Origin of the sequence: Streptomyces sp. NBC_01515, from assembly GCF_045040345.1 — a bacterium.
GTDB lineage: Bacteria > Actinomycetota > Actinomycetes > Streptomycetales > Streptomycetaceae > Streptomyces.
Window position 1 is genome coordinate 8959605 of record NZ_CP109416.1, and the last position, 113630, is coordinate 9073234.

The 113630-nt window shown below is 70.3% G+C and carries 98 protein-coding genes and 3 pseudogenes (2 of these 101 cut by a window edge); 47 read left to right on the top strand and 54 right to left on the bottom strand.

Annotation, left to right across the window (positions count from 1 at the left end):
• The 5 genes from OG407_RS40060 to OG407_RS40080 form a co-directional block, all read right to left on the bottom strand.
• Nucleotides 1-850, bottom strand: the 5' portion of a protein-coding gene (locus tag OG407_RS40060; protein ID WP_405864978.1) for an aromatic ring-hydroxylating dioxygenase subunit alpha. It extends 404 nt beyond the left edge of the window; the window shows 850 of its 1254 coding nt (coding positions 1-850); the start codon lies at nt 848-850; its stop codon lies beyond the left edge, outside the window.
• 49 nt (nt 851-899) lie between these two features.
• Complete coding sequence (locus OG407_RS40065) at nt 900-2981, bottom strand: FAD-dependent oxidoreductase (protein WP_405864980.1); 2082 nt, start codon at nt 2979-2981, stop codon at nt 900-902.
• A 133-nt stretch (nt 2982-3114) separates the two neighbouring features.
• The gene (locus OG407_RS40070; RefSeq protein WP_405864982.1) at nt 3115-3900 is read right to left on the bottom strand and encodes an IclR family transcriptional regulator; all 786 of its coding nucleotides are present in this window, start codon (nt 3898-3900) and stop codon (nt 3115-3117) included.
• A 90-nt stretch (nt 3901-3990) separates the two neighbouring features.
• Entirely contained in the window at nt 3991-4245 is a 255-nt protein-coding gene (locus tag OG407_RS40075; protein WP_405864984.1) for a hypothetical protein, read from the bottom strand.
• A gap of 5 nt (nt 4246-4250) precedes the next feature.
• Entirely contained in the window at nt 4251-5792 is a 1542-nt protein-coding gene (locus tag OG407_RS40080) for a protein kinase domain-containing protein (protein ID WP_405864986.1), read from the bottom strand.
• A 178-nt stretch (nt 5793-5970) separates the two neighbouring features.
• Here OG407_RS40080 and OG407_RS40085 point away from each other — a divergent pair, with 178 nt between their 5' ends.
• Entirely contained in the window at nt 5971-7116 is a 1146-nt protein-coding gene (locus tag OG407_RS40085; protein WP_405864988.1) for an FHA domain-containing protein, read from the top strand.
• Nucleotides 7117-7187: 71 nt separating this feature from the next.
• Here the strand turns inward: OG407_RS40085 and OG407_RS40090 are convergent, their stop codons facing one another.
• On the bottom strand, nt 7188-9047 hold the full coding sequence (locus OG407_RS40090) for a M1 family aminopeptidase (RefSeq protein WP_405864990.1): 1860 nt from the start codon (nt 9045-9047) through the stop codon (nt 7188-7190).
• A gap of 292 nt (nt 9048-9339) precedes the next feature.
• Here OG407_RS40090 and OG407_RS40095 point away from each other — a divergent pair, with 292 nt between their 5' ends.
• The 3 genes from OG407_RS40095 to ppk2 are packed head-to-tail and all read left to right on the top strand — an operon-like array spanning nt 9340 to nt 11696.
• Nucleotides 9340-10494, top strand: coding sequence for an anion permease (locus OG407_RS40095; protein WP_405864992.1), 1155 nt, complete (start codon nt 9340-9342; stop codon nt 10492-10494).
• A gap of 17 nt (nt 10495-10511) precedes the next feature.
• Nucleotides 10512-10745, top strand: a complete 234-nt coding sequence (locus OG407_RS40100) for a hypothetical protein (RefSeq protein WP_403602748.1) — start codon at nt 10512-10514, stop codon at nt 10743-10745.
• A gap of 60 nt (nt 10746-10805) precedes the next feature.
• Nucleotides 10806-11696: a polyphosphate kinase 2 gene (gene ppk2 / locus OG407_RS40105; protein ID WP_405864995.1), complete on the top strand. Its 891-nt coding sequence runs from the start codon at nt 10806-10808 to the stop codon at nt 11694-11696.
• A gap of 30 nt (nt 11697-11726) precedes the next feature.
• On the opposite strand, the gene OG407_RS40110 is transcribed toward ppk2, so the two are convergent.
• Both OG407_RS40110 and OG407_RS40115 read right to left on the bottom strand, forming a co-directional pair.
• Nucleotides 11727-12113, bottom strand: coding sequence for a luciferase family protein (locus OG407_RS40110; protein WP_366493755.1), 387 nt, complete (start codon nt 12111-12113; stop codon nt 11727-11729).
• Nucleotides 12114-12225: 112 nt separating this feature from the next.
• Nucleotides 12226-13527, bottom strand: a complete 1302-nt coding sequence (locus OG407_RS40115; protein WP_405864998.1) for an aminotransferase class I/II-fold pyridoxal phosphate-dependent enzyme — start codon at nt 13525-13527, stop codon at nt 12226-12228.
• Between the two features lie 177 nt (nt 13528-13704).
• Here OG407_RS40115 and OG407_RS40120 point away from each other — a divergent pair, with 177 nt between their 5' ends.
• Together OG407_RS40120 and OG407_RS40125 are read left to right on the top strand one after the other, a co-directional pair.
• On the top strand, nt 13705-15171 hold the full coding sequence (locus OG407_RS40120; RefSeq protein WP_405865000.1) for an AlkA N-terminal domain-containing protein: 1467 nt from the start codon (nt 13705-13707) through the stop codon (nt 15169-15171).
• Nucleotides 15172-15199: 28 nt separating this feature from the next.
• Nucleotides 15200-15685 (top strand): methylated-DNA--[protein]-cysteine S-methyltransferase, encoded by a 486-nt coding sequence (locus tag OG407_RS40125; RefSeq protein WP_405865002.1) that lies wholly within the window; start codon nt 15200-15202, stop codon nt 15683-15685.
• A 31-nt stretch (nt 15686-15716) separates the two neighbouring features.
• On the opposite strand, the pseudogene OG407_RS40130 reads toward OG407_RS40125, so the two are convergent.
• Nucleotides 15717-15930, bottom strand: a pseudogene (locus tag OG407_RS40130) (response regulator transcription factor); the annotation flags it as partial.
• On the opposite strand from OG407_RS40130, the pseudogene OG407_RS40135 reads away from it, so the two are divergent.
• Nucleotides 15890-16102, top strand: a pseudogene (locus tag OG407_RS40135) (class I SAM-dependent methyltransferase); the annotation flags it as partial. The pseudogenes OG407_RS40130 and OG407_RS40135 overlap by 41 nt on opposite strands.
• A 37-nt stretch (nt 16103-16139) precedes the next feature.
• Here OG407_RS40135 and OG407_RS40140 read toward each other — a convergent pair.
• Entirely contained in the window at nt 16140-16865 is a 726-nt protein-coding gene (locus tag OG407_RS40140; RefSeq protein ID WP_405865004.1) for an SIR2 family NAD-dependent protein deacylase, read from the bottom strand.
• A 78-nt stretch (nt 16866-16943) separates the two neighbouring features.
• On the opposite strand from OG407_RS40140, the gene OG407_RS40145 reads away from it, so the two are divergent.
• Nucleotides 16944-17144, top strand: a complete 201-nt coding sequence (locus OG407_RS40145; RefSeq protein WP_366493747.1) for a DUF2191 domain-containing protein — start codon at nt 16944-16946, stop codon at nt 17142-17144.
• Nucleotides 17145-17507: 363 nt separating this feature from the next.
• Here OG407_RS40145 and OG407_RS40150 read toward each other — a convergent pair whose 3' ends face one another.
• Genes OG407_RS40150 through OG407_RS40160 form a run of 3 tightly spaced genes read right to left on the bottom strand, consistent with a single transcriptional unit; the run spans nt 17508 to nt 18830 of the window.
• The gene (locus tag OG407_RS40150; RefSeq protein ID WP_405865006.1) at nt 17508-18005 is read right to left on the bottom strand and encodes an NUDIX domain-containing protein; all 498 of its coding nucleotides are present in this window, start codon (nt 18003-18005) and stop codon (nt 17508-17510) included.
• Nucleotides 18002-18298, bottom strand: coding sequence for a hypothetical protein (locus OG407_RS40155; RefSeq protein ID WP_405865008.1), 297 nt, complete (start codon nt 18296-18298; stop codon nt 18002-18004). Before OG407_RS40155 ends, OG407_RS40150 begins: the two co-directional genes overlap by 4 nt.
• Nucleotides 18276-18830 (bottom strand): TetR/AcrR family transcriptional regulator, encoded by a 555-nt coding sequence (locus OG407_RS40160; RefSeq protein ID WP_405865010.1) that lies wholly within the window; start codon nt 18828-18830, stop codon nt 18276-18278. Before OG407_RS40160 ends, OG407_RS40155 begins: the two co-directional genes overlap by 23 nt.
• Nucleotides 18831-18964: 134 nt before the next feature.
• Between OG407_RS40160 and OG407_RS40165 the strand changes: the two genes are divergently transcribed.
• A complete protein-coding gene (locus tag OG407_RS40165) occupies nt 18965-19984 on the top strand; it encodes an NAD-dependent epimerase/dehydratase family protein (protein WP_405865012.1) in 1020 nt (339 codons plus the stop codon).
• On the opposite strand, the gene OG407_RS40170 is transcribed toward OG407_RS40165, so the two are convergent.
• Complete coding sequence (locus OG407_RS40170) at nt 19981-21057, bottom strand: ADP-ribosylglycohydrolase family protein (RefSeq protein WP_405865014.1); 1077 nt, start codon at nt 21055-21057, stop codon at nt 19981-19983. The genes OG407_RS40165 and OG407_RS40170 overlap by 4 nt on opposite strands.
• 198 nt (nt 21058-21255) lie before the next feature.
• Between OG407_RS40170 and OG407_RS40175 the strand changes: the two genes are divergently transcribed.
• On the top strand, nt 21256-22374 hold the full coding sequence (locus tag OG407_RS40175; protein ID WP_405868853.1) for a glycerate kinase: 1119 nt from the start codon (nt 21256-21258) through the stop codon (nt 22372-22374).
• A 72-nt stretch (nt 22375-22446) separates the two neighbouring features.
• Here the strand turns inward: OG407_RS40175 and pssA are convergent, their stop codons facing one another.
• From pssA to OG407_RS40220, 9 genes are all read right to left on the bottom strand, one after another.
• Nucleotides 22447-23268 carry a CDP-diacylglycerol--serine O-phosphatidyltransferase gene (gene pssA / locus OG407_RS40180; protein WP_019062931.1) on the bottom strand — a complete coding sequence of 274 codons (822 nt, stop codon included), beginning with the start codon at nt 23266-23268 and terminating at the stop codon, nt 22447-22449.
• A 22-nt stretch (nt 23269-23290) separates the two neighbouring features.
• Nucleotides 23291-23947 carry a phosphatidylserine decarboxylase gene (locus OG407_RS40185; protein ID WP_200688558.1) on the bottom strand — a complete coding sequence of 219 codons (657 nt, stop codon included), beginning with the start codon at nt 23945-23947 and terminating at the stop codon, nt 23291-23293.
• Nucleotides 23948-24117: 170 nt separating this feature from the next.
• Nucleotides 24118-25323 carry an acyl-CoA dehydrogenase family protein gene (locus OG407_RS40190; RefSeq protein ID WP_405865016.1) on the bottom strand — a complete coding sequence of 402 codons (1206 nt, stop codon included), beginning with the start codon at nt 25321-25323 and terminating at the stop codon, nt 24118-24120.
• A 2-nt stretch (nt 25324-25325) separates the two neighbouring features.
• Complete coding sequence (locus tag OG407_RS40195) at nt 25326-25838, bottom strand: MaoC family dehydratase (RefSeq protein ID WP_033279386.1); 513 nt, start codon at nt 25836-25838, stop codon at nt 25326-25328.
• A gap of 5 nt (nt 25839-25843) precedes the next feature.
• Nucleotides 25844-26815, bottom strand: coding sequence for a CoA ester lyase (locus tag OG407_RS40200; RefSeq protein ID WP_033279385.1), 972 nt, complete (start codon nt 26813-26815; stop codon nt 25844-25846).
• Nucleotides 26812-28860, bottom strand: coding sequence for a protein meaA (locus OG407_RS40205; RefSeq protein ID WP_405865018.1), 2049 nt, complete (start codon nt 28858-28860; stop codon nt 26812-26814). Before OG407_RS40205 ends, OG407_RS40200 begins: the two co-directional genes overlap by 4 nt.
• Nucleotides 28861-28869: 9 nt before the next feature.
• On the bottom strand, nt 28870-30213 hold the full coding sequence (gene ccrA, locus OG407_RS40210; RefSeq protein WP_405865020.1) for a crotonyl-CoA carboxylase/reductase: 1344 nt from the start codon (nt 30211-30213) through the stop codon (nt 28870-28872).
• Between the two features lie 428 nt (nt 30214-30641).
• Nucleotides 30642-31469 (bottom strand): TetR family transcriptional regulator, encoded by an 828-nt coding sequence (locus OG407_RS40215; RefSeq protein ID WP_033279584.1) that lies wholly within the window; start codon nt 31467-31469, stop codon nt 30642-30644.
• Nucleotides 31470-31587: 118 nt separating this feature from the next.
• A complete protein-coding gene (locus tag OG407_RS40220) occupies nt 31588-33393 on the bottom strand; it encodes a 3-hydroxyacyl-CoA dehydrogenase family protein (RefSeq protein WP_405865022.1) in 1806 nt (601 codons plus the stop codon).
• Nucleotides 33394-33700: 307 nt separating this feature from the next.
• Between OG407_RS40220 and OG407_RS40225 the strand changes: the two genes are divergently transcribed.
• Entirely contained in the window at nt 33701-34276 is a 576-nt protein-coding gene (locus OG407_RS40225; protein ID WP_405865024.1) for an adenylosuccinate lyase, read from the top strand.
• Nucleotides 34277-34297: 21 nt separating this feature from the next.
• Here the strand turns inward: OG407_RS40225 and OG407_RS40230 are convergent, their stop codons facing one another.
• From OG407_RS40230 to OG407_RS40245, 4 genes are all read right to left on the bottom strand, one after another.
• A complete protein-coding gene (locus tag OG407_RS40230) occupies nt 34298-34831 on the bottom strand; it encodes a GNAT family N-acetyltransferase (protein ID WP_405865026.1) in 534 nt (177 codons plus the stop codon).
• 62 nt (nt 34832-34893) lie between these two features.
• Nucleotides 34894-35310, bottom strand: coding sequence for a RidA family protein (locus OG407_RS40235; RefSeq protein ID WP_405865028.1), 417 nt, complete (start codon nt 35308-35310; stop codon nt 34894-34896).
• Between the two features lie 66 nt (nt 35311-35376).
• Nucleotides 35377-36957 (bottom strand): alpha/beta hydrolase, encoded by a 1581-nt coding sequence (locus tag OG407_RS40240; protein ID WP_405865030.1) that lies wholly within the window; start codon nt 36955-36957, stop codon nt 35377-35379.
• A 187-nt stretch (nt 36958-37144) separates the two neighbouring features.
• Nucleotides 37145-38191, bottom strand: coding sequence for an Rv2578c family radical SAM protein (locus tag OG407_RS40245; RefSeq protein WP_405865032.1), 1047 nt, complete (start codon nt 38189-38191; stop codon nt 37145-37147).
• Between the two features lie 180 nt (nt 38192-38371).
• Here OG407_RS40245 and OG407_RS40250 point away from each other — a divergent pair, with 180 nt between their 5' ends.
• The 4 genes from OG407_RS40250 to OG407_RS40265 all read left to right on the top strand — a co-directional run bounded on the left by OG407_RS40250 (nt 38372) and on the right by OG407_RS40265 (nt 44913).
• On the top strand, nt 38372-38815 hold the full coding sequence (locus OG407_RS40250; protein ID WP_399389462.1) for an SRPBCC family protein: 444 nt from the start codon (nt 38372-38374) through the stop codon (nt 38813-38815).
• Nucleotides 38816-38981: 166 nt separating this feature from the next.
• The gene (locus tag OG407_RS40255; RefSeq protein WP_405865034.1) at nt 38982-41375 is read left to right on the top strand and encodes an MFS transporter; all 2394 of its coding nucleotides are present in this window, start codon (nt 38982-38984) and stop codon (nt 41373-41375) included.
• Nucleotides 41376-41523: 148 nt separating this feature from the next.
• Nucleotides 41524-44025: a SpoIIE family protein phosphatase gene (locus OG407_RS40260; RefSeq protein ID WP_405865036.1), complete on the top strand. Its 2502-nt coding sequence runs from the start codon at nt 41524-41526 to the stop codon at nt 44023-44025.
• Between the two features lie 162 nt (nt 44026-44187).
• Complete coding sequence (locus OG407_RS40265) at nt 44188-44913, top strand: class I SAM-dependent methyltransferase (RefSeq protein WP_405865038.1); 726 nt, start codon at nt 44188-44190, stop codon at nt 44911-44913.
• A 46-nt stretch (nt 44914-44959) separates the two neighbouring features.
• Here OG407_RS40265 and OG407_RS40270 read toward each other — a convergent pair whose 3' ends face one another.
• From OG407_RS40270 to OG407_RS40295, 6 genes are all read right to left on the bottom strand, one after another.
• Nucleotides 44960-45877: an SDR family NAD(P)-dependent oxidoreductase gene (locus OG407_RS40270; protein WP_405865040.1), complete on the bottom strand. Its 918-nt coding sequence runs from the start codon at nt 45875-45877 to the stop codon at nt 44960-44962.
• Between the two features lie 38 nt (nt 45878-45915).
• Nucleotides 45916-47157 (bottom strand): cytochrome P450, encoded by a 1242-nt coding sequence (locus tag OG407_RS40275; protein WP_405865042.1) that lies wholly within the window; start codon nt 47155-47157, stop codon nt 45916-45918.
• A gap of 63 nt (nt 47158-47220) precedes the next feature.
• Nucleotides 47221-47415, bottom strand: coding sequence for a ferredoxin (locus OG407_RS40280; RefSeq protein ID WP_033279370.1), 195 nt, complete (start codon nt 47413-47415; stop codon nt 47221-47223).
• Nucleotides 47416-47443: 28 nt separating this feature from the next.
• On the bottom strand, nt 47444-48649 hold the full coding sequence (locus tag OG407_RS40285) for an NAD(P)/FAD-dependent oxidoreductase (protein WP_405865044.1): 1206 nt from the start codon (nt 48647-48649) through the stop codon (nt 47444-47446).
• A 43-nt stretch (nt 48650-48692) separates the two neighbouring features.
• Nucleotides 48693-49433, bottom strand: coding sequence for an SDR family NAD(P)-dependent oxidoreductase (locus OG407_RS40290; protein ID WP_405865046.1), 741 nt, complete (start codon nt 49431-49433; stop codon nt 48693-48695).
• A gap of 56 nt (nt 49434-49489) precedes the next feature.
• Nucleotides 49490-49885, bottom strand: coding sequence for a carboxymuconolactone decarboxylase family protein (locus OG407_RS40295; RefSeq protein ID WP_405865048.1), 396 nt, complete (start codon nt 49883-49885; stop codon nt 49490-49492).
• Nucleotides 49886-50111: 226 nt separating this feature from the next.
• On the opposite strand from OG407_RS40295, the gene OG407_RS40300 reads away from it, so the two are divergent.
• Nucleotides 50112-51740, top strand: a complete 1629-nt coding sequence (locus OG407_RS40300; RefSeq protein WP_405865050.1) for a flavin-containing monooxygenase — start codon at nt 50112-50114, stop codon at nt 51738-51740.
• A 63-nt stretch (nt 51741-51803) separates the two neighbouring features.
• On the opposite strand, the gene OG407_RS40305 is transcribed toward OG407_RS40300, so the two are convergent.
• Both OG407_RS40305 and OG407_RS40310 read right to left on the bottom strand, forming a co-directional pair.
• Entirely contained in the window at nt 51804-52202 is a 399-nt protein-coding gene (locus tag OG407_RS40305; RefSeq protein ID WP_405865052.1) for a nuclear transport factor 2 family protein, read from the bottom strand.
• A 46-nt stretch (nt 52203-52248) separates the two neighbouring features.
• On the bottom strand, nt 52249-52647 hold the full coding sequence (locus tag OG407_RS40310; protein ID WP_405865054.1) for a nuclear transport factor 2 family protein: 399 nt from the start codon (nt 52645-52647) through the stop codon (nt 52249-52251).
• 156 nt (nt 52648-52803) lie between these two features.
• On the opposite strand from OG407_RS40310, the gene OG407_RS40315 reads away from it, so the two are divergent.
• Nucleotides 52804-53853 (top strand): cyclase family protein, encoded by a 1050-nt coding sequence (locus OG407_RS40315; RefSeq protein WP_403597875.1) that lies wholly within the window; start codon nt 52804-52806, stop codon nt 53851-53853.
• A gap of 70 nt (nt 53854-53923) precedes the next feature.
• Here the strand turns inward: OG407_RS40315 and OG407_RS40320 are convergent, their stop codons facing one another.
• Nucleotides 53924-55921, bottom strand: coding sequence for a pyruvate dehydrogenase complex E1 component subunit beta (locus tag OG407_RS40320; RefSeq protein ID WP_405865056.1), 1998 nt, complete (start codon nt 55919-55921; stop codon nt 53924-53926).
• 141 nt (nt 55922-56062) lie between these two features.
• On the opposite strand from OG407_RS40320, the gene OG407_RS40325 reads away from it, so the two are divergent.
• Entirely contained in the window at nt 56063-56770 is a 708-nt protein-coding gene (locus OG407_RS40325; RefSeq protein ID WP_405865058.1) for a TetR/AcrR family transcriptional regulator, read from the top strand.
• A gap of 43 nt (nt 56771-56813) precedes the next feature.
• Here the strand turns inward: OG407_RS40325 and OG407_RS40330 are convergent, their stop codons facing one another.
• From OG407_RS40330 to OG407_RS40340, 3 genes are all read right to left on the bottom strand, one after another.
• Entirely contained in the window at nt 56814-57968 is a 1155-nt protein-coding gene (locus OG407_RS40330) for an acyl-CoA dehydrogenase family protein (protein WP_405865060.1), read from the bottom strand.
• A 1-nt stretch (nt 57969) separates the two neighbouring features.
• Nucleotides 57970-59028 (bottom strand): 2,3-butanediol dehydrogenase, encoded by a 1059-nt coding sequence (locus OG407_RS40335; protein ID WP_405865062.1) that lies wholly within the window; start codon nt 59026-59028, stop codon nt 57970-57972.
• A 71-nt stretch (nt 59029-59099) separates the two neighbouring features.
• Nucleotides 59100-59864 carry an enoyl-CoA hydratase/isomerase family protein gene (locus OG407_RS40340; RefSeq protein ID WP_405865064.1) on the bottom strand — a complete coding sequence of 255 codons (765 nt, stop codon included), beginning with the start codon at nt 59862-59864 and terminating at the stop codon, nt 59100-59102.
• A 212-nt stretch (nt 59865-60076) separates the two neighbouring features.
• Here OG407_RS40340 and OG407_RS40345 point away from each other — a divergent pair, with 212 nt between their 5' ends.
• Together OG407_RS40345 and OG407_RS40350 are read left to right on the top strand one after the other, a co-directional pair.
• A complete protein-coding gene (locus OG407_RS40345; protein WP_405865066.1) occupies nt 60077-61612 on the top strand; it encodes an acyl-CoA synthetase in 1536 nt (511 codons plus the stop codon).
• A gap of 3 nt (nt 61613-61615) precedes the next feature.
• Complete coding sequence (locus tag OG407_RS40350; protein ID WP_405865068.1) at nt 61616-62395, top strand: SDR family NAD(P)-dependent oxidoreductase; 780 nt, start codon at nt 61616-61618, stop codon at nt 62393-62395.
• 21 nt (nt 62396-62416) lie between these two features.
• Here OG407_RS40350 and OG407_RS40355 read toward each other — a convergent pair whose 3' ends face one another.
• Nucleotides 62417-63226 (bottom strand): thioesterase family protein, encoded by an 810-nt coding sequence (locus tag OG407_RS40355; RefSeq protein ID WP_405865070.1) that lies wholly within the window; start codon nt 63224-63226, stop codon nt 62417-62419.
• A gap of 268 nt (nt 63227-63494) precedes the next feature.
• On the opposite strand from OG407_RS40355, the gene OG407_RS40360 reads away from it, so the two are divergent.
• A complete protein-coding gene (locus OG407_RS40360; RefSeq protein WP_405865072.1) occupies nt 63495-64847 on the top strand; it encodes a beta-1,3-glucanase family protein in 1353 nt (450 codons plus the stop codon).
• A 76-nt stretch (nt 64848-64923) separates the two neighbouring features.
• Here OG407_RS40360 and OG407_RS40365 read toward each other — a convergent pair whose 3' ends face one another.
• Complete coding sequence (locus tag OG407_RS40365; protein WP_405868855.1) at nt 64924-69207, bottom strand: discoidin domain-containing protein; 4284 nt, start codon at nt 69205-69207, stop codon at nt 64924-64926.
• A gap of 368 nt (nt 69208-69575) precedes the next feature.
• Here OG407_RS40365 and OG407_RS40370 point away from each other — a divergent pair, with 368 nt between their 5' ends.
• From OG407_RS40370 to OG407_RS40400, 7 genes are all read left to right on the top strand, one after another.
• Entirely contained in the window at nt 69576-70409 is an 834-nt protein-coding gene (locus OG407_RS40370; protein WP_405865074.1) for a M55 family metallopeptidase, read from the top strand.
• Complete coding sequence (locus OG407_RS40375) at nt 70402-71712, top strand: M20/M25/M40 family metallo-hydrolase (protein WP_405865076.1); 1311 nt, start codon at nt 70402-70404, stop codon at nt 71710-71712. The genes OG407_RS40370 and OG407_RS40375 overlap by 8 nt, the downstream gene beginning before the upstream one ends.
• Nucleotides 71713-71727: 15 nt before the next feature.
• Entirely contained in the window at nt 71728-73680 is a 1953-nt protein-coding gene (locus OG407_RS40380) for a S9 family peptidase (RefSeq protein ID WP_405868857.1), read from the top strand.
• The gene (locus OG407_RS40385) at nt 73677-74609 is read left to right on the top strand and encodes an LD-carboxypeptidase (RefSeq protein WP_405865078.1); all 933 of its coding nucleotides are present in this window, start codon (nt 73677-73679) and stop codon (nt 74607-74609) included. The genes OG407_RS40380 and OG407_RS40385 overlap by 4 nt, the downstream gene beginning before the upstream one ends.
• A gap of 160 nt (nt 74610-74769) precedes the next feature.
• Complete coding sequence (locus tag OG407_RS40390; RefSeq protein ID WP_405865080.1) at nt 74770-76563, top strand: CocE/NonD family hydrolase; 1794 nt, start codon at nt 74770-74772, stop codon at nt 76561-76563.
• A gap of 43 nt (nt 76564-76606) precedes the next feature.
• A complete protein-coding gene (locus OG407_RS40395; protein ID WP_405865082.1) occupies nt 76607-76849 on the top strand; it encodes a LapA family protein in 243 nt (80 codons plus the stop codon).
• Between the two features lie 19 nt (nt 76850-76868).
• The gene (locus OG407_RS40400) at nt 76869-77420 is read left to right on the top strand and encodes a GNAT family N-acetyltransferase (RefSeq protein ID WP_403597833.1); all 552 of its coding nucleotides are present in this window, start codon (nt 76869-76871) and stop codon (nt 77418-77420) included.
• Here OG407_RS40400 and OG407_RS40405 read toward each other — a convergent pair.
• The gene (locus tag OG407_RS40405) at nt 77392-77739 is read right to left on the bottom strand and encodes a DUF6204 family protein (protein WP_405865084.1); all 348 of its coding nucleotides are present in this window, start codon (nt 77737-77739) and stop codon (nt 77392-77394) included. The genes OG407_RS40400 and OG407_RS40405 overlap by 29 nt on opposite strands.
• Before the next feature lie 154 nt (nt 77740-77893).
• Between OG407_RS40405 and OG407_RS40410 the strand changes: the two genes are divergently transcribed.
• The gene (locus tag OG407_RS40410; protein WP_405865086.1) at nt 77894-79855 is read left to right on the top strand and encodes a DUF5107 domain-containing protein; all 1962 of its coding nucleotides are present in this window, start codon (nt 77894-77896) and stop codon (nt 79853-79855) included.
• Nucleotides 79856-79889: 34 nt separating this feature from the next.
• On the opposite strand, the gene OG407_RS40415 is transcribed toward OG407_RS40410, so the two are convergent.
• The 4 genes from OG407_RS40415 to OG407_RS40430 all read right to left on the bottom strand — a co-directional run bounded on the left by OG407_RS40415 (nt 79890) and on the right by OG407_RS40430 (nt 83042).
• Nucleotides 79890-80237 carry a VOC family protein gene (locus OG407_RS40415; protein ID WP_405865088.1) on the bottom strand — a complete coding sequence of 116 codons (348 nt, stop codon included), beginning with the start codon at nt 80235-80237 and terminating at the stop codon, nt 79890-79892.
• A 173-nt stretch (nt 80238-80410) separates the two neighbouring features.
• Nucleotides 80411-80581, bottom strand: coding sequence for a hypothetical protein (locus OG407_RS40420; RefSeq protein ID WP_033279348.1), 171 nt, complete (start codon nt 80579-80581; stop codon nt 80411-80413).
• A gap of 43 nt (nt 80582-80624) precedes the next feature.
• Nucleotides 80625-81446, bottom strand: coding sequence for a class I SAM-dependent methyltransferase (locus OG407_RS40425; RefSeq protein ID WP_405865090.1), 822 nt, complete (start codon nt 81444-81446; stop codon nt 80625-80627).
• Between the two features lie 78 nt (nt 81447-81524).
• On the bottom strand, nt 81525-83042 hold the full coding sequence (locus OG407_RS40430) for a bifunctional phosphatase PAP2/diacylglycerol kinase family protein (protein ID WP_405865092.1): 1518 nt from the start codon (nt 83040-83042) through the stop codon (nt 81525-81527).
• Between the two features lie 131 nt (nt 83043-83173).
• On the opposite strand from OG407_RS40430, the gene OG407_RS40435 reads away from it, so the two are divergent.
• The 7 genes and pseudogenes from OG407_RS40435 to OG407_RS40465 all read left to right on the top strand — a co-directional run bounded on the left by OG407_RS40435 (nt 83174) and on the right by OG407_RS40465 (nt 89303).
• Entirely contained in the window at nt 83174-83845 is a 672-nt protein-coding gene (locus OG407_RS40435; protein ID WP_405865094.1) for a histidine phosphatase family protein, read from the top strand.
• Nucleotides 83846-83933: 88 nt separating this feature from the next.
• The gene (locus OG407_RS40440) at nt 83934-85553 is read left to right on the top strand and encodes an ABC-F family ATP-binding cassette domain-containing protein (protein WP_405865096.1); all 1620 of its coding nucleotides are present in this window, start codon (nt 83934-83936) and stop codon (nt 85551-85553) included.
• 110 nt (nt 85554-85663) lie between these two features.
• On the top strand, nt 85664-85885 hold the full coding sequence (locus OG407_RS40445; RefSeq protein ID WP_405865098.1) for a DUF6158 family protein: 222 nt from the start codon (nt 85664-85666) through the stop codon (nt 85883-85885).
• 85 nt (nt 85886-85970) lie between these two features.
• Nucleotides 85971-86087 (top strand): annotated as a pseudogene (locus OG407_RS40450) (sigma factor); the annotation flags it as partial.
• A 275-nt stretch (nt 86088-86362) separates the two neighbouring features.
• The gene (locus OG407_RS40455) at nt 86363-86950 is read left to right on the top strand and encodes a hypothetical protein (RefSeq protein WP_405865100.1); all 588 of its coding nucleotides are present in this window, start codon (nt 86363-86365) and stop codon (nt 86948-86950) included.
• Between the two features lie 53 nt (nt 86951-87003).
• A complete protein-coding gene (locus OG407_RS40460; RefSeq protein ID WP_405865102.1) occupies nt 87004-88251 on the top strand; it encodes an aminotransferase class I/II-fold pyridoxal phosphate-dependent enzyme in 1248 nt (415 codons plus the stop codon).
• Nucleotides 88248-89303 carry an MBL fold metallo-hydrolase gene (locus tag OG407_RS40465; protein ID WP_405865104.1) on the top strand — a complete coding sequence of 352 codons (1056 nt, stop codon included), beginning with the start codon at nt 88248-88250 and terminating at the stop codon, nt 89301-89303. The genes OG407_RS40460 and OG407_RS40465 overlap by 4 nt, the downstream gene beginning before the upstream one ends.
• 94 nt (nt 89304-89397) lie before the next feature.
• Here OG407_RS40465 and OG407_RS40470 read toward each other — a convergent pair whose 3' ends face one another.
• Together OG407_RS40470 and OG407_RS40475 are read right to left on the bottom strand one after the other, a co-directional pair.
• Nucleotides 89398-90027, bottom strand: coding sequence for a DedA family protein (locus OG407_RS40470; protein WP_405865106.1), 630 nt, complete (start codon nt 90025-90027; stop codon nt 89398-89400).
• Nucleotides 90024-90797, bottom strand: coding sequence for an MBL fold metallo-hydrolase (locus tag OG407_RS40475; protein WP_405865108.1), 774 nt, complete (start codon nt 90795-90797; stop codon nt 90024-90026). The genes OG407_RS40470 and OG407_RS40475 overlap by 4 nt, the downstream gene beginning before the upstream one ends.
• A gap of 85 nt (nt 90798-90882) precedes the next feature.
• Here OG407_RS40475 and OG407_RS40480 point away from each other — a divergent pair, with 85 nt between their 5' ends.
• The 6 genes from OG407_RS40480 (at nt 90883) to dnaK (ending at nt 98894) form a co-directional block, all read left to right on the top strand.
• On the top strand, nt 90883-91314 hold the full coding sequence (locus OG407_RS40480) for a hypothetical protein (protein WP_405865110.1): 432 nt from the start codon (nt 90883-90885) through the stop codon (nt 91312-91314).
• Nucleotides 91315-91396: 82 nt separating this feature from the next.
• On the top strand, nt 91397-93472 hold the full coding sequence (locus OG407_RS40485; RefSeq protein ID WP_405865112.1) for a phage holin family protein: 2076 nt from the start codon (nt 91397-91399) through the stop codon (nt 93470-93472).
• 79 nt (nt 93473-93551) lie between these two features.
• Entirely contained in the window at nt 93552-94613 is a 1062-nt protein-coding gene (locus OG407_RS40490) for an ATP-binding protein (RefSeq protein WP_384170012.1), read from the top strand.
• Nucleotides 94610-96415, top strand: a complete 1806-nt coding sequence (locus OG407_RS40495) for a DUF2201 family putative metallopeptidase (RefSeq protein ID WP_405865114.1) — start codon at nt 94610-94612, stop codon at nt 96413-96415. Before OG407_RS40490 ends, OG407_RS40495 begins: the two co-directional genes overlap by 4 nt.
• Before the next feature lie 53 nt (nt 96416-96468).
• Complete coding sequence (locus tag OG407_RS40500; protein ID WP_262056665.1) at nt 96469-96894, top strand: OsmC family peroxiredoxin; 426 nt, start codon at nt 96469-96471, stop codon at nt 96892-96894.
• Nucleotides 96895-97010: 116 nt separating this feature from the next.
• Nucleotides 97011-98894 (top strand): molecular chaperone DnaK, encoded by a 1884-nt coding sequence (gene dnaK / locus OG407_RS40505; RefSeq protein WP_405865117.1) that lies wholly within the window; start codon nt 97011-97013, stop codon nt 98892-98894.
• Here the strand turns inward: dnaK and narJ are convergent.
• From narJ to OG407_RS40525, 4 genes are all read right to left on the bottom strand, one after another.
• Nucleotides 98891-99370 carry a nitrate reductase molybdenum cofactor assembly chaperone gene (gene narJ, locus OG407_RS40510; protein WP_405865119.1) on the bottom strand — a complete coding sequence of 160 codons (480 nt, stop codon included), beginning with the start codon at nt 99368-99370 and terminating at the stop codon, nt 98891-98893. The two genes, dnaK and narJ, sit on opposite strands and share 4 nt — an antisense overlap.
• A gap of 152 nt (nt 99371-99522) precedes the next feature.
• Entirely contained in the window at nt 99523-100338 is an 816-nt protein-coding gene (locus OG407_RS40515; RefSeq protein WP_405865121.1) for an SAM-dependent methyltransferase, read from the bottom strand.
• 69 nt (nt 100339-100407) lie between these two features.
• Nucleotides 100408-101271 (bottom strand): helix-turn-helix domain-containing protein, encoded by an 864-nt coding sequence (locus OG407_RS40520; protein ID WP_405865123.1) that lies wholly within the window; start codon nt 101269-101271, stop codon nt 100408-100410.
• A gap of 86 nt (nt 101272-101357) precedes the next feature.
• On the bottom strand, nt 101358-102191 hold the full coding sequence (locus OG407_RS40525; RefSeq protein ID WP_405865125.1) for a helix-turn-helix domain-containing protein: 834 nt from the start codon (nt 102189-102191) through the stop codon (nt 101358-101360).
• A 93-nt stretch (nt 102192-102284) separates the two neighbouring features.
• Here OG407_RS40525 and OG407_RS40530 point away from each other — a divergent pair, with 93 nt between their 5' ends.
• From OG407_RS40530 to OG407_RS40540, 3 genes are all read left to right on the top strand, one after another.
• Nucleotides 102285-103313: an ADP-ribosylglycohydrolase family protein gene (locus OG407_RS40530; RefSeq protein ID WP_405868859.1), complete on the top strand. Its 1029-nt coding sequence runs from the start codon at nt 102285-102287 to the stop codon at nt 103311-103313.
• 147 nt (nt 103314-103460) lie between these two features.
• Nucleotides 103461-103766 carry a 4a-hydroxytetrahydrobiopterin dehydratase gene (locus OG407_RS40535; protein ID WP_405865127.1) on the top strand — a complete coding sequence of 102 codons (306 nt, stop codon included), beginning with the start codon at nt 103461-103463 and terminating at the stop codon, nt 103764-103766.
• Between the two features lie 64 nt (nt 103767-103830).
• Nucleotides 103831-104580 (top strand): class I SAM-dependent methyltransferase, encoded by a 750-nt coding sequence (locus OG407_RS40540; RefSeq protein ID WP_405865129.1) that lies wholly within the window; start codon nt 103831-103833, stop codon nt 104578-104580.
• Between the two features lie 195 nt (nt 104581-104775).
• Here OG407_RS40540 and OG407_RS40545 read toward each other — a convergent pair whose 3' ends face one another.
• Nucleotides 104776-107439: a cellulose binding domain-containing protein gene (locus OG407_RS40545; protein ID WP_405865131.1), complete on the bottom strand. Its 2664-nt coding sequence runs from the start codon at nt 107437-107439 to the stop codon at nt 104776-104778.
• A 248-nt stretch (nt 107440-107687) separates the two neighbouring features.
• The gene (locus tag OG407_RS40550; RefSeq protein ID WP_405865133.1) at nt 107688-110606 is read right to left on the bottom strand and encodes a glycoside hydrolase family 48 protein; all 2919 of its coding nucleotides are present in this window, start codon (nt 110604-110606) and stop codon (nt 107688-107690) included.
• A 277-nt stretch (nt 110607-110883) separates the two neighbouring features.
• On the opposite strand from OG407_RS40550, the gene OG407_RS40555 reads away from it, so the two are divergent.
• Both OG407_RS40555 and OG407_RS40560 read left to right on the top strand, forming a co-directional pair.
• A complete protein-coding gene (locus OG407_RS40555) occupies nt 110884-112365 on the top strand; it encodes a cellulase family glycosylhydrolase (protein WP_405865135.1) in 1482 nt (493 codons plus the stop codon).
• A 60-nt stretch (nt 112366-112425) separates the two neighbouring features.
• Nucleotides 112426-113630, top strand: the 5' portion of a protein-coding gene (locus OG407_RS40560; RefSeq protein WP_405865137.1) for a glycoside hydrolase family 6 protein. 511 nt of this gene lie beyond the right edge of the window; 1205 of the gene's 1716 nt are visible here — the first part of the coding sequence; it begins with the start codon at nt 112426-112428; its stop codon lies off the right edge, out of view.

A 113630-nucleotide genomic window follows, 5' to 3' on the forward strand; every position in this document is an offset into this window, starting at 1 on the left:
TGTAGGACTCCCCGGCCAGGTCGAGGGGTTCGCGCTGGATGCGGAAACCGGTGGGGCGGGTGTCCAGTTCCTCGATCTCGGCGTAGGGCAGGCCCAGCGAGTCGTAGGTTGTCCGGGCCTCGGCGTCGGCCCGCTGGAAGCGCTCGTAGGCGGGGCGCAGCGCGGGCGGGATGTCCTGCTCCCGGTAGCCGTAGATGGGGAAGTAGCAGGCCTGGAGTTCGGGGTGGCCCACGCAGTGGTAGCACTCCCGGTTGTTCTCCATGGTCAGCTTCCAGTTGCCGTTCTCGACCAGGTCGATCTGCGTGGCGACCTTCGCCTTGGCCAGGTTGTGCGGTGCGAGGTACGGCTCGATGCGGGCGGCGACCTCGTCGAAGTCGGCGGGCGGTTCGTCGGCCAGGCAGATGAAGACCAGCCCGGCCACCGTGCGCGCGTGCACGGTGCGCAGCCCGAAGCAGGACGGGTCGAAGCCGGGCGCCTGGGACTCGGCGTGCAGCAGTCTGCCGTCCACGCCGTACGTCCAACGGTGGTACCCGCAGACGATGTTGCCCACCGAGCCGCGCTCCTCGTTGAGGACGCGCGCACCGCGGTGGCGGCAGACGTTGTGGAAGGCCCGGACGTCCTCGTCGTCGTCGCGCACGACGATGACCGAGTACGACCCGATGTCGACCGTCACGTAGTCGCCGGGCTGGGGAAGCTCCGCCTCGGCGGCCACGAACAGCCAACTCCGGGCGAAGACGGCCTCGATGTCGAGGGCGAAGAACTCCTCGCCGACGTAGAACGGGGCTTCGAGGCTCTGACCGGCGGTACGTCGGGCCACGAGGTCGCCGACGTCGGGGGTCGCGTGTTTCATCTCATCTCTCCGGTACGGCTGGGGAGTTGACGTGCGGACGGGGTGGCGCTCAGACCGGCAGACACAGCCGCAGTCCGTCGTAGACGGCGGCGTGGACGGTGCGGGCGGCCACGGCGTCGCCGATGCGGAACAGCTGGTAGCGGCCCGCCTCGTTGCGGACCACCGACTGCTCCTCGTACGCCAGCAGCGCGCGGTGGTCGACCTCGCCGAGATTGGTCGAGCCGGGGAGGAGTTCGACGTACAACTCGTCGTTCGGGAGGGTCCCGTGCTCCACGACCACGTGGTCCACGGTCCGCTCGGTCTCCGTCTCGGTGTACTCGCTGTACAGGGTCGCGGTGAGCCGCCCGTCCCCGGACCGGCGCACGGAGCGCAGCCGCCGGGCGAGTGTGGTGGTGACGTCGTGTTTCGCGAACGCCCGTAGATAGGCGGGGGAGTTCATGCTGCCTACGTCGGGGGCGAGGGTGCGCTCCGGGGTGACGTACTCGATCCGGACGCCGGGCGACGCGGTGAGGACCTCCACGGCATCCATCGCCGGGTAGCCGCCGTGGTCGTCGTAGACCAGGATCTCGCCGCGCGGGCGGCGCAGCGAGCCCGTCATCACGTCCCAGGTGTCGGAGACCAGGTCCTGGCCCGCGCTGAGGAAACTGCGGTCGGGGAGGCCGCCGGTGGCGACGATCACGAGGTCGGGACGTTCGGCGAGGACGCCGGCGGCCTCGGCGTATGTGCCCAGGCGCAGGTCGACGCCGAGGTGTTCGCACTCGGCGAGGCGCCAGTCCACGATCTGGATCAGGTCGGCCCGGCGCGGGTTCGACGCGGCGAGTCTGAGCTGCCCGCCGGGCCGGTCGCCCGCCTCGAACAGGACGACGTCATGGCCGCGTTCGCCGAGCACGCGCGCCGCCTCCAGTCCGGCCGGGCCCCCGCCGACCACAACTGCCCTTCTACGGCGGCCGATTGTGGCGGAGATGAGGTGCGGTACCTGGAGTTCACGGCCGACGGCGGGGTTGTGGATGCACTTGGTGTCGCCGGAGTCGTAGATCGCGTCGAGGCAGTAACTCGCCCCGACGCAGGGCCGGATGCGGTCCTCCTGGCCGGCCGTCACCTTGGCGACCAGGTGCGGATCGGCGATCTGTGCGCGGGTCATGCCGACCAGGTCGAGCAGTCCCTCGCGCAGGGCGTGCCGCGCGGTGGCGACGTCGGCGATGCGGGCCGCGTGCATCACGGGGACGGAGAGGCGTCGTTTTATCTCGCCGGTGAAGTCCAGGTACGGCCCGAGGGGGGTGCCGATGGACGGGATGGCCTTCGCCAGGGAGGCGTCGCTCTCGATGGAGCCGTGGATGACGCTGAGGAAGTCGATGCCGTCGGCGGCGTACCGCTCGGCGGCGGTGAGCGCTTCCTCGAAGGCGAGACCGGGGAGGCCGCCGGGGTGCGCCTCGTCGAGCGACATCCGGATGCCGACGACGAAGTCCGGGCCGACGGCCTCGCGGACGGCCCGGATCACCCGGCGCGGAAACGCCATACGGTTCTCCAGGCCGCCGCCCCACTCGTCGTCGCGGTGGTTGGTCGCGGGGGACAGGAAACTGTCCAACAGGTGGCCGTACGCCTCCAGTTCGATGCCGTCGAGGCCGCCCTCCCTGCAACGGACCGCCGCCGCCGCGTAGTCGGCGACGATCCGGTCCAGGTCCCAGGACTCGGCGGCCTTCGGGAAGGCTCGGTGCGCGGGTTCGCGCAGCGCCGAGGCGGACACCACCGGGAGCCAGTCGCCGGTGAAGTTGCTGGTACGGCGGCCCAGATGGGTGACCTGGCACATCACCGCGGCCCCGGCCTCGTGCACGTCGTCGGCGAGCCGGCGCAGCCACGGCACGATGTCGTCGCGGTACAGGAGCAGATTGCCGAACGCCGGCGGGCTGTCGGGCGAGACCACCGCCGAGCCGCCGATCATCGTGAGGCCGACCCCGCCCCGCGCCTTCTCCACGTGGTAGGCCCGGTAGCGGTCCTTGGGCAGGCCGTCCTCGCCGAACGCCGGTTCGTGGGAGGTGCTGACCACCCGGTTGCGCAGGGTGAGGTGCTTGAGCCGGAAGGGCTGGAGCAGGGGGTCCAGGACGCGTGCGGGCACAGCGGCGGGTGAGGGCACAGCAGCTCCTCAGGAGAGCTCCGAGCGGACCGTTTCGCTATGCGAAACAGCTCCGCGATACGAAACAAATGGTGGAGCTGGGAATCCCCACCCGTCAAGAGCCCGCCGTGTTAACTCGCCGTGCGCGGGGCGCTCATCCGCGTTTCACGTACCCCCGGCGCCAGGAGATCTTCGCGGCGGCGGCCAGCACCTGTTCCGCGAGACCGGGAACGGTGTCCTCGTTGATGCGGTAGGTCGGTCCGGAGAGGGTCACGGCCGCGATGACGCTGCCGTCCAGGGCGCGGACCGGGGCGGCGATCACGGCCAGCCCGATCTCGTGCTCCTCGCTGGTGGTGGCGTAGCCGCGCTCGCGGATCGTCTTCAGCGCCGCCGCGAGGGGCGCCGGGTCGACGATCGTGTGCGGTGTGTACTTCTCCACCCCGCGCGCCAGGATCTCCGCGACCTGGCCGGGGGACATGTGCGCCATGAAGAGCTTGCCCGCGCCGGTGGCGTGCATCGGGGTGCGCCTGCCGACCCAGTCGATGCTCGTGATCGCCGCCGCGCCGATCGCCTGGTCGATGCTGATCACGTCGTGCCCGTCGTGGATCGCCACGTTCACGGTGTCACCGACGGCCGCGGCCAGCTCCTGGCAGACGGCGCGGCTCAGCAGGGAGAGGTCGTTCACCTTGCTCGCCCCGGCGGCGAGTTCGACCATCGTGTACCCGATGCGGTACCGCCCGCGCTCGGTGTCCTGCTCGACCAGACCCCGTGACTCCAGCGTCGCCAGCAGCCGGAACACGGTCGACTTGTGGACCCCCAGCTCCTCGGCGATCTCCGTCACGCCACTGGGTCCCCGCGTGGCCAGCACCTGGAGGATCGACACCGCCCGGTCGACGGACTGCACCGAGTGATCGCGCGGGCGGCTTCCGTTGCTGGTCATGGCGGAAGGGTAATCGAGCGGAAGGTGCCGCCCGCGAGCCCGATGAGCCGCTGCCCGAAGCGACGGTGAGGCCGTCTCCCGGCCCGACGGTCAGGCTGTCTTCCAGAGGGTCAGCTCGGTGACGTAGTCGCGGGCCTCGATGCCGGACGCGTCCTTCTGGACGACGACATCCTTGATCTTGAGCATCGCCAGGTTCTTCTCGTCGGTGACGGTGCACAGCAGCGTGCCCTTGGTCAGCTCCTTGCCCTGGTCGGCATCGGCGAGTTGGGAGGGCAGCGCGTTCGCCGCCGCGCCCTCGGCGCACTGCTCGGGGGTGGGACCCGCGCTCTTTCCCGTGGTCGTCACGAGGTTCAGCGTGTGGGCGGTGCCCCACTCCGCGTACTGCAGCTCGGCTCCGGTCGTCGAGCTGGAGGCGTGGTGTCGATCCGCGGCGAGTCCAGGTCGACGTTGGTGTACGAGCTGCGGCCCGTCGTGAACTGGGCGCGCAGGGTGAGCGGCTTGTCCTTGAAGACCGCGGTGTAGCCGCCGGCCGTCGAACTCGTCGAGGGGGACGCGGTGGTGCCGGTGGGCGCCGACGAGGCTGACTGCCCGGTGCCGCCCTTCGCGCCGGTGTCCTTGTCGTCGTCACGGGTGAGGACCCAGACCGCCGCCGCTACGACCACCACGGCCAGCGCGGCGGCGCCGACCGCCAGCGGGGTCCGGCTGCGGGCCGGTGCCGTGGCGGAGGGCGGTGCCCCGGGCGGGAACGAGGGGGCAGGGCCGGAGGCAGGCTGCGGCGGGCGCGTCGAGGCGTGCTGCGTCGGCTGGTCGGACCCCGGTGTGTGGGTGGGCGTATATCCGCCGGGCGACGGGGAGTTGGGCGGCACGGCACCGCGGGACCCGCTGCCGGGCGGCACGGTCGTCGCACCCGCCGCTCCTGCGGAGTCGCCCGAACCCGCGGCCGGGTCGGCCTCGGCAGGGGCACCCGCGAGTTCCCCTCCACGCTCCAATGCCGCCTGCTCGCGCGCGAGTTGCTCCTGTCGAGCGATGTCCGCCGCGACGGGCACCGGCAGCCAGCCGGTGAAGTCCCGCAACGGCCGCTCGGCCAACTCCTCGCACAGGGAGGCCAGTTCGGAGGGCGAGGGGCGGGCGGCCGGGTCGGCGGCCAGCGTGCGTTCCAGGACCGCGCGCAGCGGCTCGGGGTACGACGTCAGGTCCGGCGGGCGGAACTCGGTGTTGGCGATCTTCGTGGCCAGCGTGATCGCCCCGGCGTCCCCGTACGGATGGCGGCCGGTCGCGGCCACGGCGGCGATCAGGCCGAGGGAGAAGATGTCGGCGGCCGGGGTCTGCTCCTGGCCGTTCGCGTGCTCCGGCGACATGAACTGCGGGGTGCCGATCAGCCCGCCGCTGCGCGTGAGTTGGGTGGCGTCGGCGGCCCGCGCGATGCCGAAGTCGATGATCCAGGGGCCGTCGGAACCGATGAGGATGTTGCTCGGCTTCAGGTCCCGGTGGATCACACCGGCCTTGTGCACCGCGTGCAGGGCTTCCGCCGCGCAGCCCGTCAGCTGGAGCACCGTGGGCAGCGGGAGCGGCCCGTGCAGGGCGAGGACCCGGTCCAGGGCGAGGCCGGGGACGTAGACGGTGGCGAGCCAGGGCTGTGGGCCGGTGGTGTCGTGGTCGACGACCGGGACGATGTGGTATCCCTGCACCCGGCGGGCGGAGGTCGCCTCCTGCTCGAAGCGGCGGCGGAACTCCTCGTCCTGGGCGTACTCCCGGCGGATCACCTTCAGGGCGACCGGCTGGTTGCCGCGCGTGCGCGAGAGGTAGACGGACCCCATGCCGCCCTCGCCGATCCGGGCGAGCAGCCGGTAACCTGCCACGTCCCGCGGGTCGTCGGGGCCCAGAGGTCCCAAGTGGCCACCGTTTTCAGCACTGTTCAAGATGTACAGTCCCCCCTCGCCAGGCGAGTGATCGTACCGGCGCAAGCCGGTCATCGGGAAGTATCCGAGGAGGTCGGGGAAAAGGGGAAAAGCGGCGAAGGTCCGGGAGAATCACGGCAGTTGACAGGTCCTGTCGGACTGGGAGGCGTGTGTGGAACAGCATCTGGTCCCCTCGGCGGAGGGCGCCGACTACCTGGTGGAACTCTCCAACGTCGTACGCCAGACCTCCATCGGCCCCCGGGGACCGCGCTCGCTGCACCGACTGGCGCTCGTTCTGCGGGCGTTGACGGATCTCACCGGGGATCCGGACGTCTCCGTCTACCTGGTCGCCGACACCAGTCTGCTGGGCGGGCACCGGGAGTTCGGCGATCCGGCCGAGGTGCGCAGGCTGCGCCGTTGGGTCGCGGACGGGCTGGTCGAGGAGGTCGACGACGCCGACGAACGCATTCTGGACCTGGCCCGGATGACCGGTACCCGGGTCGTCACCGGCGACCAGTACGTCGACCATCGCGTCGAACACCCGTGGATCCAGGGGAACACCTGGCAGTTCCTCAGACCGGAACCCCGCCCCGACGGCTCGGTCGCCGTCGTCCCCATGGACATGGGCGTGCGCACGGAGGCCGAGATCTCCTACCGCATGGAACTCGCGGCCCTCAAGAAGCAGGGCCTGCTCGGCCCGGCCCGCACCCCGCTGACCGAGGTCATCATGCGCAACTGGCGCTGCCCGGAACCCCGTTGCACGCTCTACGACGTCCACCGGGGCGACCGTGTCCTGCTGCCCCGGATGCGGCGCGGGGTCCCCACCTGCGAGTTGCACGGCAGCCCGCTGACCGACGAGGGGCGAAGGCCCGCCGCAGCGCAGCTCAAGATGGTCATCGACCGTACCTGCGTGGCCCGTTACACCCTCGACGAGGGTTCCGAGGTACATGTCGGACGGCTGCCGGGACCGGCGAGCATCGCCCTGCACAGTCTGCTCTCGCCGGAGATCGCCGCGCAGGTCAGCCGTCGGCATGTGGCGGTCTCCGCGCGGGGCGGGACGGTCCTGGTCCGTGACGTCAGCACGTACGGGACACGGATGCGCAGGGCCGGCCACAGGGGCGTGCCCGGACCGTGGGAGAAGCTGCCGCCGGAGAGCGACCGGTCGTTCCGCCCCGGTGACGAGGTCGAACTCGCCCCCGGTGTCGTCCTCACCCGCAGCGGCCGACGCTTCCCCGCCGAGCTCGCCGACGCCTGGCGCACGGAGGCCGGCGGGATCGCCGTACCGCCGACCGCGGCGGCACCCACGCGACGGGTCTGATCACAAGGGGAGTTGGCGGTGCGATCCCCGACCGCACCGCCAACTCCCCATCCGTCAGCCGACGATGTCCGTCAGCCGACGATGCGGTGCGTCGTCCAGAAGGACGTCAGGTCCGTGGTCGTCGCGGCCTGGGCGGCCGCCTTGAACTCGGCCGTGGTCGAGACGCCGTACCAGTGCGAAGTCGCGTAGTCCTTCAGGAGTTTGGCCATCACGGTGTCGCCGAGGGTGCGGCGCAGGTCGTGCAGGGCGCACTTGCCGTAGCCGTAGACGACGGTGGAGTAGCGGGACGAGTGGGCGTCCCAGTAGGCCATCGAGTTGGTGATGTTCTCCGCCGAGGAGGCCCAGGAGACGCTGTTCCAGCAGTTGGTGCCGGTCAGGCCCTGGGCGAGGTCGGTGGCGTAGTCGGTGAACGCCTCGTCCAGCCAGGGGCTGTTGTACTCGTCGTCGCCGACGATGCCGTAGAACCACTGGTGGCCGATCTCATGGGTGAGGGCCGTGGTGCTGACGAGGTCGAGCACGAAGCCGGGGTACTCCATGCCGCCGAACCAGAAGTTGTTGTCGATGACGGCGTCCAACTCGCCGTACGGGTAGGCGCCGAAGCGTCCCGCGTGGGCGTCAACTGCGGACTTGGCGGTGGTCAGCATCGACTGGGCGTTGGACGAGCTGATGCCCGAGACCGAGTAGATGTTGATCGGGGTGCCCGCCGTCGACGTACCCGAGATCTTGCTGAACGGGCCCGCCGCCCACGCGAAGTCGCGGACCTTGGACGCGGTGGCCGTGGTCACCGTACGGCCGCTGGTGCCGGGGGTGTCGACCGAGGTGCCCGTGGCCGGGACCAGGAGAGTGGTCGGATGGTCCAGGGTGACCTTGAAGTCGGCGGCCAGGGAGTAGAAGGACTCGCCGTTGTTCGTGTACGGGTCCAGGTGCCAGCCCGAGCCGTCCTTGACCGCGAGGACCGGCAGCGCGTTGCCGATCATGCTGAACGCGCCGTCGTAGCCGAACCGGTCCGCGCCGCTCGGGACGGTGATCCCCAAGTCGAAGCCGATCGTGGTCGATTGACCCTGCGCGAGCGGGGTCGGGAGCGCGATCTGGAGGGCCGTGCAGGCGACCGAGAGGGCGCCCGCGGTGCCGCCGGTGACGTTGGTGACGGTGATCGGCGGCGCGGAGCAGGTGCCGTGGTAGTTGTCCCACAGCCGCAGGTACACCTCGGTGAGCGGGGTGGCCGAGGCGTTGGTGAAGGTCGTGCTCTCGTGACCGGTCCAGACCGTGCCGGCGGTGTTGCTGCTCAGACTCACGGTGTACGCCGGTGCGGCCGGCGTGCGCGTCGAGTCGGCGGGCGGGGCGGTGCCGCCCGAGGTGTTCAGCGCGATGTCGTCCAGGACGAAGCTCGTCTGCAGGCTGGAGTCCTCGGTGCCGCTGAAGGCGAGGCTCACGGTCTGGCCGGCGAACGACGACACGTCGAACGACTTCTGGACGTAGCCGGTGGCCTTGTTCAGGTTCGAGTACGTCGCGAGCGTCGTGCTGCCGATCTTCGCCGTGAGCTTGTCGTACGCGGTGGACGAGGTCGTCTCGGCGGTGTCGATGTGCAGCCAGAAGGTGAGCGTGGCGCTGCTGCACCCGGACGGGATCGTGACGCTCTGGCTCAGGCTGTCGGTGTGCGTGCCGCCGGTGCCGTCCAGCCAGGCGAAGCTGGAGCCGCCGTGGGCGGACTGGCCGGTACGGCTGGTGATGACGGTCGTCGAGGACGGGGTCCAGGACGAGGTGCCGCTCTCGAAGTCGCCGCCCGCGACCACCTGCGCCGGGGTGCAGGCGGCGGCGAGCGGGGCGGACGCCGGCGCGGCGGCGGCCGGGGTTACGGGGAGCGAAAGCGCGGCCACCGCGGCGACGGCGAAGACGCCGGCGGCGAGAGCCTTGTGGGGGGTCGATCTCACACGGAACTCCTTCTACGGCGGCCGGGATTCCGGCCTGCTCGGTGGCCGCCCGGCCGGACTGGGTGTTCCGGTGGGCAGCCGTGGGAACGCGCGTAGTGCTTGCGTGATCGCGGGGGAAGCTTCGCAGATTTGACCGGGCCATGCCATAAGGAGCGGGAAGTGTGTGCGTGCGGTGGAGGAAGGGGTGAGTGAGGGGCGGAGAGGGGCGTGTGCACGTGGGCGTTGCACGGGCCATGCCTCGATTTGGCCTCCGGTTGGCCGAATGTACGCCTTCGGTTGCTTCCATCGAACGATGGACCACATCACGTTCCTCGTGGCGGTCGTCATCGTCACGGCCTTGGCCTTCGACTTCACCAACGGATTCCACGACACCGCCAACGCGATGGCGACGTCCATCGCCACCGGGGCGCTGAAGCCCAAAACGGCGGTTCTGATCAGCGGTGCCCTCAACCTCGTCGGCGCCTTCCTGTCCACGGAAGTCGCCAAGACGATCTCCGGCGGCATCGTCGACGACACCCTGGTCTCTCCAGGGATGATCTTCGCGGGGCTCGTCGGGGCGATCCTCTGGAATCTCCTGACCTGGTTGCTGGGACTGCCGTCCAGTTCGTCGCACGCCCTGTTCGGTGGCCTGATCGGCGCCGTGTGGGTCGGCGCGGGCGCCAACGGCGTCCACTTCGACAAGGTCGTGGAGAAGATCCTCATCCCCGCGGTGGCCTCCCCGCTCGTGGCCGGAATCGCCGCGCTCCTCGCCACCTACCTCGCCTACAAGATCACCGCCCGGGCCCGCAAGGACTCGGTCACCAAGGGCTTCCGGCTCGGCCAGATCGCCTCGGCCTCCCTGGTCTCCCTCGCGCACGGCACGAACGACGCCCAGAAGACGATGGGCGTCATCACCCTGACCCTGATCTCGGTCGGCGCGCTCGGTCACGACGCCGGTCCGCCGGTGTGGGTCATCACCTCGGCGGGACTCGCCATCGGCCTGGGCACCTACATCGGCGGCTGGCGCATCATCCGCACGATGGGCAAGGGCCTCACCGACATCCAGTCCCCGCAGGGCTTCGCGGCCGAGGCCGCTTCCACGACCGTCATCCTCACCTCCGCCCACCTGGGCTTCGCGCTGTCCACCACGCAGGTCTGCTCCGGCGGCATTCTCGGCGCGGGACTGGGCAGGCGCCTGGCCGAGGTGCGCTGGGGCACCGCGGGCCGCATGGTCATCGGCTGGCTGGTCACCCTGCCGGCCGCCGCGCTGGTCGGCGGTCTGTCCGCGAGCGTCGTCAAGCACGGCGGCAACCTCGGTACGGCCCTGATCGCCCTGATCGCCGCCGCCGTGGCCGCGTTCATCGTGATCGCCTCGCGTCGCAACCCCGTGCGCGCGGACAACGTGAACGAGACCCACGAGGTCACCATCCGCAGCGAGGCGTCCTCGGACGTCCGTACGGCCGCCTGAGCCAAGGGAGTTGAGCGATGAGTCTGGACTGGAACGCCCTCGGCGAGGTCGCCGCGGTGAGCATCGGAGTCACCGTCGGCGTGGTCGTCGTCTTCGCGCTGGGCATCCTGGGCCTCGCCCAGGTGGAGGCCGCCCGCGAACAGGACGGCGGCACGCACGCCCTCGGTCTGACACAGGCGGGGTTGTGCTTTCTCGCGTGTGCGGCTGTCGTGGCATACGGCATCTATCTGATCGTGCCGCAGTTCCACTGAGTACGGCGGATCACCACCGATCACCTCTGAGCCACTGAACCCCCTTGAGAGGAGGCCGGGATGACCGAACTGCTGAGTGGGCTGCGGGTCGACTACACCGACGCCGACGACCCGGTGCTGGTGCGGCCCGACGGCAGCACGGTGGACACCTGGCGGGAGAACTACCCGTACGAACACCGCATGGAGCGCAAGGAGTACGACTGGCACAAGCGGCTCCAGCAGATAGAACTGCTGAAGCTGCAACGCTGGGTCAAGGAGACCGGGCGCCGGCTCGTCATCGTCTGCGAGGGACGCGACGCGGCCGGCAAGGGCGGCACGATCAAGCGGTTCACCGAGCACCTGAACCCGCGTGGCGCCCGCGTGGTGGCGCTGGAGAAGCCGAGCGAGCGCGAGAGCGGTCAGTGGTACTTCCAGCGGTACGTCCAGCATCTGCCGACCGCGGGCGAGATCGTGCTGTTCGACCGGTCCTGGTACAACCGGGCGGGCGTGGAGCGCGTGATGGGGTTCTGCACGGACGACGAGTACCGCCGTTTCATGCGCCAGGCCCCGCTGTTCGAGCGGATGCTGGCGGACGACGGCATCGACCTGATCAAGTTCTGGTTCTCCGTCTCACAGGGTGAACAGCGCACCCGTTTCACCATCCGCCAAGTGGATCCCGTACGGCAGTGGAAGCTCAGCGCGATGGACCTGGAGTCCCTGGACCGCTGGGACGACTACACGGCCGCGAAGGTCGCCATGTTCCGGGAGACCGACACGGAGCACGCGCCCTGGACCGTGGTGAAGAGCAACGACAAGAAGCGGGCCCGGGTCGAGGCCATGCGCAGCGTGCTGGCCCGCTTCGACTACGCCGACAAGGACGAGGAGGTCGTCGGGAGCCCCGATCCGCGCATCGTCGGAGCGGCGGCGAACCTGCTGGAGGAGGGCGAGGACGACACGGCGGCGGTGTTCTAGGGACCGGGCCCCTTCGGGCTGTGGCTGGTCCTAGTCGCCGTCTCGTGGCACGAGTGTCACCCGGTGGAAGTTGCAGCCGGTCATGGGCGGGCTCCCGGCAGGGGGCCCGCCCGCGTGTGCCTTGAGGGCGACGCTGACCAGGCTGAGCAGCAGGTCGACGTCCGTCTCGCAGTCCAGGTGGACCGTCACCCAGCGGGAGCCCGGGATGATCCGGATCGCCGTCGACTCGCTGAGATCGTGGTGGAACCGGAGGATGGCCCCGACGGTGAGATGCAGGTCCACATCGTGGTCGGAGTGGAAATGCACGATCTCGCTGTGGGCGGACCGCAGCGCCCGCCCCGTGCCACAACTGGCCGGGACCGCGCTGAGGTCGCGCCAGCCTTCCAGTCGCTGCATGGCTCGCTCGGCCAGGGTCATGTCCCCATCGTGGACTGTGCACCGCCTCGCAACCAGAGGTTGAGCGATTCGTAACCGGGGCGTGAGGTACCGCACACCTGCGGAACATCAGGTGTGCGGTGCGCGAACCGGGTCAACTCCCCTCGGACACAGGCTTTTCGCAGCCCTTTTCGTAGCCCACCAGCCGTACGCAGGTGGCCACCCCCTCGATGATCTCCTCGATCTCGGAGAGGTCCGGGAAGGAGGGGGCGATACGGATCGTCCGGTCCCTCGGGTCGTCGCGGTACGGGTGCGTGGCGCCCGCCGGAGTCAGGGCGAGACCGGCGTCCGCCGCGCGCCGCACCACCTCGCGGGCACAGCCGTCGGGCACGTCGAGGGTGATGAAGTAGCCGCCCCGGGGCGTGGACCAGGATGCGAGACCGGTGTCGCCCAGCCGCTCGGCGAGGATGCGCAGCACGGTGTCGAACTTCGGCCGCAGCAGCTCACGGTGCTTGCGCATATGGGCACGCACCCCGTCGGCATCGCGCAGGAACATCGCGTGCCGCAGCTGGTTGACCTTGTCCGGGCCGATGGACCGCTTGGCGCTGTAGCCGCGCAGCCAGGCCACGTTGGCGGGCGACGAGCCGAAGAACGCCACGCCCGCACCGCCCAGCGTGATCTTCGAGGTGGACCCGAAGACGAAGACCCGGTCGGGATGCCCGCTCGCGGCACAGGCGCCCAGCATGTCGGCGATCTCCACCTCCTCGTCGGTGAGGTGGTGCACGGCGTAGGCGTTGTCCCAGAAGACCCGGAAGTCGGGCGCCGCGGTCGGCATGGCGGCGAGCCGTCGTACGGTCTCGTCGCTGTAGCAGGTCCCGTCCGGATTGCTGTACTTGGGCACGCACCAGATGCCCTTCACCGCGGGGTCCTCGGCGACCAGCCGCTCCACCACGTCCATGTCGGGACCCTCGGCGGTCATCGGCACGGGGATCATCTCGATGCCGAACCGCTCGCACAGCGCGAAGTGCCGGTCGTAGCCGGGGACCGGACACAGGAACGCGACCCGCTCCTCGTCCGCCCAGCGGCGCGCGGCGCCGGGAAGCGTGCCGAGCAGCGCGTGCACCAGGCAGTCGTGCATCAGCTCCAGACTGGAGTTCCCTACGGCGAGCAGCTGATCGGCCGGTACCTGGAGGAACCCGGAGAAGATCTCCCGGAGCTCCAACAGCCCGTCCGCGCCACCGTAGTTGCGGCAGTCCGTGCCGTCGGCGGAGGTGTAGCGGTCGCCGGGCAGCGAGAGCAGTTCGGCGGACAGGTCGAGCTGGCGGGCGGAGGGCTTGCCGCGGGTCAGGTCGAGCTTGAGCCCCTTCGCGAGAAGGGCTTCGTAGTCGCTCCGGGCCGCGTCGAGCAGGGCCGGGAGGGAGTCTGCGGTGTGCGCAGACGGGGGAGGAGGCGTCACGGGAGCCGACGCTACAAAGCCGGAGGTCACACCACAAACGCATAACCCGCCCGCACCCATGACGCCCTGCACCGGATGTACGGTGATCCGTGCCTGACCAGGCCACACAAGGTTGATGTCGGATTCCCGCCAGCCCCGGTCCGCCCCGTATCGGATGCTGGACGTATGCAGAACGGGATGCACACCGACACGGAGCGCTGTGTGCGCGCGGTCCAGTCCAAGGACGCGCGCTTCGACGGCTGGTTCTTCACGGCCGTCCTGACCACCCGCATCTACTGCCGGCCCAGCTGCCCGGTCGTCCCGCCCAAGCCGGAGAACATGACGTTCTACCCGAGCGCGGCGGCCTGCCAGCAGGCCGGTTTCCGGGCCTGCAAGCGCTGCCGCCCGGACACCAGCCCCGGCTCCCCGGAGTGGAACCAGCGGGCCGACCTGGTGGCCCGCGCCATGCGCCTGATCGCCGACGGAACCGTGGACCGCGAGGGCGTCCCCGGCCTCGCCGCCCGCCTCGGCTACAGCACCCGGCAGATCGAACGCCAGCTCCTCGCCGAACTCGGCGCCGGCCCCTTGGCCCTGGCCCGCGCCCAACGCGCCCAGACGGCGAGGCTGTTGATCGAGACGACCGCCCTCCCGATGGCGGAGATCGCCTTCGCCGCCGGCTTCTCCTCGATCCGCACCTTCAACGACACCGTGCGCGACGTCTTCGCCCTCTCCCCGAGCGAGCTGCGCAACAGGCGCCCGAAGACAACCGTGTTGACCCCCGGTACCCTCACCCTCCGCCTGCCGTTCCGCGCGCCCCTCAACCCCGACAACCTCTTCGGCCACCTGGCGGCCACCGCCGTACCGGGCGTGGAGGAGTGGCGCGCCGGCGCGTACCGCCGGACCCTCCGCCTCCCGTACGGCCACGGCATCGCGTCCCTGACTCCCAAGTCCGACCACATCGCCTGCCGCCTCACGCTCAGCGACCTGCGTGACCTACCCGTGGCCATCAGCCGTTGCCGCCGCATGCTCGACCTGGACGCCGATCCGGTCGCGGTGGACGACCAGTTGAGGACCGACCCGGTGTTGGCACCGCTGGTGGACAAGGCGCCGGGCCGCCGTGTCCCGCGCACGGTCGACGAGGCGGAGTTCGCCGTACGGGCCGTCCTCGGCCAGCAGGTCTCCACGGCGGCGGCCCGCACCCACGCGGCCCGCCTGGTCACCGCGCACGGCGAACCGGTCGACGACCCCGAGGGCGGCCTGACCCACCTCTTCCCGTCCCCCGAGGCCTTGGCCGCGGTGGACCCGGAATCACTGGCGATGCCCCGCACCCGCCGCACGACGTTCACCACGCTGGTGGGCCAACTGGCGGACGGTACCCTCCACTTGGGAGTCGAGAGCGACTGGACGGAGACCCGCGCCCACCTCCTCTCCCTCCCCGGCTTCGGCCCCTGGACGGCCGATGTCATCGCCATGCGCGCCCTCGGCGACCCCGACGCCTTCCTCCCCACCGACCTCGGAATCCGGCGCGCGGCACAGGAGTTGGGCCTCCCGTCGACCCCGGCCGCCCTCGCCGCACGCGCGGCGGCCTGGCGACCGTGGCGGGCGTACGCGGTCCAGTACCTGTGGGCGACGGACAACCACCCGATCAACTTCCTGCCGGTATAAGGGCATTCGGACAAGGAAAGCCAAGGTAATGAAGCACCACACGGTGATCGACAGCCCCTACGGCCCGCTGACCCTCGTCGCGGACGACGACGGCACCCTCTGCGGCCTCTACATGGTCGACCAACGCCACCGCCCCCCGGAGGAGAACTTCGGCACCCCCGACGACACCCCCTTCGCCGAGGCGACAGCCGAACTACAGGCGTACTTCGCGGGCGAGTTGAAGGAGTTCACCCTCCAACTACGCCTGCACGGAACCCCGTTCCAGCAAACGGTCTGGGACCAGCTCCGCCGCATCCCCTACGGTGAGACCCGCTCCTACGGCGACCTCGCCGACGCCCTCGGCAACCCGGGCGCCTCCCGCGCGGTGGGCCTCGCCAACGGCAAGAACCCCGTCGGGATCATCGTCCCCTGCCATCGGGTCGTAGGCGCGAACGGCAGTCTCACGGGGTACGGCGGCGGCCTGGACCGCAAGCAGCGGCTGCTGGACTTCGAGAGCGGGGCGGCGCTCTTCTAGTGCCTTGGGCGATTCCGGTGCGGGCGGGGTGTCATGGCAGTAGCCGTCGTTCCTGGGCGACGGCTGCTGCCCCGGACCGCGTCTCCACCCCCAACTTGCCGTAGATCCGCCCGAGATGGGTCTTCACCGTCGCCTCGCTGATGAACAGGGCCCGGGCGATCTCCCGGTTACCCCAGGCCGCGGGCCGGCCGGCCGAGGATCTCGCGCCCCGAGCACCGCATGCTGGAGATCGGCTGCGGAAACCTGCGCGGCGGCTGGCGCTTCATCCGTCACCTCGACCCCGGGCGCTACTACGGCATCGACATCTCGCCCGACATCCTGGCGGCGGCGCAGGGCACGGTCGTGGACATGGGCCACCAGAAACAGCTCCCCACCCTCACCCCCGTACACGACCTGAAAGCCCGCTTCATGGAGGACTGGGAACAACTCCCGCACGGCCAGTCGAAGCTCCGCGTCACCCGCTGAGCCCGTGGAGCAGCCGGGGCAGCGCCGTCCCGATCGGCTCCCGTACGACCTCGTCGGCGAGTTCGTCGTACGGCGTCGCCTCGGCGTTGACGATGACGAGCTGGGCCCCGTGATCGGCGGCGACACCGGCGAGCCCGGCGGCGGGCTGGACCTGCAAACTGCTCCCGACGGCGATGAACACCTGGCAGGCCTTGGTGATGGCGACGGCCTCGCCGAGGACGACGGGGTCGAGCCGCTCCCCGAAGTAGACGGTCGCGGACTTCAGGATCCCGCCGCACTCCAGGCAGCCGGGATCGTCCTCCCCGGCCTCCACCCGGGCGATGGCGTCCTGCATCGGCCCGCGCACCTGGCACCCCGTGCACACGAACTCCCGCGCGCTGCCGTGCAGTTCGATCACCTTGCGGGCGGGCAGCCCGGCGAGCTGATGCAGCCCGTCGATGTTCTGCGTGATGACCCGCACGGGTACACCGGACTTCTCCAGTTCCACGACGGCCCGGTGCGCTGCGTTGGGCTCGGCCCGCAACGTCCGGTTCTCACGCCGCATCTGCCAGGACCGGCGCCGGATCTCCGGGTCACCCATGTAGTACTCGTAGGTGACGAGCTTCTCGGCCTCGGGGTCCTTCCGCCACAGGCCGTTGGGGCCGCGGTAGTCGGGGATTCCGGAGTCCGTTGAGATACCCGCCCCACTGAGAAGGGCGACGAGAGGCTTGCTCATGGTGCCGAGGGTAGGTCGGTGGGGGTGGGGGCTGCGAGTGGATATCGCGGGCTCGGAGCCGGGTGCTACCGTCCGCGCATGGCCAAGGTGACCGTCTCGCTCGACGCGGCTCTCGTCGTGGAAGTCATGGTGCTGGCGGGCGTGGGCAACCCGCAGGACGCCGTCGAACTCGTCGTCCGCGACTACATCGAGCGCGGCCACCGCACGGAGGCCAGGGTGGAGGCCCGCGACGACGCGCTGCGCGAGGTGGATGCGAAACCCCGGGAAGTCGAGGGCTGAGCCCTGGGGGCGGGTCGGCCCATGCGGGCCAACTTGACTGACTACCACCTGCGTTGGTGACCTCGCCTGCGTTCGTCCTCCCGCTTGGCGTCCGCACCGTGTCCAACTGCTCAGTCTTCCGCCCGGTGTGAGCCGACGTGCCCTCGGGCGACCGATGCCGCCAACTTGCCCGGCGGCCACCGGCGTTGTCCACCGTGTCCGCCCCTCCGGGGCACCTCCGCCCGGCGTGAGCCGCGGTGTCCAGTCGCCCGGCCTTCCGCCCGGGCGTCAGTCACTCGCCCAGCCTCATCCGGCGAGCCGTGCCGCGCCCGCCCCCGGTTTTCCGCCCGGCGTCAGCCGGCCTGCCCCCGGCGCTCGCTCCCGTCAGCCGACCCGCCGCCCGTTCTCCAACTCCGCAGTCCCCGCACCCTCCTCCAGCACATCCAGGCCGACCAGAACTCGCAGCCCCAACGACCCCGGCAGGTACTCCGTGACTTCCTCGCGCGGGACGAGCCGCCATGACAACAGCTCCTCCTCCTGGAGTTGGATCGACTTGAGGTCGTTCGCGGAGAGGACTCCACCGTCGTACAGGTAGGCCACCAGCGGCGGGTAGTCCGGGCCGTGGTAGACCCAGTCGACGGCGAGCAGTTGGCCGAGTTCGACGTCGAGGCCGATCTCCTCCAAGGTCTCGCGGCGCGCGCCCTGGCGGGGTGTCTCGCCGTCGTCGGACTCGATCGTGCCGCCCGGAAGGGCCCAGCCCTCACGGTAGTTGGGCTCGACGAGGAGGACCTGGCCCTCGGTGTCACGGAAGAGGGCGGCGGCCCCGGCGAGGATGCGGGGGAGACCCGCGAGGTACGTGGCGAAGTCTTGCGTAGTGGTCATCCAGGAAGGGTAACCAGCCCGCGCGGCCGTCTCTCCGGCTCGCTGCCCGGCACCGGGAAGTGACACACCGGGCTCGACCAGGGCGCCTCCCGCACCGCGAGCCGTACGACCGACACCTCGATGTCACCCGCGAGGGGGTGGTGGCAACGGCGCGGCGAGGACCGGAACTCCACCACCTCGTGTGCCTCCCACAGGCGTGCGAAGTGCGGGCCGGCGGTGACCGGTTCGCAGATCTGCGCTTCCTGCCCTGGGCATTCGACGACACGGCCCCTACGGAGTCGCCCGCAGCCCATCCACAATGAGGTCCAGAATCCGCCCCGCCCGCGCCTCTCCGCCCCGCGCCGGATCGAGCCGCCACAGCACGCTCAGCTGAAGCAGCACGTCCTCCGGATCGAGCCCGGACTTGAGCGACCCGTCGGCCGCTCCCGCCTTCAGGAGGACGGCGATCGCGGCCACGAAGGGCGCGAAGTACTCGTCGTCGGCGCCTCCGTCCGTTGCCGCGTGGATGACCTCGGCGACGCCGTACTTGAGCCTCCCGTAGTGGGCGACCTCGTCAAACCAGAGGCGTAGGGCCACGAGCGGGGGATGGTCCGCGAGAAGCACCGGTGCGCGGTCGATCAGGTGCTGTATGTCGTGGCGGTACAGCTCCAGGATCAGCGCCTCCCGGGTGGGGAAGTGGCGGTACAGCGTCCCGATGCCGACACCCGCCTCCTTGGCGATCGCCGTCAGGGACGCGCTGCTCGACGCGGCGATCGCCTCGCGGGCGACGGTCAGGATGCGTTCCCGGTTGTCGAGGGCGTCGCGGCGGGTCGGTTTCGGGTTCACGGGTCTGGGGCGTCCGTCCGGTGTCGGATTGCTAAGCGGAGGGTCCTCCGGTACGTTGGTGGATGTACCGGAGGACCCTCCGTTTCGTTCTCCATTCTGGCACATCCCCACCCGGCACCGCAGGGAGCACCGTCATGCCCGAACTCGTCCTCGTCACCGGAGGCAGCGGCTACATCGCAGGCTGGTGCGTCGCCGAACTGCTCCGCCGCGGCTACGACGTCCGTACGACCGTCCGCGCCCCGGGCAGGGAACGCGCGGTCACCGACGCCGTCGCGACCGTCGTCGACCCCGCCGGCCGGCTGAGCTTCGCCGTCGCCGACCTCACCGCCGACGAGGGCTGGGACGCCGCGCTCAAGGGCGTCGACTTCGTCCTGCACGTCGCCTCCCCGCTCGGCGCCGCCTCGGACGACCCCGACGCGCTGATCGCGGCGGCCCGCGGTGGCGCCCTGCGCGTTCTGCGCGCGGCCACCGAGGCGGGCGTACGACGCGTGGTGATGACCTCGGCCGCGAACGCCGCGAGCCCCTCGTCGTACGCCTCTGAAGGCGTCACGGACGAGTCGCTTTGGACCGATCCAGACGACCCCACCCTGATCCCGTACCGCCGCTCCAAGACCCTCGCGGAGCGGGCCGCCTGGGACTTCATGGCTGACTACGACGGTCCGACCGAGCTGACCACCGTGCTCCCCGGCGCCGTCTTTGGACCGGTCCTCACCACCGCGAACATGGGCTCCGTCGGCATCATCGCGCGCATGGTGAGCGGCAAGATGCCCGGCGTGCCCCGCATCGGCCTCGAAGTCGTGGACGTCCGCGACCTGGTCGACGTCCACATCCGGGCGATGGAATCACCGCGGGCCGCCGGTCAACGCTTCCTGGCCACCGGGGAGTTCGTGTGGATGGAGGACATCGCCCGCACCCTGCGCGACGGCCTCGGCGAGCACGGCCGAACCGTCTCCACGCGCCGCCTCCCGGACTTCGCCGTCCGCCTCGCCGCCCGCTTCCGGGACCCGTCCCTGCGCGAGATCACCCCCGCGCTCGGCCGCCGCAACCGCCACAGCACGGAGAAGGCCCGCCGCGTCCTCGGCTGGGAACCCCGCCCCGCCCGCGAGGCCGTCCTCGACTGCGCCCGGAGCCTCATCGCGCAGGGCGCCGTCTAGGCGTCGGTGGCCTCCGCCAACTGCACGGTCCGCGCGGCCAGTTCACTGATCCGCACGCCGTCGAAGCCGAACACCGCACTGCGCACGGTGTCCTCCAACGGGTCCTTCCACTGGTCCGGGATCGCGTCCGCGCCGGTCAGCACCCCGGCGACCGAACCGGCCGTCGCGCCGTTCGAGTCGGTGTCCAGGCCGCCGCGCACGGTCAGCGTGATGGTGCGGGTGAAGTCGCCGTCGCCGTACAGGAGTCCGGCGGTGAGGACGGCCGCGTTCGGGATCGTGTGGATCCAGCCGAGCCCGGCGGTCTCCTCGGACAGTGTGGTGAGCGTGTCCTCCCAGGTCATCCGGGTCTCGTGCAGCGTGAGCACCCGGCGCACGGTCCGCGCGAGACGGCAGCCCGGCGGGATCACGGTCAGCGCGGTGTCCAGCGCGTGCCGCACGGTCGGCGCGGTGAACGCCGCCGAGACGAGGGCGGCGGCCCACATCGCGCCGTAGACACCGTTCCCGGAGTGGGACAACACCGCGTCCCTGCGCGCGAGTTGGGACGCGCGACGCGGGTCGCCCGGGCTGGTCCAGCCGTAGATGTCGGCACGGATGAGGGCGCCGATCCACTCCTGGTACGGGTTCTCGTGCGTCGCCGTCAGCGGTGGCTTGAGGCCGTTGGCGAGGTTGCGGTAGGCGGCGCGCTCGGCGGTGAAGGTCTGCAGGTACGGCAGTCTCCGGAGCCACAGTTCGCCGACCTGCTCGGTGCTGAAGCCGAAGCCGTGGGTCTCCAGGAGGTCGAGGCCGAGGATCGCGTAGTCGACGTCGTCGTCACGGCAGCTGCCGTGGATCCGGCCGCGCACGCACCGCTGCCACTCGGGGCGCAGCTCGAAGCCGTCGTGCTCGCTCGGCGGCTCGGGGAGGTAGTCGGTCAGCGGCAGGGCGGCGGCCTGCCGGAGGTAGCGGTCGATGCGGTCGCGCGTCCACAGGTCGCCCTGCTCGACCGGCTTGCCGAGCATGTTGCCCGCGATCCGGCCCAGCCAGCCCCCGAGGACGCGGTCCGCGAGCGCCGGTTCAGTGCCTACAGGGGTCATACCTCCGGTGTACCCGATTCCGGGCCGGGCAGCGGCACAGGGTCTGCTCAGCCCGGTCCCAGCGTTCGGTCGGGGCATGACGGCGGGGGCGTCCGCCGGTTAAGGTCGCAGCGGCGCGACTGGCCCCTGAACGCGCGGGGGCCCGTAGAGCAAGGGGATCGCAAGGTGGCGAACGCTGCACAGAGGGGCACCCACAGGGTGCTCATCGCCGCGGACAAGTTCAAGGGGTCGCTGACGGCCGTGCAGGTCGCCGAGCGGGTGACGGCCGGGCTGCGCCGGGTCGTACCCGATCTGGACGTGACGGCGATGCCGGTCGCCGACGGCGGCGACGGCACGGTGGACGCGGCCGTCGCGGCGGGCTTCGAGCGACGGGAGATACGGGTCGCCGGACCCCTCGGCGACGAGGTCACCGCGGCCTTCGCGGTACGCGGCGACACGGCCGTCGTGGAGATGGCCGAGGCGAGCGGGCTGCAACGCCTGCCCAAGGGCGTCTTCGCCCCGCTGACCTCCTCGACGTACGGCTCCGGCGAACTGCTGCGGGCCGCGCTCGACGCGGGCGCCCGCACGATCGTGTTCGGCGTCGGCGGCAGCGCCACAACGGACGGCGGCGCGGGCATGCTCTCCGCGCTCGGCGCCCGCTTCCTGGACGCGGAGGGCGAACCGGTGCCCCCGGGCGGCGGCGCCCTGACCGACCTCGCCTCGGCCGACCTCACCGGCCTCGACCCACGCCTCACCTCCGTCGACCTGATCCTCGCGAGCGACGTCGACAACCCCCTCACCGGCCCCAAGGGCGCCCCCGCGGTCTACGGCCCCCAGAAGGGCGCCGCCCCCGACGACGTGGACGCCCTCGACGCCGCCCTCGGCCACTACGCCAAGGTCCTGGAGGAGGCGATCGGCGCCAAGGCCGCCGAGTACGCCGCCGCACCCGGAGCAGGCGCCGCCGGCGGCATCGGCTACGGCGCCCTCCTCCTCGGCGCCCGCTTCCGCCCCGGCATCGACGTCATGCTCGACGTCCTCGGCTTCGCCGCCGCCCTGGAAGGCGCCACCCTCGTCATCACCGGCGAGGGCTCCCTCGACGAACAGACCCTCCACGGCAAGGCCCCGGCAGGCGTCGCCGCGGCGGCCCGCGCCGAGGGCAAGGAGGTCGTCGCCGTCTGCGGCCGCCTCGCCCTCCCACCGCAGTCCCTGGGCCACGCCGGCATCCGCCGGGCGTACCCGCTCACGGCCCTGGAACCGGACGTCGTGAAGTGCATCGCGGAGGCGGGTCCGATCCTGGAGCGGGTGGCGGAGAACATCGCGCGGGACTTCCTGGTCTGAGGCTCACCCCGAGGAACGGTGAAGGGCCCCGAACCGTAAGACGGTTCGGGGCCCTTCGTCAGCTCTGAAGAACTACGGCAGCTGTGCCGCCCGGGCCTCGCGGCGGTTGCCGCGGAAGTTGTTCACGCGGCGGGCCGTCGCGAACAGCGGGATCACCGCGCCCATGACCAGCTGGAGCGCGCAGCCCGTCTGGAGGAGCAGTTGGCCGCCCGGGGCGTCGAACGCCCAGGATGCCAGCAGGCCCATCGACAGGACGATCCAGGCGAGCATCGCGACCGCGAGGCGACCGCGCGGCTTCGGGTACTCGACCCGGCTCACCATCAGCCAGGCGGTGCCCAGGATCGCGAGCAGCGTTGCCACGAAGGGCAGTTCCAGCAGCACGATCGAGACCACCGTCAACGCACCGAACGGGGAGGGCATGCCCTGGAACATGCCGTTCGGCGGTGTCACGCACGAGAAGCGGGCCAGTCTCAGCACCACCGCCAGCAGCACGACGATCGCTCCGACCGCGGCCACTCTCTGGTGCGCGTCGTCGGCGACCATGCCGTAGACGAGGACGAAGTACGCCGGCGCGAGGCCGAAGCTGATCAGGTCCGACAGGTTGTCCAGCTCCGCGCCCATGGGGGAGGAGCGCAGCTTGCGGGCAACGAGGCCGTCGAAGAGGTCGAAGACCGCCGCGCACAGCATCAGGATGACCGCGGTGGCCGCGCTGTGGCGGGCCATGCCGGTCGACTCGTCGTTGCCCGTCAGGTGCGGGATCAGGATGCCGGTGGTGGTGAAGTACACCGCCATGAAGCCGCAGGTGGCGTTGCCGAGGGTGAGGGTGTCCGCTATTGAGAGGCGGAGAGAAAGAGGCATCTCCTCCTCGTCGTCCACCTCATCGGCCTCGGGCACCCAGCCCGCCTGTGTCTCCGGATCAACCACGGTCAATGCGAGTCACCCCAGCCACGGTCTTCTGGCCGACCTCCACGTCCACCTCGACACCCTCGGGGAGGTAGATGTCGACGCGTGAACCGAAGCGGATCAGTCCGATGCGCTCGCCCTGCTCGACCTTCGTGCCCTGCGGAACGTAGGGGACGATGCGGCGGGCGACGGCGCCGGCGATCTGGATCATCTCGATGTCACCGAGCTCGGTGTCGAAGTGCCAGACGACCCGCTCGTTGTTCTCGCTCTCCTTGTTGAACGCGGGAACGAAACCGCCCGGGATGTGCTCGACCGACGTCACCGTGCCGGAGAGCGGCGCGCGGTTGACGTGGACGTTCAGCGGGCTCATGAAGATGGCGACGCGGGTGCGACCGTCCTTCCACGGCATGATGCTCTGCACCACACCGTCGGCGGGAGAGATGACCCGGCCCTGGGTGATCTCGCGCTCGGGGTCGCGGAAGAACCACAGCATGCCCGCCGCGAGCGCGGTGGCGGGTACGGCCACGACCTTGGCGGCGCCGGACTTGCGCGCACGTACCAGGCTGAGGGCTGCGGTGGCGACGGTCGGCAGGAGCCACGGCGATGCTCCGCGCGCGAGGCGTACGCCTGCCAGGCTGTCGCGTGGTGCAGAGGTTTGGCTGTGGGGCATGGATGACCTTCGTAGCGGATGATGCCGCGCAGTAAACGGGGGACGGCGGCTTTCCCGGGATCGTACCGGTCGCGGGCCACAACTGGGCAAGCCAGGAAGCCGAGTCGGCGGCTGAGGAGCGTTGACGGGGTGTGATCTTCTTCTCGAAGAAAACACCCCGAAACGGACAATCAGCCCTGGAATCGATACTCTTCGAGCAACCTGCGCCCGATGATCATTTTCTGGATTTCGGCGGTACCTTCGCCGATCAACAGCATCGGCGCCTCGCGGTAGAGGCGTTCGATCTCGTACTCCTTGGAGAAGCCGTACCCGCCGTGGATCCGGAAGGCGTCTTCGACGACCTCCTTGCAGTACTCGGAGGCGAGGTACTTCGCCATCCCTGCCTCAAGGTCGTTTCGTTCCCCGGAGTCCTTTTTGCGTGCCGCATTGACCATCATCGCATGGGCGGCCTCGACCTTGGTAGCCATCTCCGCGAGCTTGAACTGGATCGCCTGGTGCTGGGCGATGGGCTTCCCGAAGGTGTGACGCTGCTGCGCGTACGAGACGCCCAGTTCGAAGGCACGCTGAGCGACGCCGCAGCCACGCGCCGCCACATTGACGCGGCCCACCTCGACTCCGTCCATCATTTGGTAAAAACCTCGGCCGGTCCCGCCGCCGAGGACCCGATCGGCCGGAATCCGCAGGCCGTCCATGATCAACTCGGTGGTGTCGACGCCCTTGTAGCCCATCTTGTCGATCTTCCCCGGGATGGTGAGACCGGGCCGGACCTCTCCGAAACCGGGCTCCTTCTCGATCAGGAAGGTCGTCATCGACTTGTGGGGCGCGGTGCCCTCCGGGTGTCCTTCGTCACTTCGCACGAGGACGGCGACGAGTGACGACGTACCGCCGTTCGTCAGCCACATCTTCTGGCCGGTCAGGACGTACTCGTCACCGTCCTTCACCGCCTTCGACGTGATCGCCGAGACGTCGGAGCCCAACGCCGGTTCCGACATGGAGAACGCGCCCCGGATGTCGCCGGCCGCCATGCGCGGCAGGAAGTGGTCCTTCTGCTCCTGCGTGCCGTGCTGCTTGAGCATGTAGGCCACGATGAAGTGGGTGTTGATGATCCCGGACACCGACATCCACCCGCGCGCGATCTCCTCCACGCACAGGGCGTACGTCAACAGGGACTCGCCCAGGCCGCCGTACTCCTCCGGGATCATCAGGCCGAACAGGCCCAACTCCTTGAGCCCGTCGACGATCTGCTGCGGATACTCGTCGCGGTGCTCCAGCTCGGTGGCGACCGGGAGGATCTCCTTGTCCACGAAGTCGCGGACGGTGGACAGGATTTCCCGCTGGATGTCGGTGAGACCGGCGGTCTGGGCGAGTCGCGCCATGGCTACTTCTCCTGCTCCTTGAGCTGGGGGCGGCCGGGCTGCTCGCCGCCGCGCTCCTTGATGTACGTCTCGGTCGGCACCATCACCTTGCGGCGGAACACGCAGACCAGCGTGCCGTCCTGCTTGTAGCCCTTGGTCTCGACGTAGACGATCCCGCGGTCGTTCTTCGACCTGGAGGGCGTCTTGTCGAGGACCGTCGTCTCGCCGTAGATCGTGTCCCCGTGGAAGGTCGGCGCCACGTGCTTGAGCGACTCGACCTCCAGGTTGGCGATCGCCTTGCCCGACACGTCCGGCACCGACATGCCCAGGAGCAGCGAGTAGATGTAGTTGCCGACCACCACGTTCTTGCCGAAGTCCGTCGTGTTCTCGGCGTAGTTGGCGTCCATGTGGAGCGGGTGGTGGTTCATCGTCAGGAGACAGAAGAGGTGGTCGTCGTACTCCGTGACCGTCTTCCCGGGCCAGTGCTTGTAGACCGCGCCGACCTCGAACTCCTCGTAGGTGCGTCCGAACTGCATGGTGCTCAGGCCTCCGGGGCTTCGAACTTGGACGTGCGCTCCATACCGGCGGCCCGGCCCTTGCCCGAGATGACGAGCGCCATCTTGCGGCTGGCCTCGTCGATCATCTCGTCGCCGAGCATCGCGGAGCCCTTCTTGCCGCCGGCCTCGGACGTGTAGTAGTCGTACGCGTCCAGGATCAACTCGGCGTGGTCGAAGTCCTCTTGGGACGGCGAGAAGATCTCGTTGGACGCCTCGACCTGGCCGGGGTGCAGCACCCACTTGCCGTCGAAGCCGAGCGCGGCGGCACGCTGGGCGACCGCGCGGTAGCCGTCGAGGTTGCGGATCTGGAGGTAAGGACCGTCGATCGCCTGGAGGTTGTTGGCGCGGGCGGCCATCAGGATCTTCATCAGGATGTAGTGGTAGGCGTCCGCCGGGTAGCCGGGCGGCTGCTCGCCCACGACGAGGGACTTCATGTTGATCGACGCCATGAAGTCGGCGGGACCGAAGATGATCGTCTCGACGCGCTGCGAGGCCGTCGCGATCTCGTTGACGTTGTTGAGTCCCTGCGCGTTCTCGATCTGCGCCTCGATGCCGATCTTGCCGACCTCGAAGCCCATCGTCTTCTCGATCTGCGTGAGCAACAGGTCGAGCGCCACGACCTGTTGGGCGTCCTGCACCTTCGGCAGCATGATGCAGTCGAGGTTCTGCCCGGCGCCCTCGACGACCGTGACGACATCGCGGTACGTCCACTCGGTCGTCCAGTCGTTGACGCGCACGACCCGCGTCTTGCCCGTCCAGTCGCCCTCGTTGAGGAACTTGACGATGGTGTGCCGCGCCTCGGGCTTGGCGAGCGGCGCGCACGCGTCCTCCAGGTCCAGGAAGACCTGGTCGGCCGGGAGGCCCTGCGCCTTCTCCAGGAAGCGCGGGTTGCTCCCGGGGACCGCGAGACAGGAGCGCCGCGGGCGAAGCCGGTTGACGGGGGCGGGCGTGGTCATGCGGGGACCTCCAGAGGGTCGAGCTTGTTCGCTTTCCGGATCTCGTCGACGATACGGCCGATGATTCCCGTGATGTCGAAGTCCTTCGGGGTGAAGACCGCGGCCACTCCCGCGGCCCTGAGCAACTCCGCGTCGGCGTTCGGGATGATCCCGCCCGCGATCACCGGGATGTCGGCCGCGCCGGCCTCGCGCAGCCGGTCCAGCACGTCCGGCACCAACTGGGCGTGCGAGCCGGACAGGATGGACAGGCCGACCGCGTGCACGTCCTCGGCGAGGGCCGCGTCCACGATCTGCTCCGGGGTCAGCCGGATGCCCTGGTAGACCACCTCGAAGCCGGCGTCACGCGCGCGTACGGCGATCTGCTCGGCGCCGTTGGAGTGCCCGTCCAGGCCCGGCTTGCCGACCAGGAAGCGCAGCTTCCCGGCGCCCATCTCGCGGGCCGTCACATCCACCTTGCGGCGCACCTCGGCCATCGCCGAGCCCTCCTCGGCGGGCACCGCCACCGGCGCCGACGAGACGCCCGTGGGCGCCCGGAACTCGCCGAACACCTCGCGCAGGGCCCCGGCCCACTCGCCGGTCGTGACACCGGCGCGGGCGCACTCCAGGGTGGCCTCCATGAGGTTGTCGGTGCCCTTGGCGGCCTCCTTCAGCCGCTCCAGCGCCTTGCACGGGCGCGGGTGGTTGAACGGCGGCTGGTAGCGCGTGTCCCGCCAGCGCTGCAACGACTCGATGACACGCGCCTCGACGGCCGGGTCGACCGTCTGGATCGCCGTGTCGAGGTCGGCGGTGAGCGGATTGGGCTCGGTCGTGTTGAAGATGTTGACGCCGACGATCTTCTCTCGACCGGACTCGATACGGGCCCGCCGCTCGGCGTGCGAGGACACGAGCTGCGACTTCAGGTAGCCCGACTCGACGGCGGCCATCGCGCCGCCCATCTCCTCGATGCGGTCCATCTCGGCGAGGGACTCCTCGACCAGGGAGGCCACCTTCGCCTCGATGACGTGCGAGCCCTCGAAGATGTCCGCGTACTCCAACAGGTCGCTCTCGTGCGCCAGCACCTGCTGGATGCGCAGCGACCACTGCTGGTCCCAGGGCCGGGGGAGCCCCAACGCCTCGTTCCACGCCGGGAGTTGCACGGCACGCGCGCGTGCGTCCTTCGACAGCGTCACGGCCAGCATCTCCAGCACGATCCGCTGGACGTTGTTCTCCGGCTGCGCCTCCGTCAGGCCCAGGGAGTTGACCTGGACGCCGTAGCGGAAGCGGCGCTGCTTCGGGTTCTCGATGCCGTAGCGCTCGCGGGTGACCTCGTCCCAGATGCGGCCGAAGGCGCGCATCTTGCACATCTCCTCGATGAAGCGGACGCCCGCGTTCACGAAGAAGGAGATGCGGGCGACGACATCGCCCCTGCGGTCCTCCGGGATCTGGCCGGACGCGAACACCGCGTCCAGGACGGCGATCGCGGTGGACATGGCGTACGCGATCTCCTGGACCGGGGTGGCCCCGGCCTCCTGGAGGTGGTAGCTGCAGATGTTGATCGGGTTCCACTTGGGGATGTGGTTGACCGTGTAGCAGATCATGTCGGTCGTCAGCCGGAGCGAGGGAACCGGCGGGAACACGTGCGTGCCCCGCGACAGGTACTCCTTGACGATGTCGTTCTGGGTCGTCCCCTGGAGCAGGGTGATGTCGACGCCCTGCTCCTCCGCGACGACCTGATAGAGCGCCAGCATCCACATGGCGGTGGCGTTGATCGTCATCGAGGTGTTCATCTGGTCCAGGGGGATGTCCTGGAACAGCCGGCGCATGTCACCGACGTGGGCCACCGGCACGCCGACCCGGCCGACCTCACCGCGGGCGAGGATGTGGTCGGAGTCGTAGCCGGTCTGCGTCGGCAGGTCGAACGCGACCGACAGACCGGTCTGGCCCTTGGCGAGGTTGCGCCGGTACAGCTCGTTGGACGCCTCGGCCGTGGAGTGACCGGCGTACGTGCGCATGAGCCACGGCCGGTCCTTCTCCCGTCGCCCGTCGATGGTCTGACGCTCAGTCATCTCAGGACCTCAGATGTTCCGGAAGCGGTTGATGGCGTCGATGTGCTGGGCGCGCTTCTCCTCGTCGCGCACGCCGAGGCCCTCCTCGGGGGCGAGGCACAGGACGCCGACCTTGCCCTGGTGGAGGTTGCGGTGGACGTCGTAGGCGGCCTGGCCGGTCTCCTCCAGGGAGTACACCTTGGAGAGCGTCGGGTGGATCTTGCCCTTCGCGACCAGCCGGTTGGCCTCCCAGGCCTCGCGGTAGTTGGCGAAATGGGAGCCCACGATCTTCTTCAGGGACATCCACAGGTAGCGGTTGTCGTACTCGTGGTTGAACCCGGAGGTCGACGCGCAGGTGACGATCGTGCCGCCCTTGCGGGTGACGTAAACGCTTGCGCCGAAGGTCTCGCGGCCTGGATGCTCGAAGACGATGTCCACGTCCTCGCCGCCGGTGAGTTCACGGATCCGCTTGCCGAAGCGCTTCCACTCGCGCGGGTCCTGGTGGTGCTCGTCGGCCCAGAACTTGTAGTCCTCGGCGGTGCGGTCGATGATCGCCTCCGCGCCCATCGCCCGGCAGATGTCCGCCTTCTGCTCGCTGGAGACGACACAGATCGGGTTGGCGCCGCCCGCGAGCGCGAACTGCGTGGCGTACGAGCCGAGTCCGCCGCTCGCGCCCCAGATGAGGACGTTGTCGCCCTGCTTCATGCCGGCGCCGTTGCGGGAGACCAGCTGCCGGTAGGCGGTGGAGTTCACCAGCCCCGGGGCGGCGGCCTCCTCCCACGACAGGTGGCCCGGCTTGGGCATCAGCTGGTTGGACTTGACGAGCGCGATCTCGGCGAGCCCGCCGAAGTTGGTCTCGAAGCCCCAGATCCGCTGCTCGGGGTCGAGCATCGTGTCGTTGTGCCCGTCGCTCGACTCCAGCTCCACGCTCAGGCAGTGCGCGACGACCTCGTCACCGGGCTTCCAGGCGTTCACGCCCGGGCCGGTGCGCAGGACGACGCCCGCGAGGTCGGAGCCGATGATGTGGTACGGCAGGTCGTGCCGCTTGGTGAGCTCGCTGAGCTTGCCGTAGCGCTCCAGGAAGCCGAACGTCGACAGCGGCTCGAAGATCGAGGTCCACACGGAGTTGTAGTTGACCGAGGAGGCCATCACGGCCACCAGGGCCTCGCCCGGGCCCAGTTCGGGCACCGGGACGTCGTCCAGGTGGATCGACTTGCGGGGGTCCTTGTCGCGGGTGGTGAGGCCCGCGAACATGTCCGTCTCGTCCTTGTGCACGGTGATCGCGCGGTACGACTCGGGGAGCGGCAGGGCGGCGAAATCGGCCGGAGTCGAGTCCGGCGACTGGATCGCTTCGAGGATGTCCTTGACGGTCACGGTGTTGCCTCCGGCGAAGTGCGCCCTGAGGGAGGGGCGCCGATGGTTACGTCGGTGCTGCTGCTGAGGGTGGGTGCTGAGGTGCCGTCGGTTCGGCGGGTGGTGCTTCGGCAGCGCTTTGTGGCGCGGGAGGTTGCCTGTGACGCAGGCGTCCGGGCGCGCAGCCCAGTGGTGGGTTGCGGGGACAGCCGGCGTACGAATGGTCTCTGCACGCCGGCCGCCCGGACCTCTTCAACGTATGACACTGCGTGTCACCCCGCAAGGCACCGAGTGCCATGAATCGCTCTCGGGTGAAATCTTTACGTAACAAATGAGCGATGATCGATCGAACGGGGTCTGAAAGGTGCGCGAAAAGGGGCTCTGACATGCCAAAACGGCCACCCCGTGGGGCGGCCGTCATCACAGAGCCCGTAGGGGCCCGAGGGTCCTCAGCGGTCCCGCAGTGCCTCTTCGATGGTCCGCATGACCTCGTCCAGCGGGGCGTCGGTGCGGGCGACGGTCACCAGGACCTCGCCCTGCTGGTGCACCATCGCCGTGGCCGGCTTGGGGGTCGTGGTGCGGCCGGCGCCGATGCCGCTGCCGAACGTCTTCCGTACGATCCCGAAGGCGTGGTCGAGCTGTGCCTCGACGTCGCCCTGGCCGCCGGCCCGCAGCCAGCGCCGGAGCACGTGGTTGTGGGCGGTGACCACGGCCGAGGCGGCGACCTCGGCTAGCAGCGGGTCGTCGTTGGCGTCGTCGTCGTGCGCGTGCTCGTCGAAGTGGCCCAGGAGGTAGCGCGTGAACAGCCGCTCGTAGCGGGCCACCGACGCGATCTCGGCCTCGCGCAGGGTGGGCACCTCGCGCGTCAGCTTGTAGCGGGCGACCGAGATCTCCGGCTGGGCCGCGTACATGCGCATGACTTCCTTGATGCCCCGGCACACCGTGTCGAGCGGGTGCTCGTGCGCGGGGGCGGCATTGAGCACCGCCTCGGCCCGGATCAAGGTGTCGTCATGGTCGGGAAAGATCGCCTCTTCCTTGGAGCGGAAGTGGCGGAAGAAGGTCCGGCGCGCGACCCCGGCCGCGGCCGCGATCTCGTCGACGGTGGTCGCCTCGTACCCCTTGGTCGCGAACAGCTCCATCGCGGCCGCCGCCAACTCGCGCCGCATCTTGAGGCGCTGGGCGGCGGCACGACTGCCCGCGGCACTCTCCGGTGCGTCGGGCGTGGCTGGTGTACGGGAGGGCTTGGCGGGCTGGGGCATGACCCGAACGTACTGCATGTGCGCAGCTTGGCGCGCACGTCCGGGGTTTCCCCCGCCCGCTGTGGGCAGGGGTTCTCCGGCGGGATCGAGCAGCCCGCCCCAGTCGCCGTCGACCGCGAACGGCCCGCCGGGATGCTCAGCGGCGGGCATATTCGCGGAAGCCGCGGCCCGTCTTGCGGCCGAGGCAGCCCGCGGCCACCAGGTGCTCCAGGAGCGGTGCCGGAGCCAGGCCCGGGTCGCGGAACTCGCGGTGCAGGACCTTCTCGATCGCGAGGGACACGTCGAGCCCGACGACGTCCAACAGCTCGAAGGGGCCCATCGGGTAGCCGCCGCCCAGCTTCATCGCGGCATCGATGTCGTCAAGAGACGCATAGTGCTCCTGCACCATCTTGATCGCGTTGTTGAGGTACGGGAAAAGCAGTGCGTTGACGATGAATCCAGCTCGGTCACCACAGTCGACCGCATGCTTCTTGATCTTGACGCAGACCTCGTGCACTGTTGATTGGACGTCAACATCCGTCAACACCGTACGGACCACCTCGACCAGCTTCATGGCCGGTGCGGGGTTGAAGAAGTGCATGCCGATCACGTCCTGCGGACGCGAGGTGGCGCGGGCGCACGCGACGACCGGGAGCGACGAGGTCGTGGTGGCCAGGACCGCGCCCGGCTTGCAGACCTTGTCCAGCGTCGCGAACAGCTGCTGCTTGATCTCCAGGTCCTCGGCGACCGCCTCGACGGCCAGGTCGACGTCCGCGAAGGAGTCGTAGGAGCCCGCCGGAGTGATCCGCTCCAGGGCCTGCGCGGCGGCCTCGGCGGTCATACGGCCCTTGTCGACGGAGCGTGAAAGCGACTTGCCGATACGGGACTTGGCGACCTGCGCCTTCTCCTCGCTGCGCGCGGCGAGCACGACCTCGTACCCGGCCTTGGCGAAGACCTCGGCGATACCGGACGCCATGGTCCCGGAACCGGCGACACCGACCGAGCGGACCGTACGACCCGGGGTGAGCCGCGCGCCCTCGACCGGGGTCAGCGCGTCCCGCACGACGGTCGCGCTGCCGGGAGTCTCGTAGGAGTAGAAGCCGCGGCCCGTCTTACGGCCGGTCAGGCCCGCCTCGCTGAGCTGTTTCAGGATCGGCGCGGGGGCGTGCAGGCGGTCGTGGGACTCGGCGTACATGGCCTCCAGGACCGTGCGCGCGGTGTCGATGCCGATGAGGTCGAGGAGCGCGAGGGGGCCCATGGGGAGCCCGCAGCCGAGCCGCATCGCGGCGTCGATGTCCTCGCGGGAGGCGTACTTCGCCTCGTACATCGCGGCCGCCTGGTTGAGGTAGCCGAACAGCAGCCCGTCCGCGACGAACCCGGGCCGGTCGCCGACCGCGACGGGCTCCTTGCCCAGCTCGATCGCCAGCTCGGTGACGGCGGCGACGGCGGCGGGCGCGGTCAGCACCGAGGAGACGACCTCGACCAGCTTCATCGCGGGCGCCGGGTTGAAGAAGTGCAGCCCCAACACCCGCTCGGGGCGGGCCGAATCGGCCGCCAGCCGGGTCACGGAGAGGGCGTTCGTACCGGTCGCGAGGATGGTGTCGGGTCGCACGACCCCGTCCAGCTCGCGGAAGATCTGGTGCTTGATCTCGTACGACTCCGGGGCCACCTCGATGACCAGGTCGGCGTCGGCCGCGGCGCTCAGATCGGTGGAGGTGCGGACGCGGGCCAGGGCGTCGGTGCGCTCCTGCTCGGTCAGCCGGCCGCGCCGCACGGCGTGGGCGGTCGCGGTCTCCAGGGCGGCGACGGCGTGGGCGGTCGCGGCCTCGCTGACGTCGATGCCGACGACGTCGCGGCCGGCCCGGGCGAGGACCTCGGTGATACCGGTGCCCATCGTGCCGAGACCGACGACGGCAATGGTCTTGAACGGGGACAGGGGAGCGTCGGACAGGGGAGCTGCCATCGCGGGACTCCTGGAATGAGGGTGACGACTGGGAGCGCACGGAGTGCGGGTGATGCCGGGCGACGAGCGCATACGCCCGGCGAGAAGAGGGAGTTCCGACCGGCCCTGTCCCAGGCCTGGTCGTACCGCGGTACACGAGGCACCGAACCGACTGCACTCACGGCGGCTGCGTCACCAGGCCGCCGTAAGGAGATACACGAGTGGGTAACTCGCTCACCTGAGCTTAACCGGTGAGTAACGAGCGCGCCAGCCCCCGAGTTTGTGATGTAGGTCCCGGGCTTCCTGTGACACCCATAGGCTCGGTTTCATGGACGAAGAGTTGCGATCACTCACGGAGCGCTTACGGCAGGAGTCGGGAGGAGCGGTGCCGTACGAGCGACTCGTGGCGACCGGCGACCTCGACGAACTGGCGGAGGTCCTCACCGCCCCCGGCCATCCGCTGTGGGCAAGGGAGTTGGCCGCGTTCCGCCTGGGCCTCGCCCGCGACCGGCGTGCCTTCGAGTCCTTGGTCCTCCTCCTCAACCACCGCGAACCACAGCGCTGTGCCTCCGCCGCGTACGCCCTGGCCCGCCTCGACGACCCCCGCACCGCCCGCGCTGCCGCCGCCCTCGCCACCAACGAACTCCGCGTCGCCTACGCCCTGCAGCCCGTCCGACTCCTGGCCGATCTCCACGCCCCCGAGTCGGTCCCCGCCCTCATCACCACCCTCCAGCGCCGCCTCCGCCCGCACGACCCGTACCGCCGCGTGGCCCTGGCCTGCGTCGAGGGCCTCGGCGAACTGGCCGACCCGCGCGCCAGACCGGTACTGAACGACGCGCTCGCCCACCCGGCACTGGCGGAGGCTGCGGTGCACGCGCTGGGGCGGATTCCACGGCAGCGGTGAGCCGTCGGCCCCGTGCGGCGCTCAGCCCCTCAGTTCCTTGACGTACCGCAGCTCGGGCACCGCGACCCCCTCCACCTCGTACGGCTCCTCCGCGCCGTCCGCCCGGAAGCCCGCGCGCTCGTAGAAGCGGCGGGCGCGGGCGTTGCCCCGGACGACCCAGAGGCGGACGCGGTCGTGACCTCGGGCAGCGCACTGCCGTAGGGCCTCCTGCATGAGGGCCCGGCCGACGCCGGTGCTCACGTACCGGGGGTCGAGATAGATGGCGTACAACTCGGCCTCCCCGGTGCGGAGTTCACCGTCGCGGTACGGTCCGATCGCGGCCCAGCCGATGAGTTCGGCGCCCCGCGTCGCGACCAGGTTCAGCACGCTGCCGTCCCCTTGCCCGAAGCGGGCCCGGCGGCGTTCGGCGTCGGTCTTCGCGCTGAGGGCGTCGAGGAAGGGCTGCGGCATGAGGCCCCGGTACGCGAACTGCCAGCCCAGGACGCGGATTTCGGAGACGCGGTCGCAGTCGGCGAGGGTCATCGGGCGGATCTGCGGGGGCTCGGCGTCGTCCATGGCGGCACCCTAGGGATGCGCCGACCGCGCCCGCCTCCCAATTAGCCGCGCCTGCCCCCGAATTACTCGGCTTGCCGGGATTGCTCGGCGATCACCGCGAACGCCTCGATCTCCATCAGGAACTCCGGTCGCACCAGCGCGGCGACCTGGACGGCCGAGGCGGCAGGAAGCCGGTCGTCGGGTATGTGTGCCGCGCGGGCCGTGCGGATGGCCGGCATGTGGGCCATGTCCGTGACGAAGTAGGTCAGTTTGACCACGTCGTCGAAGGTGGCGCCCGCGGAGGCCAGGCAGCGGCGGAGGTTCTCGAAGACCTGGCGGGCCTGGGCCGCCGCATCGCCCTCGCCGACGAGCTTGCCGTCCTCGTCCAGGGCGAGTTGGCCGGAGATCGCGACGAAGCGGCCGGTGCCCGTCACGACGTGGGTGTAGGCCGTCGCGGGGGCGACGCCGTCGGGGGCGGGAATCCTCGTCAGCTCACTCATGCGTCCATGGTGGACCATGGGTCTGACAACGAGGATTCCCGCCCCCGGGGGACAGTCGGGCGGGGCTCAGCCGCGGAAGCCCAGCAGGCCGTGCAGCGTCGAACCGTGTGCCGTGCTCGTCGCCGCCTTCGCCGTGGTCAGTGGCTGGGGGTCCGGCGTCTTCTGGCACACCGCGTCGACCTCGCGGCCACTGCGCGGCACCTTGCCGTCGGTCAGATACGTCGCCAGGTACTTGTCCAGGCAGGCGTTCCCGCTCAGCGTGATGCCGTGGTTCCCGCCGCCCTGCTCGACCACGAAACTCGAACCGGCCAGCATCTGGTGGACCGTCGCGCCGCCCTCGTACGGAGTGGCCGCGTCGTTCGTCGCCTGGAACAGCAGCACCGGCGGCAGCTTGCCGTTGGCGATGTTGATCGGCTGCTCCGACTTCGTCGGCCAGAACGCGCACGGCGCGTTGTACCAGGCGTTGTTCCACACCATGAACGGCGCCTTGTCGTAGGCCGCCCAGTTGTCCTTGCGCCACTGGTTCCAGTCGCGCGGCCAGGACGCGTCACGGCACTGCACCGAGGTGTAGACGCTGTACCCGTTGTCCCCGGAGGCGTCGATCGCGGCGAAGTTCTCGTACGTCTCGACCAGCGGATCGGCGTTCTTGTCGTTCACGTAGGCCGCGAACGCCTCGGCGAGATAAGGCCAGTAGCCGTTGTAGTACCCGCCCGGGATGAAGGTGTCCTCCAGCTCGGAGGCCCCCACCTTCCCGCCCGCCGGCTTCTTCGCGAGCGCCTTCCGCATCGCGTACCACTTGGCCTCGATCCTGGCCGGGTCGGTGCCGAGCTTGTACGTGGAGTTGTACTTCGCGATCCACGCCATGAGCGCCTGCTGGCGGTCGTTGAAGGCGTAGTCCTGGCCGAGGTTGTCGTCGTACCAGACACCGGTGGGATCGACGATGGAGTCGAGGACCAGGCGGCGTACGCGCTCCGGGTAGAGCTTCGCGTACACGGCACCCAGGTAGGTGCCGTACGAGTAACCGAAGTAGTTGATCTTCTTCGCGCCGAGCGCCGCCCGGATCGAGTCCATGTCCCGCACGGCGCTGATCGTGTCGATGTACGGCAGCACGTTCGCGTACTTCTTGCCGCAGGCGGCGGCATAGGCCTTCACGCGCGTGAGGTTGGCCTTTTCCAGTGCCGGGGTGCTCGGCACCGAGTCGGGGCGCACCGGGTTGAAGTAGCCGGGATCGCAGTCGAGGGCGGGGGTGCTCTTGCCGACACCGCGCGGGTCGAAGCCGATGACGTCGTACTGGGACGCCACCGCCTTGGGCAGCGAGGACGCGACGAAGCCCGCGAGGGTCAGTCCGCTGCCGCCGGGGCCGCCGGGGTTGACCAGCAGCGGTCCTTGGTACGTCTTCGCGGTGTGCGGGACGCGGGACAGGGCGAGCGAGATCTGCTTGCCGTGCGGGTTCGCGTGGTCCAGGGGCACCTTGACGCTTGAGCACTGGAGCGTCGGATAGTCCGTGGTGGCACAGCTCTTCCAGCTGAGCTTCGCAGCCTGGACGGCGCTCGTGGGGTGCGCGGTGCTCGCGTCGGCGGGGAGAGCGGTGACCGTCCCGGCCACGACGACGGCGGCACCGCACAGTACGGCTGCGCGTTTTCTCATACGTCCTCCCAGGACGGAGAGGCGGCGGACAGCGGGTTTTCGCGGTCCGTCCTCGCCGCATAGTCCCGAAATCTCGGGGCGGAAGAACCTGTTCAGCCCATACTTGACCCAATTGGGCCGCCGGATCCGCTCGAACGCCCTCGGTTCGGTGGGAAGCGCCCCCGGGTCGGCTCAGGGGCGAACGCGCTCAGATCAGCGTGAGCTGCGTCGGCTCGGACACCGGCTGAGCCGCCGGGTCCGGCGGCTCGGGGATCCGGCGCGGCATCCCCGCGCGCGCGGGACCGATGCCGTACTCCTGCGCCAGGTCGTGGACCTGACGGGTGATCCGGCGCTGGTACCACTTCGGGGCGTACGCGCCCTCCGCGTACAGCCGCTCGTAACGGCGCACCAGGTGCGGGTGGTGCTGCCCGAGCCAGGCCATGAACCACTCGCGGGCGCCGGGCCGCAGATGCAGCACCAGGGGTGTCACCGAGGAGGCCCCGGAGGCCGCTATCGCCCTTACGGTGGCGCGCAGTTGGGCCGGGTGGTCGCTCAGGAAGGGGATCACCGGGGCCATCAGGACCCCGACGTCGATGCCGTGTCCGGTCAGTGTCCGTACGGCGTCCAGGCGCCGCTCCGGGGACGGCGTGCCGGGCTCCACCGTGCGCCACAGCGCCGGGTCGGTGAAGCCTACGGAGACCGAGACGCCGACGTCGGTGACCTCGGAGGCCTGCACCAGGAGGTCCAGGTCGCGCAGGATCAGCGTGCCCTTCGTGAGGATCGAGAAGGGGTTCGCGTGGTCGCGCAGGGCGCCGAGGATGCCCGGCATCAGCCGGTAGCGGCCCTCCGCGCGCTGGTAGCAGTCGACGTTCGTGCCCATCGCTATGTGCTCGCCCAGCCAGCGCCGGGAGCCGAGCTGGCGGCGCAGCAGGTCCGGCGCGTTCACCTTGACCACGATCTGCGAGTCGAAGCCGAGGCCGGTGTCGAGGTCCAGGTAGCTGTGCGACTTGCGGGCGAAGCAGTACACGCACGCGTGCGAGCAGCCCCGGTACGGGTTGACCGTCCACTCGAAGGGCATGCGGGAGGCCCCCGGCACCCGGTTGATGATCGAGCGGGCCCGCACCTCGTGGAAGGTGATCCCGCGGAACTCGGGTGTGTCGAAGGTACGGCTGACCACGGCGTCCGCGCCGAACAGCGCGGCGTCGGCCGCCCGGCTGTGACCGCCGGACTCGGCGGTGAGGTTCTCCCAGCGCATGACGCCTCCTAAGTAGGCCTGCCCTCCGAGTGAAACACTTGTTCGAATTACTGTGCAAGTGTCATTCCCGATCGCTTCCGACGCCTTGAGGCACCCCGATTTGGGTGGCCGTGGGCGGGGGTGGTTGGCTTGCCCCGACCCCGAGAACCCATGTCCTGACTCATGTCCTGGAGGAAACCGATGGCGCAGGTCGAGGCGACTACCGAGCGGGTCGTCGCAGCCGACGCGGAGGCTGTCTTCGACGCCCTCGCCGACTACAGCGGCACGCGCGCGAAGGTGCTGCCCGAGCAGTTCAGCGAGTACGAGGTACGCGAGGGCGGCGACGGCGAGGGCACCCTCGTCCACTGGAAGCTCCAGGCCACCAGCAAGCGCGTCCGCGACTGCCTCCTGGAGGTCAGCGAGCCCACCGAGGGCGAACTGGTCGAGAAGGACCGCAACTCCACCATGGTCACCACCTGGCGGGTCACCCCGGCCGGCGAGGGCAAGTCCCGCGTCGTCGTGACCAGCACGTGGGACGGTGCCACCGGCATCGGCGGCTTCTTCGAGCGCACCTTCGCCCCCAAGGGCCTCGGCCGGATCTACGACCTGGTGCTCGACAGGCTCGCCGCCGAGGTCGAGAAGTAGGCCCCAAGGGCCAAGCCGCCAGGGCGCGTTGGCGCTCCGGCCGCGTCCCTCACCGGTTCGAGTGGATCTCCGTTCGAGCCGGGCGTACGCCGTAACTCGTCACGCTTGCTCGCAGTTGTCGCCTAAAGCGGGAATTGTGCGGCAGGCGCGACGAGGGGAGCGGTACGTGGGCGGGACGACTCTGGTGCAGGACGAACAGGCCCCGGCACCCCCGGAGACACCCGTCCCCGCACCCGTCGAGAAGGCCGAACTGAGCCCGCGCCGCGTGCGGTTGGTGTTCCTCGGCCTGATGCTCGCGCTGCTGCTCGCGGCCCTCGACCAGATGATCGTCGCCACCGCGCTCCCGAAGATCGTCGGCGAACTGCACGGCCTGGACAAGATGTCCTGGGCGATCACCGCCTACCTCCTCACCTCCACCGTCGGACTCCCGGTCTACGGCAAACTCGGCGACCTCCTCGGCCGCAAGAGCGTGTTCCAGTTCGCGATCGGCGTCTTCGTCATCGGCTCCGCGCTCTCGGGCCGCGCCCAGTCCATGGACCAGCTCATCGCGTTCCGCGCGGTGCAGGGCATCGGCGCGGGCGGACTCATGATCGGCGTGCAGGCGATCATCGCGGACATCGTGCCGCCCCGGGAGCGCGGTCGCTTCATGGGCCTGATCGGCGCCACCTTCGGACTCGCCTCCGTGGCGGGGCCGTTGCTCGGCGGCTACTTCACCGACCACCTCTCCTGGAGGTGGTGCTTCTACATCAACGTGCCTTTCGGCGTGGTGACGTTCGCCGTCGTGACCGTCGTACTGAGACTGCCGAAGCCGACCGTCAAGGCGCGCCTCGACATCCTCGGCGCGCTCCTCCTCGCCGCCGCCTCAACCTGCCTGGTCCTGCTGACCAGTTGGGGCGGGACCGAGTACGCGTGGGGCTCGCACGTCATCCTCGGGCTCGGCGCGGGAGCGGTGGCCGCCGCGGTCCTCTTCGTCGTCGCCGAGCGCTTCGCGCCCGAACCCCTCATCCCGCTACGGCTGTTCAAGGACGCCGTCTTCAACGTCACCGCCCTCGTGGGCCTGGTGATCGGGGTCGCGCTGTTCGGGGCCGCCAGCTATCTTCCGACCTTCCTGCAGATGGTCGACGGGGCGAGTGCCACCGAATCGGGACTGTTGATGCTGCCGATGATGGGCGGCATCGTCGGCGCGTCCATCGTCTCCGGGCAGCTCATCAGCCACACCGGCCGCTACAAGATCTACCCCCTCCTCGGCAGCGCGCTGGCCACCCTCGGCATGTGGCTGCTGTCCCGGCTCGAAGTCGACACCTCCCGGCTGCAGTACAGCGTCTGGATGGCCGTCCTCGGCGCCGGCATCGGCATGGTGATGCCCGTCCTCGTCCTCGCCGTGCAGAACTCCGTACGGCCCGCCGACCTCGGCACCGCCACCAGCGCCAACAACTACTTCCGGCAGATCGGCGGCAGCGTCGGCGCCGCGATCTTCGGCACCCTGTTCGCGAACCGGCTCACCGACGCCCTGCGCGACCGCATCCCCGCGCGCGCGGGTGCCGGTCTTCCCGACCCCGAGTCCATCACCCCGCAGCTCGTCCACACGCTGCCCCCGGCCCTGCGCGACGGCTACATCCAGGCGTACGCCGACGCCATGCCGCGGATCTTCCTCTACCTGGTGCCGGTGCTCGCCCTCGGCCTGCTCATCGCCTTCTTCCTCAAGGAGAAACCGCTGGTGTCCCACAACGCCCCCGCCGAGACGTCCGAGGCCGCGCCCCTCAACAACTCCCCGATCCCGCAGGCCCGTTCGGCGTACGCGGCCGGAATCCCCGTCTGCGGCACGGTGCAGCACCCCGACGGGACCGTCGTGCCCCGTGCCGCGCTCACCCTCATCGACGTCTCCGGCCAGCAGATCGGGCGCGGGGCCAGCGGCGCGGACGGGCGGTACGCGCTGTCGACGCCCGGCTCCGGGTCGTACGTCCTGATCGCGGCGGCCGGCGGGCACCAGCCGCAGGCGGTGTCCGTCACCGTCGGCGAGCGGCCCGTCGAGCTGGACGTCGTCCTCGGCGGCGCCGGACGCCTCGCCGGGAGCGTGGTGACCGCGGACGGCACCCCGGTGCGGGAGGCCGCCGTGACGCTCACCAACGTGCACGGCGAGGTCGTCGCCAGTACCCGCAGCGGGCGCGAAGGCACCTATGTCATCAGCGAGTTGGTGGCCGGCGAGTACACCCTCGCCGCCAGCGCGCCCGCGTTCCGCCCGGCCGCGCTCCCCGTCAGCGTCCAGGCGTCCCGCGAGACCCGCCAGGATGTCGAACTCGCCGGCGGCGCCGTGCTGCGCGGCACCGTCAGGGCGAGCGGCGGGCGGCCCGTCGAGGACGCGCGCGTGACGCTCCTCGACGCGGCGGGCAACGTGGTCGACACCCTCACCACCGGACCCGACGGAACGTTCCGGTTCATCGACCTGTCCTCCGGCGAGTACACGGTGATCGCCGCCGGGTACCCGCCCGTGGCCACCGTGCTCCAAGTGGCGGGCGGGGGACGCACCGAGCGCGATCTCCAACTCGGCCACGAGGACTGAACTCCCGCCCCACGGAGCGCGGAGGCGCACGCCGGTGCGATGGAGTGGAACCAATTCCAGGAATGCCACACATCGCCACCGGCCGCCCCCGTAGCGTGGTCGGTGGCGGCACAGATCTTGCGGAGCCGTGGGGAGAGGGGCCTGGGCCATGGACCGTGGCACCGAGCGGGAGACACCTCCCGGCCGCGGGGCCGGGGACGACGTGGTGCTCGAACACACCGCGACGGGCCGTGTCCCCCTCGCCGTGATCCTGATCGACCGCGACGGCCTGGTCTCCCACTGGAGCCGCGGCGCCCGACGCCTGTTCGGCGCCACCAAGGAAGAGGCGATCGGCCAGCCGGCCCTCGACCTCCTCCCCGTCTCCGGCGCCCTGCCCGACGACGAGGAGACCAGTCCCTACGGCGGGTTCACCGCCTACGACGGACTCGGCCCCGACCTGGAGTCCTCCCTCGACGGCCGCCTGTCCTACCCGGCCGCCGGACGCGCCCGCCTCACCGTGCCCGAGCGAAGCGAGACGGGGGTCCCCCCGGCCGAAGGCTGGGGGAGCGACCGTGTGGACGTCCTGTGGTGGGCCTATCCGCTCGTCGGGCCAGGGAAGGAACGGCTGTTGGTGCTCGCCGCCGACGCGGGCGGCCTGCGCCAGGACCTCCCCGAGGCGGACCGCGCCTTCGAGCGCATAGCACCGGGCTTCGCCCTGCACACCGACTTCCCCGGCGCCGACGAACTCGCCCGCAGGCTCCCCGAGATCCTGCCCAGCATGAGCGTCGACGAGAGCGCCCGCATCGTCGCCCAGGTCCTCGAACTCGGCTATCCCGTCCTGGAGTTCAGCCAGAACGAGCGGGTGCCGGTGACCCCCGACTGGGGCGTCGCCCGCCGCGCCGAGCGCAAGGCACGCCGCGAGCGCGCCGCCCTCGCGGTCGCCCAAGGCCGGCCCGTCCCGCAGGAGGCCGCGGACGAGGGCGAGGACCTCGAATACGCCGCCGTGCGCGACCGGTTGGAGTTCCTCAACGAGGTCAGCGGCCGCATCGGCACCTCGCTCGACCTCGCGCAGACCATCGTCGAGGTCAGCAAGGCCGTCGTCCCCAAGTTCACTGACGTCGCGGGCACATACCTCCGCGAACAGGTCGTCGCCGGCGAGGGGTTCCCGGACGGCGTGCCGGACACCACCACCATGTGGCACCGGGTCGCCCTGGAACACACCGACGAACCCGGCCGCTGGGACGACGTCGTACCGGTCGGCGAGGCCATGCCGTTCCCGGCGCACACCCCGTTCTTCCAGTGCATGACCACCGGCGAACCCGTCCTCGTGCCGCGCATCAGCGAACAGATGGGGCACATGATCGCCTCGCAGTTCGAGAAGCGCGACATCCGGCCGCTGATCACCGGCCGCTCCATGCTGGTCGTCCCGCTCAAGGCCCGCAACGTCGTCCTCGGCTTCATGATCCTGTTGCGCCACCCGGAGCGCGTCGAGTTCAACGACATGGACCGCGTCACCGGCGCCGAACTCGCCGCCCGCGCGGGCCTCGTGCTCGACAACGCACGCATGTACACCTACCAGGAGAGTGTCGCCGAGACCCTCCAGGACAGCATGCTGCCGCACATCCCGCCGCGCATGGCGGGCTGCGACATCGCCACCCGCTATCTGCCCGGCACCCTGCTCGGCCGGGTCGGCGGCGACTGGTTCGACGCGGTGAAACTGCCCGGCGCCCGCACCGCGCTCGTCGTCGGCGACGTCATGGGCCACGGCCTCAACTCGGCAGCCATGATGGGCCAGTTGCGCACCGCCGTGCAGACCATGGCCGCCATGGACCTCCCGCCCGCCCAACTCCTGCGCAACCTCGACGACTTGGCGCAGCGCCTCGGCGACTCGTACCTCGCGACCTGCCTGTACGTCGTCTACGACCCGATCGCGGGCGAACTCCACCTCGCCAACGCGGGCCACATCCCGCCGGTGATCGTGCGGGCCGTGGACGGCCGCAGCGAGCTGCTCGACCTGCCCACGGGCGCGCCCATCGGCGTCGGCGGGGTGCCCTTCGAGGCGGTACGCGTGCGCGTGGCGCCCGGCGACCGGCTCGTGATGTGCACCGACGGTCTCGTCGAGGTGCGCGGCGAGGACATCGGCGTAGGACTCGCGACCCTGAGCGAGTCGGCCGCGCACCCGGCCGCGTCCATGGACGACGCCTGCGACACGATCATCCGCACCCTCAACACCCGCGGCGGCCGCAAGGACGACGTCGCCCTCCTGATGGCCCGCCTCAACGGCATCGAGCCGGACGACGTCGCCGAGTGGCGGCTCACCCTCGACCCGGTCGAGGCCGGCCGGGCCCGCGCGGCGGTCCGCGAACAGCTCCACGCGTGGGGCCTCGCCCAACTCGCCGACAACGCCGCCCTGTTGGCGGGCGAGCTGGTCACCAACGCCCTCCGGCACTCCCACGGCCGCCGGATCGAACTGCGCCTGGTGCGCGGCGACACCCTGCTGTGCGAGGTGGACGACGACGACCCCACCCTGCCGTCCCTGCTCGGCGCGGGCCCCGACGACGAGTTCGGCCGAGGACTGCACCTGGTCGGCGTACTCGCCCGCGAGTGGGGCGCCAGCCGTACGACCACGGGCAAGACCGTCTGGTTCGAACTCACCCTGCCCCGCCGCTGAAGCAGGTGCGACCGAGGGGGTGCAAGGGGCGCACAACGGCGTACACCCGTCGAATGAGCGGTGAAGGAATGCGCCGTGCGCTTGTGAGCGGGACCGGGGCGCGATAGACCGTACTGGCCCGTCACTTACGGCGGAACGGCCTCGCATCCTGGGGAGTTGGGCATGAGCGTGACCAGTCGGTACCGGGAGGCCTGGGAAGGTTTCTGGCGCGAGGCGCCCGACGGACAAGGGGCCGTCTTCTGGGACGCGGCGGCGGCGCAGACGGTGGGGCTCCATCTCGCCCTGTTCGAGCCGAAGTTGCGCGACCCCGGTCTGCAGATGGTGGACCTGGGCTGCGGCAACGGCACTCAAACTCGGTTCCTCGCCGACCGGTTCAGCCATGTCGTCGGCGCCGACCTGTCCGCAGCGGCCCTCGACCACGCCCGGCACGACGACCGGGCGGGGCAGGCGGCCTACCGGCTGCTGGACGCCGCCGACAAGACCGAGGTCGAGACCCTGCACGCCGAACTCGGCGACGCCAACGTCTACATGAGGGGCGTACTGCACCAGGTCGAGCCCGACGACCGGCAGCCGCTGGTCGAGGGAATCGCCACGCTCATCGGCGAGCGCGGCCACGCCTTCCTCGTCGAACTCGCCGAGGCCGCCCGCCCGATCCTCGGCGAACTGGCCCAGGACCCGGCAGGGCCGCCGGCGAAACTCGCCCCGGTCTTCCGGCACGGCATCGCCCCGGGCGAAGTGCCCGACGACGAGGTGCCGGAACTCCTGCGCGCGGCCGGCCTCACCGTCATCGCGAGCGGCGAACTGCCGCTGATCACCACCGAGTTCACCGCGGACGGCGCGCGCATCGAACTGCCGTCGAAGTGGGTGATCGCGAGCCGCGCGACCTGAGACGGCAGGGGGAGGCGGGGCGGCTCACCGCCTCCCCCCACCCGCACTACCCGAACTGGTGCTTGAGGAACGACCCGGACCACGCCATCAGGTCCGCGGGCACGTAGTACCCCTTCTCGTCGTTGATCGCGTCCCAGTTCTTCGCCACGTCCTCGACCGACGCGTCACCACCGGCGTGCGCGTACCCCTCTGTCGAGGCCAGGAAGACCCGCGCGAACCGGCCCGCGCCGGCCGTGTAGATCTCCCCGCTCACCGGGACGCTCTCGTGCGCGAGGTAGGCCACCATCGGTGCCACCGCCGACGACGGCATGTACGGCATGCCCTCCGCGGTCTCCGTCGGTTCCTCCTCGGGGCCGCCGCCCATCCGGGTCATCGCGGCCGGCGCGATCAGGTTGACCTTGATGTTGTGCGGCTCTCCGGCCAGCTTCGCGCTGCGCGCCATGCCGACCGTGCCCGCCTTCGCGGCGGCGTAGGACAGGTTGTTGTCCATGCCGAACATGCCGCTGGAGGTGGTCAGGACGACCCGGCCGTAGCCCTGCTCGACGAAGTGCGGCCAGGCCGCCCGCATCGTGTTGAAGGAACCGAGGAGGTGGACGGCCAAGTGCCGTTCCAGGTTGTCGAGTTCGATCTCCGGCAGGCCCGCGTACCGGATGATCCCGGCGTTGTTGACGAGGACGTCGATCCGGCCGAAGTTCTCGATCGCGGTGCCGATGACGGCCTCGCCGCCCGCGGTCGTGGACACGTCGTGCGTGTCGGCCACCGCCTCGCCGCCCGCGGCGACGATCCCGTCGACGACCTTCTGCGCGGGTCCGGCGTCGGAGCCCTCGCCCTCCATCGACCCGCCCAGGTCGTTGACGACGACCTTCGCCCCGCGCTCCGCCAGCAGACGGGCGTAGGCGCGGCCGAGGCCACGGCCCGCGCCGGTGACGACGGCGACGCGTCCTTCGAAGCCGAACTCGCTCATGGGTGACTCCAGTTGTGTACGGGTGGAAGCGTTCGTGGCTACCAGGTGACCGGCAGTGCGTGCAGGCCGTAGGCGAGTGCGTCGTCCCTGCGGAAGTTCAGCTCGTCGAAGCCGACCGCGAGCCGCAGGGTCGGGATCCGGCGGTACAACGTGCCGTAGACGACCTGGAGTTCGATGCGCGCGAGCTGCTGGCCGAGGCACTGGTGGATGCCCCAGGCGAACGCGTGGTGGTGCCGCGCCTCGCGGGAGATGTCGAACCTCTCCGGCTCGGGGAAGGCCGCCGGGTCCCAGTTGCCCGCGGGCAGCGCGACGACGATGCCCTCGCCGGCCTTGATGGTCACGCCCTCGATCTCGATGTCCTCGGCGGCGATCCGCCGCTGCCCGAGTGCCGGGATCGTCAGATAGCGCAGGATCTCCTCGACCGCGTTCGCGACGACCTTGGGGTCGTCCGTCCCGCGCAGCAGGGCCAGTTGCTCGGGGTTCTGGAGGAGCAGGGCGGTGCCCAGGGTGATCATGCTGGCGCTGGTCTCGTGGCCGGCGATCAGCAGGATCATGCACAGCATGACGGCCTCGGGCAGGGTGACCTCGCCCGCCTTGATCCGCCCGGCGAAGTCCGAGATGACGTCGTCGCCCGGCTGCTCCATCCGCTTCTGGAGCAGCCCCGCCAGATAGCCGCCGAGCGCCTGGTTGGCCGCCCGGTCCTGCTCGGCGGTCTTGTCGCTCCGGGTCGCCAGCGAGGCGTGCTCCTGGAAGAACTCGTGGTCCTCGTACGGCACTCCGAGCAGCGCGCAGATCATCAGCGAGGGCAGCGGCAGCGACAGCGCGGTGTTCAGGTCCGCCGGGTTCGGGCCCGCGAGCATCCTGTCGATCAGCTCGTCGGTGAACCGCAGGATCTCCGGCCGCAGCTTCTCCATCCGGTTGCGCGTGAACGGAGCAGTCATCATGCGGCGGATCCGCGTGTGGTCGGCGCCGTCGGCGTTGAAGATGGTCAGCGGGTGGTGAGGAGCGTTCTCCGCCATCGCCTCGTTCGGATACGGGAACCCGGGCTGCTTGTCGTCGCTGCTCACCCGCGGGTCGGACAGGATCACGCGCTGTGCGGCGTGCCCGGTCACCAGCCACGGGGTGCTGCCGTCCCAGATCCGGCCCCGGGACACGGGCGCCTCGTCGTTCAGGGCGCGCAGCCCGGCCGGCGGGGCGAACGGGCAGGTGCGGTCGCGCGCGCCCGGGTAGTCGAAGAGCTCCGCGTCAGGGGCGGCGAGTTCCGTCTCGGCCTCGGACATGGTCGTTCCTCCAGATGAGGGTGGGGAATCCGGGTGGGAGGGTGGGGGAAGTACAGCTGGGGGCTATTCCTCGATACGGATCGCCAGCGCGGGGCACACCGCCGCGGCGTTCCGTACGTCGTCGGCCAGTTCGGCGGGCGGGTTCTCGTTCAGCAGGACGACGATGCCGTCCTCGTCGCGCTGGTCGAACACGTCCATGGCGGCGGCGACGCACTGCCCGGCGGCGACGCATTTGTCCTCGTCGACGACAACCTTCATGGCAACTCTCCTGATCGTTCCGGGTCGTTCAGTGGGCGGGAGCGGGGGAGGGGACCGCGTCGACGATCTCCCGACGGCGCTGTCTGGCCTGCTTGGGCATGTTCCAGCCGAGGATCCCGGTGACCCGGCCGCCGCTGCGGTAGCGCGCGACGAACCGGCGGGCCGCCAACTCCCCGTCGACGACGTCCACTTCGGCATCGGCCGGCAGGAAGCCGTGCACCTGGAGCTTGGCGTCGAACTGGTCGGTCCAGAAGTACGGCACCGGCTCGTACGCCCGGTCCTCCCCGAGGATCGCGCCGGCGACCGCCATGGCCTGTTCGGTGGCGTTCGTCCGGTTCTCCAGCCGGATGAGCCGGCCGAGCTGCTCGTGGTGCCAGCGGGCCACGTCACCGACGGCGTAGATCCCGGGCGCGGCCCGGCAACGCGAGTCGCACACCACGCCGTTGTCGAGTTCGAGCCCGCTGTCGGCCAGCCACTCCGTCGCCGGACTCGCCCCGATCGCGACCACGACCACATCGGCGGGCAGCACCTCGCCGGTGCTCAACTCGACGCCGGAGACCCGGCCTTGGTCGGCGGTCAGCCCCACTACGCCGTTGCCCAGCCGGAGTCGCACGCCCCGTTCGGTGTGCAGCTCCGCCAGCAGCCCCGACACCAGGGGGCCCACCTGGAGGGCCAGCGGTCCGGTCAGCGGGCCCGCGAGGGTGACGTCCAGGCCCAACGTCCGTGCCGTAGCGGCGATTTCAGAGCCGAGAACGCCCTCGCCGACGACCACCAGCCGCGACCCGGCCAGCAGATCCGTCCGCAGGGCGAGCGCGTCGTCGAGGGTGCGCAGCACATGCACACCGGTCAACTCGCCCTGTCCCGGCAGCACTCGGGGCCGTACGCCGGTGGCGATCACGATCGCGTCGGCGCTCAGCTCGCGCCCGGACTCCGTGCGCACGGTCCGGGTCGCCGGGTCCAGGGCGACCGCGGGGTCGCCGAGCACGAACTCGGTGTCGAGACCGGACAGCGTCTCCTCGGTGCGCAGTGCGGCCCGGGCCGGTTCCCAGGCGCCGGAGAGGATCTGCTTGGAGAGCGGCGGACGGTCGTACGGGGCGTGCGGCTCGGCGCCGAGCATGGTGATCCGGCCCGTGTACCCCTTGCGCCGGAGGGCCTCCACCGTGGTCAGCCCGGACGCGGAGGCGCCCACCACCAGCACGTGGGCCACGGCCCCGGTGTCGTCGTCGATGCTCATGTGCGGCTCCGTTGCAGCGTCGGTGCGATGGTCTGGGCGGCGCTCACGCCAGGTAGCGCCCGCCGTTGACGCTGAGGGTCTGGCCGGTGACGTAGGCGGCCTCCTCGGAGGCGAGGTAGGCCACCGCGTAGGCGATGTCCTCCGGTCGGCCGGCCCGTTTCATCGGCATGGTGGCGGCGGCCGCCTCCACGTCCACCGGGCCCTCGCGGACCAGAGGCGTGTCGATGAAGCCGGGCGGCACGTGGTTCGCGGTGATGCCCTGGCCGATGTACTCGACCGCCAGTGCCCGGGTGAGGGCGATGACGCCTCCCTTGGAGGACGCGTAGTGGGCCATGGCGGGCGCGCCGGTCTGCGCGGAGGACGAGGAGATGTTGACGATCCGGCCCCAGCCCGCCTCGACCATGTCGGGCACCAGTTCCTTGGTGACGAGGAACGGGCCCTTGAGGTTGATCCCGATCATGCGGTCCCAGGACGCCTCGGAGATGCTCGTGAACGGCTCGTAGGCGGTGACGCCCGCGTTGTTGACGAGGATCATGACCGGGCCCAGTTCCTCGCGGGTGCGGGCGGCGGCCCGTGCCACGGCGCCGGACTCGGCCGCGTCGCCGGGGACCGCGATCGCCGTACCGCCGGCCTCCTGGATGGCCGCCGCGGTCTTCTCGGCGCCCTCGCTGTTGAGGTCCCAGACCGCGACCGCGGCTCCCCGGGCGGCGAGCACCGTCGCGATCGCCTGGCCGATGCCGCGGCCGCCGCCGGTGACGACGGCGACCTTTCCCTGCAGTGACATGTGCGCTCCCTTGCGCTCGTGCGCGGTGCCGTGAGAACCGGACACCGGTGGTTCGGCTATTCGCCCAGGGCCTCGCGGGCCGCGGTGCGGGCGGCGACGGCCCGGGGGAAGCCGGTGTACCCGGCGGAGTGGTAGAGGATCTCGGCCAGCTCCTCGCGGGTCACGCCGTTGGTGAGGGCGACCCGGACATGGGTCTTCAGCTCGGTCTCGGCACCGAGCGCGATCAGGATGCCGAGGGTGACCAGGCTGCGGTCGCGCGGGGCAAGGCCCTCGCGGCCCCACAGCGCACCCCACACGGTGGACAGGCCGATCTCGACGAGATCCTCGCCGAGCTTGCCGTCCCGCATGTCGAGATCACCCTCCGCGGGAACCACCCCGGGCAGCGCGGCCCGCAGGGCCTTCAGGCCCGCGACGCGCAGATCGGTGGCTTCCTTGACGTCTTCGGCGCTCATGCGCGACTCCAGGTGCAGGCGATTGCATTCGTCCCAAACGAAAGTTAGATCAAACGGTCGGTACAATCAATCCCTGTTACGGATATGGCGGTCCGAGCTCTCTCCGTCATCGGCATTGATCGGGCCCAGCCCCTCATCTACTCTCGATCTGAATATTCGACCGACTGGTCGAACTATCAAACGAGGCTCATGTGGGAGCCGCAGCCCCAGTCACCATGGAGGGCAAATGAGCGAATCTTCGAAGCCGGCGGTCCAGGACCGGGTCGACGTCCTCGTCATCGGGGCCGGCGTCACCGGCATCTACCAGTTGCACACCGCCCGTGAGGCCGGGTTCTCGGTGCGCCTCCTCGAAGCGGGCACCGGCGTGGGCGGCGTCTGGTACTGGAACCGCTACCCCGAGGCGCGCTTCGACTCCGAGAGCTACACCTACGGCTACCTGTTCTCGAAGGAGCTGTGGGAGGAGTGGGAGTGGTCGGAGCGGTTCGCGGGGCAACCCGAGATCGAGCGCTACTTCAACCACGTCGTCGACCGCTTCGACCTGCGGCGCGACATCCGCAACGGCGTCAAGGTGACCTCGGCCGTCTTCGACGAGCCGTCCGGCACCTGGACCGTGCGAGGCAGTGACGGCACCGAGGTCCGGGCCCGCTACGTCGTCGCCGCGACCGGCAACCTCTCGGTGCCGTTCATCCCGGGCATCCCGGGCCGCGACGACTTCCGCGGCGAGCAGCACCACACCTCGCGCTGGCCGAAGACGCCCATCGACTTCACCGGCAAGCGGGTGGCCCAGATCGGCACCGGCTCCAGCGGGGTGCAGATCATCGCCGCGATCGCGGACGACGTGGCACAGCTGACGGTGTATCAGAAGGACGCCGACTGGCTCACGCCGCTCAACAACGGGCCGATCCCGCCCGAGGAACAGGCCGAGCTCAAGGCCGGCTTCGAGTCCATCCGGGACACGCTGAACACCTCGCCGAGCGGGTTCCTCCACGAGTTCACCATGCGCTCGGGCCTCGACGACAGCCCGGAGGACCGCCAGGTGTTCTACGAGGAGCGGTGGAACGGCCCGGGCTTCACCAAGCTGACCCAGCACTACATGGACATGCTGTCGAACGAGACCGTGAACGCGGAGTGGTGCGCGTTCATGGCCGACAAGATCCGCGGCATCGTCAAGGACCCGGAGACGGCGGACAAGCTGATCCCCAAGGGCCATGGCTACGGCGGGCGTCGGCCCCCCTTCGGGACCGGCTACTACGAGACGTACAACAAGCCGAACGTCTCCCTCGTCGACATCAACACGACGCCGATCACCCGCATCACCGAGGACGGTATCGAAACCGCCGACGGTGTCGAGGAGTTCGACATCATCATCTGGGCCACCGGCTACGACTTCGGCACCGGGGCCCTCAACCGGCTCGGCGTGCGGGGGCGGCAGGGCCTGCCGTTGAAGGAGTACTGGTCGGACGGTCCGCGCACCTACCTCGGGGTCGTGTCGGCCGGCTTCCCCAACTTCTTCTTCCCCGGCGGGCCGCACGGTGCGACGGGCAACAATCCGCGGTACGCCGGCGACCAGGTGGAATTCGTCACCGACGCGATCGTCCACGCGCGTGACCAGGGATACGACGTCATCGAGGTGACCGAGGCCGCCGAGCGGGAGTGGACGGACGCCATGAACAGCAGCACGATGTCCTCCTTCCTGGACAGCACCTACTTCTCCGGGGGCAACATCCCCGGCAAGCCGGTCAAGCAGCTGCTGAACCCGACGGGCCGGTGGGCGCTCCAGGAGGCGATCGCCGCCGTCAAGCAGGGCGAGTACCCGACGTTCGTCCTCTCCAAGGCCGAGACCCCGGACGCCTGAACGCCCGGACGCCCGTGCCGCCCCGGACGTGGGCGGCACGGGCGTCCGGGTTTCCGCCGGGGCCTACTCCGCGAAGGTCGTGACCCGCTGCCGGAAGAGCCACCGGCCGTTCTCGCGGCGCAGGACGTCGTCGTAGCGTCCGACCATCTGGACGGTCCAGCCCGCCTCGCCGCGCGCGAAGAACGCCAGGTTGCTGGTGGCCGTCGCCTCGTCCTCGGTCGCGGAGGTGACGACGGTGTTGGCGATCAGGTGCAACTGCGGCGCCTGGGGCGTGAAGCCGCCGAAGCCCTGCCGGATCGCCTCCCGGCCCTCGAACTTGGCCATGCCGACTATCTCGGCGACGCCGTCGGCGGTGTACAGGTCGGCGATGTCGTCGGTCCGTCCGGCGTCCAGGGCCTGGGCGTAGGCGGCGATGGCGGTCTGTACGGCCGCCGTGACGGACGCGTCGATCGTGGTGGTCATCTCACTCCAGGGTCGAGAGGGTGAAGTAGCTCTGGGGGAACGGCCGTCAGGCCTGGTACGTCGTCTTCCTGCTCCGGAGCAGCCACGTGCCGTCCTGCCTGCGCAGCGTGTCGTCGTAGTGCCCGACCACGCCCACCGCCCAGCCCGCCTCGCCGCGCTGGAGGAAGACCACGTCGCTCAGGGCGCGGGCCTCGTCCTCGCCCGTGGACGTCACGACGGTGTTGGTCACCAGGTGGAGTTGCGGCTGGACGGGCTCCCATCCCTTGAAGGCCGCGTGGATCGCGTCGCGCCCCTCGACCGGGTCCATGCCCGGGATCTCCAGGACGGCGTCGGGCGTGTACAGCGCGACGATCTCGTCGGTGCGGCCGGCGTCCTGGGCCTGGGTGTGCGAGCCGAGTACGGCCCGTACGCCCGCCACGACCCACGCCTGTGTGGATTCGCTCATTCTTCGCTCCAAGGTCAGGTGTTTCGACCACTCAGTCTATTGATGAGCGGAAGATAAAGGGAGGGGTGCGCGTCGGATTCGTTGACCGATCGGTACAATCACAAATAACATGCGGGCGGCTGGTCAACGGGGACTGTCGCCGAAGGAGGCGTGATCATGACGAAGCGTTGGAAGCAGCGTCCGCCGGGCTCTACGTGGGGCGATTGGGGCGAGGACGACGAACTGGGCCGTATCAACCTGCTCACTCCCGAGAAGGTCCTTCAGGGGGTTCGCGAGGTCGAGCACGGGATCAGCTTCAGCCTGAGCCTGCCGCTGGACTATCCGGGCGGGAGCGAGCTGAACCAGCGCCGCTACCCTCCGATCCTGCGGCCCACCGAGGACCTCGAACACAAGCAGGACGTCTTCTACAACATCAAGGCGCGGGAGCACTTCTCGCCGCACCTCAGGGACGTCTGGTCCGACGACGTGGTGACCCTCTGGCTGCAGTACTCGACGCAGTGGGACGCGCTCGCCCACCAGGGCCAGGAGTTCGACGCCGACGGTGACGGCGTCGAGGAGGCGGTCTACTACAACGGCTACCGCGCCGACACCGACATCGTCGGACCGCAGGAGGACGCCAAGGGCGACGGCAGCGGCACCCTCGGCTTCGCCCGCCACCTCGGCCTGGAGCACATGGCGGAGCACGGGGTCCAGGGCCGGGGCGTCCTGATCGACCTGGCCCACCACCTCGGCAACACCTGGCAGCCGGTCAACCTGAAGACGCTTCAGGAGATCATGGCGGCGGACGACATCGTCGTCGAACCCGGCGACATGCTCCTCCTGCACACCGGTTTCGACACCGCGGTGATGGCCTGGGGCAAGAACCCGGACCCCGTGGGCATCCACACCACGGCCTCCTACCTCGACGCGTTCGACCCGGCGCTCCTGGAGTGGATCGCCGAGTCGCAGATCTCCGCGCTGATCTCGGACAACTACGCCGTCGAGGGCGTGGGCGTCGGCCCCGAGGACAACACCCCGCACTCGCTGCTCCCGATCCACAACCTCTGCCTCTTCAAACTGGGCGTCCCGCTGGGCGAGTTGTGGTACCTGGAGAAGCTGGCGGCCTGGCTGCGCGAGCACAACCGCAGCCGCTTCCTGCTCACCGCGCCCCCGCTCAACCTGCCGGGGACACAGGGCAGTCCGCTGACACCGGTCGCGACCGTCTGACAGCCGCTACAACGGGAAGGGCCCCCAGAATCTCTGGGGGCCCTTCCCGTGGTGGACGGAACCGCTCGGATCAGACCGCGGCGATCCGCCGGACCGTGTCCGCGATCGTGTCCCGTGAAGGCAGCCACACCCGCTCCAGCGAGGGTGCGTACGGCGCCGGGACCGACGGCGGGGCCACGCGCGTCACCGGTGCGTCCAGGTGCCAGAAGCCCTCGTCGACGGCCATCGCGGAGAGTTCCGCCCCGACACCGAAGTCCCGTACCGCCTCGTGCGCGATGACCAGGCGGTTGGTCTTGGCGAGGGAGGCGAGGACGGTCTCGCGGTCCAGCGGGGCGATCGTGCGCAGGTCGATCACCTCGACGCTGATGCCCTCCCCGGCGAGCAACTCGGCGGCGGCCAGGGCGTCTTGGACCATCCGTGACCAGGAGACCAGGGTGATGTCGGTGCCCTCGCGGATCACCTTCGCCTTGCCGAGCGGGATCAGGTGGTCGGCCGGGGGCTTGGGGCCCTTGAGGCCGTACTGGAGCCGGTTCTCCACGAAGACCACCGGGTTGGGGTCCTGGATGGCGGCACGCAGCAGGCCGTAGGTGTCCGCCGGGTTGGACGGCATCACGACCGTCAGGCCGGGGATGTGGGCGAGGATGGCCTCCAGGCTCTGCGAGTGCTGGCTGCCCGAGGAGCGTCCCGCGCCGAACTGGGTGCGGACGACCAGCGGCATGGAGGCCCGGCCGCCGGTCATGAAGCGGAGTTTGGCGGCCTGGTTGAGGAGCATGTCGAGGCAGACGCCGATGAAGTCCATGTACATGATCTCGACCACCGGCCTCATGCCGGCCATGGCCGCTCCCACCGCCGTACCGACGACGGCGCTCTCGCTGATCGGGGTGTCCCGCACCCGGCCCGGGAAGGCCTGTGCGAGCCCGCGGGTCAGCCCGAAGACGTTGCCGCCGGCGCCGACGTCGATCCCGGCGACGAACACGCTCGGATCGGCGGCGAGTTCGTGCTCCAGGGCCAGGCGTACGGCGTCCATGGACCGGAAGATCTCGGCGTCGGCCGGGAGCGGCGCGGGCTCGGGGATCGGGAGGCGGGGCGCGGAGACGTAGTCGTGCAGGGTCTCCGGGGCGGGTTCCGGCAGGGTCCTGGACCAGTCGATCGCCGCCTCGATCTCCTTGTCGATCTCCTCGTCCACGGCGTCGGCCAGCGCGGTCGGGACACCGGCCGCCTCCAGGTGTCCGCGGGCCACGAGCAGCGGGTCGCGTTTCTTGGCGGCGGCGACCTCCTCGGCGGGGCGGTAGCGCTCGGGATCGCCCTCGTAGTGGCCGTGCCAGCGGTACGTCTCCGCCTCCAGCAGGACCGGGCCGCCGCCCGCGCGCAGCCGCGCGACGATCCCGGTCATGGTCTGCGCCACGGCCAGCACGTCGTTGCCGTCCACGTGGTGGTAGTCGATGCCGTACCCGGCGGCGCGCGCGGAGAGCGGGGCGCGGTGCTGCTCGGCCTCGGGGGAGAACTCGGAGTAGTGGTTGTTCTCGCAGAGGAAGACGACCGGCAGATCCCACACGGAGGCCAGGTTCACGGCCTCGTGGAACATGCCCTGGGCCACCGCCCCGTCCCCGAAGAACGCCACCACCACGTCGCCGGCCGCGCGCAGTTTCGCGGCGGTCGCCACCCCTGCCGCGATCGGGAGCCCCGCGCCGACGATGCCGTTCGCGCCGTAGATCCCGAGACCGGGGTCCGCGATGTGCATCGAGCCGCCGCGGCCGTGGCAGGTGCCCGCGTCCTTGCCCATCAGCTCGGCCATCATCGACGCCGAGTCCAGGCCCTTGGCCAGGACGTGGCCGTGGCCGCGGTGGGTGGAGGTGATGCCGTCGCGTGCGCCGAGCGGCCAGCAGGCGCCGACGGCGCTCGCCTCCTGGCCGATCGACAGATGCAGGAAGCCCGGGATCTCCGTCGCCTTGTACAGATCGGACGCCCGCTCCTCGAAGCGGCGGATGCGGCGCATCCGCCGGTACATCTCCAGGAGCTGGTCCGTCTGTGCGGAGCCGGTGCCGGTGTGATGCGATACCTGAGTCATACGGTCCTCGCCTTAATGTACCGTTTGGTCTAGCAAACTAGAGCGACGTCCCCGGGTCCGCTTCCCCCGGGCGTGCCACGATTCGGCGCCCGTGCGGACCCGGGACAGCGCGCACGTCGTCACAGTCAGGGGAGAGAAGAGATGCCACGACCGCCGGGTCACGGGCCGGGCTTCGAAGTCAGACGTCAGAAGATCATCGACACCGCGGCGTCCCTGTTCGCGCAACAGGGCTACGCGGCGACCTCCATCAACGACCTGGGCCGCGCGGTCGGGCTCGCCAAGGGCGCCCTGTACTACTACATCGGCTCCAAGGAGAACCTGCTCATCGAGATCCAGTCGCGGGTGCTCGGCCCGCTGCTGGCCCGCGCCAAGGAGATCGCGGCCCTCGACGAGGCCCCGCTGCTGCGGCTGCGGCTGCTGTCCGAGTCGCTGCTGACGATCATCTTCCGCCGGCTCGACCACATCTGGGTCTACGAGCACGACTACCGCAGCCTCAGCGGCAAGGAGCTGGAGATCGTGCTGCGGCAGCGCTCCGACTTCGAGCTGCTGATCACCGGCCTGCTCACGGAGGCCGTCGAGGCGGGCACCTTCCGTGCGGTCGAACCGCACCTGGCCACCCTCCAGTTCCTCAACCTCCACAATCACACCTACCAGTGGGTGCGGCCGGAGGGCAGCTGGGACGCCGCCTTCCTGTCGGGCGAGTACTGCTCGACGCTGTTCCGCGGTTTCGCCGCGTCCGTCGGCGACCTCCCGGACGTCGAGGCGCTGGCCGCCGAGTTCAAGCGGGCCCGGCCCGAACTGCTCCTCGACCCAGAGGCGTTGTGGGAAACGGTCTCCGTGGCGAGCTGACCGGGCCCGCGGTGCGCCGCCGCGCACCGCGGATCCCGCCCGCTCAAGCGCCCTGGACCAGGGCCCTGGCGATGACATTGCGCTGGATCTCGTTGGTGCCCTCGCCGATCTCCAGGATCTTGGCGTCGGCGTAGAAACGGGAGATCTCCGACTCCCGCACGTACCCGTAGCCGCCGTGGATCTGCAGCGACTGGGAGGCCGCCCGGTTGGCGACCTCGGAGGCGTACAGCTTCGCCATGGCGGCCTCCGTGCTGTGCGGACGGCCCTGGTCGGCGAGCCACGCGGCGCGGTAGACCATCCACCGGGCCGCCTGGTACTCCGTCCCGATGTCGGCGATCTTGTGCGCGACCGCCTGGAAGTCCGCCAGCGGACGCCCGAACTGGTGCCGTTCCTTGGCGTGTTTGACCGCCAGCGTCAGCGCCGCCTTGGCCAGCGAGAGCCCCAGCGCCGCCACGCTGATCCGGCCGCCGTCGAGCACGGACAGGAACTGCCGCAGCCCGTTGCCCTCCTCGCCGATCAGATGGTCGTCGGAGACCCAGCAGTCGGTGAACACCAACTCCCGCGTGTCCATGGCGTGCCAGCCGAGCTTCTTCAGCTTGGCGCCGACCGTGTAACCGGGTGTGCCGGTCGGCACGTAGAAGGTCGCGTACCCCTTGCGTCCGTCCGTGCCCTTGCCCGTCGTGGCGAGCAGGGTGACGCCCTGACTGATGTCGGTGCCCGCGTTGGTGATGAACATCTTGGTGCCGTTGATCACCCAACCCCCGTCCGCCCGGCGGGCGGTGGTCGCTATCCCGGCCGCGTCGGAGCCGGCGTCCGGCTCGGTCAGCCCGAACGCGCCGATCGCCTCGCCCTTCGCCAGCGGGGTCAGCCAGCGGTGTTTCTGCTCCTCGGTGCCGTACGCGAGCAACGGCAGCGTGCCGATCGTCGAGTGCGCGTTCCAGGAGGAGGCCACCGACTGGTCGGCGGCGCCGAGTTCCTCCATCACCGCGACATAGGTGACCGTGTCCGCGCCGGCCCCGCCGTACTCCTCCGGCACCAGCATGCCCATCAGGCCGAGTTCGCCCAGCTTGGTGAAGACCTTGGTGGGGAAGATCTCGTTCTCGGACCACTCGGCCGCGTGGGGCGTGATCTCGTTGGCCGCGAACTCGCGGACCATGTCCTGGAGAGCGAGGGTCTCCTCGGGCAGGTCGAAGTCCATGTCACAGTCCCTTCGGGGTCAGCAGCACCTTCAGGTGCTTGGCCCGGTCGGCGGCCAGGTCCTCGAAGACACCGGCTCCTCCCGAGAGCGGAAAACGGCCGGTGATCAGGGCGGAGGCGTCCAGGCGCCCGGTGCTCATCAGATCGATCACGCGCGGGATGTCGAAGTTGTAGCCGAGCGTGCCGACCACCGACCGCTCGTAGAACACGAGTTGGCCCATGTCGAACTCGACACTTCCGTGCCCGACCCCGGCCAGCACGACCCGTCCGCCGCGCCGCACGGTCGACACGGCCTGCCCCGCGAGCGCGGGCACGCCGGTCGCGTCGATGACGACGTCCGGGCCGATCCGCCCGGTCCGTACGAACACCTCACGCCGTACGTCGGTCTCGCGTGGGTCGAAGGCCTCGGTGACGCCGATGCCGAGCAGCATCTCGCGGCGGCCGGCGAGGGGTTCGCTCACGAACAGCCCTGCCGCACCGGCGATGTGGGCCGCGAGGACCACGGCGACGCCGATCGGGCCGCCGCCGACCACGAGAACGTTGTCGCCCGGCTTGACCCCGGCCCGGGTCACGGCGTGCAGCCCGACCGCCAACGGCTCTGCTACGGCGGCGAGTTCGTCGCTCACGTTGTCCGGGAGGCGGGTCAGGCCGGCCAGCGGCACGGTGACGCGTTCCGCGAAGCCGCCGGGTGAAGCGAGGCCCACGGAACCGCTCTTGGGGCAGATGTGGTACTCCCCGCGCGTGCACCAGAAGCACACGCCGCAGCGCCACACCGGGTCCGCGGTGACGCGGTCTCCGACGGTGATGCCGGGTGCGTCCGCGCCCAACGCGACTACTGTGCCGCTGAGTTCATGGCCGAGGGCGAGGGGTGGTTTGGCTCCCGTGAGGGGGTGCGGGGTCTCGCGGATCATGTGGGGGCCTTCGAGGAACTCGTGCAGGTCGGTGCCGCAGACTCCGCACCAGGAGACTTCTATGACGGCCTCGTGCGGGGCGGGGTCGGGGGGTTCGGCCACCTCTTCGAAACGGAGATCCTGTGCACCGTGCCAGACGAGTGCCTCCATGTTTTCCGCCCCTTTCGTATCGATTTTGGCTGCGGCCCGGTGGGGGCTGGTCGCGCAGTTCCCCGCGCCCCTTAAGGGGCGTTCTTCTTGGCCCTGTTGAGAAAGGAGCCGATGCCCTTCCTCGCGTCCTCTGTGTCGAACACCCCTGTGAACAGGGCGCGTTCCAGTGCCAGGCCGGCCGACATGCTCGCGTCCGTGCCGTGGTCGACCGCCTCTTTGATGGCTTCCAAGGCTGCCGGTGGGCCCTCGGAGAGTTGGCGGGCGTAGGTCAGTGCGGCCTGCAAGGTGGAACCGGTGGGGACCACCTCGTCGACCAGACCCAGCCGTAGCGCCTCCTCCGCCTTCACCCTGCGGCCGGTCATCAGCAGGTTCTTCGCGCGGGACGGGCCGATCAGCCGGGCGAGGCGCTGGGTGCCGCCCGAGCCCGGCATGATGCCGAGCTGGACTTCCGGCTGGCCGAGGACCGCGTCCTCGGCGGCCACCCGGTAGTCGGCGGCCAGGGCCAGCTCCATGCCGCCGCCCAGGGCGTAGCCGGTGACCGCCGCGATCACCGGCATGGGCAGGCGGGCGACCTCGTCGAAGGTGCGTTGCAACGCGCGGTTCCAGCCGCGGATCTCCTCCGGGCCCATCGCGGCCAGGGCCTTGACGTCGGCGCCGGCGGCGAAGAGCCGTTCGCCGCCGTAGAGCACCACGGCCCGTACGGCGGGGGAGTCGGCCAGCCCGCGTACGCAGGTGGCCAGCTCCTCTCTCTGAAGGGAGTCGAAGGCGTTCATCGGCGGGTTGTCGAGGCGGACCGTGACGACCGGTCCGTCGGTGTCGAGCCGGATGCGTGGCACGAAGACCCTCCTCGTCGGCGGAAGCGGCGTCGCGTGCGCTCGGATGGTTGTCGATGCGCACGCGCCGTCGTAAAGTGCGGCTCATTGGTTTTATAGACCAAGGGGTACACTAAATCATGTGAGTGGGCAACCGACCGGTCGGGATCCGGTGTGCCCCATGAGCCGTGGTCGAGCCGTGTTCAGCGCCGAACACCACAGAGCGAGAGTGAGCCGTGCACAATTTCGCGAGCATCCTCGATTACCACCTGGCACAGCGGCCGGACGCCGTCGCCGTCGTCCAGGACGAGCGCTGTCTGACGGTCCGTCACCTGCACGAGCGGGTGAACCAGTTGGCGGCGGGCCTGGCCGAGCTGGGCGTCGGACGCGGTGATGTCGTCGGTCTGCTGCTCTACAACCAGCCGGAGTTCCTGGAGCTGGTCCACGCGACCAACCGGCTCGGCGCGGTCTTCCTGCCGCTCAACTACCGCCTCTCGGAAGAGGAGTGGCAGTACATCCTCGGGCACGCCCAGGCCAAGGTGATCGTCACCGAGCCGGAGTTCGTGCGGGCGGTGGAGCGCAGCGCCGGGTGTCTGACGGACCTGGAGCACCGGGTCCTGATCGGCGCGGGCGAGCCGTCCGAGGAACCGTGGACCGACTACGAGGGGTTGCTGGCCCGGCACAAGGGGGAGCGGGTGGAGCCCGTGGACGTCGAACTCGACGACCTCCAGCGGCTCATGTACACCTCCGGGACCACCTCACGCCCCAAGGGCGTCCGCATCACCTACGGAAACCTCCAGGCCAAGAACCTCGCCCACATCGTCCACTTCGGCCTGACGGCGGCGGACACCACGCTGGTCTGCGGCCCGCTCTACCACGTCGGCGGCCTGGACATGCCGGCCCTCGGGGTCCTGTACGCGGGCGGCAGTGTCGTGCTCCAGCGCAAGTTCGACCCGCAGGGCGTCCTGCACGCGATCGAGAGGTACCGCGTCACCAACGTGTGGCTGGCGCCCGCCATGGTCAACGCGGTCCTGGAGGTCCCCGACCGCGAGGAGTACGACACCAGCTCGGTCCGCTTCATCCTCGGCGGCGGCGAGAAGACCCCCGAACCGGTGCTCCGGCGCATCATGACCGCGTTCCCCAACGCCTGGTTCGCCGACGCCTACGGCCTGACCGAGACCGTCTCCGGCGACACCTTCCTCGACCGCGAGCACGCGCTGTCCAAGCTGGGCTCGGTCGGACGACCCGTCCCGCACACGCGCGTGCGGATCGTCGACGACACGGGCGTCGAGGTTCCGGCTGGTGAGCTGGGCGAGATCACCCTGCGCGGGCCGAAGGTCTTCGCCGGATACTGGCGCGACGAGAAGGCCACGGCGGCGGCCCTGAGGAACGGCTGGTTCCACACCGGCGACATCGGACACGTCGACGAGGAGGGCTTCCTCTTCATCGACGACCGCAAGAAGGACATGATCGTGTCCGGTGGCGAGAACATCGCCACGCCCGAGGTGGAGCGTGTGCTGTACGAACACCCGGCAGTTCTTGAGGCCGCGGTGGTCGGGCTCAACCATCCCCGCTGGGGTGAAGTCCCGCGTGCCTTCGTGGTGTTCAGGCCCGGCGACAACGCCGGCGCGGAGGAACTGAGGGAGTTCTGCCGGGCCCGTCTCGCCAAGTTCAAGGTGCCGGCCCGCTTCGACATCGTCGACGAGCTGCCCCGCACCCCGTCAGGCAAGGTCCTCAAGCGGACCCTGCGCGACCTCCCCGCGGAGGGCTGAGCCATGACCGACGCGACCGACGTGAATGCCCAACTCCGGCTCGACGGGCGGACGGTGTGGGTGACAGGTGCGGGGAAGGGACTGGGCCGGGCGGTCGCCGTCGCCCTGTCCCAGGCGGGCGCCACCGTGGCGGCAACGGCCCGTACCGCGGCGGATCTTGAGAGTCTGGAGGCCGAACTCGCCGCCCACGGCGGCAAGGTGCTGGTCCTGCCCGGCTCGGTCGCCGACTCCGGCGTCGTACGGGACATCGTCGAGCGCATCACCGGCGGCACCGGCCGCCTCGACGCGGTCGTCAACTGCGCCGGTACCAGCCCGCACTTCACGCGCAGCGAGCGCGTCACCGACGAGGACTGGCAACAGGTCCTCGACGTCAACCTCCGAGGCACCTTCTACTGCTGTCGCGAGGCCGGCAAGGTGATGCTGGAGCAGCGTTCGGGCTCGATCGTCAACGTCTCCTCGGTGCACGCCCGCACCGGCTTCGAGCGGATCGCCGCCTACGCCGCCAGCAAGGGCGGGGTCGAGGCCCTCACCAAGTCCCTCGCCGTGGAATGGGCCGACCGCGGGGTCCGGGTCAACGCCCTCGCGCCCGGCTACTTCCACACCGACCTCAGCTCCGGCCTGCTGGCCAGCCGCTGGGGCGAACGCATCGTCGACAGCACGCCGTTGGGCCGCGTCGGCGACGTCTCGGAACTCGGCGGGGCCGCGGTCTTCCTCGCCTCCGACGCGTCCCGTTTCGTCACCGGCACCACGCTCACGGTGGACGGCGGCTGGACCGCGCGATAGCGGCATTGATCATGAGCGCGCTCACTGCCCCGGCGCGGGCCGCACGGTGAGCATCTGGAGCGCGTGTCCCACCGGGCCGTCGACGTCGTGCAGGACAGTGCTCGTCAGACCCTGACCGGTGGGCCCGAAGGTGACGGTCGTGTCCAACCCGGTCCAGGCGCCCACGGGTTGGCGGTGCAGGTGGACGGTCAGGTCGACGTTCGGGTAGATCCAGGCGGTCGGCGGCTGTCGTACGGCGATGCCGTTCGCGGTGTCGACGAGCGCGAGGTAGGACGCGAGCGGGCTGCTGGGCTCACCGGCGACGAGGGCGTGCCGGGTGGAGATCCAGGCGGTCGTACGGCCCGGCCGGGGTGGCGCGAGCGGCCGTACGTCCAGGGAGGCGATGTATCCGCCGGGCCACAGCGCGCTCATCTCCCAGGGGGCCAACTCCCCGGGAGGAGTGAGCCGTTCGCCGGAGCCGCCCGCGACGGCGGAGGTGTCGATCGCGGCGAGGAACCAGGCCCGGGCCCGCACCACCGGCCGGTCGGCGACCAGCACCACGGCCTCGACCAGTTCGATCGTGCGGCCGGGACGGACCACCTCCACCCGGATCTCGCACTCGTCGAGGGCGAGCCGGCCCAGGATGTCGTAACTGATCCGCGCCATCACGAGCCCGTCGCCGCCCGGCCGTTGCGCCAACCGGCGCTCGATGGCGTGGACGACGAGCCCGCCGAGCGGGCTGAAGTGCAGCTCGTCCGGGTCCCAGGCGCCGCCCGCGTGAGCGGTGGGCTTGTAGCGGTGCTCGTCGATGCGCTCGTAGTAGCTGTCGGGGACGGTGGTGCCGGAGTTCAACGGACTTCTCTCCCAAGGCTGTTCTCGCGTGCGTGCGAAGTTCCGGTGACCACTCTGCCACCTGCGGAAAGGTCCGTACCGGACGCGTCAAGTGATGGAGGAAAGAGGCCAGTCGGAGCGAGGTGTGCGGTCGGGTCCTGAACGGAAGCTCCGCCCCGAGCGCCCGCATCGACGAACTGCCGTTGATTCGGCTTCAGTTGTTGACGGCGGGCAAGGGCGGGACTACAACCCGGGGAGAGCGCTCCCAACCCCGCTGAGGAGACCCCCCATGCAGTCGTCCGCCGGTACATCCGCCAGACCTCCGACCGGAGCCCTGCGCTCCCGTACGGCTCTCGGTCTGGCCGTCGTCCTGATCGTCGCCTTCTTCGCCGCCCTGAGCCCCTCACCCGCCCGCGCCGCCGACCAGTTGCTGTCCCAGGGACGGCCCGCCACCGCGTCCTCGACCGAGAGCGCGTCCTTCCCCGCGAGCGCGGCCGTCGACGGGAACACCGGCACCCGCTGGTCCTCCGCCTTCGCCGACCCGCAGTGGCTTCAGGTGGACCTTGGAACGGTCCAGCAGATCACCCGCGTCTCGCTCAACTGGGAAACCGCGTACGCCACCGGCTACCAGATCCAGACCTCCACCGACGCGACCACCTGGACCACCATCTACTCCACCACGACCGCCACCGGCGGCACCCAGAACCTCACCGTCACCGGCAGCGGCCGCTACGTCCGCCTGTACGGCACCGCCCGGGCCACCCAATGGGGCTACTCCCTCTGGGAGTTCCAGGTCTACGGCCCCGGCAGCACCACCCCGCCCGACGACTTCTGGGGCAGCACCACCGACATCCCCGCGGCCAACAACGCCGTGGAGGTGAAGATCCTCAACCGCACCAACGGCAAGTACCCGGACAGCCAGGTGTATTGGAGCTTCAACGGGCAGACGCACTCCATCGCCGAGCAGCCCTACCTGGACATGCCCGCCAACTCCGCGGGCCGCATGTACTTCTACCTGGGCTCACCCACCAGCTCCTACTACGACTTCATCGAGTTCACCGTCGGCGCCAACGTCTTCAACGGCAACACCACCCGCGTCGACGCCTTCGGCCTCAAGCTCGCCATGCGCCTGCACAGCAAGGACGGTTACGACACCGAGGTCGGCGAGAACCGGGCGACCTTCGCCGAGGACCGCGCGACCACCTTCCAGCGGTTCACCGACGCGGTGCCGTCGCAGTTCAAGGTGCTGGCCCAGACCCAGGCGCCGTACCGGATCATCGCGCCCGGCAGCGACCCGAGCTTCCGCGCGGGAGGCGCCAACGCCAACTACTTCACGTCGTACGCCCAGTCGGTCGGCGTGAACGCGGCCACCTCCGACATCTTCGGCTGTGCCGGCTCGCTGGCCGCCGACCCCAACACGTGCGCCGCCCTCAACCGCCACGTGGCGACGCTGCCGGCGTCGCAGCAGTCCGACCCGGCCCAGTTCTACAAGGCGGCGCCCGCCAACTACTACGCCAAGTTCTGGCACGACAACGCCATCAACCAGCTTGCCTACGGCTTCCCTTACGACGACGTGGCGGGCCAGTCCTCGTTCATCTCGCACGCCAACCCGCAGTGGCTCCTGGTCGCCGTCGGCTGGTAGGCACTACGGACACAGCGCGAAACGGGGCCGCCCTCGTCAGGAAGGGCGGCCCCGCTTCAGCTTCTCCTGGCGGGAGTTACTGGACGTTGATCGTGAAGGTGGACGTGGTGTTGCGGATGTCCTGGGCGTTGCCGCTCATCCGCAGGTTGACGAAGGTCGCCGAACCCACGGCGGGTCCCTGACCGGGTTCGGGCAGCTCGTTGGCCCAGATGCCCCACCCGGACTTGGCGTCGAACGCGTCTCCGCTCTTCTTGGAGTTGGTGATGGAGATGTCGGTGAAGATCGTGTCCTTCACCGGGAACTGGGCTTGTCCGCCTACGTAGTTGGTCTGGAACATCACTCCGCCGTACGTGGAGTTGTCGATGTCCACGTCGTTGACCCGGATGCCCTGGAAGACCTTCGAGGCCGAGAACGCCCAGATGGCGGGGAAGACCTGGGAGCCCCAGAAGTGGCCGCCCGTTCGGTCCAGGGAGACGTTCTCGATCGTCGTCGGATCGGTCCCGAAGCCGTTCATCGGGTAGCCGAAGTCCAGCGAGGAGATCGTGATGCCGGAGTAGACCAGGGTGTCGGCGACCCTGATGTTGCGGAAGGTGTTGTCGAAGCCGCCGTAGACGGCGATACCGGCCGCACGCCAGGTGAGCGTCGACGTCAGGTTCTCGTAGAGGTTGTTCTTCTCGTCGGAGCCGCCCGCGTCGATCGCCGAGAAGAGCGCGAAGCTGTCGTCTCCCGTGGCCCGGGCGTCGTTGTTGACGACGTGGTTGTCCGTGGAGCCGTTCGTCATGTTGATGCCGTCGGCGAACGTGTCACGGATGCGGGAGTTCTTGATGGTCATGCTGTCGGTGTTGGCGCCCCAGTACATGCACACCATGTGCTCGACCCAGATGTCGTCGATGGTGATGTTGGAGACGTTCGAGAAGTCGAACACCTTGCCCGGTCCGTCGATTCGGGACGTGTAGTTCCCGAAGTAGGCGAAGCCGGTGAACGACGAACCGTTCGCGGTGGCCTCGGCCCGGATGCCGATGTCGGTGTTCTCCTGCGAGGCGGGGGCGTGGAAGCGGGTGAACCACGACCCGGCTCCTACGACCTTGACCGCCTTGCCGTAGACCTGCAGCTTGCTGGAGGTCTCGTAGTCGCCGGCGGGCAGATAGACGCCGACGAGCTTGCCCGTGGTGTCCATGCGGACGGTGTCGAGCGCGTTCTGCACGTCCTGCTGCGCGAAGCCGGCCGGGACCACGTAGGCGGCCGGGTCCGGGTTCGGAGTCGCCGTCGCCTGCTCGGTGTTGATGAAGTCGATGGCGTACGTGGGCGACGTGTTGGCCGCGTCCTTCTGGAGCCGGATCTTGGAACCGGCCGGAACGGTCTTGCCCAGCAGGAGATTCGCCTCGTCGTAGATGTGGCGCTGGGCACCGGCGCTCGGCGAGTTGCCGGGCGCGGTCTCGGCGCCGTACAGCCAGGCGTACTTGGAGGTGAGGTCGATGGCCTTGAGGAACTGGCCGTCGACGTAGACGTCGAGCGTGGTGTCGGTGCCGTCGGGGATGGAGAAGCGGGTGACCAGGGTGTTGGTCGCCGCGCGGGTGGTCCATTCGACGTACTGGCCGGTCGAGTTGAGGGTCACCGCCTTGCGGCCGCTCGCCTCCCCGGCGATGTCGCCGATGGTGCGGTTGGGGCCGACGACCTGGGCGCCGCCGCCCACTGTGCCGTCCTCGGCCTCGTACATGTCGTAGGGCATGTCGGCGCCGCGGCCGACGAACAGGGGTTGTGTGGTGGTGTTGTTGGTCCGCTTGACCGGGAGTTCGTTGGTGTCGTCGGCGATGACCGTCTTGACGGTGAACTTGCCGTTGACGGCCGTCCAGGAGCCGAGGCCGACGGGTGCGGTCGTCTGGCCGGCGGCGATGGTGCCGCTGTAGGAGCCGGTGAGTGTCTTCACGGTGGCGCCGTTGGCGTCCAGGAGTGTCAGCGTGACGCCGTGGGTGCCGGACGCCGAGTCGACCGTGCCCTGGTTCTTGATCGCCACGGAGAACGTGACGTTGTCGCCCGCCGAGGGGCTGGACGGGGTCCAGGCGACCGGCGCGGCGACCAGGTCGGAGCTGGAGACCGGCTTGACGACGAGGGCGTCGGGGGCGGTGTAGACGTTGTTGCCCTCGTTCTGCTCGATGACCTTGTTGGACGGGTCCACCTCGGCGCCGAGCGGGTAACTCCCCGCGTCCCGGGTGCCGATGCTCGCCGTGACCGTCGTCGACGCGCCCGCCGCGAGGGCCGGGACGTCCGCCGTGGCGGCCTTCGTGCCGCCGAGCGTGAAGTTCAGGTCGGTGGCCTTGGACGCCTTGCTGCCGCTGTTGGTGACCGTCGCCGTCAGGCTGATGGCGTCCGACTCGACCGGGGCCGCGGGCGTGTGGGTGATACCGGTGACCTTCAGGTCCGGGTTGGCGGCCGGGGTGCCGATCACCTGGAACTCGGCGACCTGCCCCCCCGGGGCACCGGTGTTGGAGGCGAACTTGAGCTGGATGTCGGCGGCGGCGCCCGAGACCGGGATGGTCACCGTGTTGCCGCTCGACGGGTTGAAGACGTAGTCCTTCGCCGCGACGAGACTCGTGAACGCGGTCGCGTCCTGGTCCCGGCCCAGCACCTGGATGTTCTGCGTACGCGTCGACCACGCGGGGTCGGGGTTCAGCTTGACGACGACCTGGCTGAGGTCGGCGTTGGCACCCAGCTTGGTGGTGAGGGTGGCCGGGTAGGCACCGCCCCCGCTTTCCCAATACGTCGCTATCTGGCCGTCGTTGGCGTTCGCGGCGACATAGGTGAAGGTGTACGACGAGGCCTCGATGGGCTTGCCCTGCGCGAGGTCGGAGCCCGCACCGTTACCGGCCCGGGTGACGCTGTTGCTCGCCACCGACACGTTCCCGGCGGCGTCCTTCGCCTTCACGTAGTAGGTGACCGTGGCCGTCGCCGACGGGGTGTCGGTGTACGAAGTCACGTCACCGGCAACGGACTTGACCACCTGGTCGTTCGCGTAGATGTCGTACCCGGTGACCTGGACGTTGTCGCTCGACGCCTGCCAGGTCAGCTTCACGTCGCTGCCCGACTGCGTGTAGGCGAGGTTGCCCGGCGCGGTCGGGGCCTGGGTGTCGCCGGTCGAGCCCTTGCGGGTGACGCTGTTGCTGTTGGCGGAGACATTGCCCGCCGCGTCCTTGGCCCGCACGAAGTAGGTGATGTCGCTGCCGGCCGGCTGGGTGTCCGTGTACGTCAGGACGTTTCCGACGACGCTCGACCTCAACTGCCCGTTGGCGTAGATGTCGTAGCCGGTCACGGCGGTGTCGTCGGTTGCCGCGGTCCAGTTCAGCTCGATCTGCCCGGTGGCCGGCTCGGTGTAGCTCAGACTGCCCGGCGCGGTGGGCGCCTGCGTGTCACCGGTCGCCGGTCCGTAGACCTCCAGCTCGGACACCTGCCCGGCGGGCCAGCCGGTGTTCGCCGTGATCAGCACGCGCACGTACCGCGTGGTCGTCGCGTCGAAGGCGATGGTCGTCGACTGGCTGGTGGAACTGTCGAAGGTGTACGCCTTCGAGGCCGTCAGGTCGGTGAAGTTCTGGTTGTCGGTCGACCCCTGGATCTTGAGGGTCTGGCTGCGGCTCGGCCAGCTGCCCGGCAGCCGCAGTGTCACCTGGTTGACCTTGACCGACGAGCCGAGGTCGACCTGGATCCACTGCGGGAACGCGTTGTTCGTGCTCTCCCAGTAGGTGTTCTGGTTGCCGTCACCGGCGTTGGCCGCGCCGTAGACATCGGCGTGCCCGCTCTCGCTGAAGGGCTTGCCCAGGGCGAGGTTGGCGGTCTCGGCGGTGGCGGTGAGGACCTGCATCTCGCCCAACTGGGCCGTGCCCGCGACTGAGTTGGCGCTGAAGTCGGCCCGCACGTACCGGGCGAGGGTCGAAGGCACCGAGATCTTCACGGTGTTGTCGTCACCGGGGCTGAAGACGTACTGCGCCGACGACTTGAGCGTCGCGAAGCTCTTGCCGTCGTCGCTGCCCTGGAGCGCCAGCGTCTGCCTGCGGGTCTGCCAGCCCTCGGGCAGCCGCAGCACGACCTGCCGGACGCGCTCGCTCTTCCCGAGGTCGGTCTGCACCCACTGGGCCGACTTCTTGTCGGCCTGCCAGTAGGTGTCGGTGTCGCCGTCGGTGATGTTGGTGGCCTTGTGCGCGCCGCGGGTGCTGCCCGCGGTGGTCTTCGCGTCCGCGGCGACGTTGGGACCGCCGGCCGCGTGCGCGCCGACGGCGGGCAGGCCCAGCACCATCACGGCGGAGGCGAGCGCGGCGATCGCCGCGCGCCGCCTGGGGGATCTCTTCTTGTGTCGGGTCGGTCGAGTCATACGGGTCACTTCCTGCGGAGGCTCGCGCGCCGGTGGGGCGGCGAGGGCGGCTCGTTCCTGGCGGAGGGAGTGGTGCAGGAGCAGAAGGTGCGAGGTGACGAGGTACGTGCTGCCTCTGAGAGGCAGCTTTTTGCGTTGTTTCATCGAAATATTGCAGAGCTACGTGAGCGGGTCTACAGCTGGAACAGCGCAATATTCACCAGAAGTGCTCATCGCCCTGGAGTTACACGGGAGTTGGCTTGCGTGCGCTTGCGTCTACTGAACGAAAGTGAACGCAAGTCGCGCAAATTCTTGCGCGATCCAATGTCGTTGAATTCCGCGCCGCTTCTTCCTGGCGGATTCCTCGTCGACGCGTAACGTGAGGCCCCATGAAGATCCTCATCAGCGCCGACATGGAGGGTGCGACCGGCGTCACCTGGCCGGCCGACGTGTTGCCGGGGACACCGCAGTGGGAGCGGTGCCGCTCGATGTTCACCTCGGACGTGAACGCGGCCGTCCTCGGCTTCTACGACGGCGGCGCCGACGAGGTGCTCGTCAACGAGGCCCACTGGACGATGCGCAACCTGCTGCTCGAACAGCTCGACGAGCGCACCGAGATGCTCACCGGGCGCCACAAGTCCCTCTCCATGGTGGAGGGCGTGCAGCACGGCGACGTCGACGGCATCGCGTTCGTCGGCTACCACGCCGGCGCCGGCATGGAGGGCGTCCTCGCCCACACCTACCTCGCGAACTCGATCACCGGCGTGTGGCTGAACGACGTACGCGCGAGCGAGGGACTCCTCAACGCGCATGTCGTCGCCGAGTACGGGGTACCGGTGGTCCTGGTCACGGGTGACGACGTGGCCTGCGAGGACGCCCTCGGGTACGCGCCCGAGGCACTGAAGGTCGCCGTCAAGGACCACGTGTCGCGGTACGCGGCCGTGTGCCGGACCCCGGCCAGGACGGCCGCCGACATCCGTGGGGCGGCGAAGGAGGCGGCGAAACTGGCGGTCCGTCAGGAACCGGTACGGGGCGGCCCGTTCACCGTCGCCCTCGAATTCGACGCCGAACACCTCGCCATGGCCGCCACCGTCGTGCCCGGAGTCGCACCGGTCGGGGAGCGGAAGGTGGCGTACACCCACGACACCATGTACGAGGGCATCCGGACCTTCAAGGCGGTCACCACGATCGTCTCGGCCGCGGTGGAGGAGCAGTATGGCTGACATCGACGAGCGGGCCCTGGACGAGGTCGTGACGTTCACCTCGGACCTGATCCGCATCGACACGACCAACCGGGGCGGCGGCGACTGCCAGGAGAGACCCGCGGCCGAGTACGCGGCCGGGCAACTGGCCGGTGCGGGGCTCGAACCCACCCTCTTGGAACGCTCCAAGGGCCGCACCAACGTCGTCGCCCGCATCGAGGGCACCGACCCCTCGGCGGACGCCCTGCTCGTCCACGGTCACCTGGACGTCGTGCCCGCGCAGGCCGACGAGTGGAGCGTGCACCCCTTCTCCGGCGAGATCCGCGACGGCGTCGTCTGGGGGCGCGGCGCGGTCGACATGAAGAACATGGACGCGATGATCCTCGCCGTCGTCCGCGCCTGGGCCCGGCTGGGCGTGCGGCCCCGGCGCGACCTCGTGATCGCGTTCACCGCGGACGAGGAGGCGAGCGCCGAGGACGGCTCCGGCTTCCTCGCCGACCGGCACGCCGGGCTCTTCGAGGGCTGCACCGAAGGCATCAGCGAGTCAGGCGCGTTCACCTTCCACGACGGCACCGGCCGGGAGATCTACCCCATCGCCGCCGGTGAACGCGGCACCGGCTGGCTGAAGTTGACCGCGCACGGCCGCGCCGGCCACGGCTCCAAGGTCAACCACGAGAACGCCGTCACGCGCCTCGCCGCCGCGATCACCCGCATCGGCGAGCACGAGTGGCCGCTGCGGCTCACCCCGACCGTCCGCGCGTCCCTCACCGAACTCGCCGCCCTGTACGGCATCGAGGCCGACCTCGACGACGTCGACGGACTCCTCGCCAAGCTCGGCCCGGCGGCGAAACTCGTCGAGCCCACGGTCCGCAACAGCGCCAACCCGACCATGCTGAACGCCGGTTACAAGGTCAACGTGATCCCCGGCGAGGCCGTGGCCCACGTCGACGGACGCTATCTCCCGGGCGGCGAGGACGAGTTCCGCACCACCCTTGACCGGCTCACCGGACCCGACGTCGACTGGGAGTTCCACCACCGCGAAGTGGCCCTCCAGGCACCGGTCGACTCCCTGACCTACGCTCGGATGCGGTCCGCCGTCGAGGAGTTCGCGCCCGAAGGCCATGTGGTGCCGTACTGCATGTCGGGCGGCACGGACGCCAAACAGTTCTCGCGCCTCGGCATCACCGGCTACGGCTTCGCACCGCTGAAGCTCCCCGAGGGCTTCGACTACCAGGCCCTGTTCCACGGAGTCGACGAACGCGTCCCGGTCGAGGCACTGCACTTCGGCGTCCGGGTCCTGGGCCGCTTCCTGAGGACGGCCTAGCAAGTGGGGGAGAACATGCGGACTTCGGCGTACGGCTCATGGCCCTCGCCCATCGACGCGGCACTCGCCGCCGCGCACGACGGACACCCCGAGTACGTCGGTTTCGTCGGCGATGAGGCCTGGTGGACCGAACCCCGGCCCACCGAGGGCGGCCGCCGCACCCTGGTCCGCCGCCGCGCGGACGGCTCCGAGGAGTCGGTGCTGCCCGCCCCGTGGAACGTCCGCAGCAGGGTCATCGAGTACGGCGGCCTGCCCTGGGCTGGAACGGTCCAGGACGGCCAACCCCTCGTGGTCTTCGTGAACTTCGCCGACCAGCGGCTCTACCGCTACAAGCCGGGGAGTGAACCGGAGCCCCTGACGCCGGTCTCTCCCGTGGGCGGCGGACTCCGCTGGGCGGAACCGCAGCTGCGTCCGGACCTGGGTGAAGTGTGGTGCGTTCTTGAGGAGTTCACCGGCGAGGGCCCCGGTGATGTGCGGCGCGTCCTGGCCGCCGTACCGTTGGACCGGTCCGCTGCTGAGGACCGGCATGCCGTACGCGAACTCAACGACGACCGGCACCGGTTCGTGTCCGGGCCGCGCGTCTCGCCCGACGGACGGAAGGCGGCCTGGCTCGCCTGGGACCATCCCCGGATGCCGTGGGACGGCACGGAGCTGCTGCTCGCCGAGGTCGCGGACGACGGCACGTTCGGGGAGCCCCGGACCGTCGCCGGCGGACCCGAGGAGTCGATCGCGCAGGTCGACTGGGGCTTCGACGGCTCGCTGCTCTACGCGAGCGACCGGACCGGCTGGTGGAACCTCTACCGCGACCACCAGCCGCTGTGCGCACGCGAGGAGGAGTTCGGCGGGCCGCTGTGGAAGCTCGGCCAGCGCTGGTTCGCGCCCCTGGAGAGCGGCCCGATCGCCGTCGTGCACGGCCGGGGCGCCACCTCGCTCGGCCTCCTGGACCCGGAGACCGGCGAGGTCGTCGACGCGGCCGGACCCTGGACCGAGTTCGCCGCCACCCTCGCGGTGAATGGCGAGCGGATCGTCGGCGTCGGGGCCAGCCCGCGCAGCGCCTACGAGGTCGTCGAACTCGACACCCGCACCGGCAGAGCCCGGGTCATCGGCGCCGCCCACGACGACCCCGTGGACCCCGCCCACTACCCCGAACCGCAGATCCGCATCTTCACCGGACCCGCCGGACGCGACATCCACGCCCACATCTACCCACCGCACAGCCCGAGTTGGGCCGCACGTGGCGACGAACTGCCGCCGTACGTCATCTGGGCGCACGGCGGACCCACCAGCCGGGCACCGCTCGTCCTCGACCTGGAGATCGCCTACTTCACCTCACGCGGCATCGGCGTCGCCGAGGTCAACTACGGCGGCTCGACCGGGCACGGCCGGGAGTACCGCAACCGACTGCGCGAACAGTGGGGGGTCGTCGACGTCGAGGACTGCGCCGCCGTCGCGCTGGCCCTCGCCGACGAGGGCACCGCCGACCGCGCCCGGCTCGCCGTCCGGGGCGGCAGCGCCGGCGGCTGGACCAGCGCCGCGTCCCTCGTCACGATGGACGTCTACGCCTGCGGCACCATCATCTATCCCGTCCTCGACCTGGCCAACTGGGCCACGGGGGAGACCCACGACTTCGAGTCCCGCTACCTGGAGACCCTGGTCGGCCCCCTCGCCGGCGTACCCGCCCGCTACGCCGAACGCTCACCCGTCGAGCACGCCGACCGGGTCACCGCGCCCTTCCTGCTGATGCAGGGCCTCGCCGACGTGATCTGTCCGCCCGTCCAGTGCGAACGCTTCCTGGAACGGATGCGCGGACGCCAAGTACCGCACGCCTACCTCGCGTTCGAGGGCGAGGGCCACGGATTCCGCCGCGCCGACACCATGGTCCGCGCCCTGGAGGCCGAACTCTCCCTGTACGCCCAGGTCTTCGGCATCGACCCGCCCGGCGTCCCGACCCTGGAGCTCACCAAGTGACCCCGCTCGTACGGCCGTTCCGACTCGCCCCCGGAGCCCGCGTGGCCGTCGTCGCACCCAGCGGGCCGGTGTCCGAGGAACGGCTGGAGGCCGGTCTCGACATCCTGCGCGGCTGGGACCTCGACCCGGTCGTGGCACCCCATGTCCGGGACCGGCACGGCCGGTTGGGCTATCTGGCGGGTGCGGACGCCGACCGCGCGGCCGACTTGCGGAACGCCTGGTGCGACCCGTCCGTGGCCGCCGTGCTGTGCGCCCGCGGCGGCTACGGCGTGCAGCGCATCGTGGACCTCCTCGACTGGGAGGCGATGCGGGCCGCCGGGCCGAAGGTGTTCGTCGGCTTCAGCGACCCCACCGTGCTGCACCAGGCGTTCGCCGCCCGGCTGGGCCTCGTCACCCTGTACGGGCCCGCCGCGGCCGGCGCCGACTTCATCAAGAACGCCCGCACGCAGGAGCACTTGAGGGCGACCCTCTTCGACCCGGAGTCCGTACGGACCATCCACGCCGCCCCGACCGGGGGCGGGGCACTGGTGCCGGGACGGGCCCGGGGCGTCACCCTCGGTGGCTGCCTGAGCCTGCTCGCCTCCGACCTCGGCACCCCGCACGCGCCCGCCGGTGCGCGCGGCGGGCTGCTGATGATCGAGGACGTCGGCGAACTGGCCTACCGCATCGACCGGATGCTGACCCAACTCCTGCGCGGCGGCTGGCTCGACGGCGTCGCCGGGATCGCCCTCGGCTCGTGGGCCGACTGCGGACCCTACGAGAAACTCCGCCCGGTACTCGCCGACCGGCTCGGCGGACTCGGCGTACCCGTCGTCGAGGAGTTCGGCTTCGGGCACGGCGACGGGGCGCTGACGATACCGCTCGGCGTGGCGGCCGAACTGGACGCGGACGCGGGCACGTTGACGCTGGACGAGCCCGCGCTGCGCTAGCCGCGGTCTTGTCCGATCGCTTGTTGAATCGCTGTCAAGAAACACCCTTTGCGGTGATTGACCTGGCCTGACGCGTGTCACACCATGGGCGTGAACCGGTACTTACCGGTCGGTAAGTCGCTATTGCCTCAGTCGGGTTGCCCTCAGTGTGGAGGTCCCTGTGTCCCGTCGTGTGCCCGGAATCCGCGCCGCGCTGGCTCTCACTCTCACCGCCCCGCTCACCCTCACCGCCCCGCTCGTCCTGGGCCGCCCCGCCGCGGCTGCCGCCCAATACACCGTCACCGCGCTGAAGTTCACCGTGTCCGCGGGCGGCCGTGCCTGCACGGTCGACGCCGATCTGTACCGGCCCGCGGGCGTGGACCGTTCCAACCCGGCGCCCGCCGTGCTGGCCACCAACGGCTTCGGGGGCAGCAAGTCGGACGGTTCGACGGACGCCATCGGCAAGGTCTTCGCGCGACGCGGCTATGTCGGGCTCGTCTACTCCGGGCTGGGCTTCGGAAAGTCGGGGTGTCTCATCTCGCTCGACGATCCGCGCATCGACGGGGCGGCCGCCTCGGGGCTGATCGACTTCCTGGCCGGCACCCGGGCCGCCGACGACGGGACCAGGGCCGACTTCGTGACCCTCGATGCGAAGGGCGACCCGCGTGTCGGGATGATCGGCGGATCGTACGGGGGCGCGATCCAGCTGGCGACGGCGGCCGTGGACCACCGGGTCGACGCGCTCGTCCCGCTGATCACCTGGCACGACCTGGCCTACGCCCTCGACCCCAACAATGCGGTCGGCAAAGGTAATTGGACCGTTCCAGGCGCCTTCAAGTGGCAGTGGACCAACAGCTTCTACCTCACCGGCGAGACCCAGCCCCTGACCCTGCCGAGCCTCGACCCGACCCGGATCAACTCCCTCACCTGCCTGCACTTCGTCACCCCGGCCTGCGCCATGTTCCGCACCCTGAACTCAGGGAGCTACCCGGCCAGGGCGACGGCCGACCTGCTCGCGTACCTGCGCAGCGTCTCCCCGGTGTCGTACCTGAACCGGGTGAAAGCGCCGACGCTCCTCGTCCAGGGCCAGGCCGACACCCTCTTCAACCTCAACGAGGCGACGGCGACGTACAAGACGCTGAAGGCGCAGGGCGCGACCGCCAGGATGATCTGGCAGTCGTGGGGTCACAGCGCCGGGATGACCGACCCGGCCGCTGGTGAACTCGACCTGAGCCAGGGCGACTTGGAGTCGAGTTACGTCGGGAAGCGGATTCTCGCCTGGTTCGACCGCTATCTGCTCCAGCATAAGAACACGGACACGGGACCCGCCTTCGCCTACTACCGCGACTGGATCACGGACCCGGCCGACACCTACGCCACCGCGAACCAACTCCCCGCGCTCGACGAGAAGTTCTACCTCTCCGGCGACGGCAAGCTGGTCGACAACCGGGCGAAGCTGGCGCGCGGCAGCCGTGAGTACACCAACTGGCCTGTGCCCACGAGCCATTCGGAGAGTTCGCTGAGCGGGACGATCGGTCTGCCGGACCCGGCGCCGTACGACACGGCGGGCACGTATCTGGGGTGGACCAGCGAACCACTGTCCCGCGCGACGGACGTCGTGGGCGCCCCGAAGGCCACGCTCAAGGTCGTCTCCCCGAAGGCGCGGCGCGTCCAGAACTCCGGCGACGCCGCCGACAACCTCGTCCTCTTCGCCAAGCTCTACGACCTCGCTCCCGACGGCACCACGACGCTTGTCCACAGGTTGGTCGCTCCTGTCCGCGTGCCGGATGTCACGAAGAGCTTCACGGTGACCCTGCCGGGGATCGTGCACCGGTACGCGAAGGGGCACCGGCTGCGGTTCGTGATCGCGGCGAGCGACGACGCGTACACCGGGAACCGGGGGATCAAGCCGGTGACCGTGGTCAGCTCGCCGCAGGACACCGGGGTGCTGGAACTGCCGGTCGTCGCGGACTGAGTCTCACCGTGCGTGATGGCCGATTCGGGCTCACCCTGGAGACATGAGCCCGAAGACCACCGAGAGCGGCGGTAGGACCGGCCAGCGGGAACGCGTGCTGACGCCCGCCCGGATCACGGTTCTGCTGCTCGCCGTCCTGGCCCTGATCTTCATCTTCGAGAACACCCGCGCCACGAAGATCCGCCTGCTCGTCCCCGAGGTCACCATGCCTCTGTGGATGGCGCTGCTGGGCACGGCGATCATCGGCGCCCTGTGCGGGTGGTATTTCATGCGACGGCGCCGCTAGCCCGGATTAGGGTGACGGGATGCCGCACACCGCATCCCGTTACCTCGCCGAGAGCCCCCGCGTGGGCATCCGCCACTTCGGTTACGACGACGCTGCCGAGTTCACCGCGCGGGCCAGGGAGAGCAAGGACCTGCACCAGCCCTGGCTGTTCCCGCCGGCCAGCGGGGACGCGTACACCGCCTACGCGCGGCGGCTGATCCAGGATCCGACCAAGGCCGGGTTCCTCGTGTGCGAGGTGGACGGCGGGGGCATCGCCGGGTTCATCAACATCAACAACATCGTCGAGGGCGGCTTCCAGTGCGGAGCGCTCGGCTACGGCGCCTTCGCGCACGCGGCCGGGCGCGGGCTGATGCGCGAGGGGATGAACCTCGTGGTGGGCCACGCCTTCGGGCCGATGCGGCTGCACCGGCTCGAGATCAACGTGCAGCCCACCAACCTGCCCTCGATCGCCCTCGCCCGCGGCTGCGGGTTCCGGCTCGAAGGCTTCTCGCCGGACATGATCTACATCGACGGCGCGTGGCGGGACCACGAGCGCTGGGCGATCACCGCCGAGATGCGGACTTCCGGTTGACCTTCATGGTGTCGAGGTCCGTGACCGTCGACTTCAGGTCACGGAAGCCGTAGCCGAGGCCCCTCAGCGCGGTCTCGGCGCGGTCCTCCGCGAGCGCCGCCGCCATCTCGTCGCCGTCGGCCGCGTCCGACACCACCACATACCGCCACGAGAAGTGCTTGAGCGGCGCCGGTTCGTAACTGAGCGAGCCCTCCTCGGTGAACCGCATGCTCAGCATCCCGTGCTCCGCCGCCTCGCCCAGCAGCCGCTCCCGCGCCTCGTCCGTCAGCGCGTCCCAGGTACCCCGGACGATCACCCGGTACGTGTGCTGCTCGCCCATCAGCCGTTCCATCCCTCGGTCCATGTCGTCGAACGGCCCGACTGTACGTCGCCCAGGGCGCGGCGCACGCGGAATTTCGTGGCGCCCGGTGCTCCCGCCTTTGCGGAATCCTGACCGGTAGCGCCCCTGGCCACCGCACCCGTTGCCGGGTTCCATGGTGATCGTGACGACGATCCGACGTGAGGTACTGACGCTGCCCGCCGCGGAGTTGGGTCCTGACAACCCGCTGCCCCCACTGCGTCCGCTCGACGAGGCACACGGCACAGACGACCGGGACCGCGAGGACCTCCCGCGCGACATGGCCCGCCAGGTCGGCTACGAACCCCTCCGCAGCCTGCTGCCGACCCGCGTCCGGGACGGCTACGACAGAGACCGCACACCCCGCCGCATCGACGCCCTCGTGATCGAGAACGACCGGCTCCGCGCCACCGTGCTCCCCGCCCTCGGAGGCCGCATCGCCTCCCTCGTCCACAAGCCCACCGGCCGTGAACTCCTGTACCGCAACCCGGTGCTGCAGCCCGCGAACTTCGCCCTCAACGGCGCCTGGTTCTCCGGTGGCATCGAGTGGAACATCGGCGCCACCGGCCACACCACCCTCTCCTGCGCACCCCTGCACGCGGCTCGCGTCCCCGCCCCCGACGGCGGCGAGATGCTCCGCCTCTGGGAGTGGGAACGCCTCCGCGACCTCCCCTTCCAGGTGGACCTCTGGCTCCCGGACGGCTCCGACTTCCTCTACGTCGGCGTCCGCATCCGGAACCCGCACGAGCGGCCCGCGCCCACCTACTGGTGGTCCAACATCGCCGTACCGGAGGAACGCCGGGTCCTCGCACCGGCGTTGGAAGCCTGGCACTTCGGGTACGAGCGGCGGCTGCGCCGGGTGCCCGTCCCGTCGTACGACGGAGTGGACCGGTCCTACCCCCTCAACAGCCCTTACGCGGCCGACTACTTCTACGAGATGCCCGACGGGCGGCGCCGCTGGATCGCCGCGCTCGACGCGGACGGGCACGGGCTGGTGCAGACGTCGACCGATGTACTGCGGGGGCGCAAGCTGTTCGTGTGGGGCACGGGCAGTGGCGGCCGGCGCTGGCAGGAGTGGCTCACCGAGCCGGGTACCGGTGGCTACTGCGAGATCCAAGCGGGCCTGGCCCGCACGCAGTTGGAGCATGTACGGCTCGACCCGGAGAGCGAGGTGTCCTGGCTGGAGGCGTACGGGCCCCTCGACGCCGAGGCGGCGGGGGAGTGGTCAGCCGTCGTGGACGGTGCCGAGGCGCGGCTCGAAACCGCCCTGCCCCGCGCCGACTTGGACGCGGCCTACGCCGCGTGGAAGCCGCACGCCGACACCGAACCCGGGGAGATCCTCGCGACCGGCTCCGGCTGGGGGGCGCTCGAAGTCCTGCGCACGGACTGGAAGTTGCCCGGCACGCCCTTCGAGGAGTCCACGCTCGGCGAGGCACAAGCACCCTGGGCGGAACTGCTGCGGAGCGGGGTCCTGCCCGAGCCGCGCCGGGTCCGGCCGCCCGGCGAGACGCTGGTCGCCTCGCACTGGCGGGACATGCTGGAGACCGCGCCCGCGACTCCGCTCACCGAGTACCACCTCGGCGTCGCGCAGTGGCACGCCGGCGATCGGGCGCAGGCGGTGCGGAGTTGGGAGCGGGCCCTCGAACTCGCCCCGTCCCTCTGGCCGTTGCTGCGCTGCCTGGCCGTAGCGGATCAGGAGGCGGGGAACCACGAGCGGGCCGCGGACCGGTACAACGAGGCCTTCGCCGACCTGTGTCATGAGCGGCGGGACGCGGGGGAGCGGTGGACCGCCGCGACGGCCGCGCTCGGGCGGGAGGCCGTCGAGGCGCTGCTGCGGGTGCGGCGGACGGCCGACGCCCGTGCGGTGTGGGAGATGCTGCACCCCGTGACCCGGGAACGCGGCCGATTCCTGCTGCTGCAGGCCGAGTTGCTGCTCGCGGAAGGGCGGCGCGACGACGCGTGGGCCGTCTTCGGCGACGGGTTCGAGGTCGCCGATCTGCGCGAGGGCGCCGAGTCGATCGGCCGGCTCTGGTCCCGGCTCACCGACGAACCACTGCCGACGCGCTACGACTTCAGGATGCGGCCGGACACGCCCTGAGACGACGGACGGAACGTGGACCGGCGGGCGCGGATCAGGCCCGCCGGTCCACGTACTCGTAGACCGTCCCGTCCGGATGCATCGCGATGAGGTTGCGGCCCGCCGGTGACGCGATGGGGCCCGCGACGATGTGGGCGCCCAGCCCGGTCAGGATCGCGTGGGTCTCGTCGACGTCCTTGACGGCGATGGTGGCGGCGATCTTGCGCAACACCTCCAGCTCCGCCGGAGGCCCGCTCATCAGCAGGAAACAGCCGACCGCGGCCACCGACACCCCACCCCGCTCGAAGCGGAGCGCGGTGCCACCCGCGAGCCGTTCGTAGAAGGGGACGGCGGTCTCCAGGTCGTCGACGCAGATACGCAGCGTGGCTCCCAGAATCTCCATACGGACGAGCCTAGTTGGGGCGGCCTGCTCAGGGGGACGGTCCTGGACGCCTTTCTCGACGGCCGGCTGCTGGCGGAGACGGCGATCGTGCGCTGAGCGCCAGGAGCCCGCGTCACCCCGATTCCTCGGCGTGACGCGGGCTCGACGTCTGTGTGGTTCTGCGGAGAGGCCTGCTACCAGCGGTACCAGCGTCCCCGGCCGCCGCCCGCCGAGGTGCCGCGCACCAGGAAGCCGAGCAGCCATACGGCGAGCACGATCAGCGCCACCCACCAGAGGATCTTCACGGCGAATCCGGCACCGAACAGGACCAGCGCCAGCAGTAGGACGATCAGGATCGGAACCATAGTGTGTTACCTCCTGACGGCCGAGTGCCCCCGATCGCGCGGATCAGACGTCCTTGCGGCCGAGGATCTCCCCGTGCAGCACGGCGAACCAGCCGTCCTCCTGCTCCCCCCACTCCCGCCACGCCTCCGCTACGGCCCGCAGCTCCTCGGTGGTCGCGTGGCCGCCCTCGGTGGCGACCCCCGCGTACGAGGACGCGACGGTACGGTCCGCCCACAGGCCGCTCCACCAGGCCCGCTCGTCCGGAGTGTGGAACGTCCAGGTGCTGGAGGTGGCCGTGACGTCCGTCAGCCCCGCCCGCAGTGCCCACGACTTGAGACGGCGTCCGGCATCCGGTTCGCCGCCGTTGGCGCGGGCCACCCTCCGGTACAGATCCAGCCAGTCGTCCAGGCCCGGTACCAGGGGGTACCAGGTCATCACCGCGTAGTCCCCGTCGCGGGCCGCGATGAAGCCGCCCGGCTTGGTCACCCGGATCATCTCCCGCAGCGCCTGCACCGGGTCGCCCACGTGCTGGAGCACCTGATGGGCGTGGACCACGCAGAACGTGTCGTCCGGGTAGTCCAGCGCGTGCACGTCGCCGACCGCGAAGTCGACGTTGGTCAGGCCGCGTTGGGCGGCGGTCGCCCTCGCCTGGTCCAGGATGCCCGGCTCGCGGTCGACACCGGTGACATGGCCGTCCGGGACCAGCGCCGCCAGGTCCGCGGTGATGGTGCCGGGACCGCAGCCGATGTCCAGGATCTTCATGTGCGGCTTGAGCGAACCGAGCAGGTAGGCCGCGGAGTTGGCGGCGGTCCGCTGGGTGTGCGAACGCAGCACGGACTCGTGGTGCCCGTGCGTGTAGACGGCGGTCTCCTGCGGCTTCGGCATGGCTCTACCTACCCCTTCGCGTCTTCTTCGGCGTAGGAGGAACGGTACGCGCGCATGTCGGATGATGAGACCAGCGTTTTACGATGTGGACTGACGGGTGATCAGGGGCTCCGTCAGCGGGCGGTACACCGTCAGCGCCTCGGGCTGCTCCTCCAGCGTCAACTCGCCCTTCACATCCGTGACTTCACCGTCGTACGCGAGCAGCGTGCCGGGGGCCAGGCCGCTCAGGCGCAGACGGTGCACCTGGGACGCCGCGTGGGCGGGGGAGCGGGTGAACGGGCCCGCGAGCGCCGCCGCGAGCAGGCGTAGCGCGGGCCTGCGGCCGCCGTGCACGATCCGGATGTCGAGACGCCCGTCCGCCAGGTCGACGCGGCGGCCGGAAGCGACCCCCTTGCGGTGATAGGTGCCGTTGCCGGCGAACAGCATCCACAGCGGGCGGGTACGGCCGCCGACTTCGGCCTCCAGCGGATGCCGTTCCGCGCGCAGCACCCACAGCGCCGCGAGCACGCCCGCGGGCCAGCCGCCGATCCGGGGCGCCCAGCGCTCCCGCTCCCGCACCAGCTCCGGATAGACGCCCAGGCTCAGGGTGTTGAGGAAGATGCCCCGGGTGGCGCCGGACGTGAACCGGCCCACGTCCACGCGGACGGCGTCGCCCTGCTTGATCGCCTTGCTCAGATCGCGCGGGCCCTCCACGCCGAGGTCGTAGGCGAAGTGGTTGAGGGTGCCGCCCGGGAGGACCGCGAGGGGCAGGCCGTGGCGCAGGGCGACCCGGGCCGCCGCGTTGACCGTGCCGTCGCCGCCGCACACTCCGAGGACCCGGGCGCGGGTCGCCGCCTTCTCCAACTCGGCGTGTATCTCGGCCGGTTGGCAGGCGACGACCTCCGCGCCGGGCAGGAAGTCCGTCAGCGCGTCCGCCCGGTCCGCGCTGCCCGAGGCCGAGTTGACCACCATGACCAGGCCCTCGCCGTCCGGCAGCACCGGCACCTCGGCGCGGACGCGGGCCGGCGGCACGATCCGCCCGCGGGTCGGCACCATGCCGCGCACCGCGAACGCCGCGCACGCGCCCAGGGCGGCGCCCGCCACGACATCGCTCGGGAAGTGGACACCGGTGTACACGCGGGACATGACGACCGAGAACGCGATCGGCGCCACGACCGCGCCCCAGGCCGGGGACTCCAGGGCCACGCCGGTCGCGAAGGCCGCCGCCGACGCGGCGTGACCGGACGGGAACGAGGTGGTGATCGGCTGCCGCTTCAGCTGCCGGCCCGGCGGGACCGGGTCCAGGACGGGCCGGGGGCGGCGCACGCTCCGCTTGCCGATCGTGTTGATCGCGAGGGAGGCCAGGGACAGGGAGGCGATGCCCCGGGCGGCGGCCCGGCGGGCACGCGGAGTACGGCTGGCGGCCACCGCGGCGGCCGTGGCGAACCACAGCACGCCGTGATTGGCACTCCGGCTCAGCCGCGGCAGCACGGGCTCGCCGGCGGGCCAGTTCCGTTCGGCGGCCACCTCGAAGAGGCGCGAGTCGAGCGAGAGCAGCCATGCGCGCAGGGCGTGGCGGCCGGGGAGGGGAACCGTGAGGTCGACGTCGGGGCTCATGCGGTGCCGGGTACCCTGAAATGGCCGTTTGCTGCCCGGCGGACCGTCGGAGGACCGATTCCACCGCCCTCCACCGTCGGCGGACCGCTTCGTTCCGACCGTCGGCGGACCGTTCATCGGAGGACCCCCGTATGCGCCTGATCCTCATCCGCCACGGCCAGACCACGGCCAACGTGGACTTCCGCCTCGACACGGCCATACCCGGCGCGGACCTGACCGACCTGGGCCGCCGCCAAGCCGCCGCCCTCCCCGAGGCCCTCGCCGACGAGGACATCGAGGCCCTGTACGCCTCCACCCTGATCCGCACCCAGCACACCGCGGCCCCGCTGGCCGCCGCCCGCGGCCTCGACGTACGCGTCCGGGACGGCATCCGGGAGCTGACCGCCGGTGACCTGGAGATGCTGCCCGGCGACACCGAGCCCGGCCACGAGTACATGCGGATCGTGTTCGCGTGGGCCGCCGGTGACACGGAGCTGCGGATGCCGGGCGGCGAGAGCGGCACCGAGGCCCTCGCCCGCTACGACGGCGTGATCGCGGAGGCCGCCGACAGCGGCGCCCGCACCGTCGCCATGATCAGCCACGGCGCCGCGATCCGGATGTGGACGTCCGCCCGCGCCGACAACATCGACGTGGGCTTCGCCGCCGCCCGCCCCCTCGACAACACCGGCATCGTCGTCCTGGACGGCTCCCCGGCCGACGGCTGGAAGGCCCTGTCCTGGGAAGGCGCCCTGGTCGGGACGGCCGCACCGGACACCGACGGCGGCCCGGCCGGACAGCCGCTCGACGAGGACCAGAAGCCCTAGCGAGGCTCCGGGCCAGGTCATGGCGAGGCCCTGAGGGGCACAATAAGGGTTTGCCCGGCCGTGAGGCCGCCCCACAGAATGCGTGGTCATGGGACATCTGGAAGCCGCACACCTTGAGTACTACCTCCCCGACGGGAGGCCGCTGCTCGGCGATGTGTCCTTCCGGGTCGGCGAAGGCGCCGTGGTCGCCCTGGTCGGGCCCAACGGCGCCGGCAAGACGACCCTGCTGCGGCTGATCTCCGGCGAGCTGAAACCGCACGGCGGCACCGTCACCGTGAGCGGCGGCCTGGGCGTGATGCGCCAGTTCGTGGGCTCCGTACGCGACGAGACGACCGTACGGGACCTGCTCGTGTCGGTCGCCCCGCCGCGCATCCGGGAGGTCGCCGCCGAGGTCGACAGGGCCGAGCACGGCATCATGACCGTCGACGACGAGGCGGCCCAACTCGCCTACGCGCAGGCGCTGTCGGACTGGGCCGAGGTGCACGGCTACGAGTTCGAGACCCTGTGGGACATGTGCACCATGGCCGCGCTCGGAGTGCCGTACGACAAGGCGCAGTTCCGGCAGGTCGGCACGCTCTCCGGGGGTGAGCAGAAGCGGCTCGTGCTGGAGGCGCTGCTGCGCGGCAGCGAAGAGGTGCTGCTGCTCGACGAGCCGGACAACTACCTTGACGTGCCCGGAAAGCGGTGGCTTGAGGAGCGGCTCAAGGAGACCCGCAAGACGGTCCTGTTCGTCTCCCACGACCGCGAACTCCTCGCCCGCGCCGCCGAGAAGATCGTCTCCGTGGAGCCCTCGCCCACCGGCGCCGACGCCTGGGTGCACGGCGCCGGCTTCGCCACCTACCACGAGGCCCGGCGTGAACGCTTCGCCCGCTTCGAGGAGTTGCGCCGCCGCTGGGACGAGAAGCACGCCCAGCTGAAGAAGCTCGTCCTGAACCTCCGTCAGGCGGCCTCCATCAGCCACGAGTTGGCGTCCCGCTACGCCGCCGCCCAGACCCGCCTGCGCAAGTTCGAGGAGGCGGGCCCGCCCCCCGAGCCCCCGCGCGAGCAGGACATCAGCATGCGCATCAAGGGCGGCCGCACGGGCGTAAGGGCCGTCACCTGCAAGGGACTTGAACTGACAGGGCTGATGAAGCCCTTCGACCTTGAGGTCTTCTACGGCGAACGCGTCGCCGTCCTCGGCTCCAACGGCTCGGGCAAGTCGCACTTCCTGCGGCTCCTCGCCGGCGAGGAGGTGAAGCACACGGGGGAGTGGAAGCTCGGGGCACGTGTCGTGCCCGGGCACTTCGCCCAGACCCACGCCCACCCCGAACTCCAGGGCCGCACCCTCCTCGACATCCTGTGGAAGGAGCACGCGCAGGCCCAGGGCCCCGCGATGTCCCGACTGCGCCGCTACGAGCTGACCGGCCAGGCCGAGCAGAGCTTCGACCGGCTCTCCGGGGGGCAGCAGGCGCGGTTCCAGATCCTGCTGCTGGAACTTCAGGGTGTGACCGCTCTTCTCCTCGACGAGCCGACCGACAACCTCGACCTGGAGTCCGCGGAAGCCCTCCAGGAGGGGCTTGAGGCGTTCGACGGGACGGTGCTCTCCGTCACGCACGACCGGTGGTTCGCCAGGTCCTTCGACCGGTATCTGGTCTTCGGCAGCGACGGCAAGGTCCGGGAGACGACCGAGCCGGTGTGGGACGAGCGGCGGGTGGAGCGGGCGCGGTAGGTCGTGCGGGGTGTGACGGCTTGCTTTGGTGCGGGGGTTGCGGGGCCGGAATGCCGGAATGTTCGTAGAGTGGCCTCAAGGACCGTGAGACTCGACGAGCGGGGCACACCATGACCGGAGTCGACCCTGCGCGCCTGGAAGATGCTCAGCTCATGAAGGAGCTGGAGACCATCCACCGCACGCGCCACGACACCCTGCTGTACGGCTCGAACGACGCGCTCCGCGCTCACAACGACCGTATGGCCGGACTGGAGGGCGAGTATCTGCGCCGCCACCCGCGTCGCCTCGTGGCCCCCGGCCGTACCCGGCAGGGGGCACGCGAGCGGGAGTGAGCGGGATGTGTTTGCGGCGAACGCGTTCCCACCGGCGGTGACCGTCCAACCCGGAGCATGCTCAAGGGAGTTGTGACGCACCACGCCCATGGCCGACCGGCTCGCGGGGCGGTTCCGCAACCGGGGTGAGAGCGCGGAGGACTTACGCCAGGTCGCTGCCCTCGGGCTGGTGAAGGCCGTCGACCGGTACGGGCAGGAGCTTGCCCAGACCGGCGTCGCCGTTGACCGGGAGGCCGTGAAGCCTCGGCTTGCCGCGTTGCCCCAGCGGATTCGGGAGCAGGTTCCGCAGGAAGTTGCCTAGCTGCGGGCCGACGGGGGCTGGTCGCGCAGTTCCCCGCGCCCCTGAAAGCTCCGGCTGGGCTGTGTTCACTCGCTCGGGCTCTCTCTTTAACCCCAATGGGGTCTGGCCGCGCGCGTCTCCGAATGGACCGGGCTTCGATGGTGTTGCCGTCGTCCTCGGTCTAAGGAGACCCGCTCATGCGTCGCACCGCCCTCGCTCTGTCCGTCGTCGCCATTGTCGGCGCCGCCGGGCCCGCTCTGGCCGCTGATCCGGGTGCCGAGGTCAGTCCGAGCACCGTGCGGGCCGGTGGGAACGTCACCGTTTCCGTCACCTGCGAGGCGATCGGGGGGACCGTGGCCGAGACCATCGACGCCACGTCCCAGGGGTTCGACGACGGGACCGTCCAGTTGCAACGGGTGCCCGGCAACGACGACCGGGCCGCCGGAGCCGCCTATCGGGGGACCGCGCGGATCTCCGACGGCGAAGGGGGCGGGCAGGACTCCGCGTGGACCGTCGACGGGACCTGCCCCGCGCCGCCCGGCGGACAGGGCAGGCCGTGGAGCGCGACCTTCAGCATCGAGCGCGGGGGCGGGCCGCCGCCGTGTCAGGAGCCTCGCGGGGATGCCTGTGGTGATGTGCCCGCCGCGATCCAGCGTGGGGTCCAGGCCGGGGAGGGCGGTACCTTCACCGACTCCGTTCCGGCTCTGGTCGCCGGTGGTGTGCTGATCGCGGGCGCCCTCGGCGGGGCCGTGTACCGGCTGCGCCGGCGGACGCCGGGGCACTGAGCGCGCGAGCGGGACACGGCACGGCACTGCACGAGGGACTGCGCGGAGGCACCATGCGGCAGGCGGACGCGGTAGGGCAGGGGCCCGTGCGGTACGGGCCGGTGTTTCCTGATGACGGCTTGCCCGTGCTGCCGGAACTGGCCGCCGTCCTCGCCGCCGCCGCGTCCCGGACCGAGGAACAGCCCGTCGGCGGCGCCCCCGTACTGCTCGACGCCGCGAGCGGGTACTTCGAACGCCGGGGCCTGCCCGCCGACCCCGCCCGCGTGGCCGCCGCCCCGGGTGCCCCCGCACTGCTGGTCGCGCTGACCGCCGCGCTCGGCGGTGACGTACTCGTCCCCCGACCCTGCGCCGCCTGGTGGGCGCCGTACGCACGCCTGTTGGGCCGATCCGTGTTCCATGTGGGCACCCCGGCCGAGTGCGGCGGGGTGCCCGATCCGTACGCCCTGCTGGAGACCGTGCGCAGGGTCCGGGACGAGGGCGGGGACCCGCGGCTGCTCGTCCTCTCGGTGGCCGACGACCCCACCGCCACCGTCGCGCCGCCCGAGGTCATGCACGAGACCGTCGAGGCCGCCGCGGCCGAGGGGCTGCACCTGGTCAGCGACGAGACCTGGCGCGACACCCTGCACGCACCCCGAGGCACCATGCTGCTCAGCCCCGCCGAGATGCTGCCCGACAAGGTCACCGTCGTCACCGACCTGGCCGGCGCGCTCCTCCCGTCCGGCTGGCCCGCCGCCGTCGCCCGCTTCCCCGAAGGCCGTGCCGGGCAGGCGCTACGCGCGCGCGTGCTCGACGTCCTCACCGCACTCGGCGCCCGCGTCGCCGCCCCGGTCGCCGCCGCGGCCGGCCACGCCCTCGGCGAACCCCCGCCCGTCCTCGCCCGCCGCGACACCGCCGTACGCCTGCACGCGCGCGTGGCCGCCGCCGCGCACGCCGCCGTCACCGGGGCGGGCGCGTTCTCCCGGCCGCCGCAGGCGGGACGCCATCTGTACGTCGACCTCGGGCCGTTGCGCCACGCGCTCACCCCGCAGGGAGTGGGCGACGCGCAGGACCTGGAGGAGTTCCTCACCGCCCGGCTCGGCATGCCCGCGCCGGGCGGCCACCGGTTCGGCGACGACCTGGGCGCGCTGCGGGTACGGCTGTCCACCGGGCCACTGCTGGGCCGAACCGACGCGGAACGCGCGGAATGTCTCACGTCACCCTTGCCGTTGGAACTGCCACACGTGCAACGCGCGTTGATGTCCTTGAGGTCGATCTTCGACGATCTCCGCGACGACGCTCAGCGATGGGAGCCTCCTCGATGACGCAGCAGTCCGAGTCGACCACCGACAGCGGTACGGCCATGCGCGAAGCGGCCGCCCCGAGGTCCCCGTTCACCCCCTCGTCCCCGCCGCTCGCCGAACCCCGCCCCCTCGGCGAGCGGCGCGTGTGGCCCCGCGCCTTCCACGACCGGCTCACCGCCCCGCTCCCCGGCCTCAAGGCGTTCGCCCGCTTCGCCCGCGAGGGTTCCGTGCGCCCCCGCCCGGAGGGCCTGGCGGACATCCCCCAACTCCCGTTCGCCCCCGAGCCGTTGCCCCAGGTGGACGCCCTGACCGTCGCCGTCACCTGGGCGGGGCACGCCAGTTGGGTGGTACAGATCGGCGGGCTGACCATCCTCACCGACCCGGTCTGGTCCCGCCGCATCCTCGGCACCCCGGCCCGGATCACCCCCGTGGGCGTGGCCTGGGAGACACTCCCGCCCATCGACGCCGTCGTCATCAGCCACAACCACTACGACCACCTCGACGCCCCCACCCTGCGCCGACTCCCGCGCCACACCCCGGTGTTCGCCCCCGCCGGCCTCGGCAGCTGGTTCCGCCGCCGCAGATTCACCCACGTCACCGAGCTCGACTGGTGGGAAGCGGCCCAACTCGACGGCGTCCGCCTCGACTTCGTCCCCTCCCACCACTGGTCCAAGCGCACCCTCACCGACACCTGCCACTCCCTGTGGGGAGGCTGGGTGATGACAGCACCGGACGGCCAACGCGTCTACTTCGCCGGCGACACGGGCTACGGCCACTGGTTCTCCCGAATCGGCCACCGCTACCCGGGAATCGACCTGGCCCTCCTCCCCATCGGCGCCTACGACCCCCGCTGGTGGCTGAGCGACGTCCACTGCGACCCCGAGGAGGCGGTCCAGGCCGCACAGGATTTGGGGGCGCGACGGATGGCTCCGATGCATTGGGGCACGTTCGTCCTGTCGGCAGAGCCGGTCCTGGAACCCCTGACGCGGGTCCGGGCGGCCTGGGAGAAGGCCGAGTTGGCGCGCGAGAACCTGTGGGATCTACCGGTGGGAGCCTCAAGGGTGCTGGACTAAATGCCCTTCTTTTAGGGGCGCGGGGCTGTGTCGATTTGCGGCTCCGCCGCGGGGCGCGACCAGCCACAACGAGCCCGCATCCTGCAACGAAACATCAACTGGCAGCCCGAACCCGCCGCCACAAACTAGGCGCCACACTGATCACCACGGTCAGCACAACCGCCGCCACCACACCCTCCCAAGGCTCGGGGAACAGCGAGCCGCCAAGGATGCCGATCAGCTGGTACGTCACCGCCCACGCCAGACACGCGGGCGCATTCCCCCGGGCGAACCGGCGGATCGGCCACTCCGCCATCAGACAGGCCAACATCACCGGAATACGACCGGCCGGCACCAGCCGGGACAACACCAGCACGGCCACCCCGTGGTCGGCCAACTTCGCCTGCGCCTGCGCAAGCCGCTCCTCCGGCGCCCGCGCCCGAATCGCCTCCAGCCACCGCGACCCGTTCTTCGACCCCATCCCCCGCCGCCCCAGCCAGTACAGCGCGACGTCCCCGAGAAACGCGGCCAGCGAAGCCGTCACGAACACCAGCGCCAACGCGAAGGGTGCCGTCTGGTGAAAGGCGACCACGGCCGCCGAACTCACCAGCGCCCCCGTCGGAATCACCGGCACCAACGCCCCGAACAGCACCAGCAGGAACAACGTCGGGTAACCGATGGCCTGTTGAGCGGATTCGGGCGACGTCGTGGCCGTAGCGGCCGTAGCGGCCGCGATCCAGCTCACCGGGCGACCTCCGGGCGCACGCTCTCCCCGTGCCCGAGCCGGTGAACGGAGACGGAGGGCGCGAGTTGGGCCGCGATCCGTACGAACTCGTCGCCCGGCGTGTGGAATTCGTGCGGGCGCACCGCGTCCATCCCGATCGGCCAGTACGTGCCGTAGTGCACCGGCACCGCACTGCGCGGCGCGAGCCGGGCGAGAGCCTGGGCCGCGCGCCCGGCGTCGAGGTGCCCCTCGCCGAGATACGGGCCCCAGCCGCCCACCGGCAGCAGCGCCACGTCGACCGGCCCGACCTCCTTGGCCATGTCGTCGAACAGTCCGGTGTCCCCGGCGAAGTAGGTGCGCGCCTCGCCCTCGACGACGTAGCCCAGCGCGGGGGACCGGTGCGGCCCGACCGGCAGCCGGCGTCCGTCGTGCCGTGCGGGAACGGCCCGTACGACCAGGTCACCGACCCTCGTCTGGTCGCCGGGGGACACCTCGTCGATGCGCAGCTGCCGGAGCCGGCGCAGTCCGGGCACCGCGCGGAGTGCGCCCCGGGGCACGAGCAGGCGCGTACCCGGGGCGAGGCCGGCGAGCGAGGGAAGGTGCAGGTGGTCGGCGTGGAGGTGGGAGACGAGCGCCAGGTCCGCGCGCCGGGCCTCGGGCGGCGGCACCGCGCCCCGACGGCGCCGTAGGTGTGCGAGGCGGCGCGCGAACAGGGGGTCGGTGAGGACGCGCGTGTCCGAGTCCTCGATCGTGCAGGTGGCGTGACCCCACCAGGTGATCTCCACCGGCACCTTCTTTGCCTCCTTCGCGCGACTCCCCCGAAGCCTACGGGCAGGAGTAGGGTCGGCGGCGAAACCCGGAGGTGAGGGGGACGCCATGGGACAGGTACGCGGTGCCTCGGGTATGCCCTCGCGGCTGCGGGTCACGGCGATCGCCAGCCTGACGCCGCTGGAGGAGCTGGACGACGACCCCTTCCTGGTCGACTCCCGCAGCCAGCACGCGATGTGCGCCCGCTGGGCCGCCGACCACGGCTATGTGATCGCCCGCGAGCTTCTGGTGCGCGGGCTGCGTCCCGACCACTGCGCCCTGTGGGACGGCGTCCGCCCCGGCCTCGACCTGTTCGTCGCCCCGAGCCGCCGGGTCCTGGAGAGCGCGCTGTCCTCCGTCGACGGGTTCACCGACGAGTGCGCGCGACGCGGGGTGCGCATCGAGACGGTCGGCCGCGCGGAACCCTGCTACGACGCCCAGATGAAGGCCAGCGTGCACCGACGGCTGTCCATGCCGACGGCGGGCTACGACGGCCGGTGACATCTGGACCGTTCCACCCGTTGTGACAAGGTGGGTGGAGGCCCGCCAGGTCGTCGGGCCAGGGACGTGAGGTGTACAGGGCGTGGGTGGAGCGCGTTGGCGGCGGCTCGCCAGTCAGGTCGGGCGGAGCATCGCGGTGTGGGCGGTCTCCACGGTCACCATGCTGGTGCTCGCCGGGATCCTGCCGGACTTCAAGCTCCAGTCGGCGGACGGCGACAGCGCCACCCGGATCGGCGTCACGGCCGCGTTCGGCGCCGGCGCCTTCGGTCTGCTGTCGGCCCTCGTCTGGCCGCTGCTGGTACGGCTGTTGCTGCTGGTGCCCGCGCTCGTCCTCGGCCTCCTCGTGTTCGTGCTCAACGGGTCCCTGCTGCTGATCGCCCTGCGGATCAATCCGGACGGCGGGCTGCGCGGCCAGGTCGCTCCCGAGACCGCCGTCGTCGTGGCCGCCGTGATGTCCGCCGTCGCCTCCGCCACCGGCGGTGCCCTGGCCGTGCGCGACGACGACGCCTACCGCCGCCGCCTCTACCGCCTCGCCGACCGCCGCCGAAGAGCCCTGCCGCCCGGCCCGTCCTCGCCCGGCACCGTCTTCCTCCAGCTCGACGGCGTCGGCCACGACGTCCTGCTCGGCGCCGTCGCCAGGGGCCTGATGCCGACCGTCGCGAAGCTCCTCGGCGGCGACCGCCCCACCCACCGCCTCACCCCCTGGCGCACCGACTGGTCCAGCCAGACCGGCGCCAGCCAGCTCGGCATCCTGCACGGCTCCAACCACGACATCCCCGCGTTCCGCTGGTACGAGAAGGACACCGGCGAGGTGATGGTCTGCAACCGCCCGACCAGCGCAGCCGAACTCCAGCGCCGCGCCGTCGAGTTCACCGGCGACGGCGGTCTCCTCACGCTCGACGGCGCCAGCCGCGGCAACCTGTTCAGCGGCGGCGCCGACGAACAGGCCCTCGTCCTGTCCATCGCCATCCGCCGCCGGGGCCGCGAGAACCGTTCCCGCGCGGGCTACTTCGCCTACTTCTCCGACCCGGCCAACGCCGTCCGCACCGCGATGTCCTTCGTCGCCGAGGTCGGCCGCGAGATCGGCCAGTCGACCCGCTCCCGCCTCACCAAGCAGCGCCCCCGGATCAAGCGCGGCGGCCTCTACCCCCTCGTCCGCGCCTTCGCGACCGTCGTCGAACGGGACGTCGTCGTCGCCGCCGTCATGGGCGACATGCTCGCCGGCCGCACCGCCGTCTACGCCGACCTCGTGGCCTACGACGAGGTCGCCCACCACTCCGGCCCGCGCAGCCGCGACGCCGCCAAGGTGCTCCAACGTTTGGACCGTTCCATCGCCTTGATCGAGAACGTCGCCGAGCACGCCCCGCGCCCGTACCGCATCGTCGTCCTCTCCGACCACGGCCAGAGCCCCGGCGAAACCTTCCAGGGCCGCTACGGCCTCACCCTCGGCGACCTGGTGCGCGCGGGCTGCGGGCTGCCAGTGCCGCGCCGGGCCCGGCGCACCCACAGCGGCGCCGAGGCCCGCGCCGCCGTCCGCGCCGCGCTGCGCAGGCCGGTCGAGGAGAAGGACGGGCAGCACCGCCACCCCGGCCGCCACTCCGAGCCGATCGTGCTCGCCTCCGGCAACCTCGGCCTGGTCTCCTTCCCGGACGTGCCGCACCGCATGACCAAGGAGGAGATCGACGCCCGGCATCCGGCGCTGCTGACGACCCTCGCCAACCACCCCGGCGTCGGCTTCGTCCTGGTCCGCAGCGAGGAGCACGGAGGAGTCGTACTGGGAGCGCACGGTGCCGAACTCCCGGTGGCCGAACTCGACGACAAACAGGGCCCGTTGGCGGACTTCGGCCCCGGTGTCGCGGACGCCGTCCGGCGCACCCACTCCTTCCCGCACACCGCCGACATCATGGTCAACTCCTGGTACGACCCCGCCGAGGGCGAAGTCCTCGCCTTCGAGGAGCAGATCGGCTCGCACGGCGGCCTCGGCGGCGCCCAGGCCAAGCCGTTCCTGCTCTCGCCGCACACCTTCTCCGCACCGGTCGACGACGGTGAGGACCTCGTCGGCGCCGAGCACATCCACCGGGTTCTGCGGCGCTGGCTGCGCGAGTGCAGCGGACCCCAGGTGCCGCTGACGGACGAGCAGTCGGAACGCGCCGCCTGAAAATCGGCTGCGGTGGGTCGGCCGTAGGCACACACTGTGGGAGTCTCCCCGCCTCGAACCTCCTTCAGGAGCCGCTGCTTTGCAGGCTGCCGTCACTGTCACGCCCGCCCGTATCCCCGAGCTGCTGCTCGGCCTCGCGACCGTCCGGCCCGTCTTCATCTGGGGTGCGCCCGGCATCGGAAAGTCGTCCCTGGTAAGGGAGTTCGCCGAGTCGCTGGGCCTGGAGTGCGTGAGCCTGCTCGGTACGCAGCTCGCACCCGAGGACCTCATCGGGGTGCCGCAGATCCGGGACGGGCGGTCGGTGTTCTGTCCGCCGGAGGCGATCGCGCGGGACGAGCCGTACTGCCTGTTCCTCGACGAACTCAACGCGGCCACACCGGATGTGCAGAAGGCGTTCTACTCGCTGATCCTGGACCGCCGTATCGGCAGCTACGAACTCCCCAAGGGCTCGATCGTGATCGGTGCCGGGAACCGGGCGACCGACAACGCGCTGGCCCGGCCGATCGCGTCCGCGCTGATCAACCGGCTCACCCACGTCCACCTGGAGGCGTCCCCGAAGGACTGGCTCAACTGGGCCGCCGCCAACGGGATTCACCCGTGGATCCTGGACCACCTCACCGACCGGCCCGACCACCTGTGGTCCAAGCCGCCGAAGACCGAGGAGGCCTTCTCCACGCCCCGCTCCTGGCACATGCTCTCCGACGCGCTGGGCTCCTTCGGGCCCGACCTCGACGAGGACACCCTCAAGGTCATCGCGCACGGCACGCTGACCCCGGCCCACGCGGTCGCGTTCTGCGGGTACGTCAAGATCGTGCGCAGCCGGTTCGGCATCGAGGCGATCATCAAGGGCGACGCCCGCTGGCCGCACCGCCCCGAGGACCGCGACCTGCTGTACTACCTCGCCGAGTCCTTCCGGGGCCGCCTCGTCAAGGAACTCCCGGTCAGCAAGGAGCACTTGTCGGCGAACGGGCTGCAGACCGCGTACCGCGCCAAGTCGTTGCTCGTGCAGCTCGCCGAGATCTCCGTGGAGGTCGCGCAGAGCGTCATCGCCCCGGACACCGACGGCAATCCACTGCTGCCCGCCTGGTTCCTGGTCGAGGCGGCCCGCGACATGCCCCGGCTGGTCGAGGCCCGGCAGTGAGTCGCCCCCAGGGCAAGGGGAAGCCGAAGAAGAAGGACCTCGCCGCCGAGGCCTTCGAGGAGGGGCTGCGGCTGGTGCGGGCCAACCGCGCGCTCGCCGCCATCGGCTTCAGCACCTGCCGCCGCGACGACTGCCCCCACACGCCCAACTCCGGCCTGGTACGCGTCGATTCCAACGGCGTGCTGCACGTCCACCCCACCCGCCGGGCCGAACCCGCCGAGTGGGCGTGGGCGATCGCGCACTGCATCATCCACCTGGGCTTCGGCCACGTCCCGGCGGCCCCGAAGCTCCGCGTCCAGCCCGACGGTCCCGCCCTCGCGGCCAACTGCGCCGTCGTCAACCGCTTCCTGCTCGGCTTCCCCATCGGCGTCACCCCCGAGGACCTGCCCGCCTCCTACCCGGGCGGCGACGAGGACCAACTCGCCGCCCGCTGGCGCCGCGACGGCATCCCGCCCCTCTACGAGCGCTGCGGTACGGCGGGCGGCGAACCGGACCAACTGCTCGTGCCCTGGGACACCTGGCAGGGCGGCAAGGCCCCCGACTGGCAGCTCAACTTCGCCAACGCCCTCACCCGCACCGTCGCCATGGCGATGGACGTGGCAGGCGGCCGGCGCGCCTCGATGCGCGGCGGACCCACCCGACTCCAGCCCTGGGAACGGGCGTTGAACTGGTTCGTCTCCTCCTACCCCCTCCTCGGCGGCATCGCGGCCGGCATCACCCTCGTCGCCGACGCCGAACTCGCCCGCGCCCACGGCATCTCCGTCGCCGCCGTCGACACCGGCGCGGCCGAGATCTACGTCAACCCGCTGCGCCGACTCGACGACGAGGAATGGCGGTTCGTCCTCGCCCACGAGATGCTGCACGCCGCCCTGCGCCACAGCGACCGCCGCGGCGTCCGCGACCCCTACCTCTTCAACATCGCCGCCGACTACGTCATCAACGGCTGGCTGTGCGAGATGGAGGTCGGCCGGATGCCCGAAGGCCTCCTGCACGACCCGGAGTTGAAGGACCTCTCCGCCGAGGAGGTCTACGACCGGATCGCCGGCGACCTGCGCCGGATGCGCCGCCTGGCCACCCTGCGCGGCAAGGGCGTCGGCGACATCCTCGGCGGCCCGCTCGGCAGCCCGCGCGACTACGTCGACCTCGACGAGTTCTACCGGCGCGGCCTCGCCCACGGCCTCGACCTGCACCAGCAGTACGAACGCGGCTTCCTGCCCGGCGGGTTGGTCGAGGAGATCCGCGCGCTCAGTCATCCGCCCCTGCCCTGGGACGCCCGACTCGCCCGCTGGTTCGACGAGTTCGTGCCACGCCCCGAGCCCGTACGGTCGTACGCCCGCCCCTCGCGCCGCCAGTCCTCCACGCCCGACATCCCGCGCGCGGGCCACTACTTCCCGCCCGAGGAGATCGCCCGCTGCACCTTCGGCGTCGTCCTCGACACCTCCGGCTCCATGGACCGCGCCCTCCTCGGCAAGGCGCTGGGCGCCATCGCGTCGTACGCCGAGGCCCGTGACGTACCGGCCGCCCGGGTCGTGTTCTGCGACGCGGCCCCGCACGACGCGGGCTATGTGTCGGTCACCGACATCGCCGGCCGGGTCCGGGTGCACGGGCGCGGCGGTACGGTCCTGCAGCCCGGGATCGATCTGCTGCACCGCGCGGACGACTTCCCGCCGGGCGCGCCGATCCTCGTCATCACGGACGGCATGTGCGACACCCTGCGCGTGCGGCGCGAACACGCCTATCTGCTACCGCGGAACGCTCGCCTGCCGTTCACCGCCCATGGGCCGGTCTTCCGGGTGAGCTGAAGCGGAATGTGATCGGATGGGTTCGAAAGACATCCGCGTCGAAAGGAAACACCGTGGCAACCACGCGCACCGCACACACCGTCTGGGAAGGCGAACTCATCAAGGGCAGCGGCGAGGTCACCTTCGACTCGTCAGGCATCGGTGTGCAGCCGGTGACGTGGGCGTCGCGCGCCGAGCAGGCCAACGGCAGGACCAGCCCCGAGGAACTGATCGCCGCGGCCCACTCCAGCTGCTTCTCCATGGCGCTGTCGCACGGCCTCACCGGCGCGGGCACCCCGCCCACCCGCCTGGAGACCAAGGCCGACGTCACCTTCCAGCCCGGCGAGGGCATCACGGGCATCCACCTCACCGTCCGCGGCGAGGTGCCCGGCCTGGACGCGGCCGGCTTCGCCGCCGCCGCCGAGGACGCCAAGAAGAACTGCCCGGTCAGCCAGGCCCTCGCGGGTACGACGATCACGCTGACGGTGGAATCCGCCTGACCCCCGCTTCCCCTCCCGTCTCGATGCCGCGCCCGGAAAAACGGGTGCGGCATTGACATTCCCGCACTCAAGTTCTCAGCTGGAGATCGGGCAGCGCCTGGCGGAAGGGGACGGCGATGGGACGTGCGGTCGGGATCGATCTGGGGACCACGAACTCGGTGGTCGCGGTGCTGGAGGGCGGCGAGGCCACGGTGGTGGCCAACGCCGAGGGGGCGAGGACCACACCCTCGGTCGTGGCCTTCGCCAAGAACGGCGAGGTGCTCGTCGGCGAGGTCGCCAAACGGCAGGCGGTGACGAACATCGAGCGCACCGCGCGCTCGGTCAAACGGCATATGGGCGACACGAGTTGGCGCTTCCCGGACACGGGCGCCATCGACGGAAAGCGGTACAGCGCCCAGGAGTTGTCCGCGCGCGTGCTGCAGAAACTGAAACGGGACGCGGAGGCCTACCTCGGCGAGGACGTCACCGACGCCGTGATCACGGTCCCCGCCTACTTCGACGACTCCCAGCGCCAGGCCACCAAGGAGGCCGGCGAGATCGCGGGCCTCAAGGTGCTGCGGATCATCAACGAACCGACCGCCGCCGCGCTCGCCTACGGACTGGACCGGGGCGAGGAGCAGACCGTGCTGGTCTTCGACCTCGGCGGCGGCACGTTCGACGTGTCGCTGCTGGAGATCGGCGACGGCGTCATCGAGGTGAAGGCCACCAACGGCGACACCCATCTCGGCGGCGACGACTGGGACCAGCGGGTCGTCGACCATCTCGTCAAGAAGTTCCAGGGGCAGTACGGCATCGACCTCGGCAAGGACAAGATGGCGCTCCAACGCCTGCGCGAGGGCGCGGAGAAGGCGAAGATCGAGCTGTCCTCGTCCTCCGAGACGACGATCAACCTGCCCTACATCACCGCCTCCGCCGAAGGCCCGCTGCACCTCGACGAGAAGCTGACCCGCGCCGGGTTCCAGGAACTCACCGCCGACCTCTTGGACCGCTGCAAGAACCCCTTCCACCAGGCGGTCAAGGACGCGGGCATCAAGCTCTCCGCGGTCGACCACGTCATCCTCGTCGGCGGCTCGACGCGGATGCCCGCCGTCACCGACCTCGTCAAGGAACTCACCGGCAAGGACCCGCACAAGGGCGTCAACCCCGACGAGGTCGTGGCCCTCGGCGCCGCCCTCCAGGCCGGCGTCATCCGCGGCGACGTGAAGGACGTCCTCCTCCTCGACGTCACCCCGCTGTCCCTGGGCATCGAGACCAAGGGCGGCATCATGACGACGCTCATCGAACGCAACACGACCATCCCGACCCGGCGTTCGGAGATCTTCACCACCGCCACCGACAACCAGCCCTCGGTCGGCATCCAGGTCTACCAAGGTGAGCGTGAAATCGCCGCGTACAACAAGAAGTTGGGCGTCTTCGACCTCACCGGGCTGCCGCCGTCCCCGCGCGGGGTGCCGCAGATCGAGGTCGCCTTCGACATCGACGCGAACGGCATCATGCACGTCTCGGCGAAGGACCTGGCGACCGGCCGCGAACAGAAGATGACCGTCACGGGCGGCTCCGCCCTGGCCAAGGACGACATCGACCGGATGATGCGGGAGGCCGAGCAGTACGCGGACGAGGACCGCAAGCGCCGCGAGGCTGCCGAGACGCGTAACCAGGCCGAGCAACTCGCCTACCAGACCGAGAAGTTCATCCACGAGAACGAGGAGCGCGTTCCGGGGGACATCAGGGTCGAGGTCGAGGCGGCCGTCGCGGAGGTGAAGTCGCTGCTGGAACAGAACGCCGATACGGCCGAGTTGCGCACCGGCGTGGAGAAACTCGCCACCGTCAGCCAGCGGATGGGGCAGGCGATGTACGCGCAGGCCGCGCAGCAGGCGCCCACGGAGCAGGCGGAGAACACCGACGAGCCCGACTCCGCGCGGCAGCACGACGAGGAGGAAGGTGTCGTCGACGCGGAGATCGTCGACGACGAACGGGACGCGAAGGGCGGCGCCGCCTAACTCCCGGTCGGCAGGGTGGCGCGGACCGCGTCCAGGACGGAGGCGTAGGGCGTCCCGAAGTCGCTCAGGCGGGAGCTGAGTCGGGCCAGGGCCGTGCGGTGCTCGGCGAGGAGGCCGAGGTTGCCGGTGCGGGACGTGAACTCCAGGACCGCGGGGAGGAAGTCGGGCAGTTCCTCGCCGGTGAACTCCAGGCCGTGGGCGCGGTAGAGGTCCTTGAAGTGGGCCAGGGACATACCGCGTCGCCGGGTGTCGTCGTCGCGCCACCGGCTCAGGTACAGGCTGTGCCGGTTCCCGGAGTCGAAGACCTGGACGTAGTGCGCGGCCAGTTCCGGCGCCGGGGTGAGGGCCGCGTGGTCGACGAACTCCCGTAGCTGCGGGGCGGCTTCGCGCAGCAGGGGGAGCCGGGCGCGGAAGTCGTCGTCGGGGTAGATCAGGCAGAGCGCGGCCGCCTGGTACAGCACGGTGTCCGAGGGCATCAGGCGTCCCTCGCGTCGTGGGGCGCCGGAACACCCCGGCTCAGTACCTCTCCCGGTGTTCTCGTCTCCGTCACCTGCGCTCCCTCGCTCGCCCGTGGTGTCGAACCTAGGGCGGGGCGGGGGAGCGCACCCGTTCACCGCAGCCGTACGGGTCAGGGCTTGCGGGCGACACCGCCGTAGACCGGGACGATGCCCTCCGCCTGGGCGGCCACGTCCTCCGGGGCCGGACGCCAGCCGTAGACCGGGATGACGCCCGGGCCGAGGAGGTCGAGGCCGTCGAAGAAGCGGGAGAACTCGGCCAGGGTGCGCGGGAAGAAGGGGGTGCCGCTGCGCTGGAAGTGTTCGGCGGCCTTCGCGATGGCGGCGGGGCTGAGGTCGGGGGTGACCTGCGACATCACCAGGTAGCTGCCCGGGACGAGCACGTCGACGTACCGCCTGATCAGGCCGTACACGTCGTCGCCGTCGGGCTCCGCGCTCAGGTAGTGGGTGAGTGCGACCAGCGACAGCGCGACCGGCTTGGTGAAGTCCAGGGTCTCGGCGGCCAGCCGCAGGATCGTGTCCGGGTCGCGGACGTCGGCGTGCACGTACTCGGTGCTGCCCTCGGCCTCACCGTGCAGCAGCGCCTCCGCGTGCCGCAGCACGATCGGGTCGTTGTCCGCGTACACGACCTTGGCGTCCGGGGCGACGCTCTGTGCCACCTGGTGGAGGTTCGGCTCGGTGGGGATGCCGGTGCCGATGTCCAGGAACTGGCGGATCCCGGCCTCGGCGGCGGTCCGGGTCGCCCGGTGCATGAACCGGCGGTTGGCCCGCGCCCCGCGCACCGCGGCGCTGTCCGTGGCGAGGATCCTGCGCGCCAGCTCCTCGTCCACCGGGTAGTTGTCCTTGCCGCCGAGCCACCAGTCGTACACCCGCGCCGGATGCGGCCGGCTGGTGTCGATACGGGTGGGCGCGGCGTCGGATCCGGTCATGCGGGGTCGTCTCCTCGGGAGGTCGCGTGGTGGTGCCCGGGCCGTGCTCAGAAGGTGCGTGGAACGTGTTCAGAAGGTCTCGCGGTAGTCCCGCAGGATCTTCTTCGTGCGCTGTGCGGACGCGGCGTGCGCCGTCATGTGGTCGAGGACCTCCAGATGCGCGGAGACCTCCGTACGGGAGTCCAGGTACAGGGCGCCGGTCAGGTACTCGGTGAACACCATGTCGGGCAGCTCCGGTTCGGTGAAACGGAACAGCGAGAAGGGGGCGTACGTCCCGGGGTGTGGACCGTTGTCGAACTCGGCGACCTGGAGCGTGACCCGGTCGCGCTCGCCGAACTCCAGGAGCTTGTCGAGCTGTTCGCGCATCACCTCGCCGCGCATGCTCACCGGCCGGCGCAGCACGGTCTCGTCCATGATGACCCACAGGTGCGGCGGATTGTCCCGTTCCAACAGCCCCTGCCGCGCCATCCGCAGCGACACGTGCCGCTCGATGGTCTCCGGCCCGGTCTGCCCGATCGTCCCGGCCTCCAGCACGGCGCGCGCGTAGTCCTCGGTCTGCAACAGGCCCGGCACGAAGTGCGGTTCGTACGAACGGATCAGCCCGGCGGCGCCCTCCAGGCTCACGTACAGGCTGAACCACTCCGGCAGCACGTCGTGAAACCGCTGCCACCAACCCGGCTGGTTCGCCTCCTCGGTGAGCGCGACGAAAGCGTCCGTCTCCTCCTCGGGCACGCCGTACGTCGTCAACAGCACCTGGACGTACGGCACTTTCAGCGCGACCTCGGCCATCTCCATCCGCCGTACGGTCGCCGGGGCCACCCGCAGGACCTGCGCGGCCTCCTCGCGCTTGATGCCGGCCGCCTCACGCAGCTCCTGCAGCCTTCTGCCCAGCACCACTTGACCCACCGTGGGCGCGGGCCGTCGTTCACTCACAGCCACGCCTCCCCATACGTGCCGAAGTCTGGGGGCAGTGTGCCATGTTCCGGCCACTCTCTCAGCGGTTCGGAGGTGATCATTCGTCAGTCTCCCAGCGCGTGCAGGTACTTGGCGGTCGCCGGGTCGGCCGGGAGGAACGTCTCGATCGCCAGCTCCGAGACCGTCACGTCCATGGGTGTGTTGAACGTGGCGATCGAGGAGACGAAGGACAGCACCCGGCCGTCGTGCTCGATCCGCATCGGCAGCGCGAAGTGCGGGACGGGCGTGGGTTGTTCGTCTGCATCGCCGTCAGTCTCGGGTGCCGGGTACGCCGCGACCTCCTCGTACAGCGCCCGCAGCGGCTCGGAGCGGTGCAGGGCGATCTGCCGTTCCATCTGCGCGAGGAGATGCCCGCGCCATTCACCCAGATTGCGGATGCGCGGTGCCATGCCCTGCGGGTGGAGCGTCAACCGCATCGCGTTGAGCGGGGGTTGGAGGAGGGACTCCGGCACGCCGTCCAGGAGCATGGTGATGCCCCGGTTCGCCGCGACGACGGTGTAGCCGGCGTCGACCACCAGCGCTGGGTACGGCTCGTAGCCCTGAATCAGCCGCTCAAGTCCCTCGCGCAACGCGTCCAACGCCGGGTCGTCCAGCGGGGTTTCCGAATAGCGCGGGGCGTAACCGGCCGCCAGGAGAAGGGAGTTGCGCTCGCGCACGGGAACATCCAGGTGCTCGGCGAGCCGTAGGACCATCTCCTCGCTCGGCCGGGACCGTCCCGTCTCGACGAAGCTGATGTGCCGGGCCGAGGAGTCGGCCCGCAACGCCAGCTCCAGCTGACTGACCCGCCGCCGCTCCCGCCAGGCACGCAGCAAGGGGCCGACGCCCTTGCCGGCCGGGGCGGCGGCAGCGATGTCAGTGCCGGTCGGGACAATGGTCATACACACGACCGTAGTCGAAGGAGCGCGCACGTGAACGAGTCGAGGATCCCGTCCGGGCAGGCCGCCGGGAACTCCGTGGGGGAGGCCACGGCGATGTACCGGGCCAGAGTCCGCGGCTGCCTCCTCGGAGGCGCGGTCGGCGACGCCCTCGGGTACCCGATCGAATTCACCTCCCTCGACCGCATCCGCGCGAGCCACGGACCACGCGGCGCGACCGGGTACGTGCCCGGTGCGCACGGCGCCCTGGGCCTGATCAGCGACGACACCCAGATGACCCTGTTCACCGTAGAGGCGCTCATCACGGCCCACGCGCGGGAGCGGGAGAAGGGGATCGGCGGCGCCTGGCCCATGCTGCTGCGCGAGGCGTACGAGCGGTGGCTGGAGACCCAGTCCAAGCCGGCGCCGGGCGACAGCGCCACGTCCGGTCTCCTCTCCGAGCCCTGGCTGTACGCCCGCCGCGCCCCCGGAAACGCCTGCCTGTCCGGGGTCGCCCAGATGTACGCGCCCGACCCGTGGCTCCCGCTCGACGGCACGCCCGGCCGCGTCAACCCCGACTCCAAGGGCTGCGGCACGGTGATGCGCTCGGCCCCCTTCGGCCTGGTCAACACCGCCGACGGGGCCTTCGCCATGGCGGCCCGCGGCGCCCAGATCACCCACGGCCACCCCACCGGCTACTACGCGGCGGGCGCCCTCGCCGCCATCGTCGCGCACCTGGTCGCGGGGGACTCCCTGGAAGGTTCGGTCCTGCGCGCGCTACGACTCCTGGAGCGCCACCCCGCCCACGAGGAGACCTCGGCCGCCCTCCGCGAGGCCCTCGACCTGGCCGCCGAGGGCTCGCCCACCGCCGAGAAGGTCGAGTCGCTCGGCGCGGGCTGGGTCGCGGAGCAGGCCCTCGCGATCGGCGTCTACAGCGCGCTCGCGGCAAGTGACGTGAAGGCCGCGCTGCTCCTCGCCGTCAACCACTCCGGCGACAGCGACTCCACCGGTTCCATCTGCGGCAACCTCCTCGGCGCCCGCTACGGCGACCACGGCCTGCCGCACACCTGGGTGCAGCGGGTCGAGGGCCGCGCCACGATCGCCGCCCTCGCCGACGACCTCGCGGCGGAATGCGTACCGGACTGACCTCTGGGCACCCGTCTGACCAGGGACGCGACCACCTGCCGGAGGCACGCGGCCTGTGGCACGCTGAAGAGAAGCCCGATCGGAAGTCCGACCGAAGTCCGACCGAAGCCCGATCTGAAATCCCGACCCTGAGGAAGGAGCGAGGCGATGCCCGTCGTACCGCTGTCGCAGAAGGAGATCGAGGACCGCCTCGCGGAACTCCCCGGCTGGTCCGTCGACACGGACCGCCTCACCCGCGCCTACCGTCTCCCCTCCCACCTCGCGGCCACCGCGATGGTCGTCCACATCGCCCAGGTCCAGGAGGAACTCGACCACCACTCCGACCTGACCTTCGGCTACAACACCGTCACCCTCACCGTGAACACCCACAGCGTCGGCGGCGCGATCACCGAGCTGGACTTCCAACTCGCCCGCAGGGTCGAGGACTTGGCCCCGGGACACGGCGCGACCTGAGCGGAGACCGACGGGAGAGACGGAGAGAGACGGAGAGAGACGGAGAGAGGCAGGGCGGAAGCGCGTGCTCGACTACGACAAGGAAGCCGACGCGTACGACGCGACGCGCGGCGGTGAGCCCCGTGCCGCCGCCGCTGCCGAAGCCGTGCTCGGCTTGGTCCCGCAGGATGCCCGAGGCCTGCTGGACGTGGCCTGCGGCACGGGCATCGTCACCCGCCGCCTGGCCGCGGCCCGCCCCGGCCTACGGGTGACGGGCCTCGACGCCGCACCGGCCATGGCCCGCAGAGCGGCGGCGAGGCTACCGGGCGCCGTACTCCTCGCGGACAGCCGCCAACTCCCCTTTCCCGACGGGGTGTTCGACGCGGTGACGACGGTATGGCTGCTGCACCTGGTGGACGGCCCGGCGGACGCCAGGGCGATCATCGCGGAGTGCGCACGGGTCCTGCGCGCCGGCGGCGTGTACATCACCACGGTCGACAAGGCCGCCGCCCACGACGTCGGCAGCGACATCGACGCCGTCCTCGCACCGCGCCCACGCCGCCCCGCCCAGGACAGCCCCGACCAAGTCAGCGCGTACGCGGAAGAGTTCGGCCTCCGTCCGGCCGGCACGGCCCGCTTCCGGGGCCACGGCCAGGGCCGCAGCCCCCGCACCACCACCGCCGACCTGCGACGCGGCTGGTTCACCATGCTGCCGCCCGGCGAACCGCTCACCGAACGGTTCGCCGCCGAGCTGGAGTTGCTCCCGGACCAGGAACGACCGCGCGCGGACCCCGAGTTCACGATCCTGGCCTTCAGGAAACCTTCGTCCGGGTGAAGTCCATCGTCCAGTTGGTCACCCAACCAGCCCCGTCGGTCTCGGCACCGACATCGAGGTCCTGGCCCCGCCCGAACTGCGCGACCGCATCGCCCACACGGTGGCCGAACTGACCGGGAGATACGGCAACTTGCTCACGGGCGGCGGCGACTGAGGGCACGCCTGAGGGCACGATTGAGGGCAGGCAACCCGTGCTCAGGCGACCGTGCAGTTCTGATCGCCCACCTTGAACGCGCCCGGCTTCGTGTTCACCCCCGACCAGCTCCCCGTGAAGCCGAAGCCCACCGAGGACCCCGCCGCCACCGTGCCGTTCCAGCTCACGTTCTTCGCCGTCACCGTCGCGCCCGACTGAGTGTAGTCGGCGTTCCACAGCTGGCCGATCTGCTGCCCGTCGGCGAAGGACCAGCCAAGTGACCAACCGTTCCAGACAGTTGAGCCGGTGTTCGTCAGCTGAACGTCGGCCTGGAAGCCACCAGCCCACTGGTTGGTGATCTTGTACGTGACCGTGCAGGCGCCCGTCGGTGTCGGATCGGTACCGCCGCTGCCCCCGCTCCCTCCGTCGCCGGCGTCGGAGGAGTCGCCGTAGACGACCCCGCGGCCGTTCGTCGACACGTACACGCGGCCGTAGATCCTGGGGTCACCGGTGATGGCCGCACCCGTCCAACCCCATTGATGCGCATCGTCGTTGATCCGCGTCCAGGTCGCGCCCTTGTCGGTCGAGCGGAAGATGCCGCGTACGCCGCCGATCTTCGCGCTGGTGTAGAGCGTCTGGTACGAGGCACCGGTCGCCGCCTTGCCGAAGCCGATGGTGTCGGCCTGGTCGACGTTCGCGAGCTTGGTGAAGGTGGCGCCGCCGTCCGTGGAGTGCCACAGCCCGTACGCCCCGTCGCTCGCCCCGCCCGCCAGCCAGATGTCCCCCTTCGTACCGGGCAGCGCCTTGAAGCGGACGCTGTCACCGGCGGGGAGGCCGGCCGCGGTCGACGTGGTGAAGGTCGCCCCGCCGTCCGAACTGACGTAGAAATGCCCGGACTTGAAGCCGTAGAAGGCTTTCGCATCCGCCCGGTCCGACTCGACGATCGCGCCCGCCGGGATACCGCTCGACGCAGCCCAGGACGAGCCGAAGCCCGTCGCGTACTGCACGCCCGCACCCGCCGGACTCCACACGAACCGACTGCCGTTGGCCGCCGCGGCCACCGTCCCGCCACCGCTCACGCCCGCGGGGTCGGTCCCCGCGAACCAGTTGGCGCCGTTGTCCGTCGAGAACGCGATGTGCGCGCCCGAGTCCGCATTGCCCACGCGTACCACGGTGTTGGGGTTGGTCTCCGCGAAGTCGAGGCTCGTGGTCGTCGTGAAGGTCGGCGAAGTGAACATCATCGAGGGGACCTGGGCCAGATCCGTGTGCCGGAACCCGCCGATGTCGCCCAGCGCGCTGAGGAGTTGGGCCCCGCCGGACGGAGGAGCGGCGAGGTCGTTCACGGCCGTCTCCTCCAGCCCCCGCACCATCGGCTTCACGGTGAACTGGCCGCCGCTGTCCCAGTTCGTCAGGTTCTCCGTGCCGTAGAGCGTCGCCCCCGTCCCGTACATCATGCGGTTCGAGTCGAACGGGTCGATCTCCAGCGACTCGGTCATCCACCCGAGTTTCGGGGCCTGTTCGGGCGGCGACGGGTTCGCGCCGAAGGTCAGCCAGGGCGAGGACGACACGTCCATCGTGTAGCGGTTCGCACGGTTGGGATACGACGTGTAGTCCCAGGCCTTCGTCCAGGTGCCGCCGCTGTCAGTGGACCGGAAGATCTGCGTGTCCGGCCACCAGGAGCTGTACGCCGTCGCCATCACGGTCCCGGGATGCTGCCGGTCCACGGTCAGACCGCTGAACCCGTAGTAGCTGTCGGCCTCCGCGACCGGGCTGATGTTCGTCCACGTGCCGGTAGCGGTCGCGTACCGCCACAACTGCCCCTTGCCACCGTCGTACGGACCGCCCTTGTCGCTGTATGCGATGTACAGATAACCGTTGACCGCATCCAGTACACCCTTGTGGGCCAGATAACCGGTGGGCTGCCCGGCCACCCGCGACCACGTGGCACCCGCGTCCGTCGACCGGTACACGGCGTTGGCCTGGTCGGCGACCCCGACATAGATCGTCTTCGTCGCGCTGCCGGCCGTACCCGTCGACTCGTCGAAGGTGACCCACACGATGCCCTGGTTGTCGCTGGCGTAGCCGCTCGTGTCGGTCGGATCCTGCACGTAGTTCCCGACGTTGGGGAAGTTCGCCACCTGCGACCAGGTGACCCCGGAGTCGGTGGACCGCCACAACCCCTTCCCGCTCGGCGCACCCAGATACAGCACGCTGTCCTTGTTGGGATCGACGGCCAGCCGCTCACCCATACCGCGCCCCGGCATGTTCCCGCCGAGCTTGAACGGCAGATCGGTCTTCTGCCAACTCCCGCCCCGGTCAGCCGACCTGAGCACGGCCCCGTTCGTCGGATCCCAGCTGTTCGTGTACGTACCGACAGCCGCGTACACCTTGTCCGGATCGACGGAGTCCGACGCGAGACTCACCACCCCGGTATGCCCCCAGTCGTCCCACCCGACCGAGTCCAACAACGGCGTCCAGGTCTTCGTCGACTCCTGCCACCGATAGGCACCGCCGATGTCGGTCCGGGCGTAGGCGAGGTTTTTCTCCTTCCGGTTGAAGACGACACCGGGCACGAACCCGCCTCCGTCGATCCGGGCGTTGTGCCATGTGTAGGTGTCGGCCGCGAGCGTCGCTCTGGGTGCGTTCGCGGCGAGGGCGGACGGACTGCCCACCAACAGGCCGGCGGCGAGGGCGAGCACGGCCGTGAGGATTCGGGTTCTTCGCACGATGGAGTCCTCTCCTTGCGGGGTGGAAAGGCACGAGCGCCGGGCGACCCCCAGTACGGGTGGAGGCCGCCCGGCCGGTGGGCCCCGCCGTCAGGTGACGGGACCACGCACACGGAACTCCGAGGCACTCTCCAAGAAACGGCGGGCCCAACACCCCTGTTTTTCAGGGGCGCGGGGAACTGCGCGACCAGCCACAACGGACCCGCAGCCAAACAATCACCCAACCCGCAGAGCGCCCAGCGGCGGGGCTATTCAAGAAGCTCCGCGTACGACCCCATGGCCAAGGCGACATCCGCCTGAGCCCAGAACCGGTGATACGTGAAGACAGGCGCGGCCCCACCCGCCAGATAACTCTGGATCTTCGACCACGCCGGATCGTTCTTGTAGAAGGACCGCAACGAGGCGAACGTAGAAGCGGAGTTGACCGCGTCCCCGTTCGGCATCGTCCCGCTCCACCCACTCGGCACATACACGCTGTCGTCGAACCGGTTGTAGTCCGCGCGGGTCTCCGGAACGGCGACACCCAGGCTGTCCTGGTAGTTGCCCCACATCCCGTCGAGCAGCGCCTTCGCGGTCGTCTTCGCCGCCGTGGAACCGGACTTCGCGGCGTAGTACGTCAGCGTCTTGGCATACGCGGCAGCCACACCCACGTCATTGGTGTAGTCGGCCACGGTGACATGAAGTCCCGTATTGGCACCGGGACTTGACGCGTTCCACGTATCCGGCTGCCCCGACCACTGCAACGTCGAGGGAATCAGATACGTACCGTCCGGATTGATCGTGGTCTTGGACAGCGCCCACGCCACCCACTTGTCGAGAACCGCCTTCGCGCTCGCGTTCCCCGTCTGCTGGTAGTACTCGGCGACCCGCTCCATCGACCACGCCTGGAACCCGAACCACTGGTTGGACGGCGGGTCGTGATAGACGGGCTGCTGGTCGTAGTACATGCCGTAGAACGTCGACGTCCCGGCCGGCGGACTCGCGTACCGCCCCTGCCAACTGTTCGTCGCCCCACCGGCGATGGCACCCTCGCTCGACTGCAGCCAGCGGTAGAACTCCAGCTGCCGCGACAGCGAAGTTCCCCAATCCGCCGCGCCCGTAGTGGACTTGGGCTTCAGGTCCGCGTACGAACTCAACGCGTAGGCGGCCAACGGGTTTTGATAACCCCCGTGCACATGGCTGGACCCGATGCGCCACGCCCAACCCGCGCTGGTGTCATTGGCGCCGCCCCAGGCGTAGTACCAGGACAGCAGATAGTCCGAGGCGTCCTTGCCGGTGCCTGCCGGGCAGGTGGACGGTCCGACGCAGTTGCCGATCTTCTTGAAGTACTTGTCGTACATGGCGTAGCGCAGGTAGTCGCCCATCTTCGCCGCCTTGCCGACGGTCGTGGAGACGTCGGAGCCCTTGCCCTGCTCCTTGGCCCACACGTCGGCCCAGTACGCGGCCTGCACGGCCCGCGCGTCGGCGTCCGGCGCGTCGGTGTACTTCCACTGCTTGGCGTACGACGAGTCGCCGGTGAAGAGGTCCAAGTACCCGTTCGTACCGCCGTACTTGAAGGCGTCGCAGGTCGGCTGCGGCACCGTCTCCCACACCGACTCCTGCGGTCCGCGCTGGAAGGTGTTGATGTACGACGGCCCGCTCGCGGTCGGCCCCGCCTCGCACCCGCCGCCCGGCGTGTCGCCGTAGCCGTAGGTGTTGTCGACGTCCTCCAGCCAGTGCATACCGTAGACATCGTCCGTACCGTATGCGGTCTTCAGTTCACCGGCGATCGGATCCGATCCCACCGGCACCGAGGTGTCGAGCTTCGCCGGATACTCGTTCGGGGTGTCCAGCTCGGGCGCGTACGTCGCCGGCTTCGAGGCGTTGTAGAAGGAGCTGGTCGGCTGGTCGGCGTGGGTCGGGATCATGTACTTCTCCATGAGAGCCCAGGCACCGTTGAACTTCGACCAGTCGCCCGTCACCTTGCCGTACATCGCCTGCAGCCACAGCAGATAGCTGTACGCCTCCGACGTCGTCTCGTGCCCCTGGTCCGGCGCCTCGACGATCAGGGTCTCCACCGAGTGGTAGGGGATGCCCTGGGGCGAGAAGTAGCCGTTCGCCGGGTTGGTGATCCTGCCGTAGAGGTCCAGGAAGCGGGCGTCGTAGGCGTTCGCCGCCGCCAGCTCCGTCACCGTGACCGTCGCCTTGGTGAACCCCGTCGCGGTCGACTCGAAGGACGCGGAACCGGTGCCCGCCGCGTCGGCCGTGAGGGTCACCGTCTGCGCGGTGTTCCAGTTCGACGGCGTGAAGGTGAGCGACGCGCCGCCGGTGACCGACAGGCCCGTGTTGCCGCTCGCCCGGGCCGTCGTGACGGTCACGTTCGACGACGGCTGTGTGGACAGCGACACCGCGTAGGTGCCCGACTTGCCCTGCTGGACGCCGAGTTGGGCCGGTGAGGCCACCACCGCGGGTCCCGACGCGACGGTGATGCCGACCGGTGTCGACTCCCCGGACGCGCCCAGGCTGTCGTAGGCCTTCGCCACCAGCGAATGACTGCCCACGGTCAACCCGGAGGTCGAAAGAGAGTACGGCGAGCTCGTGTCCGTGCCGAGCAGCGTGGTGTCGTCGTAGAACTCCACCTTGCTGATCGTCGCGTTGTCGGCCGCCGCCGCGGTCGCCGCGAGCGGGATCGCCGCCCCCTGCGTGTAGATCGCGCCCGAGCTCGGGCTGGTCAGCACGGTGATCGGCGGCTGGTGCGCGCCGGCGCAGGTGGTGCCGTTGACCGCGAACGAGGTGGGCGCGGTGTTGGTGCCGCTGTAGCCGAACTGCGCGCCGGTCGAGACGGCCGCGCCCGCGGCGATCGTCCCGTTGTACGACGCGTTCGTCACCGAGACCGTGCTGCCGGACTGGGACCAGGTGCCGTTCCAGCCGTTGCTGAGCTTCTGGTTGCCGGCGTAGCCGTACGTCAGGGTCCAGCCGTTGATCGCGTCCGTACCGCGGTTGGTGAGGGTCAGATCCGCGGTGAAGCCGGAACCCCAGTCGTTGGTCTTGTAGTCCACGCTGCACTGAACTGTCGCCGCCTGAGCGGGAGTTGTGCCGGTCGCCAGCATCGAGACCGGAAGAGCGAGGGCCGCCACGACGGCGGTCCACAAGCGCCGCGTCACGCGGCGTCTCCTTCTGGGGTGCATGTGCTGGTTCCTCCTTGCGGCTCGGAGAAGTGGGGGCGGAGCAGCAACAAGCCTTGAACCAGTGGGAGCGCTCCCATCGTGGGGACGGGGGTGTGAGTCGTCAAGGTGCTTACGGAGTCGAAAAAATTCGACGAGCGCGGGTTGGGGGAAAGTCAGCGAAAGTCTGTGACTCCCCTGTCCTTTACCGTCACTTGGCGCTACCTTCCTGGACACCAGTGGGAGCGATTCCGTCAGTCGACGCGTCCGTGCGACGCGCCCGAGCTGCAAGGAGTCGCTCATGCGACACCCCCCGCGTTCAATGCTTTTAGCCGTGGCCGGCGCGACCGCCCTTGTCGGGGCCATGGTCGTTCCGGTGGTCACGGCGTCCGGCGCCACTCCCGCGTGCACGGTGGCGTACTCGGTCACCAGCCAGTGGGACACCGGTTTCCAAGGTGCAGTGCAGATCACCAACAACATGGCACCGGTGAGCAGTTGGAGCCTGAGCTTCGACTTCGCCGGTGGCCAGAAGGTCACGCAGGGCTGGAACGCCAAGTGGTCCCAGTCCGGCACGACGGTCACCGCGACCAACGAGAGCTGGAACGGCTCGCTCGGCACCGGCGCGAGCATCGGCGCCGGGTTCCTCGCCAACTGGTCGGGGAGCAACCCCGTACCGTCCGCGTTCAAGCTCAACGGCACGACCTGCAACGTCGATTCGGAGCCGACACCACCCACGTCGCCGCCTCCGACCTCACCGCCGGCCGGCGGCACCGCACCCGCACTGCACGTCTCCGGGAACAAGCTCGTGGACGCCGACGGCACCAACCGCCGTCTGCTCGGCGTCAACCGGTCCGGCGGCGAGTTCATGTGTGTGCAGGGCTACGGCATCTGGGACGGACCGGTGGACGACGCGGCCGTCGCGGCGATCGCCGACTGGAAGGCGAACGTGGTCCGCATTCCCCTCAACGAGGAGTGCTGGCTGGGCCTTTCGAACATCAAGCCCGAGTACGCGGGCGCCAACTACATCGCCGCCGTCAAGGACCTGGTGGCGAAGGTCGAGGCGCACGGCATGACACCGATCGTCGAACTGCACTGGACCTACGGCCAGTACACCGGCAACTCGGCGGGCTGCTCCGACGTGCACGCCACCTGCCAGAAGCCGATGCCGGACGCGCAGTACAGCCCGTCGTTCTGGTCCTCGGTCGCCAGCACCTTCAAGGGCGACCAGGCCGTCGCGTTCGACCTGTTCAACGAGCCCTACCCGGACCGCGCGACCTCCACGACCACCCAGGCGTGGGAGTGCTGGCGGGACGGCGGCACCTGCCCCGGCATCGGGTACGAAGTCGCCGGTATGCAGGATCTCGTCGACGCCGTACGGTCCACCGGCGCCAGGAACGTGATCATGGCCGGCGGGCTCGCGTACTCGAACGACCTGAGCCAGTGGCTGACGTACAGGCCCACCGATCCGACGGGCAATCTCGTCGCCGCGTACCACGTGTACAACTTCAACACCTGCGCGAGCGAAAGCTGCTGGAACTCCACACTCGCCCCCGTCGCGGCCCAAGTGCCGCTGGTGGCAGGGGAGATCGGCGAGAACACCTGCTCGCACGCCTTCGTCGACCAGGTCATGAAGTGGTTCGACGACCGCGGGCTCTCGTATCTCGGCTGGACCTGGAACACCTGGGACTGTTCCGCGGGTCCGTCACTGATCTCCGACTACGCCGGTACGCCCACCGCGTACGGCATCGGGCTGCGCGACCATCTGCGCGCCCTCAACGGATAGGCGCCCGCACACCACAGCACCCGCAATCAACTTCCTTCACAGACAAGGAAACCCGCACTCATGAGCCGTACCAGAACAGCGTTGCTCGCTGCCTTGGTGCTCGTCGCCGGGGCCTCGGGGACGGCGGTCGCCGCCGCTCCCTCGGCGGACGTCGGCATCGCCGCGATCCCCTGCAGCGTGGACTACAAGGTGCAGAACCAGTGGGGCACCGGCTTCACCGCCGCCGTCACGATCACCAACAACGGCGCCGCGAAGTCGAGTTGGGCCGCGAAGTGGTCGTACGCCGGTAACCAGCAGATCACCAGCGGCTGGAACGCGAAGATCAGCCAGAGCGGGACCGCCGTCACGGCGGCCAACGAGACCTACAACGGGAGCCTGGGGACCGGGAGTTCGGTCAGCTTCGGCTTCAACGCCTCCTACAGCGGCACCAACGCGCTGCCGACCACCTTCACCCTCGACGGCGTGACCTGCAACGTCGACGACGGCAGCGGCGGGGGAGGGGGCGGTGGCGGCACCGATCCCAGCGGGCGGGTCGACAACCCGTACGCGGGCGCCAAGGTGTACGTGAACCCGGAGTGGTCCGCGAAGGCCGCCGCCGAGACCGGTGGCAGCCGGGTCTCCAGCCAGCCCACCGGCGTCTGGCTGGACCGCATCGCCGCGATCAACGGCGTCAACGGCGGCATGGGCCTGCGCGCCCACCTCGACGCGGCGGTCGCCCAGAAGGGCACCGGCGAAGAGGTCGTCCAGCTCGTCGTCTACGACCTCCCCGGGCGCGACTGCGCGGCCCTCGCCTCCAACGGTGAACTGGGCCCGACCGAAATCGGGCGCTACGAGAGCGAGTTCATCGACCCGATCGCCGCGATCCTCGCCGACAGCAAGTACGCCTCGCTGCGGATCGTCACCACGATCGAGATCGACTCGCTGCCCAACCTCGTGACCAACACCGGCAGCAAAGCCACCGCCACCCCGCAGTGCGACACGATGCTCGCCAACGGCAACTACGTGAAGGGCGTCGGCTACGCGTTGAACAAGCTCGGCGCGATCCCCAACGTCTACAACTACATCGACGCCGGACACCACGGCTGGCTCGGCTGGGACGACAACTTCGTCCCCTCCGCGAACCTCTTCTACCAGGCCGCCAACGCCGAGGGCGCGACCGTGAACGACGTGGCCGGCTTCATCACCAACACGGCCAACTACAGCGCCCTGAAGGAGAACAACTTCACCATCAACGACAGCGTCAACGGTGTCTCCGTGCGCCAGTC

What these genes read in the sequence shown, in the direction of transcription:
- OG407_RS40120 (WP_405865000.1), top strand. Translation starts at nt 13,705, where the DNA reads ATGCACACCGACACGGAGCGCTGTGTGCGCGCGGTCCAGTCCAAGGAC.
- OG407_RS40260 (WP_405865036.1), top strand. Translation starts at nt 41,524, where the DNA reads ATGGACCGTGGCACCGAGCGGGAGACACCTCCCGGCCGCGGGGCCGGG.
- OG407_RS40185 (WP_200688558.1), bottom strand. Translation starts at nt 23,947, where the DNA reads ATGCCCCACAGCCAAACCTCTGCACCACGCGACAGCCTGGCAGGCGTA.
- OG407_RS40240 (WP_405865030.1), bottom strand. Translation starts at nt 36,957, where the DNA reads ATGAGAAAACGCGCAGCCGTACTGTGCGGTGCCGCCGTCGTCGTGGCC.
- OG407_RS40310 (WP_405865054.1), bottom strand. Translation starts at nt 52,647, where the DNA reads ATGAGCGAATCCACACAGGCGTGGGTCGTGGCGGGCGTACGGGCCGTA.
- OG407_RS40110 (WP_366493755.1), bottom strand. Translation starts at nt 12,113, where the DNA reads ATGACCCTGGCCGAGCGAGCCATGCAGCGACTGGAAGGCTGGCGCGAC.
- OG407_RS40425 (WP_405865090.1), bottom strand. Translation starts at nt 81,446, where the DNA reads ATGCCGAAGCCGCAGGAGACCGCCGTCTACACGCACGGGCACCACGAG.
- OG407_RS40350 (WP_405865068.1), top strand. Translation starts at nt 61,616, where the DNA reads ATGACCGACGCGACCGACGTGAATGCCCAACTCCGGCTCGACGGGCGG.
- OG407_RS40430 (WP_405865092.1), bottom strand. Translation starts at nt 83,042, where the DNA reads ATGAGCCCCGACGTCGACCTCACGGTTCCCCTCCCCGGCCGCCACGCC.
- ppk2 (WP_405864995.1), top strand. Translation starts at nt 10,806, where the DNA reads ATGACCGAACTGCTGAGTGGGCTGCGGGTCGACTACACCGACGCCGAC.
- OG407_RS40415 (WP_405865088.1), bottom strand. Translation starts at nt 80,237, where the DNA reads ATGGAGATTCTGGGAGCCACGCTGCGTATCTGCGTCGACGACCTGGAG.
- OG407_RS40315 (WP_403597875.1), top strand. Translation starts at nt 52,804, where the DNA reads ATGACGAAGCGTTGGAAGCAGCGTCCGCCGGGCTCTACGTGGGGCGAT.
- OG407_RS40395 (WP_405865082.1), top strand. Translation starts at nt 76,607, where the DNA reads ATGAGCCCGAAGACCACCGAGAGCGGCGGTAGGACCGGCCAGCGGGAA.
- OG407_RS40305 (WP_405865052.1), bottom strand. Translation starts at nt 52,202, where the DNA reads ATGACCACCACGATCGACGCGTCCGTCACGGCGGCCGTACAGACCGCC.
- OG407_RS40170 (WP_405865014.1), bottom strand. Translation starts at nt 21,057, where the DNA reads ATGACCCCTGTAGGCACTGAACCGGCGCTCGCGGACCGCGTCCTCGGG.
- OG407_RS40515 (WP_405865121.1), bottom strand. Translation starts at nt 100,338, where the DNA reads ATGACCGGATCCGACGCCGCGCCCACCCGTATCGACACCAGCCGGCCG.
- OG407_RS40480 (WP_405865110.1), top strand. Translation starts at nt 90,883, where the DNA reads ATGGGACAGGTACGCGGTGCCTCGGGTATGCCCTCGCGGCTGCGGGTC.
- OG407_RS40440 (WP_405865096.1), top strand. Translation starts at nt 83,934, where the DNA reads ATGGGACATCTGGAAGCCGCACACCTTGAGTACTACCTCCCCGACGGG.
- OG407_RS40380 (WP_405868857.1), top strand. Translation starts at nt 71,728, where the DNA reads ATGCGGACTTCGGCGTACGGCTCATGGCCCTCGCCCATCGACGCGGCA.
- OG407_RS40095 (WP_405864992.1), top strand. Translation starts at nt 9,340, where the DNA reads ATGGACCACATCACGTTCCTCGTGGCGGTCGTCATCGTCACGGCCTTG.
- OG407_RS40325 (WP_405865058.1), top strand. Translation starts at nt 56,063, where the DNA reads ATGCCACGACCGCCGGGTCACGGGCCGGGCTTCGAAGTCAGACGTCAG.
- OG407_RS40285 (WP_405865044.1), bottom strand. Translation starts at nt 48,649, where the DNA reads ATGAGCATCGACGACGACACCGGGGCCGTGGCCCACGTGCTGGTGGTG.
- OG407_RS40405 (WP_405865084.1), bottom strand. Translation starts at nt 77,739, where the DNA reads ATGGGCGAGCAGCACACGTACCGGGTGATCGTCCGGGGTACCTGGGAC.
- OG407_RS40445 (WP_405865098.1), top strand. Translation starts at nt 85,664, where the DNA reads ATGACCGGAGTCGACCCTGCGCGCCTGGAAGATGCTCAGCTCATGAAG.
- OG407_RS40280 (WP_033279370.1), bottom strand. Translation starts at nt 47,415, where the DNA reads ATGAAGGTTGTCGTCGACGAGGACAAATGCGTCGCCGCCGGGCAGTGC.
- OG407_RS40230 (WP_405865026.1), bottom strand. Translation starts at nt 34,831, where the DNA reads ATGGACGACGCCGAGCCCCCGCAGATCCGCCCGATGACCCTCGCCGAC.
- OG407_RS40400 (WP_403597833.1), top strand. Translation starts at nt 76,869, where the DNA reads ATGCCGCACACCGCATCCCGTTACCTCGCCGAGAGCCCCCGCGTGGGC.
- OG407_RS40155 (WP_405865008.1), bottom strand. Translation starts at nt 18,298, where the DNA reads ATGGGCTGCGGGCGACTCCGTAGGGGCCGTGTCGTCGAATGCCCAGGG.
- OG407_RS40165 (WP_405865012.1), top strand. Translation starts at nt 18,965, where the DNA reads ATGCCCGAACTCGTCCTCGTCACCGGAGGCAGCGGCTACATCGCAGGC.
- OG407_RS40195 (WP_033279386.1), bottom strand. Translation starts at nt 25,838, where the DNA reads ATGCAGTTCGGACGCACCTACGAGGAGTTCGAGGTCGGCGCGGTCTAC.
- OG407_RS40455 (WP_405865100.1), top strand. Translation starts at nt 86,363, where the DNA reads ATGCGTCGCACCGCCCTCGCTCTGTCCGTCGTCGCCATTGTCGGCGCC.
- OG407_RS40100 (WP_403602748.1), top strand. Translation starts at nt 10,512, where the DNA reads ATGAGTCTGGACTGGAACGCCCTCGGCGAGGTCGCCGCGGTGAGCATC.
- OG407_RS40145 (WP_366493747.1), top strand. Translation starts at nt 16,944, where the DNA reads ATGGCCAAGGTGACCGTCTCGCTCGACGCGGCTCTCGTCGTGGAAGTC.
- OG407_RS40375 (WP_405865076.1), top strand. Translation starts at nt 70,402, where the DNA reads ATGGCTGACATCGACGAGCGGGCCCTGGACGAGGTCGTGACGTTCACC.
- OG407_RS40535 (WP_405865127.1), top strand. Translation starts at nt 103,461, where the DNA reads ATGCCCGTCGTACCGCTGTCGCAGAAGGAGATCGAGGACCGCCTCGCG.
- OG407_RS40215 (WP_033279584.1), bottom strand. Translation starts at nt 31,469, where the DNA reads ATGCAGTACGTTCGGGTCATGCCCCAGCCCGCCAAGCCCTCCCGTACA.
- OG407_RS40250 (WP_399389462.1), top strand. Translation starts at nt 38,372, where the DNA reads ATGGCGCAGGTCGAGGCGACTACCGAGCGGGTCGTCGCAGCCGACGCG.
- OG407_RS40190 (WP_405865016.1), bottom strand. Translation starts at nt 25,323, where the DNA reads ATGGCGCGACTCGCCCAGACCGCCGGTCTCACCGACATCCAGCGGGAA.
- OG407_RS40460 (WP_405865102.1), top strand. Translation starts at nt 87,004, where the DNA reads ATGCGGCAGGCGGACGCGGTAGGGCAGGGGCCCGTGCGGTACGGGCCG.
- OG407_RS40220 (WP_405865022.1), bottom strand. Translation starts at nt 33,393, where the DNA reads ATGGCAGCTCCCCTGTCCGACGCTCCCCTGTCCCCGTTCAAGACCATT.
- OG407_RS40235 (WP_405865028.1), bottom strand. Translation starts at nt 35,310, where the DNA reads ATGAGTGAGCTGACGAGGATTCCCGCCCCCGACGGCGTCGCCCCCGCG.
- OG407_RS40530 (WP_405868859.1), top strand. Translation starts at nt 102,285, where the DNA reads ATGTACCGGGCCAGAGTCCGCGGCTGCCTCCTCGGAGGCGCGGTCGGC.
- OG407_RS40125 (WP_405865002.1), top strand. Translation starts at nt 15,200, where the DNA reads ATGAAGCACCACACGGTGATCGACAGCCCCTACGGCCCGCTGACCCTC.
- OG407_RS40300 (WP_405865050.1), top strand. Translation starts at nt 50,112, where the DNA reads ATGAGCGAATCTTCGAAGCCGGCGGTCCAGGACCGGGTCGACGTCCTC.
- OG407_RS40420 (WP_033279348.1), bottom strand. Translation starts at nt 80,581, where the DNA reads ATGGTTCCGATCCTGATCGTCCTACTGCTGGCGCTGGTCCTGTTCGGT.
- OG407_RS40555 (WP_405865135.1), top strand. Translation starts at nt 110,884, where the DNA reads ATGCGACACCCCCCGCGTTCAATGCTTTTAGCCGTGGCCGGCGCGACC.
- OG407_RS40435 (WP_405865094.1), top strand. Translation starts at nt 83,174, where the DNA reads ATGCGCCTGATCCTCATCCGCCACGGCCAGACCACGGCCAACGTGGAC.
- OG407_RS40550 (WP_405865133.1), bottom strand. Translation starts at nt 110,606, where the DNA reads ATGCACCCCAGAAGGAGACGCCGCGTGACGCGGCGCTTGTGGACCGCC.
- OG407_RS40365 (WP_405868855.1), bottom strand. Translation starts at nt 69,207, where the DNA reads ATGACTCGACCGACCCGACACAAGAAGAGATCCCCCAGGCGGCGCGCG.
- OG407_RS40140 (WP_405865004.1), bottom strand. Translation starts at nt 16,865, where the DNA reads ATGAGCAAGCCTCTCGTCGCCCTTCTCAGTGGGGCGGGTATCTCAACG.
- OG407_RS40370 (WP_405865074.1), top strand. Translation starts at nt 69,576, where the DNA reads ATGAAGATCCTCATCAGCGCCGACATGGAGGGTGCGACCGGCGTCACC.
- OG407_RS40205 (WP_405865018.1), bottom strand. Translation starts at nt 28,860, where the DNA reads ATGACTGAGCGTCAGACCATCGACGGGCGACGGGAGAAGGACCGGCCG.
- OG407_RS40290 (WP_405865046.1), bottom strand. Translation starts at nt 49,433, where the DNA reads ATGTCACTGCAGGGAAAGGTCGCCGTCGTCACCGGCGGCGGCCGCGGC.
- OG407_RS40245 (WP_405865032.1), bottom strand. Translation starts at nt 38,191, where the DNA reads ATGCGCTGGGAGAACCTCACCGCCGAGTCCGGCGGTCACAGCCGGGCG.
- narJ (WP_405865119.1), bottom strand. Translation starts at nt 99,370, where the DNA reads ATGCCCTCGGACACCGTGCTGTACCAGGCGGCCGCGCTCTGCCTGATC.
- OG407_RS40200 (WP_033279385.1), bottom strand. Translation starts at nt 26,815, where the DNA reads ATGACCACGCCCGCCCCCGTCAACCGGCTTCGCCCGCGGCGCTCCTGT.
- OG407_RS40150 (WP_405865006.1), bottom strand. Translation starts at nt 18,005, where the DNA reads ATGACCACTACGCAAGACTTCGCCACGTACCTCGCGGGTCTCCCCCGC.
- OG407_RS40360 (WP_405865072.1), top strand. Translation starts at nt 63,495, where the DNA reads ATGCAGTCGTCCGCCGGTACATCCGCCAGACCTCCGACCGGAGCCCTG.
- OG407_RS40465 (WP_405865104.1), top strand. Translation starts at nt 88,248, where the DNA reads ATGACGCAGCAGTCCGAGTCGACCACCGACAGCGGTACGGCCATGCGC.
- OG407_RS40410 (WP_405865086.1), top strand. Translation starts at nt 77,894, where the DNA reads ATGGTGATCGTGACGACGATCCGACGTGAGGTACTGACGCTGCCCGCC.
- OG407_RS40295 (WP_405865048.1), bottom strand. Translation starts at nt 49,885, where the DNA reads ATGAGCGCCGAAGACGTCAAGGAAGCCACCGATCTGCGCGTCGCGGGC.
- OG407_RS40330 (WP_405865060.1), bottom strand. Translation starts at nt 57,968, where the DNA reads ATGGACTTCGACCTGCCCGAGGAGACCCTCGCTCTCCAGGACATGGTC.
- OG407_RS40275 (WP_405865042.1), bottom strand. Translation starts at nt 47,157, where the DNA reads ATGTCCGAGGCCGAGACGGAACTCGCCGCCCCTGACGCGGAGCTCTTC.
- OG407_RS40525 (WP_405865125.1), bottom strand. Translation starts at nt 102,191, where the DNA reads ATGACCATTGTCCCGACCGGCACTGACATCGCTGCCGCCGCCCCGGCC.
- OG407_RS40265 (WP_405865038.1), top strand. Translation starts at nt 44,188, where the DNA reads ATGAGCGTGACCAGTCGGTACCGGGAGGCCTGGGAAGGTTTCTGGCGC.
- OG407_RS40070 (WP_405864982.1), bottom strand. Translation starts at nt 3,900, where the DNA reads ATGACCAGCAACGGAAGCCGCCCGCGCGATCACTCGGTGCAGTCCGTC.
- dnaK (WP_405865117.1), top strand. Translation starts at nt 97,011, where the DNA reads ATGGGACGTGCGGTCGGGATCGATCTGGGGACCACGAACTCGGTGGTC.
- OG407_RS40270 (WP_405865040.1), bottom strand. Translation starts at nt 45,877, where the DNA reads ATGAGCGAGTTCGGCTTCGAAGGACGCGTCGCCGTCGTCACCGGCGCG.
- OG407_RS40225 (WP_405865024.1), top strand. Translation starts at nt 33,701, where the DNA reads ATGGACGAAGAGTTGCGATCACTCACGGAGCGCTTACGGCAGGAGTCG.
- OG407_RS40320 (WP_405865056.1), bottom strand. Translation starts at nt 55,921, where the DNA reads ATGACTCAGGTATCGCATCACACCGGCACCGGCTCCGCACAGACGGAC.
- OG407_RS40335 (WP_405865062.1), bottom strand. Translation starts at nt 59,028, where the DNA reads ATGGAGGCACTCGTCTGGCACGGTGCACAGGATCTCCGTTTCGAAGAG.